Raw genomic sequence first — 115,343 nt, 5'->3', positions numbered from 1 at the left:
AAATCTTATTTATTAATTATTTTAAATAAAATCTATGTTTCTATGTGTTGAAAAAAATATTAAACACCAATTTTAAAAATAGAATACAAAAATTTAAATATCACAAAATGCAAAATTTAAAAAAATACCTATTATTATCAGTTGCCGCATTGGCTTTCGTATCATGTTCAAGTGATGATGATAATCCAGTTGCGAACAATGTAACGCTTGAATTTACCAATACATTTAAAAACAATAGTATTGTTTTAGGAAATGCTACATCAACTTCAGCAACTTCAAATACCTCAGCGTCAGGACAAATTCATCATTTTTCAGAATTGAAGTATGTTATCAGTAATATTCGTTTGGTGAAAGATAATGGAACTGAAGTTCCTTATAACGTAAATGATTTAGATAAAGGTGCAACTGTTATTGACCAATCTAAAACGGCTTCTTTGAGTTATGTTTTAAGCAATATTCCATCTGCAACTTACAAACAGATTAAGTTTGGTTTGGGAATTAAACCGGAGCAAAACACCTTAGATCAAGTACGTTTTCCAAATTTCTACGCAGCTGCGGGCGCAAACGACACGCAAATGATGTGGGAATGGGGAAGTGGCTACCGTTTTACAAAAGTGGAAGGTTTTTATGATACGGATAATAAAGCGATGTCAATTCATACCGGAAGTACGGTTGAAGGAACTGCTCCAAACTACACACAAGGTGTAAATGCCTATAGAGATATTACGTTGAACTTAACTACAAATGCGATTGTAGGAAGTAAAGCGCCAAAAATTAAAATTAAAGCTGATTTTGATAAATTATTGAGCGGAAAAATCAATACTATTACTTTATCGACAGGAACAGGAATGGGCGATAATGCTACTCCAAACATTCATACTGCGGCGCAGATGGTGAAATTTGTGGATAATTTAGGCGGAAATGGTTCAAGCGATATTAGCGGAATGTTTTCTTTTAGCAGCGTAGAAAACTAAAATTACTTCAAAGCCGTCTGGAAATGCTTTCAGACGGCTTTATAAAATTCATTTAAAATGAAAAGAATAATTTTTTTGATATCAATTCTATCATTATTAGCATCTTGTAATAATGATGATGCCGATATGATTGCTATTGATAATCCTGAAATTGACTTAAATATTCCAGCAGGATTTCCAGAAGTAAATAGTTTTGCGAGTTTAAATAAACCAACTAAATATGGTGTAGAATTAGGAGAAAAGCTTTTCTCTGATAAAAGGTTCAGTGCTGATAATACAATTTCATGTGCAAGCTGTCATATTAAAGCAAATGCTTTTTCTGATGATAAGCCGCAAGCAATTGGAATTCAGGGTAGGGTTGGACTTCGTAATGCGCCGTCGCTTCAGAATTTATTATTTTTAAAATTTTACAATTGGGATGGAAGCAAACTGCAGTTGGAAACGCAGCCTTTAGTTCCTATAATTACACATGAAGAAATGGATTCTTCCATTTTAGAAGTTATCGGTAAAATTAAAGACGATTCGGATTATAAAGTTTTATTTCGAAAAACATTTGGAAACGAGGATATTACACCAGATAGAATCTATAAAAGTATTGCGCAATTTGAATATACTTTAATTTCTTCGAACACTAAATATGATAAAGTAAAACGAAATGAAGGAGCAGCTTTTACAGAAAGCGAATTAGAAGGTTTTAAAACCTTTCAGCAGAAATGTGCCAGTTGTCATTCGGGCGAATTATTTACTGATCAAAGTTTTAGAAATATTGGTTTTCCTTTAAATAAAGATACAAACGAAGCCGGACGCGGACGAGTTACCGGAATTCCTTCTGATTTCATGAGTTTTCGTGTTCCAACTTTACGAAACATTGAATACACTGCTCCGTATGGTAGTTTTGGACAGTTTTCTGATTTAAAATCAGTTCTGGATTATTTTAATAATGGAGTTTTAGATGCAGACAATCTGGATCCGATTTTTAAGAATAATGGTAAGAGAATTCCGCTATCAGAGACGGAAAAAAACAATCTCATTGCCTTTATGAAAACATTGAGTGATAAACAATTTGTTGGAAAGTAATTTGTGAAGCCCTTATTTTATGGCATTTTTTATACTTTTTGAAGAGAATAAAATGTTTATAAGGTGTTGATAAATAATAGGTTGTGACCTGTGTTAAAAAAAAGTTTTGATTGATTAATTGTTTTAAATTTATAATTAAATGATAGTTAATTAATTAAAAAAATTTGCATATGGGAAGAGCTATAAAACTACAGGTTCGTAAGGAATTAGATGGCAGACAGCAATTTAATTTAATTAAATTGAAAGGAAGTTTAATTACCAAAGGGTATACTGAAATTATACACATCAGCGATAAAGATGAAGAATTTCATATCAACTCGTTCGAAACCGAAGCAAAAAATGAAGTAAGAGAATTTATTCTCGATTTTATTGTCAAAGAGAATTTAAGTAATACTATAAGCGTTCTAGTGTAATAACTTTAAAAAAGTATATTACACAGAATTCGCTTATTTTAAAATTTAGACAGCTGCTGAAATAGTTGTATTTTGATCTAGAAAGTTATTCTGATCTTGGAATGTATTACTAGGTTTTTCATCCCAATCTCCCCAATCTCCTACGTAAGTTTTACGAAATATCAATTCGTTATTATCTCCTGCACAAACGCTTAAACGATTGTTGCACACAGTTTTGTTTTCACTTTTGTTTATTTGTAGATTTTTCATGGCGGTAGTTTTTAAAGATTTCCAAATTTACAATTAGCTGGATTCTAAATTGTTATATCTTAAATTTGTTTTGTTGTCAAATTCACACCTTATAAATAAAAATCTCCCAGTTTCTAAGCATTGAAACTGGGAGATAGTGAAAAAAATAAACACAAACTTTTTTAGAATGAATATCTAACTCCAAGCTGTCCTTGAAATCTAGACGCTAACTGATCGACAGTATAAGGCGTTGAAGTAGGCTTTTGGAATGTATAAGTTGGGTCTCCTGTAGCAACTCCGCCAAGGTTTCCCGATTTTGTTAAACCAATGTTTGCTGTTGAATTGTAGGTGTTCGGAACGAAATAACTTCTTCCCCAATCTTTATTGATTAAGTTTCCAACATTTGCCACGCTAAATGAAATCTGGAATGTTCCTACTTTAGCAACCTGAATTTCATCCATCAATTTCAAATCAGCTTGAATGTTCCAAGGTGTTGTATCACCATTTCTTTGCGTAAAAGTTCCTCTTCTGCTTTTTAAATAATCATTTCCATTAATAAAGGCTTCATAGTCTGCTACTTGTTGTGCAGCGGCTGCAGATGGAACTCCAGCTGTATTTACTCCGATATATTTTGCAGCTTCTGCAGCATCTTTAAATATGTAAGCCAATCCTGCTGCTTGTCCAGTTCCTGCAATTGTTGAATTTACAAATCCCCAAGAAAATGGATTTCCTGATTGTGCATTAAAATAGACATTAGCAGATAAAGTATTGTTAGATGCTAATTTTAAACCATATCCAACATTAGAAACAATTCTGTGTTTAATATTAAAGTTAGAAGTTGCCAATTGCGGATTGTTTGGTGTCAGCGACTGATTCATTTGGAAGTTACTTTCCATAGAATTACGAATTCCGTTTGTAATGTCACGAGAATTACCGTAAGTATATGCCACCATAAAGTTGAAACCAAAATCGTATGTTTTAGAAATCATTTCTGTAATGCTGTAACGGTAACCTTTGTCCGTGTTGGATAACAAATAAGCATTTGAGAAAGCTGAGTTTATGTTAGCAGCATAAATCGGCATTTCGTGTTTCGTATCATAAGAAAAATAAGTTGGATTATCTGTTTTGTTTACTTGCTGAAATTCTAAATCACGAATTACTTTTGTATAAATACCTTCAACAGTAAATTTATATCCATCGACAGTTTTATCAAAAGCCAATGAATTTCTTAAAACTGCAGGCATTTTAAATTTATTATCAATTAAATCGGCTTGTACTTTTGGAGTTGCATCATGATAGCCGTTAAGTCCACCAGTTGCCAAAGGATCTCCAGCTGCCGCAACTTGAGCAGCAGTAAGGTTGTTTTTATCGTAACTTCCGTATCCAACACCATCATTATAATACGCATAACCTAACCACGCAAACGGAATTCTTCCTGTAAATACTCCAGAACCTCCGCGTATTACAAATGTTTTATCTTCATCAACATTATAAGTAAAACCAATTCTTGGAGAAACTAGCGCCGTGCTAAAGAAATTGTTTTTGATCTGACTTAAAGGCGTGTATGTGTAAGTTGTTCCATAATTTGGATCTGCTGGAGAATTCTGAACTTGCTGGCTCAACTTCGGTTTGTTTGGTAAATCGGTATAATCTACACGAACGCCAGGCGTAACTTTTAATCTGCTTCCAACTCTAATTTCGTCTTGAGCATAAACGCTGTAAAGATTTATTTTGAATTTTGCGTAAGGATTATCAAAGATTTCATCTCTTGTTGAACCGTCAAACGGATAAGTTCCACGAACACGAGTAGGAAGTTTGTTGTAGAAATCTGCGAGAGATTTGTACGAAACTCTTCCGTTTAAGGCATTTACAAATCCGTAATTGATGTCGTAAAATTCGTTGTGCGTACCAAATAATAAAGTATGATTTCCTGTTTTATAAGTAAGGTTATCAGTAAGTTCAGCCGTATTTTGTTTCATATTAAAAACAGTTGCTTCACGATCATTTCCTAAAAAAATAGTTCCTCCGTTATATCCAATTTCTGTTTGAGGAAACATAATATTGTTTGATTTAGGGTCACGGTAATCTTTAATAGCAGAATAACTAGCAATAAAAGAGTTCGACCATTGGCTATTAAAGTGGCTTTTAAGCTCTAAAACCGTACTGATAGATTGGTTTTTTTGCGTAAAATCCATTCCTGAGAATCGGAAGTTTGCGGCGTCGCGCTCTAAGTTTGTTGCTTGAGAAACTACTGTATTGTTTCGTAAAGAGATCGAATGTTTGTCGTTAATTTTCCAATCTAATTTATTGAAGAATTTTTGGCTTTTTGCAAAGTTATTATAAGAACCATAAGTTCCTGGATCAAATCCGTAGTTTGTTTTTACGAAGTTCGAAATTTGTTCAGCAGTTGCATTATCAACCAAAGAAGTCAATTTTCCGTTGGCATCGGTTTGTCCTGCATTATAGAAAATTGGATCTGTTCTTTCGGCATATTCCATATTCGTAAAAAAGAATAATTTATCTTTTACAATTGGCAAACCTAATCTAAATCCGATTTGGTAATCTCCAAACGCTTTTGGCATTTTAGAACCATCTCCAGCATTGTTTGGACCCGTAAGCGCAGCGCTTCTTCCGTAAGAGTAAATAGATCCGCTTACTGTATTGGTTCCTCTTCTTGTAACGGCGTTAACGCTTCCTCCCAAAAAGTTTCCTAATTTAATATCGTAAGGAGCAATGTAAACCTGAATATCTTGAATAGCATCTAAACTGATTGAGTTCGAACGCGTACTGCTTCCCGGCATTCCAGAAGTTCCAGATTGTCCTCCTAAAGATGGACTAAAACCAATCGCATCATTGTTAATAGAACCATCAATAGTTACGTTATTGTATCTAAAGTTTGTTCCTGCAAAAGAGTTGTTCGAACTCTGCGGCACCAATTTAGTAACATCTTGAATTCCGCGGTTTATTAATGGAAGTCCGTTTACTTGTTTTTCGTTGATGTTTGTACCATTATTTTTAGAAGAAGGTTTAGAACTTGTAATTACAACTTCTTCTAAAACATTATTATCTGCTTTTCCAACTACAATGGTTGGCAAATCATTGTCGCCAAGCGCTAAATGAATTTGTGCATTGGAGTAATCTTTGGTATCATTACCTTTAATTTCTAATTCGTAAGGACCACCGGCATTTAAATTTTCGAAACTGAATCGGCCTTGTTTGTCTGTAGTTGTTTTGTAAACTGCATTTGTAGGCAAATGAGTTAAGGTAACGTTGGCGTCCATAACTGCAGTTGTTCCATCGTTGACTTTAGCAGACAAAGAAGAAGTGGTAATCTGGGCAAAAATACTTCCTGCAGTAAGAAGCATTAAAGCCGAAAAAATGAGTTTTAGTTTTGTCATGTTATTAGTTTTTATTTTTGACAAATAAACTCTCTTTCTTTTGATTCGATTTAAGGCTTTTGTTAACCTAAAATGAAAAAACTATTCTATGTTAATTTATGATGATGTATTGGTTATTTAATAAATAAGCTTGTAAGTCTTTAAAATCAATACTTTGCGAAAAACGCCAGAAATAAAGGGATTAGAGGTAGATTTAAACTAGATTAGAGATAGATTAGAGTGTTAGGATAATGTTACCAACTAAGAAAATTGGTGTTTTTGAAATTCAGATCGACACTATTTTTTTGTTTTTTTTAAGGAAATAAAAGTGAAAAACTAGTTCCTTTTTCCAGTTCAGAATCTACCGTTAAAGTAATATGATGACGTTTTAAAATCTCCATAGTAATAAAAAGTCCTAAACCTTGACCTTTTATATGACGCGTACGATCACTTCTAAAAAAGAGATCAAAAATAGATTCTTTGTCTTTTTCTGCAATTCCAGAACCTTGATCGATAATTTTGATTAAAAGTTTTTTCTCTTTTTCTAAAGCAAAAATAGTAACTGGCGCAGGAAAAGAAAATTTTATAGCATTGTCTACCATATTATAGAGTGCCGTAAAAAGCATATGTTTATTGGCATGAACAGCAAGTATTTGTTCATTTTGAATAGCTTCCAAATTAAGAGAGACTTTAGATTCTGGATATTCGATTGCCTTTTTTTCGAGTACATTCCATAAAATTTCATCAATCCTTACACTTTCCATTTGGTCAGGTTCGCCAACTTGCAATCCAGATAAAACTAGAAGGCCGTCTAAAATAGATTTTAGCTGAAAAGTATCTTTTCGAAGCGATTTTAAAACTTCTTCGTATTGTTCGTTAGTTCGCGGCTGCTGTAGCGACACATCAATATCTCCAATAATTATAGTAAGCGGTGTTTTGAGTTCGTGCGAAGCATTTTTTAGAAAATTATTCTGAATAGTGATACCGCTTTCCAATCTTTCTAAAAGATAATTAAAAGTCGTAATAAGTTCTCGAATTTCATCTTTTCCGCTTGTTGGCATTTCGAGTCTAGAATGAAGATTTTCAGTCGTAATTGTATTTACTTTTGCAATAACATCTTCAAAAGGCCTGAAAGTTTGCTTAGCTAAATACCTTCCAATAAAGAAATTAAGCGGAATTACGAATAAATACGAAAGAATAAAAATTAAACCAAGAACATCTAATTGTCTTTCTCCTACAGTATCAATTCCAGATACAACAATAATAAAATCACCCTGATTGTCTTTGTAATATAACCCAGCAAATTGTCTATCTTTTTTTGTAAAATATAAAATTCTGTTTTTAGAAATGTCTTTTAAATCTTTATCGCTTAATAGAATATCAAGTCCATCATGCAGATAAAGTTCTTTCGTTTTAGCATTGTAAATTCTGATAGATTGGTTGGTGATTTTTTTATACTCAATTTCTATCGTTTGGTAGCGCGAACTGTCATTTTTAGTGATTTCATCTTTTTCAAAATAGAAGAAGGCTGTTATTAAAGCACTGTCTTCTAATCTTTCATAATAAAGATCTTGTCTGTGATTTTTAAAAAGCAAGAAAGAACCAGCCAGTACAAGTCCAACTATGAAGGCAAAAAGCAATGTCGAATTGACTGATAATTTCGTTTTAAGATTCATTAATCTTGTTTTTGAGCATATATCCAGTTCCTTTTATAGTATGAATAAGCGGAGTAGGGAAGTTCTTGTCTATTTTATTTCGCAGATAATTAATGTAAACATCCACCGTATTGGTATTCATATCAAGATCCAGATTCCAAACGGCTTCTGCAATTGCAATTCTAGAAAGTGCTTTTTCGCGGTTTTTCATGAAAAAAATCAAAAGTTTCAATTCTCTAGAAGAAAGATTAAGCTCTTTTCCATCTCTTGAAGCACTTTGTTCTTTCATATTAATTTCGATTCCGGCATACGATTGAAAATCTATTACGCCGCTGCTGAATTCCGAACGGCGAAGTTGTGCATTGATTCGGGCTAAAAGTTCTTCAAACATAAAAGGTTTTGCCAAATAATCATCGGCTCCAGCCTGAAGACCTTTTACTTTTTCGTGCGGTGTATCTAAAGCACTAAGAATAAGTATAGGAACAATTATTTTTCTGCCCCTTAAGATTTCGCAGACTTCAAAACCAGTTAAATCAGGAAGCATGATATCGAGTATAATAATATCATATGTATTTTCCATTACTTCATTAATGGCGTCAAAACCTTTATTGACATTTTTAACCTGATAAAGCTGTTCTTCAAGTCCTCTAATAATAAAAGAAGCCACTCTCGGATCGTCTTCAACTAATAATACTTTATTCATAGCAGTAATTGCAAATAGATGCGCTAAAAGTAATTCTCTTAATTCAAATCAGAACACTTTTTTATCCTTTTTTGAAATAAAACGGAAACTATAATTTGGAAAGATCATCAATCGTATAAAATTTCAGCCCTTTTTCTTTGGCATATTTGCAAAGTTCTTCTAATGCATAAAGAGGCGTTTCTATCTTTTCATCTGCATTTTCAACCGTTTTATGACCATAAAAAATTACGATTTTATCATGAGTTTTAGCGTAATCTAATAAGGTTTTGTAATACGGAATATTGAATTGTTTGTAATCGTCATCAATTCCTAAACCGTAAACAAGTCGATTGCCTTCATAATAGCAATATTGTTGTGCTGCAGGAATTTCATCGTAAGTTGTGCCTCTTATAATATCAAAATGTTTTAGTAATTCTTTGTCCAGTTCGGTATCTCGCGCACCATCAGGATAAGCAAAAGAATGAATATTGAAACCGTCTTTTTTCATTGCTGCTTTCAAAGGAACAATGTCGTCTTCGATATATTTCTGTATTCCAAACTCTTTGGAGTATTTTAAAGCATTTAGATGATTATAACCATGTCCTGCAATATCATGCCCCATATCTTGCAAGTAATGCAATTTGTCTTTTTGATCTCTAGTTAAACTTCCGTACCAGCAAACAAAAAAGGTTGCTTTCCAGCCTAAAGGATGCAGTAGTTTTTCAGCGTTGTACCAATCGTCAATATAATCGTCATCAAAAGTAAAAACGACTCCTGGCGGATATGCTTTTTTTACCGGTTTTACGACAGCAGTTTTTTCTTCAGAATACATTTTAAAAACTACTACAAATGCAATAATAGCTATTAGCAGAATTGCTGCTGTTTTTTTAGAAAATAAATTTTTCATAAAGAAAATTAGATTAGTTCTCGACTATAATTTCACTACAATTTTTATCCTCTTCATGTTTCGTTTACGCACGAATAAAGATATTTCTTTTAAATGAATTTTTGATGAATGCCTTAAAAATGAATTAGTTTTTCCTCTTCGAGATCTAGATAATACATTTGTTTTCTAATGATAGATTCGTCGATATGCTGATCTTCTTTGTTTTTATTTATGAGCCATTGCCTTTGCTGATTGATTAAATCGAGATAAATGGTTTTGAGTTCATTTCCAATTGATTCATCGTCAATTCCTTTGCTGTGCTGTTCCCATTTTAAAATGAGCTGTTGCAAAGAAACATTACTGTCTAACTGATCGTTATACGTTGTTTTTAGATAATCCAAAGCATGTTCTGCCAAATCTCTTTTCAAATTTACCGTAGCTTCTTGGCGAGAAACTGGGTCGTAAACATTATCTAATTTAATTTTTTTGATGAAATAAGGAAGCGTCAATCCTTGAATCAATAAAGTCAAAAGAATGACAATAAAGGTGATAAATAAAATCAGATTTCGTTGCGGAAAACCATTTCCATTATCCAAATAAACCGGAATTGATAACGCCGCAGCCAACGAAACCACACCTCGCATTCCTGTCCAACCTAAAATAAAAGGCGTTTTATAACCTGGATGTCTTGTATCGGCAACTGTGATAAAATTACGAGCAATAAGCGTTATTATTACAGCTCCATAAGCTGACAACATTCTACTTACAATTAAAACAAAAGTGATTAAAACGCCATAACCAATAGCCGTAGAAAGACTAGTTTCTGCAAGTCCAGATGTAATTTGCGGCAAGTCTAAACCAATTAAAATAAAAACTAATCCGTTTAAGATAAACGAAAGACTTGACCAAACATTTATTCCTTGTATTCTCGATCTGCTGCTCAAAAAGCGATGTCTATTATAAGACAAAAGTAATCCCCCGCTCACTACTGCTAGGACTCCAGAACTGTGAACTTCTTCTGCAGCCAGATAAATGATATAAGGTGTTAGAAGAGATAAAACAATATCAACATTGGCGCTTGTGGGCAGATATTTATGAGCTTTCATAAAAAGCCATCCGATTAATAAGCCAATTGCAACTCCGCCTAAAATCATCCAGCTAAAACTTATTGCAGCTTTGTAAAATATAAATTGTTCTGTTGCCACAGCAATCATCGCAAATCTGAAAATAATTAAAGAAGAAGCGTCATTCAATAAACTTTCACCTTCTAAAATAGACGACATGGTTTTGGGAACTTTTACAAATTTTAAAATCGCGCCTGCACTTACAGCATCTGGAGGAGAAACAATTCCGCCCAATAAAAATCCCAAAGCAAGAGAAAATCCTGGAATAAAATAATTAGCTACCAAAGCAACAGAAAGAGCCGAAAGAAAAACTACTATAAAAGCAAAACTGGTAATAATACGTCTCCAGCGCCACAATTCTTTCCATGAAACCGTCCACGCGGCTTCATACAATAATGGAGGAAGAAATATGAAAAAGATAAGATCAGGCTCGATTTCTATTTTTGGAACTTTCGGAATAAAACTAATCGCCAATCCTGCTAAAACTAACAATACAGGATACGCTACTTTTATTTTATTGGCTAACATGATCAGCAATAAAATAACAAGTATGATACCTAAATAGAAAGGAAAATTTTCAAGCATTCTTTATCTTTTAAATGGAAATTAATTGTGTTAAAATAACTCTCTTCAATCAAATGTATAAATTTCAGTTGAAATATGTTCGAAAAAAAAAGCCTCAGAAAATTATTTTTCTAAGACTTAAAATGTATCATTTTTAAATTTCTGATTTTATCTAATTACTCGCGGATAGAAGTTTTATCTTGAAGCGTCATTTTAGCAATTTCATCTTTTCTCTTGAAAGTTACTCCATTATGTTTTTTTTGATTTTGCAAAAAGCTGTTTGGCAGCCTCAAGATTTCCTTTTTCAATCAAGTCACTTCCGATAAGATAAGTTCCGTCATTATAGCCTTCATCATACGCTAATAAGACAGGAAGTTTATAAGCCTTGCATGTTAAAACCACCGAACTATCAGCATCTATTTGCCCTTGATTTGAATTGTATAAATAGGTCGAGCAAGTTTGTATTAGTAAACGCTTCTTTTTTAAATCATAATTTGCTGTTGCAGGATGATTTTGTGCTTCAGAATTAATTAAAAAAAAGAATATTAAACAAAAAGAATAAAATATCTTCATAGTATATTCAATTATATTTTTATTAAGTTTTTAATTAACAAATATATATACAAACAATCTTATCTCGATGATAAATTAATATGAAAATTAATATTAAATGTGAATTTAATTTATCTATTTTTGAAAATCATTTATTTTAATTGTGATAATTAACTATTTTTGTTTCAATTAATTAAGTGCAAGATAATATAAAATTTATTCACTTATGAAAAACTCGGCCGATAACGGATATGAACCTGTTTCTTCAGTTTTGAAAAAACGAATTTTAATTGTAGAAGATCAATTTATTGAGGCACACGATTTACAGTTAATTCTCGAAAAGGCAAATTATGAAGTGACTGGAATTGCACGATCGGTTGAACAGGCTTTGGAGCAGATTGAGATAGAAAAACCAGACCTCGTTTTTTTAGATATCATGCTAAAAGGAAGTCGAAACGGAATTGAATTAGCGCATTGTCTCAAAGAAAAAAATATCGGATTTATATTCATTTCCGCCAATTCAAGCAAAAGTATTTTAGATCAGGCAAAAACAACTCATCCGTACGGATTTATTGTTAAACCTTTTAGAGATCAAGATGTTTTAACTACTTTAGAAATAGCATTTTATCGTCAACAATATAGTTTAGAATCGCAATTAATGCAGCAATTTCAATTGCAGAAAGAAATTACAGAAATTGTACATTCAAGCATTAAAAAAGAAGATGCCTTGTTGGCTTTTGCTAAAATTATCCAAACTTATATACCTTTTGATTACGTAGAAGCTGGTTTCGTCGCTTCAACGCATTATGATCAGCTTGGAGTTATCCGAAAAAATATAGATTTATATCAGATTGTTGATTTGAAAAAGCTTTCTCAGATTTCGGAAGTTTCTGAAAAAGAGATAAATGAAACCTACAGGAAATCAAAAATTGATAAAAATCCTATTATTTACAGTCAGGAATCGTTAATAAATAACTTTCAGGAAGCACCTATTAAAGCATTGATTGCTCATAATTTCGGAATCAAATCTTATTTGATTTTTCCAATTTCAATAGCAACGATTCAGAGCTATCATTTTACCTTTTATAGTCGAAACCTAAATATTTATACACAAGAAAATTTAAAATTGCTCAGTTCCATAGAACATACTCTTTCTAAGTTCATCAATAAGATTTACTCAAACCAAGAAGTCAGTATGCCTGTCGAAAGAACAGAAATTAAAAAAAGTAAATCTGTGAATATTTCTGAAGGTTTTGAGGGAATTATAGGTAATAGTTCTCAAATGATTTCGGTGTTCAATTATATTCGAAAAGTAGCGCCTTCAGATACTTCCGTTTTAGTTTTAGGAGAAAGTGGCACTGGAAAAGAGAAGATTGCGCAAAGCATTCATGCCTTATCTCCGAGAAAAGATAAACCTTTGGTTATTATTAACTGTGGTGCTATTCCAGAAAATCTTGCCGAATCATTGCTTTTTGGTCACGAAAAAGGCGCTTTTACAGGCGCTATGGACAGAAGAATTGGTAAGTTTGAATTGGCTGACGGAGGTACTATTTTTTTGGATGAAATAGGAGAGATGTCTTTAGAGCTTCAAGTAAAACTGTTGCGTGTTTTACAGGAAAGGGAAATTGAGCGCGTTGGCGGAATGTCATCTCTAAAAATAGATGTTAGAATTATTGCAGCAACCAATAAAAATCTAGAAGAAGAAGTGGCTGCCGGAAGATTTAGAATGGATTTGTATTATCGCTTGCATGTTTTTCCGATCTTGGTTCCGTCATTAAAAAAACGAAAAGAAGACATACCTGATTTAGCCAATCATTTTATTAAAGTTTATAGCGAAAAAATGGGCAGAAAAGCACCAATTCTTTCTGATTTTGCTCTGCAGCAAATTATGAATTACAATTGGCCGGGAAATATCAGAGAATTGGAACATGTAATGCAACGTGCTATTTTATTGACTGATGGAAATACCATTAAGGAAATTGAACTTTCTATGTCGTCGAAAATACATCCTGAACAAACTGCAGAACCATTTTCTATAAAAACGATTTTAGAAAACGAAAGAGATTATATTTTATACATTCTAAAAAAATGCAACGGAAAAATTTCTGGAGCGGGCGGTGCAGCAGAAATTTTAGATATTCATCCTTCAACATTAAATTCTAAGATTAAAAAACTGGAAATAAAAAGAGAAATTAGTTAAGTAATTTTCTCAAGGCAGTTTGTGATAAATGCAGCAATGCATTCCCAATTCTGCTGATTTAAAACAAAATGCTGATTGTCTTTAAATTCTTTGTAGCAAGTAATAGAATGTATGTTTTTGTATTTTTTGAAATTAGCATATTGAATGGAAGCTGCAACAAAATGATCTTCTGAACCCGATAAAAATAAGATTGGAGCGTGTTTTTTCTTGAAATCTATTTTAGCCGAATTGGAAAAAATATCGCAAAAAACGAGTTTTGATTCTGGAATTACGAGTTTTTCATAAGTTGCTTTTTGTTCCTCAAAACACATTTGATTGGTAAAATAATATTGCCATTTTTTGAAAGGCAATAAATAGTTTTTTTTTCTGGAATGAAAGAAATCAAAAGTGCTCCATATCTTTCTGTAATAAGAAAAATTGAAATAAATTAAATTACTCGGCGGAATCGAGTGCATACAAATTCCAGCAGAACCCAAATCTTTTTGAAGCAGTAATTGAGTCAGAAGACCTCCGTAAGAATGTCCTATCAGGATTGGTTTTTCAGGAAGTTTTTCAATAATTTCAGTATAATAATCCAATAAATCTTTTAGCCGAATAGAGGCAATTTTAGAATTGGAATTTGATTGACGCAACGTTTCTGCTGTTTCATTTTTGTAAGGCCATGGAGGTGCTACGGTTTTATAACCTTCATTTTCAAAGAAAGTAATCCATTCTTCCCAGCAAGAATGATTAATAAACGCCCCTGTAATAAACATAATCGTCTTTTTATTAGATAAATACATACTATTTCATCTTTAAGATTATTTTTCAGAAAAGCGGAAGTGGTTACAGAACAAAAACAAAAGGAATGCCTTTTTTGTAAAGTATTGATTATAAAAGCATTCTTATCGTTTATGATTTTGCAGTTATTAAATATCGTTAAAAACTGGATTTAATTATTGAAATATCATAATTAGAAATAGAGTAGCGAACTGTAAATGCTTTGTTTTTAAGCGTTTTCTGATTTGGTTTAATCTTTGCCAATCTCATAGAAAGAATTATTAGACTCCAACCTTTAAATTATAATTATGAAAAAAATTTATGATGCAGAAACACGTTTTGCCGATGCTGGCGATCGTAAAATTGCTTATCGTTCTTATGGGAAAGGAAAAGCAGTATTTTTTGTGAACCGTTTTAGAGGAACTCTAGACACTTGGGATCCTTTGTTTATAGCATTGATGGCAAAAAAGTTCAATGTTATCGTATTTGACTATTCAGGAATTGGTTCTTCTACAGGAAGTTTGACGCCAGATTTGACTGTTGTGGCTAAAGACATTAAAGATCTTGCCGATGTTTTAAAAATAGATTCTATTGTAGTTTTAGGCTGGTCTTACGGCGGACTGGTGGCGCAGGCTGCAACTTTGCTTTATCCTAATCTCGTAACTCATGCTGTGTTGATTGGAACAAATCCGCCGGGACAAAATGAAGTTCCGATAGAACAGGCATTTTTTGACGCGGCTTTGAAACCATTAAACGATTTTGAAGATGAAATTGTTTTGTTTTTTGAACCAAAATCAGAATCCAGCAAATTGGCGGCAAAAGCCTCACACGACAGAATTCATAAAAAAATTGACGTGAAAAAAATTCCGTCAACAATGGATGTTTTTCAGTTGTATTTTGGTGGTGGCGATGGATTTAGAGAAGATGCCTTAAATTTTAGAGAACAAATTAAAAAGACCAAAACACCTATTTTGATCATTTCTGGAGATCATGATATCAGTTTCGCTGTCGAAAATTGGTATTCTTTTTTCAATCAGATGACCAACGCCCAAATGGTCGTTTATTCAGGAACAGGACATGGACCGCAGCATCAATTTCCTGAACTTACTTCAAAGCATATTATCAATTTTGTAAAGTACACATAATCAAATTTAGAATTTTAACCGCGCATAGTAATTTTCTAAATAAAATTTTATGTGTTAAAAGGAATAGTGTCAGCAGCTATTCCTTTTTTTATGTTTTATTTTTGATGAATATGCATTTCGATTTTTAGACGTAATGATATTTCGCTAAAAGATTTTTTTTAGCGAAATATGATGAAGAAAAGGATTAAAATTACAAGTCTATTGTAGTATTTATTTCAGGTAAATAAAGCTCAAGATTGGCATTTTTGAATGCATCTAAAGCCTTTTGATGATCCATTACAATAAAGCCGAAAGTGTCATAATGTACTCCTAAGATTTTATGAACTCCCACTAGTTTTGCAGCTTCAATAGCTTCTTCAATTCCCATCGTTAGTCCGTCGCCAATAGGGAAAATAGCAAAATCAAGTTTGGTAAATTTTAGAATAATCTGCATATCTAAAGTTAATGCTGTATCTCCGCTGTAATAAAAATTTCCTTCTGGAGTTGTCAATACAAAACCGCAGGCAATTCCTCCGTAAGAACCGTCCATAAAACTGCTTGAATGCTGTGCAATAACACATTTTACAGTTCCGAAATCAAAATCAAACTTACCGCCTGGATTGATAGGATGCGCATTTTCAATTCCTTGTTTTAATAACCAATTGTAAATTTCAAAATTTCCGAGCACCTTAGCGCCAGTTTTTTTTGCAATTCGTTCTACATCCAAAATGTGATCGTAATGAGCATGAGAAATAAAAATATAATCTGCTTTTATGGCATCAATATCGACCTCTTTGGCTAATTCATTTGGACTGATAAAAGGATCAAAAAGAATATGTTTTCCGTTTGTAAAAACAGAAAAACAAGAATGTCCGTAATAAGTAACTTTCATGATTATAAGTTTTAATTAGTTAATAATTAGTATTATTTTTTCAAGAAATATGCCACTCAATTTGTGCTCTTACTTTAAGAACATTCCATTACTTAAAATCTTTTTTCTTCAAACAGCGACCTCTTGGTTCATTTCCTTCGTAAAGTACAATTTCAGAATGCAGAAATTCTGCCGCTTTTGCCGAATCTTTTACTTTTACTGCGCTTCGTTTTAGCATTTCTGCCTCAAATTCATTTAAAACACTTTCTCTTATTCCTGCTTTTTTCCAATGCGCTGGCGATTTGCACCCTTTAAAAATTTTACGCGCCAAAGAAAGAGCATCTAATAAAGCCTGATTAGCGCCTTGTCCCTTAAACGGACTCATCGGGTGTGCCGCATCGCCGAGTAAAGTAATTTGTTTTCCTTTTGAAAGCAACTCTGGATTTAGTAATTCTCTATCATAAACGGGATAACCTGAGATTTTATTTTCTTCGGTTGCCATTAAAATTTGCGGAATAGGATCGTGCCATTGTGTTCTGCGAATGGCTTCTTCTTTTAAAGCTTTTGGTCCTTTAGCACTTAATTCTTTTGCCTCTTCTTCTAACATCGGAAAACTAAGCTGCCACATTACAGAATCTGCATCGTAAGGCATAATGTAAATTCGCTCATTGCCATTAGCAGTTTGAAAAACCGTTGCAGAATCTAATAAGGAGTTTTTTAGATCTTTTAAAGAGCTTAATGGGCAAATTCCTAATATTACAATACAATCTAAATAACGTAAAGGAGTTTTTTCATCGCCAATTAATAATCTTCTAACCGAGCTTCGAATACCATCAGCACCAACTAAAATACCTGCTTTTGCTGTTTTTGTTTTTCCGTCCACTTGAAAAGTTAAATCAACGTCTTCGTTTTCAGATGCTGCAAAGCCTATTAACTGATGTTTCCATTCAATCTTATCGTGTCCGCCTAATTGTTCTAATAAAGCTAAGCGTAATGCCTGACGTGCTATGTGTATATTAGTGCGTTTTACCGCTTTTTTTTCTTCTAATTCGAGCCATTTCCTAATTCCCCATTCTCCAATTACCTTTCCTTCAACTGTATGTACCAAATGTCTTGTAGAAACCACACCATCCAACGAAAAAATTCCTAAACCTTCAATTGCTTTGCTGGCTTGCTGTAAAGTAAGTCCGTAGCCTTGAGAGCGCGATTCGAAGTTTTCATCACGTTCGTATATCGTAAACGGAATGCCACGATGAAGGCAAGCTACAGCTAAGGCAACTCCGCCAATTCCGGCACCAATGATAGCGACATGAGGATACGTTTCTTTATTTGGAATAACAGGAATTGCAGAATCAATTAAACCAGATCCAGAACAATTTTGACAGATAATTTTTGGTGCTTTAGGACGAACAGGAGCTGTTCCTTCACGATTATTTTTTTCAAATTGGTCTAATGCCGTTTGGTATTGAAGCCTTACTTTTTTAGTGAGTCTTTGGCTTTTCTTACCTTGTCCTTGACATTCTGGGCAAACAGTCCACATATTGGTATCATTTTTTAATGCTACAAAATTAGAATTATTTTTTAGAAGAAATTTTAAGAGCCTGAAAGAACTTGTTCTACAGTGTTATTTTATAATTTTTAGAAAGGATTGTATAAGTTGAGAATAAGCAATTTAAAGTAATTTTAAAAAACATTTTAAAACGTAAAATTATGAAAACAAATAGCCCAACTCCGAACAATAATAATAAGAGTGATTCTCATAATCGAAGCGATACAAGAAAGCATCAATACCGAGATCACGATGAAGTTTTGACAAATGATGAAAACTACGATGCGGACAGCAAAAAGTTTAAAGGTGAAGAACCAGATTTTGATGATAAGCTGAATAACGAAGAAAAAAAATAGAAGTTAAAAACGTCTCCATCTTTTTGGAGGCGTTTTTCTTTTCGTGCAAATGTTAAAATTTGGTTTTTTTGATAAAAATGAAGAAGTAAAAAAAAATATAATTTGATTTTTATAGATTTGTAGAATCTCCCAAAAGCAGTTGGGAGACAAAAAATAAATTAACAAAGACAATGAAATTCGTTACTTCACTATTTTTTCTGTTCCTATTTGTTTGTTCAAATTCTTATTCGCAGTTAAGTTCAGATAAAATATTTGAAAGCTTTAAACAGGGAGAACGCACCAATTGTTCTTCCATTGCTTTTATTAAAGCTTCTTTAAATGTTTATGGATTGGACAATCTTTTCGTAAGTGAAAAATTAAGCGATGATTCCTATAAAATAACATTAAAAAATAACGCTTCATTCAATTTGAATACGGACGAATTGAAGAAAGCCAAAGTATCTGCTGATTTTGTTTTTATAAAAGATAATGTCGATAATGAAAAAATTGTCGATTATGCCGTTTTGACTTACGCCGTAATGGCAAAATACAAACAGATTATTGACAAACAATCTACTTTTGATAAAGCACTTGAAGATCTTGAAGATGGTTCTGTTTATACCCCAACAATCTATAAATATTTAGGTTTTAAAATAGGGAAACAAGTACAAAAGCTAAAAAGAGAATCTGGAAGTGAATTTTGTGGCGTAGTGGCATGGTCAACCGCGCATGCTGTTTTTGTGTGCGAAGATTTTATGGACTATTACGGTAACAGAAAAAGTATCTATATAAAATATCCTGGACGCTTCAGAATTATAAAATAATCCAACAAATATTCCTCTCTTTTGTTATAGAACGACTTAACAGCAATTTAAACTAAAAAAATAAAATAATAAACTTGTAATTTAAGTTAAATTATATACTTTTGCTGTGATCCAATAACCAAATCTACTTAAAACAATGAAAAGTAAAATTTTTTTACTAAGTTTTCTTTGCTTTTTAACGACTGTGGCTGTTTCAGCACAAGCAAAGAATGCACCTAAGAGTATTATCAGTACAACAGCCATAATCCGTAAATACCACGATCAGAAAGAATTGGCGGGTATGCAAAAAGGAGAACTTTTAGAATTGTACATCGAGCGTATCAAGGTTTTAGTAAAAACGTTGCCTTATATTGCTTTGGTTACTAAACCAGGTGTTACAATGGCAGACTTAGGTATTCCAGACGACAATGACCATAAAAAAGTATTAGACGGACAAGCAGTGGGTACAACAACTTTCTTAGAAACAACTGTAGAGTTTCAAAGAAAAATGATGCCTTACTCTGATAAAGGAAATTTAATTGCTGCAATTTTGTTTTACGAAAGCACATTAAAATCTTTACATGAGTTTAATGAATTGAACGAAATGTAATATTTTATACAACATAAAAAAAACTCCAAAGTTTATTCTTTGGAGTTTTTTTTTTATCTAAATTTCCTGAAGTATCACTCTTTATATAGAAGAAAAGAACTTTAGTATTTTATTAAAAACTCTAAAATTGATACATTATAAAGATTCTTAACTGTTTTTATTATCTGTATTATTCTGAACATAGGTAATAAACGTTAGGGGAGAAACACCTGTATTTTTTAAACGTAATAGTAAATCTGCTATGAGAGGCAAAACAGCTTGATCGGCGAGATAACTGATTTTATATTTTAAGTTCGAATCATCATTTTTTAAACGATCAATACTATAATTTATTCTCAGCTCATTGATATAAGCGGCAAAATCCTTTGATTTGTGTTTATTAATAACATACGATAGATAACGATGATTTACATTTAATTCTGCTGTAACAGAGTTTAATGACAACATCTTATTTAGAAAAGAAAATGATTTTTCAAACTCTTTTATACTTTCTAAAATACTGTTTTCAGTTGCTTCTAACATATATTCTCTGGTAATTTCTTTCTTTTGTTCCGTATCGGTTTCTGTCTTTTGAATTGGTTTTGCATTATGAATAAAATCTCTGATTTTTTTGTAATCCTGTTTTCTTTTAAAAATGTAAATCTCTATTGTACAAAAAATAGAGAACAGGCAAATTTCTATAATTATAAATTTGTTTTTTTCATATTGAGATTGATTATTTAAAACCATTATTTGATACTTTTTTTATTTCTTAATATGAAAACTTTAGTAATGAAGTTTTGAAAAAAAAGACCCAATCACTGTCATAAATTTCATGATATTGATTGGGTCTTTCTTTATTTAAAAAGCTTTAAAAGTTAAAGAAAAGCATAAATCCTACTATTTTTTTAATAAAAAACTTACGCATCTTAAATTTTTTAAAATAATACAACAGTCTAGTTTTCTGTGTTTTATAATTACTAAAACGTTTTTGTTAACATTTTTTTTGCAAAAAGAATGCAAAAAATTTTCACATTAAAATTTTTAATTTACTTTTGTTCTATCAAATTAGTAGAATTTAAAATAATGAGCACTTTAAGATTACATAGTATCGATTACACTTCTCAAAAAACAACATTAAGCATGTCTTGCTATATGTGTTGGTGCAGTTAAAATTCTCCACTTCATAAAAATCACTCAAATTTTCTAATAAGATGAATCCTTTAAGGAGGTGCAATCGTGTATAAAAGCCATTTTAAAAAGTAATAACCAAAAAAAAATAAAAATGAAAAAACGAATGTGTAGATAAAAAGAAAACCATTCCTGCTGGAACAGAAATGGTGAAGCTTAAAGAAATTGTACATCTCTAGAAGAAAGCGAAAATAGAATAAATCTGTTTTCTGCTTACTTCATTTATTAAACTAAAACAAAGTAATGAAAAAAAAATTAGAAAGATATACATGGTTATGTATTTTGTTGATTTCCATTGGAGTTAACGCACAAGAGACCAAGCCGTTAATTCAGTCAAAACTCGAAGGAATCGTAATTGATGCTGCCACAAAAGAGCCTGTTATTGGCGCTTCGATTAATATAAAAGGAACTACACACGGTGTTCAAACAGATTTTGATGGAAAATTTTATTTCCAAACAGGACAAAAGTTTCCTTACACTTTACTCGTAAGTTTTTTAGGTTACAAAAAAGCAGAAGTTGTAGTCGATAAAAATGCAGTGGTAATCGAACTTACAGAAGAGCAAAATCAATTGTCAGAGGTAGTGGTTACTGCTTTAGGTATTTCAAAAGAAAAAAAATCCTTAGGTTATACGACTCAAGCTCTAAAAAATAGAGATATAGCTGAGACAAAAGAAACGAACTTTTTAAATAGTTTAAGCGGAAAATTAGCGGGTGTTCGTATCACAAACTCTCAGGGAGATATGGGATCTTCTCGTATTATTATTCGTGGAGAAACTTCGATTGCAGGAAATAACCAGCCATTATTTGTGGTAGATGGAGTTCCTGTAGATAACTCTCAGTTAGGAAGTGTTGGTGGAGCAACTCGTGACTTTAAAAATGCAATTGCTGATTTAAATCCGAATGACATTGAAACGTTAACTGTCTTGAAAGGACCGAATGCTGCGGCGCTTTACGGATCGCGTGCAGCACATGGAGTTGTTTTGATCACTACAAAATCTGGAAAGAATCAGAAAGGTTTAGGAATTACATTAAATTCTGGTATTACAATCTCTCAGGTTGCTACATTGCCAAGTTTCCAAAACTCATACGGACAAGGTTCAAACGGAAGATTCAGTTTTGTTGATGGAAAAGGAGGAGGTATCAATGATGGAGTTGATGAAAGCTGGGGACCAAGATTGGACGGTCGTTTAATTCCGCAGTTTTTCTCAAACGGTCAGGCAGTGCCTTTTGTGGCGCATCCAAATAATGTAAAAGATTTCTTTAATACTGGCGTTACTTACGATAACAGTATTTCTGTTGCCAGATCAGATGATAAATCAGATTTCCGTTTAGGAGTAAATAATCAAAAACAATTGGGAACGGTACCAAATAGTGAAGTAAATAAAACAAACTTTACCATTAATACCAATTACCAGATTTCAAAAAATATTAAAGTCGGAGTAACAGGTAACTATATTACGACTAATGCTCCAGCTTTACCAGGTGGTCCATCAGGTAACCGTGCTGCGGGTGTAATGCTTCAGTTTCTTTGGTTTGGTCGTCAGGTTGATATTAACCAGCTTCAAAGCAACAGAGATGTTAACTGGAACAATAGTTACTATAGCAATCCGTATTGGAATGCTTATTACAATACTACAAGCCAGCAGCGTAATCGTATTATAGGTGATGTTCACTTAGACGCAAAATTGGCTGAGGGTCTTAATTTCAGATTCCGTACAGGAGTTGATTACTATAATGATAGAAGAAAATATACGATTAAATATGGTACAAATGGAACGCCATTCGGATCGTATGCAGAAGATGCTTACACGGTAAACGAACAAAATACAGAAGGTATCTTTACTTATACCAAAAAACTAACAGATGATTTTAGTTTAGATGCTCTTGCCGGATTTAATATTCGTAATCACAGCGATGCAAACAACTACCAAAAAGCGCCACGTTTGGCAGTACCAGATTTGTATACATTAACAAATTCTAGAGATCCGTTAACATCATCAAATACATTATCTAGATTAAGAGTTTACAGTGCTTATGCTTCGGCACAATTAGGATATAAAAATTACGCTTATTTAAACTTAACAGCGCGTAATGATTGGTCGTCTACATTACCAAGCAGTAACCGTTCTTATTTTTATCCTTCGGTTAATGGAAGTTTAATTTTGACTGAAGCGTTGAAAATTAAAAGTAATACACTTGATTTCTTGAAATTGCGCGGTGGATGGTCTGAAGTAGGTAATGATGCAGATCCGTATCAATTATCAACTATTTACAATTTCCAGACAGCATTTGATGGAAATCCAATTCAAACTTCTTCACAAAAGAAATTGAATGAGAATTTGAAACCAGAAACAACACGTTCTACAGAAGTTGGTTTAGAAGCTACTTTCTGGAAAAACAGATTGCATTTTGATGTTGCTTACTACAACACGAATAGTTTCGATCAGATTTTAGAAATCAAAACAACGGCTTCTAGTGGTTATAATTCGCAATTAATCAATGCTGGTAAAATAAACAATAGCGGTATCGAAATTCAATTGGATGGAAGCCCTATTCAAACTGAAAATTTCAAATGGAATATTGGAGCAAATTATTCTAGAAATAGAAGTAAAGTGGAGATTTTGGATTATGCAAAACAGATTCAGAATTACACAATTGGTTCTTCAGGAGGAGTTGATGTTTTGGCATCTGTTGGACAAGCTTATGGAGCACTTTACGGAACGGCTTATTTACGTGATGCTAGCGGAAATATTGTAGTAGGAGCAAACGGATTGCCAAAAGCTGATCCTACGAAGAGAGTTTTAGGACATTATACTCCAGACTATCTTGCTGGTGTTACGAATACTTTGACATACAAAAATTTAGAATTATCATTCCTTGTTGATGCTAGTGTTGGTGGTGAAATTTTCTCAGGAACGAACAGAACTGGTACTTACACAGGAGTACTAGCTAATACACTTCCGGGACGTGGTGCTGAAAATGGTGGTTTAAATTACTATTTGAATGGTACTACTAAAACTTTGGTTAACGGAACAGCGCCTAGCGGAGCAACTGTATATGATGATGGTATGATTTTTAATGGCGTGTACGAAAATGGAAGTCCAAATACTACGGTATTAAGTGCTCAGGAATATTACAAAGCTTCATACAACATTAGCGAAGCTTACATATACAGCTCAACTTTTGTAAAAATGAGAGAAATAAAATTGTCATATAATTTTACAAAAGCATTTGCTAAAAAACTGGGATTAGAAGGAGCAAGTATCACAGCAGTGGGACGTAACCTTTTCTTTATCTACAAAGATGCACCAAATATCGATCCTGAAACTGCTTTCAATACAGGTAATGCACAAGGTTTGGAGAGTTTGGCTTTGCCAACAACCAGAAATTTCAGTCTTAATGTTAATCTTAAATTCTAAAAACACGAAATCATGCTAAAAAAGCTATCATATATAATCTTATTCGGATTGACACTGACCTCATGCAGTGATACATTGGATGATATTAATAAAAATCCAAATGCGACTGAAACTCCGTTGGCGCCTTATTTGCTAACAGGAACATTAAAGCAAGGTGCTGACTTATATTGGGGTTCAACCAATAACTTCGATTCGTCTTTGCTATTTGTACAGCATTGGGCTAAAATCCAATATACTGAACCAGACAGATACGATGTTTCGAACACTTCATTCACTTCTTTATGGAATACAGGTTACGCAACCTTAATTACAGATTTGAATACAATTATTAATTTTCCCGCAGAACAAGCCAATTCAAATTATAAAGGAATTGCTTTATCGCTTCGTTCTTGGACCTTTTTATTACTGACAGATGCTTATGGAAGTATTCCGTACAAAGAAGCAGGGCAGAAAGTAACGCCGGCTTATAACACTCAAAAAGAAGTGTATACAGGATTACTTGAAGATTTGAAACAAGCACAATCTTTGTTAGGTACAGCAAATGGTGCTGTTACAGGTGACTTGGTTTATAAAGGTGATATTGCAAAATGGAAAAGATTTGTGAATTCACTTCGTTTAAGAATTGCATTAAGAATTTCTGATAAAGAACCTGCTTTAGCTAAACAAGCTGCTATCGATGCAACAACTGATGCAGCAGGAGTTTTAAGCAGTAATAACGATACTTTCAAATTTACATACATTAGTTCACCACAGCAGAATCCAGCTTCGGCTTGGTTTGAAACTCGTGATGATTACCGTATTTCAAAAACGATGGTAGATAAATTAAAAGAATTCTCAGATCCGCGTTTGCCAGTTTATGCACAGTTACCATCAGATGCAACTGTTGGAACATATGTTGGAGGCGGTAACGGATTATCAAACAGTGATGCGAACAGCCAAGGTTTTGCTAAAACTTCAAAACCAGGAACATATTTCTTGACTTCAACATCGCCAGCGGTAATTTATTCGTACTCTGAAGTATTATTCAATCTTGCCGAAGCAGCTGCTAGAGGTTTCATTTCTGGCGATGCAGAACAGCTTTATAAAAATGCTATTACAGCATCATTTAATCAATTTGGTATAACCGATGCAACAGCTATCGCTACTTATCTAAATAGAGCAGACGTAAAATACGATACTTCAAATTACGCTAAATCAATTGGCACACAGAAATGGATTGCCTTTTACGGACAAGGTTTAGATGCCTTTACAGAATGGAGAAGATTAGATTATCCTGTATTAACAGCTGGTCCAGCTACGGTTTTGGACGGAAAAATTCCTTCTCGTTTCTTTTATCCTGGAACTGAACAATCATTAAATGGTACGAGCTATCAAGCTGCGATTGCTGTTCAAGGGAAAGATTTATTGACTACAAAACTATGGTTTGATGCTAAATAAATTGTAAGTAAAAAGTTTATTTACAGACAAAATCAATCTATTACCTATAGCCCTGCACCATTAATTGGTGTAGGGCTTTTTATTTGGTAAAAATGTTAAAGTCAGATTTTTAAAGAGAATTTTAACAGTTAAGTATCGCATTTTCAAATATTTATTATATCTTTAACATTCGATATGGGAATTGTATAAACATTCCGTATAATTTTGCAGCATTAAAGTATGAATAGACACCCAAATCTTTTTTTAACTTCAAACAATTGCCTTTATATGAGAATATTTTTTATGGCACTGCTTCTTTCTTTAACTTCCTTTACAACCTACAACGTAATGGATAAGAAAGATATTTTAGACGAAATTTCATTCGCAAGACTTAATGAGCATGTGAGCGAAATAAAAACATTTACTAAATCCAATCACAAGTTCAATAGCAAAATTGCTTTTCTTGTGGATATGAAAATCAAATCTGGAAAAAACCGTTTCTTTGTTTACGACCTTGAGAAAAATGAAATTATTGACCAAGGTTTAGTTGCACACGGATCTGGCTCTGAAACTGGAATAAAAGGCGATATCCTTCAATTTAGTAATACACCAAATTCTAATTGTACTTCTTTAGGAAGATATTCTGTAGAGAAAGCTTACAATGGTGTGTTTGGAAAAGCTTTTAGACTTGCAGGCATGGATGAAAGCAACAGTAACGCCATGAAAAGAGCTATTGTATTGCATAAATACAGAGAGGTTCCTACTGATGAACAAGGATATTACATTATCAACAGTCATGGTTGTCCAATGGTAAGCGAAATGTTTTTCAAGAGATTAGAAAAAATCATAGAAAATTCAGATTCAAAAATCTTACTTTCGGTTTACTACTAGATTTTAAAAAAAATATATAGAAAAGAGCTTTTAAAGCTCTTTTTTTGTTTTTAGTGATTTGTTATTTTCTCTGATAGTTAGCTTTAATTGAAATTACCAAAGCTGTTGCATTGGCGGTAGGAAAAGAAAAGACAGGAGTGAGGCTTTCTCCCTTTATTAGTTTTAAGACATGAATGATCGCGAAATTTTAGAAACTATCATGTTGGCTGCAAAAGCTTTGAATGAAATTGATATTGTCTACATCCATCTGTGTGAAGCAGATTGGGATGATGCACCTCAAATTCCGAATGATTTTAGAGTAAAATTGCGATCAAATTTTGATAATACGATTATTGCGACTGGAAACAAGACACCTAACGAAGGAGAACAATTAATAACAGATAATCTGGTAGATTTAATTGGTTACGGCAGAAAATTTTTAAGCAATCCAAATTATCCCGAAAGGGTAAAACAAAATGCTCTATTAAATGAAATTTCAGATAATCATACTTTGTTTGGAGAAGGTACGGCTCGAGGATATGCAGATTATCCTTTTCTAACTTAAAACTTTAGATGAAGAAATCTGTTCTTCATCTAAAGCCCCTGCAGCTTTTACTGAAAAATTTTTTCCCACGGATTGTCCGTTCGGAAAGGAACAGCTGGTAATCCTTCTTTGTTTATGAAATTAGATTGTGCGGCTTCATTCCATCCGAAACGGGCAGAAACCGGATTAGTAATTTCAGGTGCAGAAAGAATAATTTTGTCTCCTTTTATTTCTGCTTGCGCTTTTACAAATTTTCCATCGTTTCCGGCAATTGCAAACCAATTAAGCGGTTTTCCATCGCGACTTGCTAAACCGCTTCCTATCTCAGAAAAAGTAATTTCTATAGTATTATCAATAGTTTTCATTTTTTTGTAAACAGGCCCAGACCAAATAATATTTTTTTGTCCATACGTTTTATTGGCGGCAAGAAGACTTAAACGACGCCCAATTTCCCATTTATATCCAGGATGTAAATCGGCTATACTATCGACTAAATCAGTAATAGCAATTGTATTGGTGTTTTTTAAATGCAAAGCAAGTTTTTGCGATTCCCAAAATTCTGGAAGCTGTTCTGGGCTATGAGGGCGTTCGTCTTTGGTAGTTGAATAGGCGTAAGGAGCAAGCTGAACAAAGTTAAAAGGTAAATTTTTATCGTTCCAATCATTTCGCCAGCTTTCTATTAAGGTTTTAAATTTGTAAGCATAACGAATATTTTCGTTCAGAAAACAATTCGATTCTCCTTGATACCATAAAAAGCCTTGCAGCGTAAAAGGAATTAAGGGCTGTATCATGGTATCGTAAAATTTTCCGGCATCTCCGCCATCAGCGCTTAGTTTATCTAATATTTTACCGTTTTTCATCTTAGGGGCTATTTCCAATTTAGAAGCCTGAATCCAAGGTTCAATTCTGCTTCCCGGAACTGCGGCAGAAATCATTCCGATAGGGACGTGTAATTTGGCATATAAATTTTTAGCAAAATAATATCCAACAGCAGAAAAATCTACTAAAGGTTTTCCCATTGCGGCATCCCAACCTAAATGTTCAGGGCTTGGATCCATATATTTTCTGCGATCCAAAAAAATACGGATATTCGGATTGTCTGCTTTATTCAAATCATCTTCTGGCGGTTTATAGCCCTTTACAGCGGTTTCATATTTACTGTATTTTCTCATGGCATATTCCATATTAGACTGACCAGAACAAAGCCAGACTTCGCCAATTAGAATGTTTTTAAGAACAATAGTATTTTTCCCCGTTATAGTCATTTCGCGAGGACTAAAAGACGCTTTCATTGGTTTCAATTTTAAAGACCATTTGCCTAATGGGTCTGCAATCGCAGTTTTATTTTGTCCAGCAAAATTTACCGATACTTTTTCACTAGGACTTGCCGTTCCCCAAATTGATACTTCCTTTTTTTGCTGTAAAACCATATTGTGTCCCAAAATTTTTGGAAGTGTAATTTGGCCGAAAACATTGAAACTTAAGACAAGTAAAATGCCTAAAAACGATAAATTCAATTTATTAGAACTCATTTTTTCTTTTTTGAATAGTTTCAAAAATAGAGAAATATAGTTTGGCAGCTGTCCTGTTGTAACTGGACTAGGTAATAATATTAAAACTGTATCATTTTGGTGTTCCAAGGTCGCGTTATTTTTGTCTCGCAATAATGCAAGAACTAAAAAAATAATCACTATGGAAACGAACGAAAAAAAATTCTCTTCAAAAGATTTTCATCAGACTTTTGCTAGACCAAGTTTTACAATGCCTGATAAATTAATTCATCGTAATGTTGAAAATGCAGGTGAACACAACCAATTTTCAACAGAAAGAAAACATCCTGTATTTTTTGTAGATCTGCCAAGTAAGAATGTAAGTATGACAATTGGCGGATTATTGCCAGGGCAATTAACCAATAGACATAGACATACTTATGAAACACTTCTTTATGTAATTGAGGGTTCAGGTTTTACCGAAATTGAAGATCAAAAGGTAGAATGGAAAGCAGGTGATGCTGTTTATATTCCGGCTTGGACCTGGCACAGACATCAAAATTTAAGTGATAAAGAAAATGCAAAATATATTGCCACTGAAAATGCACCGCAGTTGCAGAATTTGGGAGTAGCATTAAGAGAAGAAGAAGGCAGAGACTTATAAAAAAAAAGAATTACATGAAAGACACAAAATTCAAAGGCATTATTGCTTATCCGATCACACCATTTTATGCAAATGAAAAAGTAGATATCATTTTATACAAAAAACTCTTAGAACGACTAGTAGTATCTGGTTCTCATGTGGTAGCGCCATTAGGAAGTACAGGAGTTATGCCGTATTTAAATGATGAAGAAAAACTGGCTATTACAACCGCCACAGTTGAACAGGTAAAAGGAAGAGTTCCGATTCTGGCAGGTGTATCAAATCTTACTACAGAAAGAACTATTTTTCACGCAAAGGAAGCAGAAAAAGCGGGAGTAGATGCCGTAATGATTATTCCGATGAGTTACTGGAAACTTAGCGATGATGAAATTGTTAAACATTATGATGCTGTGGCTAAAGAAATTTCTATTCCGATTATGGCTTATAACAATCCTGCAACCGCCGGAATTGATATGTCACCGAAATTGTTAAAACGACTTTTAGAAATTCCTAACATTACGATGATTAAAGAAAGTACTGGCGATGTGCAAAGAATGCATTATTTAAAGAAAGAATTGGGAGACGATGTTGCTTTTTACAATGGGTCAAATCCATTGGCTTTATCTGCTTTTGCCGCTGGTGCCACCGGATGGTGTACGGCTGCGCCTAATTTAATTCCAGAATTGAATTTAGATTTATATGAGGCCGTGCAAAAAAACGATTTAAAAGAAGCTCAAAAAATATTCTACAAACAGATCAATCTATTAAAGTTTATAGTAGAGAAGGGATTACCAAGAGCAATAAAAGCAGGGTTAAATCTTCAAGGTATAGAAGGAGGACAATTAAGAAAACCTCTTCAATCTCTAGAAAAAGAGGAAATTAATCAGCTTCAAGCTATTTTGAATGCTCTTCAATAATTTATTAAATGTAAAAAGCCTGCAAATTTTTATTTTGCAGGCTTTTTTTATGTCTTAAATTTTATTGAATCCTGTGCCAGATTTAGCAATAGCAATTCTAGAACTTTGTAGAAATTCGACAAGATCAAATTTTTTAAGTTCTCTAATTAAATTGATGTTTTGAAGTTCTTGGACAGTATATTCAAATATCGTGTAAGTGCTCTCAACAGCAAGATGTTTAGCATTGTACTTTCTTAGTAAGTCATTTAATTTTTCATTTAAAATAATTTGATCTGTTGGAATTTTAAACAAAACGACCTGTGTCCAAACAATTTCGTCATTAGTATTATAACAGCACTTGAAAACTTCAATGATTTTTTCAATTTGAAGTGCCACATTTCTAACTGCTTCAAGAGTTTCGGTTATTAGAATAGTGTATTTGTAAATTTCATCAGTTTCACAAAGCGAAATATTGAGGCTTTCGATTTTAATATTTCTTCGCGTAAAAACGAGAGCTATTTTATTGATTAAATCAAAACGGTCTTCAGTGTAAATTGTTAAGGTGTATTGCTCTTTCATTTGCTGTTTTTTCAAATTTGTTTTAGGGTTGATTTCATTTTGAGGTTAAAAAAAAACCTTTCTCGTTTTGACTGAGAAAGGTTGATTATAGACAATATAATTCCGACTCGTCAAAAGAGACAGGTAATAATAATTGCGCTAATAATAATTGAAGTTAAATTTTTCATGTTTTGTTAAATAAAAAAACCTCCCTGTTGAGGGAGGTTTTTAATTTATAGCTGTAAACTTAATTAAAAAGACACTCCTCACAATTATCGCTGATAATTGAGATGATGCTAATACTAATTGTAATTAAGTTTTTCATTTCTTTTTTTATTGAATGGCAAATGTAATTAATTTTATGTAACGGAAAATTTTATTTTAAAATTGATTTGTTTTTTTAGCGAAATAAAAAGCCACTATTCAAATAGATATTAATTGATTTCTTAAATTTGTTATAGGGACTTAAAAAAAAAACTTTTCATCATGCCAATAATTGAACAGTCAGATTATAATTTTCCTTCTATAATGCATCGAAACAGGCATATTTCTACAATTTATGCCGCTTTGTTCAAAAAGTTTGATGTTCCGCAGTACACAAGAGCTAAGCACGAGCTAAATGATGGAGATTTTATTAATATTGATTTTGTTATTAATGACTCCAAGAAAGCCGTTATTTTATGTCATGGTTTAGAAGGAGATTCTAGAAGAACGTATAATAATAGCTGTGCGACATATTTTCAGCAAAAAGGTTTTTCGGTTTTTGCTTGGAATAATAGAACCTGTGGCGGAGAAATGAACCGCCTTCCGAGACTTTATCATCACGGTGCTGTTGATGACTTAGATGAAGTCGTGCAATTTGTTTTGAACAAAGGATTTGAGGATGTTTATTTAATCGGATATTCGATGGGAGGAGTTCAGCTTTTGAATTATTTAGGCTGGACAAAAATTGATATGCGCATAAAGGCAGCTGTTTCGATTTCGGTTCCCACACACATTGCCACAAGTGCTGAAGTACTTAAACAAGGTTTTAATAGAGTTTACTTGAAAAATTTTACAATTGATATTAAAAGGAAACTTAAATACAAAGCGGCACAATTTCCCGACTTTATCAATAGCGATCAGATTGACAAAATTACTTCTTTTGACGAAGTAGATCAGTATTTTACAGCTCCACTTCATGGTTTTGCCAGTCGCGATGATTATTATGAGCGTGTTTCTCCAGAATTTTCTCTGATCAATATTACCACGCCAGTTTTGATTATCAATTCGCTAGACGATCCTTTTTTAGGAGAAAGATGTTATCCAAGAGCTATTGCTCAAGAAAGCGCTTTTGTTTACCTCGAAACTCCAAAATATGGAGGTCATTGTGCTTTTCCTCTCAGAAATTCGACTTATTCATACGCAGAAAAGAGAGCTTTTGATTTTTTTGAATCTTGTAAATCAGCATAGCTTTCATTACAGCTAATTCACAAGTGCTTTCCGATTTTATTTTGCAGTTTTTTGTAGCTCAAGCTCTACTTTAAATTTGCCGTAATACGGATTTTCTGCCATTAAAGAATGTCCGATTACGAGGATAGTATTTCCTTTTTGGTTAAGTTGAATTTTCAATTCCATTCCAAAAGGTCCGTCAGAAGTTTTGTCTGGAAAAATAATCTGATTGAAACGAATATTGGCTCTTTCTTTACTTGGAATGATTTTACCATTTAATGTGCCCAAATCTTCATTTTTAAATTTAATATATACTTTAGAATGAATAGAATCTAAAGAGCTTTCAGCTGTAAGTGTCTGTTTTTCGTTTTTTAAGCTAATAAAGATAGTATCGCCTAATTGTTTGCTTTCTTCTTTTTTAATCTCGTTATTTTTCTTTACATAAACAGAATCTGGAGATGAAACAGTTGTATTCTTGTTTTCTTTTTGTTGACAAGAGAAAAAGAAAATGGCGATTATAATTGTGATATAATTTTTCATAAATGATCCTTTTATTGAAACATTTCAAATTTAGCTCTAACTAAGAAAAAACTGTTATATAATAGCCAATCTGTTTTGCAGAATCTAAATCTAAAAAAGTGTTAACCAGTAATTTTGATTAGAACATTTCGCTTTGCTTATATTTTTACATCTTCTTAATAATCCGTTTGAAAAGTGTGGTTTTTTCCTATAGTTCTTGGCGATTTCTGTTTGAATGATAATATTATTTTAAATAGAACTTAAAAGATAAATCAGCTTCATTGAATAAATTTGATAGAAATGCAAACAGACTTTTTTCTATTTGCATTTTTAGCCCCAAATATTTTATTTATATGAAAACGATTCAGTTTAGAACCGATGATCTCACGCAGTATACCATTAATATTGCTCAAATTACCTGTATGTTTTCGGCACAAGAATCCTTAGGAACTTGGATTTATCTAAGCTGCGGAACTCGCCTTAAAACATTGCTGACACTTGATTTAGTTTTGGATATGATCAATAAGGCTACCAACGAAACAAATTAATTTTTTCTGTCCTTTTATTTTTCAAAACAAATAGATCTTTAGAATTTGCTCTAGAATACCTATTTTTACAATTACAACATTGCTCATTTTCTATTTAAATAGAGCAATCAATTAATTCAGCATGAAAATTAGGAAAAGATTTTGGTCTACTTTGACACTACTTTTATTTTTGTTTTTTGGAAGTGTAACCGCGCAACAAAAAATTACAATTGTAGCGGCAGCAAATCTTAAAGTAGCTTTAGATTCTATAAATACCGTTTTTAAGATTCAAAATCCTAGTATAAATCCGCAGATAACTTATGGCGCTTCAGGAAAATTTTACGAACAGATTTCCAGCGGAGCTCCATTTGATTTATTTTTCTCAGCAGATATGGATTATCCCAATCAATTGGAAAAAAATAAAATGACGGTTTCAAAAGTAAAAATGTATGCAGTCGGCAAATTAGTTATTTGGAGTAAAAAAGCAGATCCGAATACTAAAAAAATAAATAGTCTTTTAGAAGCCTCTATTCGTAAAATTGCAATTGGAAACCCTGCAACAGCACCTTATGGCGAGAAGGCAGTAGAAAGTTTAAAATTTTACAAAATATATGATAAAGTAAAAAGCAAGTTGGTTTTTGGCGACAACATTACGCAGGCAACCCAGTTTGTAACAACTGGAAATGCAGATATCGGTATTACAGCTTTATCTCTTGTTCTGACTCCGAACATGAAAAAAGAGGGCGGACGATATTATATTATTCCAGAAAAAAGTCACACTCCTTTAGAGCAAGGATGTGTAATCTTGAAACACGGAAAAGACAATGCGAATGCAATAAAATTTTATAATTTTATATCTTCTAAAAAAGCAGTTGCAATTTTAAAATATTACGGATACGACACCAAAACGAAATGAATGTACTAAAAGGAATTATATCTGAAATTCAATCACATGAAGGTATTTCGTTAGTCAAAGTTAAATCCAATGATTTCATTTTTTCTTCCATTGTTTTAGATACGCCAGATACAGCAGATTATTTAAAACAAAACAAAGCTGTAAAAATTATTTTTAAAGAAACAGAGGTTATTGTTTCTAAAGATTTAAATCTGAAAATTAGTGTTCAAAATCAGATTCCTTGTTTGGTTAAATCTCTTAAGAAAGGAATACTTCTTACTCAGATTAATTTACTGGCAGACAGGCAAATTATACAATCTATTATTACAACTAATGCTTGTGAGCAGTTAAATTTAAAAGAAAATGACCACGTGATTGCCTTAGTAAAAACGAACGAAGTAAGCTTGTCTGCCGATGATTAACCTAGATCCCTTATGGCTCACTGCAAAATTGGCTTTGATCACGACAATAATTCTGTTAGTGGTGTCAATTCCGCTTTGTTATTGGCTGTGTTATAGCAGATTTAGATTAAAAGCTGTTATCGAAGCTCTTATAAGTCTTCCTTTAGTTTTACCGCCATCGGTTTTAGGTTTTTATCTTTTAATAGCTTTTAGTCCAGAAAATGCTTTTGGAAAATTTTTAGCCGATTATTTTGATATAAGACTGGTTTTTACTTTTGAAGGATTAATTCTAGCTTCGGTATTGTACAGTCTGCCTTTTATGGTAAATCCTATTTTATCTGGATTAAAAAATCTACCGCCCGTTTTGCAGGAAGCCTCATTTACCTTAGGAAAATCTAGAGTAACTACTATAACAAAAATATTGATTCCTAATATTCGTGCATCATTATTCACCGGAATCATCATGACATTTGCCCATACATTAGGAGAGTTTGGAGTAGTTTTGATGGTTGGAGGAAGTATTCCAGAGGAAACAAAAGTAGTTTCTATTGCGATTTACGAAGAAGTTGAAGCTATGAATTACCAAAATGCCAATATATATGCAGGAATATTATTTGTATTTTCTTTTTCTATTCTTTTAGCTGTTCATTTAATCCATAATAAACACAGAAAAACTACTCTTTATTAATGATACAGATTGCTATTTATAAAATGCTTCAAACCGCAAATGGCGAATTGCCATTGGATATTTCTTTGACTATTGAAAAAGGGCAATTTGTTTCTATTTATGGAAATTCAGGAGCAGGAAAAACAACAATACTTCGAGTGTTGTCGGGACTTACCAAAGCAGAAATGGCATCTATAAAAGTGGGAGAAGTAAAATGGGATGACACCAAGAAAAAATTTCATCTTCCTATTCAAAAACGTTCCATTGGATTTGTATTTCAAGACTTTGCTTTATTTCCAAATTTAACAGTAAAAGAAAATTTGGAGTTTGCTTTATCTAAAAACGACTCCAAAGAAATTGTTTCTGAACTAATAGAGTTAATGGAATTACAATCGCTTCAAAATAGTAAACCTCAAAATTTATCCGGTGGACAAAAACAACGCGTCGCATTAGCCCGAGCAATTGTTCGTAAGCCCGAAATTTTATTGCTTGATGAGCCGCTTTCAGCTTTAGACGATGAAATGAGATCTAAACTTCAAGATTATATTTTACAAATTCATCAAAAATACAATTTGACCACTTTAATGGTTAGTCATTCTCTTTCAGAAATCTTTAAACTTTCAGATAAAGTTATTGTCGTTGATAAGGGGAAAATTGTAAAAGAGGGAATTCCTGAAACAGTTTTTTCAGAACAAAAAGTTAGCAGCAAATTTCAATTAACGGGAGAAATAATTAATATTACTAAAAGTGATATTGTGTATGTCGTGCAAGTTTCTTCTGGAAACAATATTATAAAAGTTATTGCTACTGAAGAGGAACTAGACCAGTATAAAGTGGGACAAAAAGTGTTGGTTGCTTCTAAGGCATTTAATCCAATAATTCAGATTTTAAATAAATTAACTTAGCTTTTTTATTTGTTATAAATTGTGTTCAAAACGCTGTTTCATATTATAATTTGTTCCATATTATAATATGAAACCTAATTTAAGTTCTAGAATAATTTAATATGAAGAAGTGGTAATAACTTTGATAATCCTTTAAATATTGAGCATTTCATTATTATTCATGAAATCTGATTCGGCTAATAAAGAAACATTACAAAGTCGGACTAGAAATTGATAAGAGAATAAAAAATCTTATTTATAAACTAAGAACTAAATATCAAAAGTATGCCTCTTCCTGATGAATTATATAATGTAAAATTTGCGGAGCATTTCGAATCCATAAAAAAAATGTATTTGCAAGATGTAACTTTTAAAAGTATTTGTGATAATTATTGTAAAAGTGTTGCAAATGCAGAAATTTACAAGATAAAATTCGAAAATAATCTTCGGAAAAATAAGGATTTTGAAAATCTGTCAATAGAATTAGAAGAAGAAATAAGATTTTATATTATTAGGAAAGGCCTGTAAAATAATACACAAAAATCTTAAAAAAGGCTCGCTGAAAACCCTCAGCGAGCTTTTTAAATTTAAATGGACTTATTCTTTTGCACCAAGTAACAAGAATTAGAACCGAGCAGAAAGTATTTTAAGGAAATGAATAAAATTCATTTTGAAATGATATATTCTCAAGATGCTCCTCTGTTAAAACCGATTGGCTTATTTTAAAAAAAAACAGTTATCATGATCTAAAATAAATGCTGCAACTGGCTACTATTGCATAATTTTGTACTGCAAGAAGTAACTAGCTTTTTTATTATAATACTTTATGAATAATATATTTTCTGATAACAACCAAATAGGATTCGTAACCACTTTTTCTGAGCTGATACATACCGATTTTAAAGGAGAAATGAATGCGCTATGCTGGCACAGAAATTTGGATGGTGATTTTAAGGAGATTGTGAATCGGTTATCTCTAAATGAGAATATAACAGAGATATATCCTGAGGATTTAATCGCACTCCAACTATCAGAAAAAGGAAATGTAGCAAGAGAAATAATCTTAAATGATCTAAAATTATTAACTGATTTTGGAGCTTCACCGTCTTTAAATTTACTCAAGTGTTATGAACGTGATGATGAATTTGATTTCATTTCCACTGATGTTTATTCGTTTCATGTTGATCGATCTCCAATTGCGACAGACACATTTTTGTGTACGTATCATGGTACGGCAAGTGATATAGTTTCTAATTCGCAGGCAGAACAAAAGATTTTAATACCCGAAATAAGAACAAAACTAAAAGAACTGCATGATGGAAATGAGGAAGAATTCGAAGACTTTTTGAAGGAGAATTATTTTGATTTGCATTATCAGTTACATGAGAATGCTACGCCTATTAATTTAGGTTTAATGCATCTTTGGCGTTTGGCTGTTGAGCATCCACAACAAAAAGTGCAACCTTGTATTCATAGAGCTCCAGTTGAAAATGAGGGAGAATATAGGTTGTTGCTGATTTGTTGAAAATTGAAGATCTTTTTAAAATTCCTAAATACTTTTATTCAGGATAAAACGGAAATGATGCGTATATTTGAGATTGAAAAATAGTAACAATTTTATCTATGAAAAAAATAGGATTTCTATCGTTTGGACATTGGTCTAATCATCCATCCTATAAAGTCCGTACAGCAGCTGATACATTACTTCAGTCTATTGATTTGGCGGTTGCAGCAGAGGAAATTGGTGTGGATGGCGCTTATTTTAGAGTGCATCATTTTGCACAGCAGTTAGCTTCGCCTTTTCCTTTACTTTCTGCTATTGGTGCCAAAACCAATAAAATAGAAATTGGTACGGGAGTTATAGATATGCGCTACGAAAATCCTCTATATATGGTAGAAGATGCTGGCGCCGCAGATTTAATTTCAGGTGGACGTTTACAATTAGGTATCAGTAGAGGATCTCCGGAACAGGTTATTGATGGCTGGCGTTCGTTTGGTTATGAACCTGAAGCTGGTGAAACAGATGCTGATATGGGACGAAAAAAGGCTTTAGAATTTTTGGATAAACTTAATGGAGAAGGATTTGCAGAACCAAATCCGTATCCAATGTTTCCCAATCCGCCTGGGTTATTGCGTCTTGAGCCGCAGTCTGAGGGATTACGTGAACGAATCTGGTGGGGAGCAGCATCTAATGCCACAGCAATTTGGGCTGCCGAAAATGGAATGCATCTTCAAAGTTCAACCTTAAAGTTTGACGAAAATGGAAAACCTTTTCATATTCAGCAAGCAGAACAAATCAGGTTGTACAAAGAAGCTTGGAAAAAAGCAGGACATGATCGTGAACCAAGAGTTTCGGTAAGCCGTTCAATTTTTGCTTTAGTTAATGAACAGGACAAATATTATTTTGGAAATCAAGGCAAAGCAGCCGATAGTTTTGGTTATATAGAAAGTGATAAAAGAGCCATTTTCGGAAAAAGTTATGCTGCTGAACCAGATAAACTAATCGCCGAATTAGCTCAAGACGAAGCAATTCAAGAAGCAGATACGCTATTGCTAACAATACCTAATACTTTAGGAGTTGATTACAATGTGCATATATTGTCGTCTATATTAAAATATATTGCTCCAGAACTTGGCTGGCGTTAATTTATTCGATTTTAAAATAAATATTAAAATCCTCCTATAAACATGCCCCAAATAGTGTCTAACTTTTGGGGCATGTTCTATTTATAGTTTTTTCTAATAAAAAACAAGGTAATTTTATTCCCTTTTTCCAAATAGAAGAAGGCCAATACTTATTCCAATTCCGGCAATAAAAGCAAGTTTAAGATCAGATACCGTTTTTGATGACGGATTTCCATAAACTCTAAGCGGTTCTTTTGAGTTGGTCAAAACATTTCCAGGATTATTTTCTTTATCGTCATTAAATTTCATTTTTGTGCGCAAAACCGCTGAAGCTGTATTGATTATTGTTTTTGGGAATAACTTATAAGTGTTTGTGATTGCAGCAGATTTGAAATCTGGAAATAGATCTTTTTTAGGATTTTTCGCCAGTTCTAATATTTTAGAGGCAGTATCACGGGGATCAGATGCAATAAAAGGTATTGTCATTTCAAAACCAGAATACTTAGCAGAATGCAGGTTACCAGTTGAGTTTTGCAGCTGCGGATAGAGATTGCAGATGTGAATATGTTTTCTGTTAGAAATTTCACCCTGCAGGCATTCCATCATACCTCTTATTCCATATTTGCTTGCAGAATAAACAGCACTGTAAGGAGCAGGCATGAATCCACCTATCGATACATTGTTAATTAAAATACCGTCATTCTGTTTTTTGAAAATTTTTAAAGCATTGTAAGCGCCATGCATATAGCCGAACAAATTGGTTTTTAGTACCTGTTGGTGTATTTCTAAAGGAATTTCTTCAAATTTTCCACTGGCCATAACTCCCGCATTATTCACCCAGATATCTATTTTTCCTGTCATTGCCAGTGCTTCGGATGTTACTTTTTCTACCTCATCTGCATTTGACATATCCGCTTGTACACCCATAACCTTGACACCTAGTTCGCGGCAGAATTTTACTGTTTCATCAATTCCTTGCTGGCCTCTGGCAACTATTACGAGATTGCATCCTTCTTTCGCAAATGCTTCAGCTGTAGCTCTTCCAACACCACTGGTAGAACCTGTTATAACAACTGTTTTTCCCTTAAGACTCTGTTCGATTACTGATTTATCTTTCATAATGCTTTTTATTACATGATTAACAACTTATTCTATAGTAGAGTTATGCAGTATATTTTTGGTTGCCGTAAGACTGTTTTTCTCGTTGGTTCTACTGGAGGTGCTTTTCGCAATATACTTTTTCTCCGAAGTTCTGGAACTAAGGATTCTGTTCTTCTGATTTGGAAAATTCATAAAATTTAAATTAATGATGAACAATTGATATTAATTAACCATTCATAAAATTAGAGCAATAGATTTCGTTGCTGTTATATAATTTTAATTGGTAATTGTCTAATTTATAGATGGTTTTATAGTTTCTTACTGGGAATTTTATAAAAGAAGGATGAAATTTAGTACGTTATCAAGCTATATAGATTTGTAATTTTATTCTTAATTAAAAATAATTATAATCAAAAACAATAAGTTATGGCGGAAATTAAGATTGAGAAGAAAAAGCCTGTATGGCCGTGGATTGTAGCAATCCTTCTAATTGCAGCAGTTGCATATTATGTCTTTGCAAAAGATGATGAGACAAGAAACGATAGGAGTGTAGAAACCGAAAATGCTGTTAGTACAGATACTACAACCTTAGCCACAGATACTATAGCAGAGTAATTAAAACAGCAAGGACAGCATTATGTTGACATAATTAATTTATTGCCACCAAATTGAGGCAGAAATGAAAGCTGAAAATTTTTGAAAGTCCTGCTAAAATTATAATACAATTAAAGAAAATTGATATGGAAACTAAAGAAAGAAACTTATATAAACTAGACGAACTTTCAGATTACAAAATTGCTTCAAACTATTCAGACGTAAGAGGCTGGAAAATAGTTGATGCTGACAACCGAACTATTGGAACGATTGATAATCTGTGGGTCAATAAAGAGATGCAGCGAGTAATCTACCTGGATGTAAAGCTGGATAAAAAATTGATTGAAGACAAACATAAGGAAGTGCACGATGCGATTGCTTATGATAATGGAAAAGAGTTTGTTTATAAAGATGGAGATAGTCATATCATCATACCAATCGGATCAGTCAATATAAATAGCGACACTAAAACTGTGATGGCTAATGGTATTGGGTATGACACATTTAGAAATACAAGCAGATACCATAGAGATCAAAATTTTGATAGAAACTATGAAAGAAACGTAATGAGATCGTACTATCCGGCATTTAATTACGAAAATGATGATGACGGTTTTTATAATCACAAAGAATTTGATAATCGTTAAAAGTAAATTAAATACTGGTAGTATTAAAAACTAAGAAATCATGGAAACGGACATCTTTGAACTGGAAAAAAAATATTGGCAAGGAATGGAGAATCATAAATATGAAACGGTAAAGAATCTCACTTCTTTTCCTTGTATAATCGCTGGTAAAAATGGCGTACACGAAGTAGATGAAACCAATTTCAAAAAAATGTTTGAATCTGGAGACGGAGATAAAATAAAAGTACTAGGATTTTCTGATGTTAAATCCCAGCTATTTATGGGAACTACTGGGATAATAGCGTATATAATAGAACTGCAGGATACAAAACAAAATAAAACGATGAAATGTGCCTGCACTTCAACCTGGATACAAGAAAACAATAATTGGACATGTGCCCTTCATACCGAAGCGGAATTGTCTGAATTATAAGCAAGATTGTATGGAAATTAAAAGGTAATATTGAAATACTTTCAGATACTTGCTTGTTACACAAAACTCCTTAGTTTTACTAAGGAGTTTTTTTATTTAAGTGATTTCGCAAAGTAGTCTCTTTATTTTTGCTTTGTTATGTTTGCATTAGAGGTTATAATTACGGATCTAGCGTTTTATAATTAATTATTATATTTGATTATTAAATCAATAAGATGATCGAAAAATCTAAACCGTATGCTTTAATAACTGGTGCCAGCAAAGGCATTGGAAAATCTATTGCTAATGAATTGGCTAAACAGGGCTTTCCATTATTGCTTGTTGCAAGAAGTGATGAAGAATTAAAATTATTATCAGCTGATCTTCAAGCTAAATATGGCATTAATGTTTTCATTTTATCAATTGATCTTTCAATAAATGGTGCAGCACTAAAAGTAGGTGATTGGATAAAAACGAACAATTATCCAGTTGGAATTTTAGTTAACAATGCTGGCTATGGCGTTTGGGGCGATTTTAGCCAGTCTGCTCTAAGCGATCAGTTGGGTATGATGCAACTTAATATGAATGTAGTAGTAGAACTATCGCATTTATTAGTTCCAGTACTTTCGCAAGAAAAACAAGCTTATATCTTAAATATATCGAGTACTGCAGCTTACCAAGCTGTACCTACACTAGCTGTTTATTCGGCTACAAAGGCTTTTGTGTTGTCTTTTACACGTGCCTTACGTTTTGAACTTGCCCAAACTTCAATTTCAGTAACCTGTTTTAGTCCAGGTCCAGTTGATACTGGTTTTGCTGCAAGAGCTGGTTTAAGTGCTTTAAATAAAATGGCTGAAAAGTTTAATATGCAGCCAGATGAAGTGGCAAAAATGGCAGTAAAAGCCATGTTCAGCAAAAAATCTGAAGTTATTCCAGGTTTTACTAATATCATTTCGGTGTACGCCAACCGTATACTACCAAAGGCCTTTATAGAAAAAACTGCGGCTGGGATTTATAAGATCTAATTTTTTTTTTCAAAAAAACATTAAAAAAATTTTGGCAAATAAGAATTTATATTACATTTGCATAAATGTCTACTAATTCTATAGAGTATATCTAATATGAGAAATAAGTTTAATTTTCCTAGAGGTCGAATGCAAGTCAACATGCGAATGTGTTGTTGCTGTTGTTGCTGTTGCTAATCCTTTTAGAAAAAATCACAAACATTATTATTTCATTTATTAAATATATTTATCATGGTATCTTCTTATAAAACATTTACCCTTACTGAGCAATTAACTAATGAACAAATTGCATTTTTTAACGAACATGGTTTTATTCATTTCAAAAAATTCATAAATCCAGAAACAGTTTCATCTATTATTGAGGCCTCTAAACAAGTGGAGCAAAATTGGATTGAAAACGATCTTCAAAAAGTAAATGGTGTTCCTATTAAATTCGGAAAAGATTTAGATGGTTCTCCTATTGTACAACGTTTTGCTTTTATCAATCAACATCATCAAACCTTAAGCGGTCTTTTGCTTGATCCAAGATTTAATGGTTTAATGCCTTTGGCGGGCGATGGCGCAAGATTAGGTACTGAAGAAAAAGACGGAATGGTTTTCAATCATTACATCAATGGGCCAGAAAGTAAGTTTACTAAAATGGGCTGGCACACAGATGGTTTGAGAGATATTTTTTATGGTGGAAAACTAAACCCGATGCTAAATGTGGGGATTCATTTAAGTACTTTAAAACCTGAAAACGGAGGTCTTAAAATCATTCCAGGAACTCACAAGCAAAGTATTTATCAAATGCTTTTCCGTAAAAAATACTTTTTAGACAATAAACCCGATTCGGAGGAAGTTTCAATCAATCCAGAAGCTGGAGATTTAACTATACATGATGGTCGTTTGTGGCATAGAGTTGCAGAATCATCTATTCGTGGCGAAGAAAGTAGAAGGAGAGTTATATATATTCCAATTATAGCAGGGAAATATGCTCCTAAAAATGAGAACAGTCCAACGGTTTTCTATCAACGTTTTGCAGGTATTGTTAAGTAATTATGTTAATTATTATTGCGTTTAGTTATCTGGTTAGATCAGGTAAGCTAAAAAGTACCACAGATTTTTTTAAAAATTCACAAAGGAAAATAAAATTAAGAATTGCAAAACTAGAATTGGCGATAGTTTCAGGTTTACAAATACTGGGCTAATAATGGGAAAAGAAACACAGCTTGAAGATTTTAATGCAATTGCACAAAGAACATTCTCTGACCGTAAACGAACTAATATTTTAAAAAGAGCAGAACAGTTAACGATTGTATTTTTGCTTCCAAAAGTGCCTAAATTCATTTCGCCAAACGTGCTCACATTCATTGGTACGCTTGGTTCGGGATTCGTTTTTTTAGCCTTTGTTTTAGGTGCTTATTTCACAAAATTATATTTGCTTTTGGGTATTATCGGTTTGGCTATAAATTGGTTAGGAGATTCCTTAGATGGAAGATTGGCTTATTATAGAAATATTCCGCGTCGCTGGTACGGTTTTGCACTCGATATTATTGCCGATTGGATTGGTATTGTACTTATAGGATTTGGCTACTACATTTATGCCGATAGTGGCTCACAGATAGTAGCCTTTGCTTTTGTCTCATTGTATGGCTGGTCTATCATCATCAGTCAGTTACGCTATAAAATTACAAATGAATACAGTATAGATTCAGGCTTTGTTGGTCCAACAGAACTTCGATTTATTATTGCTTTAATTTTAATTTTAGAAGTTCTATTTCATGGATCAATTGCATATTTGGCTGGTTTAATCTCTATCATTTTGTTTATAATCAATACAATAGACAGCTTGAAACTTTTAAAGTTGGGCGATTTAAAAGATAAAAACCAAGGTTAAAAATGTTCAAGAAAAAGTCCGTTTACACTTTTCTACAAGCACAAGTTGCAGCATTTGTTGGCGGTGTTATCGATTATGGCTTAATGATTTTATTGACAGAAGTATTTAAATTGCATTTTGCATTTTCTATTCTAATCTCAGGAACTGTTGGCGCAATTATCAATTTTAGCATTAACAGATTTTGGGTATTTAAAAATAAATCTGGTTACAGCAGCCACATCAATAGTCAGCTTTTCAAATTTGCGTTAGTTGTATTGGGAAGCATTTCTTTAAAATCATTCGGTACGCTTGTTTTTCAAAAAGTATTTCAAATCGATTATAAAATCGGAAGATTAATTACGGATAGTTTTGTTTCTTATGGCTTTAATTATCCACTGATTAAATATTGGGTTTTTAGAACAAAAGAAAAACAGAATGTAATCGAGTAAAATTAATCTGTATAGTTCAAAAAAAAGTAATTTAACACATAGAAACATAGGTTTTTAGGTTCGTAAAAAGAATATAAAAAAGAAACTAGTTTCTTCACACATAGCTATGTTTGCTAATATTAGTGAAATGCCCTTATAAGTTTACAATATCTATGATTCTATGTGTTAAAAACTACACTCAATTGGTTAAAATTAGAATAAAAATATTTCGTTTATGAATACATCATCATTTAAATATTTTACAAAATCACTAATCGTTGTAACGATTTTAGTGCATATAATTTCTGGAAATCTATTGGCGCAATCTAAAAATCCGTCGCCGTTACATTTTCCTACACCAAAAAATATCGATAATATGCTGTTTTACATTCAGCGAGACCCTAATATAAACACGGCTATTTATGCCATTAATTATCAAGAAAATGGAAAAATTGACAAAAGCAATCCTATAAAAACATATTGGATTCGATACGCTGAGAAAGGGGAGAAAAAAGATCTTAATTATATGCAACGCAAATTTGCATACGGAATAGAAAGTAAAACTTTAAATAATGACGAATTTGAATTTCAATTTGTATCATATAAAAAGTTGCCCTTAACCTTGAAAAAAGTAGATTCAGATCAAAAATATCATGTTTTTGTGAATGTAAATCAGAAAAAAATTCAGGTAGAAAAAATATTCGTGCGTATTGAAGGAGGTTCTTTCTGGCTGCCAAATGTTAAGTATGCTGAAGTTACCGGAATTGATGCTTCTTCAAACAAAACAATTACGGAAAGAATGTTGTTAAAATAAGACATTCGATAAATTAATTATATCTTCGCTGTTTATACATTTGTGAGTACATTTAACTCCCTTAAAAATTAATCTGTGAAACAAAAACACGAAGATATAGAAGGCAATCAACTTAAACGTGGATTGACTAACCGTCACATTCAGTTAATTGCTTTAGGTGGATCTATAGGAACAGGTCTTTTTCTTGGTATTGGTCCGGCGGCCGTTTTAGCAGGACCATCTGTTATTTTAGGATATGCTGTTGCTGGAATTATCGCTTTTTTTATTATGAGACAACTTGGCGAAATGGTTGTCGAAGAACCTGTATCAGGAAGCTTTAGTTATTTTGCCTATAAATATTGCGGTTCATTTACAGGTTTTGCATCTGGTTGGAATTATTGGATTTTGTATATTCTGGTTAGTATGGCAGAACTTACAGCCATTGGGGTTTATGTACAGTTTTGGTGGCCAGAAATTCCGCTTTGGGCGTCCAGTTTATTTTTCTTCTTAGTTATTAACGCTTTGAATTTCGCCTCGGTAAAAGTGTACGGAGAAACTGAATTTTGGTTTTCTATTATAAAAGTTGCTGCCATTATTGCCATGATCCTTTTTGGAACTTATCTGCTCATAAGTGGAACAGGAGGAGAACACGCCACGATTCATAATTTGTATAACGATGGAGGTTTCTTTCCAAAAGGGGTTTTTGAAAAAAATGCAACGGGCAGTTTTCAAGGTTTATTATCAGCAATGGCTTTGATTATGTTCTCTTTTGGCGGTTTAGAACTAATTGGAATTACCGCAGCGGAAGCAGAAAATCCAGAAAAAAACATTCCGAAAGCGACCAATCAGGTTATTTATAGAATCTTGATTTTTTATGTTGGCGCATTGGTCATTTTATTTGCTTTATCGCCTTGGAGACAAATTACAACAGATAGCAGTCCGTTTGTGATGGTTTTTCAAAACTTAAACGGAATGGAATTTGAGTTTTTTGGGCACAAAATATTTTTCACAAGCCTTATCGCTAATGTGCTTAATTTAATCGTTTTAACAGCAGCTTTATCTGTATATAACAGTAGTGTTTACAGTAACTCCCGAATGTTATTTGGTTTAGCGGATCAAGGTAGTGCGCCTCAATTTTTAAAGAAGCTAAACAAACAATCGGTACCTGTTAATGCTATTTTAGTTTCTTCCTGTTTTGCCGCTATCTGTATTTTAATCAATAAAGTAATTCCAGAAGAGGCTTTTAGTATTTTAATGTCTTTAGTAGTGTCTTGCTTGGTTATTAACTGGGTTATGATTTCGTATACGCACCTGCAATTTAGACGTGCAAAAGACAAGGAAAATACCAAAACGAAATTTGCTTCTATATTTTATCCCGTAAGCAATTACATCTGTTTCCTATTTTTATTGGGTATTTTATTCATTATGTGGATGACAAATATGGAGGTATCTGTAGAATTGATTCCGATTTGGCTGGGAATTCTTTTTGTGTTTTATAAGGTTTTTAAAACGAAGAAATAAATACAGAACAACAAAGAATTCATATCGAAAATTTTAGCTGTAATTGTGTTAAAAAAAAACTAATTACGTATATTTGATATATGAACAAACAGACATCTTTTTCGGTATGTGGAGAATCATTGTCGGCTCCTATGCACATTTGTGGTTTTTTCGATTCAAGAGAACAGCAATATGAGGTAATCATTCCTTATATTATGGAAGGTTTGAATGCGAATGATAAAGTCATTAACATTCTTGAAAGTAGTCGTCACGGTGAGCATTGCCGCTGTTTGGCTGATAACGGTATATCTATTGCTGAAAAACTGTCGAGCGGTCAATTGGAAGTTTTGGCTTCTGAAAACACCTATATCAATGGAGGTAAGTTTGCTGCAGACAAAATGTATGATATGCTCGAAAATACTTTATTATCGGCATCAAGAGGGGGGTATGAAAGTGTCAGAGCTTGCGGCGATATGGTATGGGCCCTCAAAAACCTTCCTGGAACAGATGAGCTTTTAGATTATGAAGCCAAACTGAATTTGCTAACTCCAAAACATTCTTGTTCACTGATTTGTATGTACGATGTCAGTAGTTTCAGCGAGAGTACACTTAAAGATGTATTGCTTACACATCCTTATGTGATCAAAGATGGAAAGATTAGTAAAAATGAATTATATGTAGAGCCTTCGGCATTGCTTTCTAGTCTTTCAGATTTGCAATCTGGTTCGCTGGATTCTTAAACGATTTTCTTTTTCTTTTTTCTTTTTCTTTCGCTTAAGCAAAATAAAAATATAAAAAAGCCCATTTCTTTTGAGAAATGGGTTTTTTAATTTTCTGATTGCAAATGAATTAACTTGTTCTGTCGTTCCTATATGCGCAACGATAGAGCGGAAATTTTTTCCGTGCCCGTTCCTAATATAAAAACTGATTTAAATTATAGAAATAAATGCTTTATTTCTTTTTAAATCTCTAATGAATACTTTGCGGGCACGAATTGCAAATCTGCTCTAACGATACTTAGGATAAGTAAAACTTTTCTGGTGTATGTGGTTTCGGAATTTCTTTATCGTTTAATAGTTCTTTAATGTTTATTTCAATAGTTCTGGCAATTGCTGTTACAGGTGTGTCGGTAGGACGATTTCTAAAAGGATCTTGAAGATGAGTTGCAGATTTTTCTAAAAGAAAAAAAGTAGTAGAGATAGTCAACAGCAATGGAATTTCAAAATAGCTTTTGATATCTCTTAACGCGATAGAAAGGGTAACAATAAATATATAAATAAAAAAATGCAGAAAAATACGATACGTTATAGGGAAAATGGTGTTTTTTATTCGCTCGTCCATTCCCATGTAATTTGAAAAGTTGACTATAGTATTATTTAGCTGTACTTGAGAGAAAATATCAAGTGCCTTTTTTCTTTTTAAAGCAGCAATTTGAAGTGCATTAAACTGCAATAGAGCCAATGGTTTGTTGCTGTGTGTTTTTATTTCATTAATCTCTTCTAAGCTAATAAAATTTTCTAAATTTTCGGTAGGATTTAATTCTCTTAAGCTAAGACCAAGACTGTAGCACCATGCAATATGCCTGTGGGCAATTTCTTTAATTTCAGCTTGATTTTCCTGGGCTACAAAAGATTGAAGCTGTAAAACAAAGCTTCGGCTGTCATTCACAATGCTTCCCCATATTTTTCTGGCTTCCCACCAGCGGTCATAAGATTGATTTAATTTGAAAGATAAAATCACTGAAATAGCAGTTCCTATAAAAGCTGGTATTGTAATGGGCATTATCGGAATTATATTTTTGAACTCTGTAGTGACAAAATGTACCAAAAGACCAATTATTAAAACAAATAAAACTTCATATTTAACTTTATGAAAAGATAAGAAAGAGGAATTTTAGTATTGATTAGCATAAGGTGTTATATTAGATTACAGACTGAAATTATTAAAAGTCTTTAAATCTCAAGTAATACAATTATGGCTAAATGTTACATAATTTTAAATGTACTGAATATGCTGTAGCAATTAATTATTTAATTATATATTCTAAATTTTGAGTTTACGCAAATAATTGATCTCTTTTAAATCTGTAATGATATACTTTGCGGTCACGGATTACAAATCCGCGCTATCGGGTAATTACTTACTAATCAATTTCTCAAGTCTAACCATCATTTCATCTTTCTCTTTCAACATTTTTTCGTACAATGCATTTTTTCCTCATTTAGTTTTAAAACCTGCTCAATAAGATTGAAAATAGGATTGTCATTTTTTTGATACCCAATGCCATTATCACCAAATGTATTTGCAATAACATTCACAGCCTGTTCCTCATCAAAATTCTGAAATCTTCAACAGGAGTTTTAAATACAGCTAAAATTTATTTCAACAGGCATTCTTCAATTACATCTTTCTACTCCAGCATAGAAATTTTCATTTGGCTCCAGTCTTCATCCAAATCATTAGCCAATACTTTCTGTTTGATGTTAAGCGTGATAATTATTCCAATTGATCAACTGGAATAAAATCAATTTTCAACTATCATATTGTTACTTTTGTTTTATCTTTCAAAGGTAAATTATAATTATTGTAAAATTTAGACATGAATCAACGACATATAAGAAACAGACTTTATATTAGTCCTGAAGAACAAGAATTAATAAAAAATACTCCTGTATTATTGGGCGGGGCGGGTATAGGCAGCGTTATTGCTGAATGTTTATTAAGACTGGGTTTCGAAACTATGACCATAATCGATGGCGATGTTGTTGAATTATCAAATTTAAATAGACAAAATTATACGGAAAAAGACATTTCAAAACCTAAGGTAGAAGCGCTTAAAGAAAGATTACTTGCGATTAATAGTGAAGCGAAAATTACAACTCATAATTGTTTTTTAACGCCCGAAAATGTCGAAGATTATATAAAAGACCATAAAATTGCCATAAACGCTTTAGATTTTACTTCTGATGTTCCGCTTTTGTTTGATTCTATTTGCCAGAAAAAAAAGATACCGGTTTTGCATCCATATAATTTAGGATGGGGAGCATTGGTATTAGTCATTTCAGATGATGAAGGATTAGATGTTTTAAGAAAAGCGGACGAAAAATTCAGCGAAATAAATGTCGTCGATTATGTTTTAGAATACATGAGATATTGGGAAAATCCACAGGACTGGCTGGAAAAAATTCTTGGAGAATATATAAATGAAAACAAAAATCTTTCGCCTCCGCAACTTTCTATAGCTTCTTGGTTAGTGGCCGGATTATGCAGTAATATTGCGTTTGATATCTGCACCAATAAGCGTATAAAGGTATTTCCAGAGTTTTATTTAACTACAATCCGATAGAAAGAACATGAAATCTAAAATGGTAATTTAAAGAGATTACTTTTTTAGATTAATTTATTGCTGGTTACATAAGCAATTGCTTCTGAAATATTGGTTACTTCCAATTTTTCAAAAAGTTTTCTTCTGTGAAATTTTACCGTATCGGGCGAAATAAATAAGGCTTCGGCAATTTCATTTATAGTAAAACCTCTGGTAGAAAATTGTAAAATTTCTTTGTCTCTTTTAGATAAAGTAATTTTTTTAGAATCTTCCCAATGATTCAGTTCCAGATTATACTTTAGAACCTTGTTTTCTCCGTTTTTGTGTATTTTGATATTACCCGCTTTACGTTCAGATGATAATGAAATAATGCATATTGCTTTCCATATTTTTCCACTTGAGGTCAAAAAAACAGGTGTGAGTTTTTGATTGATTAAAATTAATTTTCCTTCCTGATTTCTTAAATGAAAATCATAAGATATGGTATAATGAGTGCGGTCTTCTAAGGCCGTTTTTTCGTAAAAATCAAATCCAATAATATTAATTTTCAATAATAATTCTAAATCGGCTTCAGGAACATGTTTAAAATAAAAAGAATAGCCCATTTCAAGGACTTCTTCTGCCGTATTACCGCATAAAAATAATGGGTTCTCAGAAACAAACTCAAACCCTTGTACTAAATAATCTATAACATAAAGGCTTGTGTATGTTGCTCTTGCAAATGCCTTTATAGGTTCTAAATAATCAAATATTTTAGACCTTTCTTCATCTGTCATACCATAAATGGTATTTCTGGAATCAAAAAAGGAGTTTAAATCCTGTTCTTTCATCTGGATAGTTTTAATCAAATTTAATTTTTTTTCTTGTTATGTGGGATAATTATGACACAGATCTTTAAAAAAAATATTTTATTTTAATTCATTGATTATTAGTTATTAGAGGTTTTGGCTTAGATTCACTATAGTTTTTTCTTTTAAAATGAATAAAATCAACATTGACTAAAAGTGATAGGTCAATTTCTCTTTATCCAATCATTTTATCTCTTCACAATACATTTTAAAAACAATATTAATCTACAATATAATTTTGTGCAGATAGCTCAATACTACTATTTAGTGTAGTAAAAGTGCGATTTTCTACAATTAGTTTTGATGGTAACCAAAAGCAAATGTACTCTCATGACTATTAATCAGAATTACCTTCAAAGATTAGAATTAGATCAATTAACAGAACTAGCCAAGTTTGTAGTAGAAGAAAACTTTAATCATCATTGCCAAAATGTAAGTGCCGAAAAAATTGGCACAGATACAGAAGAGGTGTACAATGAAGAATTAAATTATTTTAAAGATTCGGAAATTTTTGTTGCCAAGGATTTCTCAGGAAACATTCAAGGATCGATTAGAGTAATTAAATGGGATTATGAGACCAAACTTCCGCTTCAGAAAATTTTTGATATTAATCCTTTAAATGTTTTAAATCTTTCAGAAAATTTATCCTCTGTTTGGCACATTGGACGCTTTGCGACTAAGAGAAACATAAAAGACAAAACACTATTTAGAAAACTAATGGTGTGTGCAATTGCTCCTTTGTGTGAGCAAAAAAAAGGAATTGCTTTTGCAGAGTGCGACAGCAAACTGTTGCGAATTATGAATTTGCTTGGTATACAAGCCGAAGTTATAGGAAGTTCTATTCATTATCTGGGTTCTGAAACGATACCGATAGCAATGAGTTATGATGGTTTAAAAAAGTTTTATGCTGATAATAAATTTTTGATAACATCGGATAACATTGATAAAATGCCTAATAAGACATTTCAAAATAAGGAGTTTAAATACTCTGTACTAACAGCTTAAACATTATGATGTGTGATAATTAATCAATTCGCTGCAAATACGATATAGATTAATAATCTTGATAAGTACGATGTAAAAGTTAAATTTTAAGAATAAAATACAATGATTTTAACAGAAGAACAAAAAAAAGGCCAGGATGTGTTTTTTAAAATAATTACGGAAGCCTGGGAAAATGATGATTTTAAAGAATCATTGATTACCAATCCCGAAGAAACATTAGAAAAATTTTTTGGAAGAAGTTTGCCAAACGTAAAAAAAATTAAAGTAACAGATCAGTCTGATCCAGAATATCTATACATCAATATTCCTATCCAGCTAAAGCAAACTGATCAGGAATTAAACGAAAAAAAAAAGGCAAATTAAACAGGGCAAATTCATGTGACTCTGTTACTACAGACTACGAAAGATTGTATAATTCTTTGCAAAAAATATATACATAGGGCTAAACGTTAAATTTCGTTATAATAATGAATAATACACTTACACTAGAGCGAATTGATCAGGTTGTATCAATTGATTTATCTTATGAACTTAAAGCTTATTTGTTTAACAGATTTTCGTTAAATGATGATTATGAGGTGTCTAGTATTGTCGAAGACGAAGGAATTCAATTTTGGAAAGAAACGTTATTTAATTTTTCTGGCAGAAAAGACATCTTTGGCCTATTAAAAGAATGCTACTCACCATTGAATTCTTTGATTGAAAAAGAAAGTGATAAAGTAGAACGTTATATCGATATTATTTTAAAAGGAAATACGAATGATATAAAATTAAAGCATTATCTAAAATTAGAAGATTCAAAAAATATCAGATTCGAAGTCCATGAAAGCATCGCTGGCAAAATCCCTGTTTTAATCATACCTCATAAAGAAGATTTTGCAAAAATAGTTCAGTGTTTAGTGTATAAAAATAATCCGGTGACTATTCCTTCATCAATGGGAGCCGTATTATTGAATGGTCTTAACAATTCGAAACGATTAAATATGATCAAAAAAAACTGGTTGCAAAATAATCCATCAGGAGATTGGAACAAAGAATTTTTAGATAATGTAATGCCGAATAAATCTTTGTACAAAGATAAAATGATCATTTTAAGTACAAAACCTTACAGTAATGTACTAGGAAGGCAGTTAGGAATAACAGAAAATTTATGGAATTCGTATTCAGTTTCTATTAGGCTAGAGCATGAGTTTACGCATTTGTATATGCTTAAAAAATACGGACAGGACGCCAATAACTTGCACGGTGAATTAATAGCCGATTATATTGGTATTATTAAAACAACATGGAATTATAATAAAATGTGGATGTTAACCTTTATGGGTTTAGAAAATTATCCTCATTACAGAGAAGGAGCCAGATTAGAAAATTATATAAAAGACAGTAAATTATCTTCGGATGATTTTAGACAATTGATTAAAATTGTAAAAAATGCTATCGAAAACATCGCTATTTTTGATAAATGCATAGGAAAACTTAGATCAACCAAAGATCAAATGTGTAGAATTGATGCACTTTGCGAAATAGGATTAATTGATTTGGCATCTGCAAATGGTGCCGATTTATTGATTGAGATTTATTATGAAAATTTTCATCGCGAATTATTTTAAATATTTTTTTTTAAAGATTAAAAGAAAACGCTGTACAAAGAGTTCTTATGCAAATCGTTATTATTCGTATTTCGAATAGATTACGTTCGTAGAAAGGTCTTTGAATAGAATAAAAGTCGCAAATCTTTAATTTGCGTTTTTATATTCATTTGGCGTCATTCCGGTTTTTTGCTTGAAAAGGCGGGTAAAGTGCTGCTGGTACTTAAACCCCAATTCATCTGCAATTTCATTTATTGATTTAAAATGATCAAATATTTTAACCTTGGCTTCATCAATAAGTTTAGACTGGATGTAATCTAATGCTGTATTTCCTGTTTCTTTCTTAATTAAATCTCCAAAATAATTGGGCGACAAATGCAATTGTTCTGCACACCACGTTACACTAGGTAATCCTAACTTTCTTGGCAAATCAGAATTGAAATAGTCATTAAGTAAATCTTCAAAACGAACCAAAATATCCCTGTTTACATTGTTTCGGGTAATAAATTGGCGGTCATAATAACGCATACAGTAGTTTAGGAAAAGCTCGATATTTGAAACTATTAATGTTTTACTGTGTTTGTCGATATTCAAATCAATTTCGGCAGCAATCTTTTCTAAACAATCATTTATTGTTGCTCTTTCTTTTTTTGATAAGTGAAGGGCTTCATTCACTTCATACGAAAAAAAAGAATACTCTTTTATGTGTTTTCCAAGTGGTGTTCCCACAATTAAATCGGGATGAAATACAAGTGCTCTTCCGGAAGGTTTTATAAGTTTGCCTTTGCTGTCAATTCCGTAAACCTGTCCAGGTGCAATAAAAACTAAGGTTCCATCTTCATAATCATAAGGTTGGCATCCATAGCGCATGTCCCCGCAGTTTATATATTTAAGAAAAACAGCGTAAATACCCATGTATCTTCGAAAATATTGATAAGTTGGTATTTCGTCAAAATTAACAACGCTTACTAACGGATGCAAGGTATCAACCCCGACAGAATCGTTGTATTGTTTAACAGTATCTATTCTTTCAACTTCTTCCATCATTAAAAATTACTATACAAATTTAAAGAAACTATGTCAACTGATTGCGCCATATAAGCAATATCAGTAAAAGTGGTAAATAAATCTGTATTCTATCTACCCTTAAAGAGAAGTATACTGACGAAATTTGCATTAGCGTTTGTTTATAAATATTTACCAGATAAATTCTATGGTTAGAATACTTCAAAAGACAAAAGGGAAATTTATGATAAAGAGAATAATGAAAAGACTAACTTTAATATCGATAATCATACTAACATCGTGTAATAACAAAATAATTCAACAAAAAATGAGTACAGAAAACACTTCATCCCTTTTTTCTAAAGGAGAAAAATTGACAAACGGATATTTTACAGGAGATGCATATTTACAATTATTACTGGCAAAAGATAAAAACAACGACTTCGTAATAGGAAGTGTAACCTTTGAAGCAGGAGCGAGAACAAATTGGCACACACATCCAAGAGGACAGGTTTTAATAGTTACAGAAGGATTGGGTTTATATCAGGAAAAAGGTAAACCTGCACAATCAATTAAAAAAGGAGATATAATCAATATACCTGAAAATGTAGAACATTGGCATGGTGCTTCGGCAACTTCGAAAATGGTTCATATTGCTATTACAAATTACGAAGGAGAAGTAAATGCCGTTTGGTTAAGTCCAGTGACAGATCTGGAATATTCAGAAGCAAATAAATAATTTAAAAAAATGAAAGAAGCAAATAATTTCAGAAAGCTTTTGCTTGCCATTCTTTTATTAAATATCAATATGATGATCGCACAAGATAAAAATACAGGCAGTACACATTTGAATGCCCATCAGCAAAGCATGGCAAGTATTTGTGCATTGTCTGCCGTAGGAAATATTCAAAAACTAAAAACAGAGTTAAATACAGGTCTTGATTCTGGACTTTCCGTTAATGAAATTAAGGAAGCATTAGTACAGCTTTATGCGTACTGTGGTTTTCCAAGAAGCCTAAACGCAATTAACGCTTTTATGGAAGTTTTGGAAAATAGAAAAGCTGATGGAATTACTGATTTACAGGGCAAAGAAGCATCTCCGATAAATGCAACAAATGACAAATATAGCGTAGGAAAAGAGACATTGCAGAAATTAACAGGAAAAGAAGAAAAAGGTCCAAAAACTGGCGCAAATGCTTTTGCTCCCGCAATCGATGTTTTTTTGAAAGAGCATTTATTTGCTGATATTTTTAGCCGTGATGTCCTTAATTATCGTCAGCGTGAGTTTGTAACTATTTCTATATTATCAGCAATGTCTCGTGTAGAACCACAATTACAGGCTCATATTTCCATGGGATTAAATACAGGAATTACAGAGGGACAAATTATGGAACTGAGTGCCATTATTGAAAAGCAAATTGGAAAAGAGCAAGCAGAAATTGTTAAGAATGCTTTAGAAAAGGTCATCCAAATCAATAAAAAGATTAATTAAATTGAAGCTATAAATGAAAACTTTAATTCATAATTCTCCGAGTATTTTTCCAAATAAGTTATTTATGTATTTAATATCAACAACGATGTTTTTAACTTACAGTACTATGTCAGCTCAAAAAAAAGATATGATGGTTCGTCTTTCTGAGATTGAAGTTTACCCTGAATATTTATCTGAATATAAAGCCATATTAAAAGAGGAATCTTCAGCTTCAGTAAAACTAGAGCCTGGTGTATTGGCAATTTTTCCGATGTATCAAAAAAATGATTCCACTCAAGTTAGAATAATCGAAATATACAATGACAACAATGCTTATCAATCGCATTTAAAAACAACACATTTTCAAAAATATAAAATAACGACGCTTAAAATGGTTAAATCATTAAAGTTGGTTGATATGAACACAATAGATCCAGAATCAATGAAAATGTTGTTTAAAAAAATGATTAAATAAATAAGAGATTGATGATTTTAAATTTTCTAATTCATAATCCGATATTCATTAGGAGTACTGCCAACATGCTGCTTGAAAAAGCGAGTAAAATGCTGGGGATATTTAAAGCCTAATTCGTAAGCCACCTCATTAATGGTTTTTGAGGAGTCAAATATTTTGTTCTTGGCCGTATCAATGATTTTATGAACTTTGGTCATTGCCTGGTGGATACATCAGAAAAGAGGAAAATATAAAGGAATCTGCTAAAAGAATATTAACGGACAGAACTGGTGCAAATGAAATTTACTTACAGCAGTTTAGCGTTTTTGCAGATGCTGATAGAAGCGAAAATTTCTTTAAGGATTACGAAGATGGATTGTGGAATAAACAGCGTTTTATTTCTTTAGGTTTTTATGCTTTGGCTGATTATGAAAAAGTAAATCCTGTTACAGATGTTTTTTCAAGTTTGTGCCAGTGGGTTGACATTAATGAACTGCCCAATATGATGATGGATCATCGAATGATTTTAGATCAGGCATTACTAAATCTACGTAAGGAACTTAATTATAAACCTATTGGTTATAATCTTCTACCTGACGAATTTACAATGCCGGAATTGCAAAGGCTCTATGAAATTATTCTTGGAAAAAAACTAAATCGAGGAAACTTTTACAGGAAAATGATGGGTTATGATATTTTGGATAAAATGGATGAACCCAGAATGGAAGGCAAAGCTCATAAAGCGCCAAATGTGTATAGATTTAATGTAGAAAAATATAATATTGCACTTCAGGATGGTTTTAAAGAAGGGTGGTAATTAATAGTAATTGAGATTAACTTGGTTTTTCATATATATCCTCATTACAATCACTGGAAATCGATTTTGTTATTTCAGGTTTTTCATCCCAATCTCCCCAATCTCCTTTATAGACATTTACACATACTAAATCATTATTATCATCAGAATAAATTATTTTATTCGAAATACGGCAGTAACTTTTGCCAGGATCTATTTTTGAATTTTCCATTGTATTAATTTTTTAGCATTCTTCTGAATTTAATTCCAAAGAAAAAAGTTTAGGTTTTATTTGATAACTGAGGTTTTAACGTGTTGATATTGTTTAGTATATGTGAATTATAAAGCAAAAAAGATAGAGTGGCAGTAAGGTTTGATTTATATAATTTTAGTTGGAATTTATATAATTCCCATATTTTTGGTGTGAATTTGAGTGATAATTATAGAATAAAACCCGTCTATTTTAGACGGGTTTTATTTTGTTTAAAGACTTCGATTAGGATTTGGGCCTTCTTCGTCATCCAAATCTCCAAGATCTTCGTTGTCTAATTCTTCGTTACCAACGTCTTCATTGTCAAATTCATCGTCTAATTCGTCAGTGTCTGAATCTTCAGTATTAAATTCGTCTCGATCAGTTTTTTCACTGCCAAGGTTTTCGTTATCGAATTTTTCGCTGCCAAATTCCTGACTTTCCAAATCGTTACCGTAATCCGGCTCTGCATTATCTGATATTGAATTATCTACTGGCGGTGAATCAATATCTGGATCCTCATATTGTTTTCTGTCATTTTGAAAGTACTGGTCTTCTTGACCAATCTTTCCCATTTCGTCTGTACTCATAATAATTATTTTTTAGCGGTACCTTTTTTGGCGTCACCCGAAGTTTTCGAATCCTCTTTTGAATCTTTTTTAGAATCGCTTTTAGCAGCACTTTCTTTTGTATCAGTTTTTTTATCTGATGGCTTAGCACTGTTAGTGGTTTTTTTTGCGTTTGAACTTTTCATAACTATTTATATTTAAATTATTTATTGAGGTAAATGTATAGTTCATTTATGGCTTGATTTTATACTTAGGACTATCATTAATTATATAATTAACAGTAGTTTATGTCTTTTCGTTATGAATGTTTTCTTGCGAACTTTTACGCTTTGTTTATCAAAGTATTTCAAGCTGATTTTTCTTTTTATTGTGTCAGTTTATATATACGGCTTTAAAAACTTGTTGATATAATGCAGTCAAAAAAAAAACACCTGCAAAGTGTACAGATGTTTTTGTTAATCGAAAAAGTTCGAATCAATTTTTTATTCGGCAGCTACAATATTTACTTTATTCAACGCTACGTCATTTAGAACGCAGTCGGCTTCTTTCTCTTCTGCTAGAGTTTGCGTTAGCAGTTTTGCAGCATTGTTTTCTCCTAATGTTTTGGCAAAAGCCACTAAGGTTCCGTAAGTAGCGATTTCATAATGTTCAATTTTTTGTGATGCCGAAATTATTCCGGCATCTCTTACAGCTCCAGGAGTTGTTTCTAAAAGAATACTATCACCTTCTTTTAGAAGTCCGGCCATTGCTTCACATTTTTTGCCTTCAACTTTTTCACCTAAAAGATCAAAAATATCTTCTAGTCTTTTGATCTGATTTTTAGTGACTTCAAAATGTTCTAGAATGGCGGTTGCTAGTTCGGGAGAAGTCGCGTTGTCGGCCATTTTAGGAAGGGCTCCTGTTAAGGCATTTTCTGCCCAGTATATATCTTTAAGACTGTCGATAAAAAGTTCTTTCAGTTCTGTTGCGGCATCTGATGCTGGTTCAACAAAATTCTTTATCGATTTGTTTTTAACTGCTTTGTTTTCTGTGGGTTTTTCTGAATTTTTCATGTGTTTTTTTTTGATTTAATTGTAAAGGTTTGGTTCACGCTGCCAAAAACGGTGAACGGTCATTGCTGCGATAAAATCTTGGGCAAATTCTTCGGCTGCGGCATCACTGCTTAAAATAATTCCACCATCTTCATTTGTTATTTTTGATGCAAAAGGGGCACTGCTTATGATTTCTGAAGCTGCACCATCTGCGCCTATTACTTTACAATGTTTGTAGGCGTCATTTAGGAATTCGAATAAATCGTCGTTTTCTGCCAATGCATTCAATCCTAATCCGTCTGGAATATAAACAGCATCAAATAATACTGACGAAGCAGTTAAGAAACTAAATTCGGCAGCAATTGCACCGTCAGCATCAGTTACGACAGATCCAAGATGAGGTGCAACAATGCATCCTTTAGCATCTTCTTTTTTAAGTGCTTTTTTCATATTGAGCACAGCGGCTTCAGATACTCCGTCAGAACAAATAATGGCCACTTTTCGTGAGGCAATTGTTGGCGAATTCGTTGGGTTTTTAATCATGCTTAATGCTTCTGAAGATGAAACAGAAGATTCTACTGTCTGAGATTCCTGCGGACCTCCTTCATTTTCTGGAGATACACCTTTATTAATCGGCGTTTCCAGAATAGGCGGAACAGAAGCTCCAAGTCCAAGAGCAACTTTTTCAGCAAGAGTAGTATCTATTTGTGAAAGTAGACCTAATACTCTAACTCGTATGGCAGCAGTTTCTACTTTTCCAAGTTCAAATCGAAGTGCTTTTACAATATGGCTTTTTTCTTCGGGAGTTTGGCTGTTAAAGAATAATTTTGCCTGTCCGAAATGATCGTTAAAACTTTCACTTCTTTCTCTAACTTTATGAGCATCCACGCGTTCGTTAAAACTTGCAAAACCACCTTCTTCAATTTTTGCTTGATAAGGACAGCCTCCGCCAAGTGAATTCGGATGATAACTTACACGGCCTTTATTGATTTCCTGACGCATGTGTCCGTCACGCTGATTGTTGTGAACCGGAGCAATGCTTCTGTTAATAGGAATTTCATGAAAATTAGGACTTCCTAATCTGGAAAGCTGCGTATCGGTATAAGAAAATAATCTTCCTTGTAAAAGGGGATCATTACTAAAATCGATTCCTGGCACAATATGACCCGGATGAAAAGCAATCTGTTCTGTTTCTGCAAAGAAATTATCAGGATTTTTGTTTAGAACCATTCTTCCCACAATAGTAACTGGAACTAGTTCTTCTGGAACGAGTTTCGTCGGATCAAGAAGATCAAATTCGTACTTGTTTTCATCTTCAGCAGGAATTACCTGAACGCCCAATTCCCATTCTGGAAAATTTCCCGTTTCGATAGCTTCCCATAGATCCTCCCTGTGAAAATCTGGATTTTTTCCTGAAATTTTTTGAGCTTCATCCCAAGCTACTGCATGGGTTCCTAATTTTGGTTTCCAGTGGAATTTTACAAAAACCGATTCTTCTCTTTCATTAATTAATCTAAAAGTATGCACTCCGAAACCTTCCATCATCCTGTAGCTTCTTGGAATAGCACGATCAGACATTACCCACATAATCATGTGCATGGATTCTGGCATCAATGAAATAAAATCCCAAAAGGTATCATGCGCAGATGCTGCCTGTGGCATTTCATTATGCGGTTCTGGTTTTACGGCGTGAATAAGATCTGGAAATTTAGCAGCATCCTGTATAAAGAATACTGGAATGTTATTGGCAACTAAATCATAAATACCTTCCTGAGTGTAAAATTTAACGGCAAATCCTCTTGCATCTCTCGCAAGATCTGTCGATCCTCTTGATCCAGCAACGGTAGAAAATCGTGTAAATACAGGAGTTTTAAGACCTTTTTCTTTTAAGAAACCTGCTTTAGTCAATTCTGGAATTGGATTTGTTACTTCAAAAAAACCATGAGCTCCTGAACCGCGTGCATGCACAATTCGTTCAGGAATTCTTTCGTGATCAAAATGCGTTATTTTTTCTCTCAGAATAAAATCCTCAAGTAGAGATGGACCTCTTTCACCTGCTTTCAGTGAATTATTATCATCATTAATTTTAAGACCCTGATCTGTAGTGAGAAATTTGTTTGTGCCATCTGATTTGTTGATCGATAAATCGCGCTGTTTTTCGTCTTGAAAATTTTTCATAAAATATCTTATTAGTTAATATTTTTAAATTTTTAAAAAACAATTAAACTCTCATCTCATTTGCAGATTAAAGAAGGTGAATGTTTTAATTGTTCTTTCAATCAAAAGTAAATGATACTAACAAGGTGTATTTATATTATTGTGGTATATAGTTTCACAATTACCAGTAATTCAAATAATTATATATTTATGAAAAGATAATATTTAAATTTTTTCCATTTTTATGTACTAAATAATGGAAGATATAGATTTATTGTTGTTCCTACAAAAGGTGTACTTGAGACTTTAATAAAACCGCCATGATTGGAAACTATTTTCTGAACCAAAGTCAGCCCAAGTCCACTGCCGTATTGCAGGTCATTACTGTCAAGTTTATAGAAGGGTGTAAATATCAGTTTCTCAAAATCACTGCTGAAACCTATACCGTTATCACTTATGTAAAGTTTTATAAAGTTTATTTTAGCATCTGCTCCTAATGCTATAATTTCTTCAGATTCGGGATAAGCGATGCCAACTTTGATTTCGGGAGTCGTATCGTTTTTGGTATATTTTATTGAATTTGAAATTAAGTGGGTAAGCAACAGCTGTATTTGAGGACCTATAATTCTAACTGCCGGAAGAGGATCGTTTATAATAACAGCCTTATAAGCAGTGATTACTGTTTTCAAATCAGTAAGCGTTTTTTTGAGAAGTATATTAAGATCTGTTTTTTTAAATTCTTTCTTTGAAAAGTTTATTTTGGAGTAATCGATAAGGTCTTCAATCAACTGATTCATATTCACTGCGGAACTGAGTAATCTTTTTATATTATGCCTGCCCGATTCAGTTAGATTGGTTTCATTATCTGAAATTTTTTTTCCAAACATATATATTTTTCTAATAGGCTCCAATAAGTTATTACTGGCGGCATCAGTAAAATATTCTAACTGCTTGTTGTGATCTGAAAGCTCTATATTTTTACTTTTTAATGATTCGCCACTGTGCTCTAATTCTGTAACATCTTCAAGAGCAATGAGAATCATGCCTGGAGGTATTGAGTTTAAAATTGGTGATGCGTTGAGAATCATAATCTGTTTCTCGCCAGCAGAAGATTGAAATTCTATTTTAAAGTTTTCGACAATATTGTTTTGGGCCAGCTTTTTTAAGACAGTATCTTTAAATTGCGGAATATTCCACTGACCGTCTGTTATTTCAAAAATGGAAAAGCCTTCGGTGTTTTCTTCGTAGGTTTTAAAATATTTGTAAAAAGAAGGATTGGCGTTTTTGACCATTAAATTTTTATCAATGATAATTAAAGGTTCCCGTATGGTTTTTACAATCGATTCATAAAAATTACGCATCGAGGAAAGTTCATCGCGGCCGTCTTGAAGTTCAAAATTAATATAAGATAATTCTTTGTTGTTGGACTGAAGTTCCTCTGCCGAAGTTTCGAGCTGTTCATTAATAAGCTGCAGTTCGTCAGTACTGCTCAGCAGTTCTTCATTTGTGGTCTGCAGTTCTTCAAAATAAATCTGCTGTTCTTCGGTAACTCTTTTAAAATCACCTGTAAGCTGCAGCAGCTGTCTCTCCAGTTCTTCGGTTCGATTTTCGCCACTTCGATTTTGTTCGGCAGGTAAAAAGTTTTTTTTACAAAAAATAATCAATAATAATTCGATATTGGAAGGAAGAAATATAACCTCGAAAGAGGTAAGAAAAGATTGTTTTTTTACACTGATATTTTCTGAAGAAAAGTTCTTTTTCTCATTTCGGGCTTTTAAAATTGCATTTCTTAATTCGAAACCAATCTCATCATGAACCATAGTTAAAATATTAAAGCTGGGTTTTCCAGCAGGCGGCTGTAAAAAAGGACTGGTATCTCCATGAAAATGAACTATCTCTAAATCTTCATTAATAATCACAGCGGCAGGGGAATACTGTTCTAAAAGAATATCTGATGCAATTTTTCGATAATCTATATCAGTACTTATTACTGGCGGGATGTTTTTTGATCGGCCAGCAGCTGAATTAGAATCAGCACGAAATATTTTATGTTTAATATCCTCCTGTTTTCGAATGTAAATCTTATCCTGTTTTTCAATTAGTGTAAACAAATTTTGAGCATTATTTGCCGATTCCGCTCTTCCTAAGAATAAATATCCCTTGTCTTTAAGCGCATAATGAAACGATTCAAATATTTGATTTTGTAATTGTGAATCAAAGTATATCAGTACATTTCGGCATGATATTAAATCAATTTTTGCAAAAGGCGCATCTTTTGTCAGATCATGCAGGGCAAAAACACATTTATCCCGTATGTTTTTATTTACGTGATAAGCGCTGTCTTTTTTAGTAAAATATTGTTCTATTCTTTCTTCGCTTATATTTTTTACATCTTGCAGAGTATATATTCCTGAACGGGCTTTTGCGATGCAATTTTCAGACAAATCGGAAGCGAAGATCTGAACCTTAATATCCTTATTATTGATTTTCTTAAGATATTCATCAATGCAGATTGCCAAAGAATAAACTTCTTCGCCAGTTGAACATCCTGCAGACCAGATTCTTAAACTTGTACTATTCAAATTCTCAATTAAAGACGGAAAAACAGTCGAAGCCAAATTATCAAAATACAACTGATCTCTGAAGAAATATGTAACGGGTATAAGGAAATTATAAAACAGATGATCTTGCTCTTTTGTACTGCCTTTAAGCAAATTCAAATATTTTTCGATCGTATCTTGTTTGGTATCTACCATTCTTTTAGCAATACGTCTTCGAAGGGTCTGATATTTATAATGGTAAAAATCGGTTCCGGATCTTACAGAGACAAGAGCAATTATTTCTTCGAACAGTTCTTGATCAAGATCTGATGTTTTTTCTTCAAAATAAACGTGGGCGGCTGAATAACTATTTCGTATTTCTACTAACTTAGAAACAATATTTTCAGGTGCTGCAAAATAATCTATAAATTCTGAAGCAATGCCATTTTGATTTTTATTGGGTAAAACAGCAATAGCTGCTCCGCCATATTCTTTTAGTTTTTTAAGCCCTGCAGCGCCATCCAATTGATTTGGAGAAAGAATGACTCCAAAGGAATAATTTTTATAAACAGAAGATAGAGATTCGAAAAATAAATCTAGACAATTGTTAACTCGGCTGCTTCGCGTTCGAGGTTTAAGTTTTAATATTCCATTTTCTAAAAACAAAAAATTGTTTTCCGGAATAATATAAATATGATCTGGAAATAATTGTATTTCATTTACAATTTCAACAACAGGTATTTTAGAATATTCTGTGAGCTGTTCAGGTAGTTTTGATGATTGAGGGAAATATAGATTTTCTATAATTATATAACTCATTCCTGAAGCTTCAGGAATCTCAAAAATTATTTTCTTAAGAATTTCAATTTCTGAAGATGCGGAGGCAATACCGACAACAGGGAATAATGTTGAAGTGCCTTCGATTTCTATTTCATTAAAAGTGTTCATTATTTTTAAGTTTTAAATGAAAAAAATTCATTATGCTTAAAAAAAAAAATGTGCTGAACCCCTTTAGGTCTAGCTGTTTTAATGTTAGGACATAACCTTTAAACTTAAAAAACATTTTTAACCTTTTTTTATATAATTGGTCTTATTGGTTGCATAATTGCCATTGCTGTAGATGAATTTTTGTTAGAGCGCAAAAGGATATTTAATTGAACATGCAAGTGGAGTTGCAAGATGTAATTTATAACTAATATTCTGTAAGAATTTAAACCTTTATAAATCTAAATTTAAGGTTTGTAATAGAAATGGGAAAGTATCAAAATCAGAAGCATTATATCGCATCAATCTGCTGTCATATAAGTTGCAGGAGTGTAGATCCTTCTTTTAAAGATTTGCCTATTTTCAATACTTATCTGACCTTAATAAAGAAATGCTATGACAGCTGAGAGTAAAAAACGGATTGCAATTATAGGTGGAGGACCAAGCGGGCTTTTTATGTATAAGAGACTAGTGGAATCTGGAAAGAATAATTTTGAAGTGGAAATTTTTGAACGTAAAGCACAGCTTGGTTCTGGAATGCCTTATAGTAGTGAAGGTTCAAATTACGAGCATATTACCAATGTTTCTGGTAATGAGGTACCGGATATTGTCACCCCAATCTCAGAATGGGTGCATAGTGCACCACTGGAACTGCTTGAAAGATTTAAAATTGACCCTCATAAATTTAATGAGTATAAAGTATTTCCGCGACTTTTCTTCGGGGAATACCTTGCTGCGCAATTTGAAATGCTGATCGAAGCGGGATCTAAAGCTGGAATCAGTTCAGAAATACATTTTGAAAGTGTTGTAGCTGACATTAAATACGATTTGAACAGCAATACAGTAGAGCTCCAAACAGCGGAAGGACAGACTAAGATATTTGATTCTGTTGTAATTTGTACAGGACATAACTGGCCGAGAACTCATGAAGGAAAAATACCAGGTTATTATGACGCTCCTTATCCTCCTCAAAAACTAGTGCAAAAGTTTAATCATGCTGTTGCAGTAAAAGGTTCTTCTTTAACAGCAATAGATGCAGTAAGGACTATTGCAAGAAACAATGGTTCATTTCAATCAGACAAGGACGGTAACCTGTTTTTTAATTTATTTCCTGAAAGCAGCGAGTTTAAAATTATGATGCACTCAAGGAGCGGGATGCTTCCTGCAGTACGATTTCATTTAGAAGATTCGCGGCTTCGCAGTGATGCTTTATTGAACAGTGATGAAATAGAGGATCACAGAAAAAATAATAATGGATTTCTGTCACTTGATTTTGTATTTGAAAAAAATTTTAAAGAGATATTCCGTGATAAGGATTATAGTTTTTATGAACGTATCAGAGATTTGTCGATTGAAGAATTCGTCGAAGAAATGATGGAACTCCGGGAGCGTATGGATCCTTTTCAGTTATTAAAAGCGGAATATGCTGAGGCAGCGAAATCAATTAAAAGACACGAATCAGTTTACTGGAAAGAAATGCTTGGCGTTCTTAGTTTTGCTATGAACCATCCTGCAAAATACCTTTCAGCAGAAGACATGCAACGGCTGCAGAAAGTACTCATGCCACTGATTTCTATTGTAATTGCTTTTGTTCCCCAAAAATCTTGTGAAGAACTTCTTGCTCTTCATCATGCAGGTGTGCTTGATCTTATTTCTGTAGGTTCTGATAGTACAGTAGAACCCCAGCTTAATGGTGGAATAGTATATCACTTCAGCGATGATGATGATAAAAAACATGCCGTTTATTATAAAACATTTATTGACTGTATTGGGCAGCCGCACTTGCAATACAATGATTTTCCTTTTAAGAGTCTGCTCTCCCAAAAAGCAATAAGTCCTGCACGTTTAAAATTTAAATGCAGTGAAGCCGGTCATGCTGCTTTTATGCAGAATGAGGATACTGTAAAAAAAGATGAAGCCGGCGATTATTTTATGAATGTTTCAGGTATAGCCATTAATGATAATTTTCAGATTATTGATCAATATGGAGCCTATAATAAGAACCTTTATATCATGGCGGTGCCTTATATTGGAGGACTTAATCCTGATTATTCAGGCTTAGATTTTTGTGAAGCGGCTTCGGAGCGTATCATCAAGAGTATTTTACAGGATTGAGAAATAAACGTATTAATGCTTTGATAATGTGTTGATTAATTGTAATTTAAATCTAATAATAGATGCCGCACACCATAATTTGATCTGCGATACTCAAACAAATAAAACATGAAAAAATACAAAATAGGAATAATTGGCTACGGCGGATTTGGTAAATTTCTGTACCATTGGTGGAACAAAATGGAAGAAGCACAGGTTTCGGCAGTGGCCGATTCAGCAGGTCATTTTAAGAAAACGGATGACTGTAGCTGGTATGAGAACTGGGAAGATCTTCTTAAAGATCCTGAAGTTGAAATTGTGAGCATCGTGACACCTCCGGGCCTCCATGCGCACATGGCTTGTGCAGCCATGCAGGCAGGAAAACATGTACTGCTTGAAAAGCCTGTAGCTGTGACTGTAGAAGAGACCGAAAAAATACTGAAAGTGCAGCGGGAAACCGGCAGGATTATTACCGTTAATCATATGATACGATATAATCCCATTATTCAGGCTTTGATGAGTATAAGCGAAAGTGGTGCCTTTGGACAAATCAGGCATGCTGTCGTGAATAACTATGCACAAGATGAAACTCTTCCCGCTGAACACTGGTTCTGGGATGAGGAATTATCAGGTGGAATTATGGTTGAGCACGGCGTGCATTTTTTTGATATCATTAATGCACTGGGTAGGCAGAAGTATACTAAAGTTGATGGCTGCTGGGATAATCGCAATGAGCTGCAGCGCGATAGAGTAGCAGCGATAGTGAAGTATGATAAGGGACTTATTGCCAGTTTTTATCATGCTTTTTCAGGTCCAGGCTTTTTTGAACAAACCACTATTAATCTTGCTTATGATCTTGCAAGAATTGAAATAGAAGGCTGGATTCCGATGAAAGGAAAAATAAAGGCTTTAGTAAATAAGCAGAACATAGCGCTGTTCAATGCTTTGCCTGGTTGGAAGGAAACAGATGCAGAACCGTTTGAAAATGTAAAAGATGTATCGAGACCCGAGGGTTGGGGAAGCACCGGACAGGAAGACGTGCCCAATATAGAATCTATTTTTGTTGGCGGAAAACCCTATAAAGCCGATACGATGATTTCAGGAAGTTTTGAAATCTCTGGCACAAAAGGAGAGGTGTATGGCAGAAGCGTCCAGCTGATAATACTGGATCTCATCAAAAAAATAGAAAACAAAGACCATCAGCTTACTATTACACTTGAAGACGCCTGTGAGGCTTTGGAAATTGCAGTGCTGGCATCCAAGTAATAGTTAAATTTTTGCGCGTTTAAATCAAAGAAATGACGCTAAGATATTTTTAATCGATTAATAGTTATAAATTAATAAGACAGTGTTCAAACGGACATCATAAATTGTAAATAAGAAAACCATGCATAAACACACCATTATATTCAAAACAGGGCAGTTGCTGCTTCCTGAAGAAACTGATCTTCATTTTGTTACAGACCTGCTGCACGTCGGTCAGCTTGAACTGAATTACATAGGGGGAGCCGCGGCTGTAGACAATAAAAATGCTTCAGAAGCTTCGCTGCTAGTTTTCAATTTTAATACGGATGAGCAGCTGGACTACAGTATGCAGGAATCTGAAATTAACCATATGCTGTCGGAGCTTCTTAAAAATGAGAATCCCAAAATCAGCACAACCGGCAATGACATACAGGTTAGTTTTTAAAAGTATGGTCATGAAAGAAAAGCAGAAAAGAAGAGCAGAATAAAAACAGTATTTTCGGGACTGGAAAACTTTGTAAAGGAAAAGAGAGTTAAACTCGAGAGAGTAGAAGGAAATATCTGCCTGCATATCATAGATATAGATGAATTTGTGGTAATGGCAGACAGTTGCTAAAGTCGTTTTACTGTTGCAAGTTTTCTGGGGCTTCAAAAAGATTTTTATATATATAAAGAAAGGCAGATTAAGAGTTTTTGGAATAAAATATTTCTATTTTGCACGTGTTTTCTGAATATGGGTATTTGGTCACCTTTTATTGTCTATATTTACATGAATATCCAAATATCACATAAGATGCAAAATAACCTCCTTGGAAGCTTGAAAGAGCACCAAAACAAATTACTGACTATATGGTCAGATCTCTTACAAGCAAATGGTTCAACAGATGGGGCCACAGAAGAGGAAGAGTCAAAAGAGTTTACAGCTCTTTTACTGGATGCTTTAGAGCGTTCAAACGGTAATGCAAATTCGCATGAATTTGAAAAAGTCCATGACCTGCTGATCGGAATTTCAAGTTCGAGAGGAAGACGTGGTTTTTCTCCTCGGGAAAATGCCCAGTATCTTATTGCTTTTAAGGAAGCAGCATCCAAAATTCTTTCTGAAATAGAGTCGGATCCTTCGAATTTGTACAGTGCTAATTTACAGCTCAGCACTATTTTAGATAATATGACTATATTGACTTTCGAATCATATATGAAGGGACGTGAAGACGTGATTTCCAGACAGATTGATGAGATCAGTGAAATTTCAACTCCAGTTATCCGTGTTTGGGATGGTGTCGTAGCGTTGCCAATTATTGGGACACTGGACAGTTCTAGAACACAGGTAGTTATGGAAAATCTTTTACAGCAGATTGTGGATACGGGAAGTTCTATAGCTATTCTTGACATTTCGGGAGTACCTGCGGTAGACTCTCTGGTAGCACAGCATCTTATAAAAACAGTCAGTGCAACAAGATTAATGGGGGCAGAATGTATCATCAGCGGTATCCGTCCTGAAATTGCACAGACCGTAGTGCATTTGGGAATAGATCTTACAGGAATTATAACTAAAGCTTCACTTGCAAGTGCTCTTCAGACAGCTTTTGATATGCTTCAGCTTACGGTGGTGAAGAGAAAATAACGAATTAAGATTTATTTGACATGGAAAGAATTCCAATACTTAAGATGGGAGATTTTCTGCTGGTTACCATACAGGTAGATTTGTATGATCAGCTGGCTGAAAATCTGGAATCTGATTTGATAAATACTATTAACAAGCATAATTCTAAAGGGGTCCTGATTGATATATCAGCAGTTTCTATTATTGATTCTTTTATGGGTCGTATTTTAGGGAATATAGCAGTAATGTCAAAAATTATGGATGCACAGACAGTTGTAGTAGGCATGCAGCCTGCAGTAGCTATTACGCTGGTTGAGCTGGGATTATCCTTAAATGGTGTTATAAGTGCCTTGAATGTTGAAAAAGGGATGGATTTGCTTCGCGCGAAAATGTACAATGGCGATAACGAGGAGCAGGTGTATGACAACAGCAACCAATAAAGAAGAACTGTTTATAGTAAAAGAGCAGGATGTTGTTCCTCTGCGCAACCGCGTAAAGGATTACGGCGTCAGGATCGGCATGAGTATTTTAAACCAGACCAAACTAATTACGGCCACAAGCGAACTCGTCCGCAATCTTTTAAAATATGGAGGAGGAGGAAAGGTTATAATAGAATCTGTAAACAATGGCCGTGACAATGGCGTGCGCGTTACTTTTATTGATAAGGGTCCAGGTATAAAAGATGTTGCAATGGCCATGCAGGACGGTTACAGTACCGGAAAGAGTCTTGGACTAGGACTGCCCGGCACAAAGAGACTCGTAAATGAATTTGATATACAAACTGAATTAGGAAACGGTACTACGGTTACTATAATAAAATGGAAAAATGGATAATACTTTTTCCGTTTACAGGATTGATGACAGGAGTTTGATACCTTTTATAAAAAGAGAGATCCATAATTTAGCTCTTCACTTAGGTTTTACACCCCACAGGGCCGCAGAAACTGATATAATCATAGCGGAACTTACATCTAATCTTATTAAATACGCAGGCGGGGGAGATCTGCTGTATAGATCTAATCACAACGGAAACTGCAACGAAATCGAGATATACTGCCTTGATAAAGGAGTAGGTATTGAAAATACTGCCAGAATCATGAATGACGGCTACTCAACCTCCAGCACACTTGGGCAGGGAATTGGTGCTATAAAAAGATTAAGCAACGATTTTCAGATTTATTCCATGAAAGGTTGGGGAACAGTGCAGTATATTAAAATTTGCGATAAGTCGGAAATATCTATCCCATCTTCCGTCACAGGATTAGATCTCTCTGCTTTAAGTGTAAATTATCCAGGGGAACGATTGTGCGGAGATGGATATCATGTCAAATATTTGAGGAACGGTTTTCAGATTTTTACCGGAGACGGACTTGGTCATGGTATGCATGCACACGAGGCGGTTCAACAGTCAATTAGAGCCTTTAAGCAGTGTACTGAAAAAAATCCTGCGGCAGTTTTAAGGTATGTTCATGAACACGTAAAAAAAAGCAGGGGCTTGGTTGCTACCGTTGCCTGTGTAGATTATGAAACAGAAAGCTGGAATATCTGCGGCATAGGTAATATTAATACACGAATTTATAATGGACTTGAGAACAAAACATATACCGCTTACAATGGGATTGTAGGCCATAATATACCGCGTACCTTAAACAGTACTTCTATTCCATATCAAAAACATCAGATAATTGTTATGCACAGTGACGGTCTCCGCACTAGATGGAATTTAAGCGATCTCTCTTCTATAATTAAACAAAGTCCTGGCATCATTGCCTCTGCTTTGTATAAAGACAATGTGAGAGGAACTGATGATGCTACAATTTTGGTTGGAAAAATAATTTAACGGTAAATGAAAGAAATTGTAAAAATCAATCTTGACAATGAAATGGATCTCATACTGGCCCATAAGCGTTCAATGAAAATAGCTGAAATGTGCGGTATGCCTCTGCCTGCCCAAACCCGTTTTTCAACAGCAGTTTCAGAAGTGTCAAGGTGCTCCATAGCTCATGGAAAAAATTCTGTTTTAGTACTGGGAATTAATGTTATAAAGCTGAACCAAAAGGAAATACTCGCGGTGCTTAGCGATTCAGTTGACCTGAAAAAATGCAATCCTGAAGCATATAAATATGCTGCCAAAATTTCGGGAAATATAGATTATAATTACACTCATAAACAGTTTGTCACCACACTGAGTCACCAGGTGCCATCACCTGGACTTCTCTCAGATGCAAAAATTAAGACCTTGGCTGATTACTTTAAATACGAGCCACCTATATCTGCATACGACGAGATCAGAAAAAAGAATATAGAGCTTGTTACTCTTTCTGAAAAGCTGGGAGAAAGTGAAAACCGTTACCGAAAACTTGTGGATACTATTCCGGTTTTAATATGTATCGTGAACGACCGCAACAGCGTGGTGCTTTCAAATAATGCACTTGAAAGCTTTTTAACTGCACCCTTTATTATTTTTGACAAAAAAAACATCAGTACTTTTATACATAATGACGATGTATCTCTTTTAATTGAAGGCTGGGCTAAAGCGAAAAAGGACAGGAAGGATTTCTGGGCAGAAATCCGAATTAAAAAAGACGATTCATACATCTGGCATAATGTATCAATTATGCCTAATAAAGCAGAAGATGGTTCAATTAACAGCTGGCTGATTTATTTTGTAAATAACAATGCTCAGAAAATGATTGTTGAAGCTCTCAAAGACAATTCCGAGTTAAAAGAAATTCAGCATGAGCTGCAGGATACCAATTCAAAGCTTAAATTTAAAAATAAGGAACTTGAGCAGTTTGCTTTCATAGCAAGTCATGATTTACAAGAACCCCTTCGAAAGATTATGATTATGCTTTCCAGGGCAGCAGAACATCTTACAGAGGAACAGAAAACACTATACTATTTTGATAAAATAAGTTCTTCTGCGGGCAGATTATCCAATTTAATTTCGGATGTGCTTAATTATTCAAGAATTAATAATTATGAAAAATTTGTATCAAAAGTAGATCTTAACGATGTTGTTATGCAGACCCTGGATGATTTAAGCATGATAATCGAAGAGAAAAATGCTGTTGTCAATGTCAGCTCACTGCCTACAGTTAATGGACTGGAAGCTCAACTTCGACAGCTGTTTTACAATTTGATAAATAATGGTTTAAAATTCAACACTTCAGTGCCCTCTATAACCATTGCATGCCGGGAAATTTCGGAGCTTAGCGACCGTTCTTTTGATTCAGATGCTCCTTCAGGAAATTTTAATTTAATCTCTATAACAGATAATGGTATTGGTATGTCTGATGAGTATTCCGACCGTATATTCAATATGTTCCAAAGGTTGCACCAGAGAGATCAGTACGGGGGTAACGGGATAGGTCTTGCCTTGTGCAGACGGATTATTGAGAATCACAACGGTGTCATTAACTTTACAAGTTTTCCAGATCAAGGGACGACTTTTTGGATTTACCTCCCTAAATAAAATACATTAAACTAACTAAACGCTGATTTGTAATTTTAAATAGAGCTTTCAGACTGTTTTAATGGAAGTATAATTATAAATTCAGTTCCATTCTCCTTATGATATTCCCTTCCGAGTCACGGAGTGGGATAAAGCTGTAATTGAAGTAATACACTTTATTTTCGCCATCTTTTACAAGATCAACCCTTTTATTTTTAGTATGAAAAGGTATACCTGTCTTTAAAGCACCATAATGTTTCATCTAAAATTTGATGCTTTTGAATTTCGGGAAGGATTTCAAGATATTTTTTACCTATTACATCACTGCCTTTTCCCTAGGTCTGAATCATAGATGAGTTCGCGAATTCAATAATTAATTCTTCACTCAAATATACTGCAATTGTGGAAGGGGTTATTTTCTGCAATATCCTTTTAAGAAAAGTAATTTGTCTTTCACAGCGATGTTTATTTTACGTTTTTTTCTAAATCATAAAAATAATCACGCCAAAGTAGCATAAAGAATTTATTAAAATTATATAATTAGTAGTGTTATTACTAAAACATCCATTAAAAATGAGTCTTTTTTTTCAAATGGAAAATCATTAAAGACTTTTCATTTACATTGTAATTATTTTAGGCTCAAATTTTTATCTGATTGAAAATTTTTTAAATTATTAAATAGGCACTTTGTATCTAGTCTGTAAGCATATAATAGTATCTAACTCTTAATTTTGAAACAGCTTTTATTATTGAATAAAATCGGTTAAATGTCGCGAAGATGGTATAAAGCTCTAAATTAATAATTTAGAGCTTTTCTGTTGTGACCTTGACAACACAAATTTCAACATCTTTTATAGATGATTTGAAGATATTGACTTAATGTAGTTTCTGTCTTTTATTGGTTTTGTAAATTAATACTATTAGTAAATTTTCGTTATCATTTCATCTATAGGCAAACGAACTTTTTTCGTAGCCGCCATATAGTCTTTTTCCGAATCCCGATATCCTAAAGCGAGGATAACTGTAGAATGCAGCCCTTTTTCTTTCAAACCCAAAACCTCGTCGATAGTGGCGGCATTAAATCCTTCGATAGGAGTGGCATCTACTTTCAATTCTGCCGCAGCAATAAGCGCTGTTCCTAGAGCAATATAAGCCTGTTTGGCCGCCCAATGGGCTTTTTGTTCTGCGTTAATAGTGCTGAAATAGGAATGCAGTCCATTTCTAAATCCTGATAAGGCACCAGCGTCAAGGCCTCTTTGCTTTTCTGTCATTGCCATGTAATCGTCAATGTAAGTCGAAGACATGTCAGTTAATGCGGCAAAAACCAACAAATGAGAGCAAGAACTAATCTGTCCATTATAGGAATCAGCACCTAATTTTTTTTGAATTTCCGGATTGCTTACAACAAAAACACGGTAAGATTGCAGACCGCAAGAAGATGCTGAAAGATTTATAGCCTCTAAGATCTGATCGACTTTCTCTTCTGTTACTTTAATGTTACTGTAAGCTTTTGTGGCGTAGCGCCATTTTAAATTTTCTATCAAATTCATTGCTATGTCTGTCTTAATTTTTGGCAAATATAAATGATATTGTTTTCTTTTTCGAGTTTTTAAAGCGCTCTGGGAATCTCCAAGTCAATCATAATAGGCCACCGAAGAATATTTATCTGTTTTTCTTGATTATTACATTTGTTTATAGATTAATAATCCTTAAAGATACACTTTAAAAGAATAATTAACTGAATTTATGTATAAATAAAAATATTTAATCTTTTATATTCAAATTTGCAGGGTAAAAAAACTAAACAGTATCATCAGATGAAAGCGAATATACAAGAAGATAGGGGAGTAAACGAAAAGCAAAATATTGAAAATATCCAGAATACAATTCAGAATGATTTTACATTCACACTAAAGAGCACTTGTTTAGATGAAAATTATCACCCTTCAAGCAAAACGCGTTTGACAACCAATTTTGCAAACTTGGCCAGAGGAGCTAGTCGCCAGCAAAACTTACGCAATGCCTTAAATATGATTAACAATCGATTCAATGCATTGGCTCATTTGGATAATCCAATAGGGGATCGTTACCTTGTAGAACTTGAAATCATCACAGTAACAATGAGTATTGATGATAAGAATGGTAGTAACGATCTGCCGATGATTGAAGTTTTAAAAACGAATATTATTGATCGTAAGACTAGCCAGCAAATAGAAGGTATTGCTGGAAATAATTATTCCTCTTATGTACGTGATTATGATTTCAGTATTTTATTGATCGAGCACAATAAAAATAAATCTAATTTTTCTATTCCTGAAAATTTTGGTGATTTACACGGAAAACTTTATAAGTGCTTTGTGAATTCAGCGACTTATAAAGAGCACTTTAAGATGTCACCGATCATTTGTCTAAGTGTATCGAGCAACAAAACGTATACTCGTACAGAGTATCAGCATCCGGTTCTGGGTTTTGAGTATCTGCAGGATCAGTATTCTATCACTGATGAATATTTCTCTAAAATGGGCTTAAAAGTTCGTTTTTTCATGCCTGCGAATAGTGTGGCACCGATGGCTTTTTATCATTCCGGAGATCTGCTTGCTGATTATACTGATCTTGGACTAATCAGCTCAATTAGCACGATGGAGACTTTCCAGAAGATTTATCGCCCTGAAATTTACAATGCAAATTCAGTGGCCGGGAAAATCTATCAACCTACTCTTAAACATGAAGATTATTCACTGACTCGCGTGGATTATGACCGCGAAGAGCGCAGCCGACTGGCTGTTGAACAGGGTAAATATGCAGAGGAGCATTTCATTAAGCCTTACAAAAGTCTCCTGGAACAATGGTCTGCTAATTTTACCCTTTAATTATTACTACGCATTAAAATTATACTATTATGAAGAAATTATTATTACCCACCTCTATTGTTGGAAGTTTACCTAAACCTGCCTGGCTTGCACCACCCGAAAAACTTTGGTCACCATGGAAATTAGAAGGTGATCAGCTAGTTGAAGGGAAACAAGATGCTTTACGCATTTCGCTGCAGGAACAACAATTGGCAGATCTGGATATCATTTGTGATGGCGAGCAGACACGCCAGCATTTTGTAACGACTTTTATCGAACATTTAAGCGGTGTAGATTTTGAAAATCGTAAAACGGTAAAAATCCGTAACCGTTATGATGCGAGTGTTCCAGTGGTTGTAGGTGAGGTGGCACGTCAAAAAGCAGTTTTTGTTGAAGATGCTAAATTTTTACGTAAACAGACTAATAAGCCTATAAAATGGGCATTGCCAGGCCCTCTGACAATGGTAGATACTTTGTACGATGACCATTATAAAAGCCGTGAAAAATTGGCGTGGGAATTTGCGAAAGCACTCAATGAAGAAGCAAGAGAACTTCAAGACGCAGGGGTAGATATTATCCAGTTTGACGAACCTGCATTTAATGTGTTCTTTGATGAAGTAAACGATTGGGGAATGGCAGCATTAGAAAGAGCTATTGAAGGTTTACACTCCCAGACTGCGGTTCATATTTGCTATGGTTATGGAATACAGGCAAATACTGATTGGAAAAAGACATTAGGTTCTGAGTGGCGACAATACGAAGAAATTTTTCCGAAAATTCAAAAATCTAAAATTGATGTGGTGTCTTTAGAATGTCACAACTCCAATGTGCCTTTAGATTTAATGGAACTTGTTCGAGGTAAAAAAGTAATGGTTGGTGCTATTGATGTGGCAACCAACACTATCGAAACGCCAGAAGAAGTAGCTGCTACCCTGCGTAAAGCTCTTGAGTTTGTAGATGCCGAAAATCTGTATCCTTCTACAAACTGTGGCATGGCCCCGTTATCTCGAAACATAGCCAGAGGCAAGTTAAGTGCTTTAAGCGCAGGAGCAGAAATTATACGCAAAGAACTTGGGATTTAGTCTCAATATATTAATAATGGAGTCCATGCCTCCGCGGAAGAATAATATTTAAAACACATTGAAGAAATTATTAGAAGTATTAAAAAAAGCAGGTTTCGACGGTTTCCTGTTAATGATAGCCACCATGATTCTGATGGCTTATTTTTTGCCACAGCCAGGCATGGTCAAAGAACCTGTTTCGCTGGAGGAGATTGCCAATGCTGGGGTTTCCTTTATTTTCTTGTTTTATGGCATGCGACTGAGTGTTGAGAAACTAAAAGCTGGACTTTCCAATTGGAAAATGCACATTGTCGTCCAGTTGACCACCTTTTTATTTTTTCCGCTCATTGTTTTGGCATTTCGCCCGTTGTTTGTCAATAACGGCTTCGAACTGCTTTGGCTGGGGGTATTTTTTCTGGCAGCATTACCGTCTACAGTTTCCTCTTCGGTGGTCATGGTTTCCATCGCCAAGGGAAACATTCCCGCAGCCATTTTTAATGCAAGCATTTCCAGTTTAATCGGAGTAGTGGTTACGCCGCTCTGGGTTGGGCTATTTATAGCTTCTGCGACAGGCGATTTTGATGTTACTCAAATCGTCATAAAGTTGATTCTACAAGTCTTGTTGCCTGTCATCATTGGCATATGCCTTAATTCCCGTTTCGGCGCCTTTGCCGAAAAATACAAGAAACAGCTCAAATATTTCGATCAGGCAGTTATTCTAACGATTATTTACACGTCGTTTTGCAAGTCATTTTCCGAACATCTTTTTGAAGGCTTCACCGCCCTTGAACTTGCCGGACTCGCTGCAGGAATGATGGCGTTGTTTTTTGCCGTATTCTTTTGTGTCGGACTACTCAGCCGCATGCTTGGTTTTTCAGATGAAGACCGTATTACGGTCTTATTCTGCGGGTCTAAAAAGTCATTGGTACACGGCACCGTTATGTCAAAAGTACTTTTTCAGCATAGTACTATCACCGGTATTGTATTACTGCCGCTCATGCTTTATCATGCCTTGCAATTGATTGCCGCCAGTATCATTGCTCAGAGTATGGCTCGACGAAAAGAAGTATAATTTATTTATAGCTTGACCCTTTATCTTTTTTCGATAAAAGGCACCAAGGATAACGCTCCCTGCTATAAAATAATGTCTTTTAGATTTTTATACTGTGAAGATAAGCGCTGCAGTATGTTATGTTTTTTACTTCGGTAAAATAAGATTTTTGTATTGTTTTTGGTTATATTTGAAGAATTTTATTCTGTATTAGAAATAAATTAAACCAAAATATTCTATGGAACAAATAGACGATATTGATCTTCAGTTATTAAATATACTACACGATAATTCCAAATACACTGTAAAAGAACTTGCTAAGATGGTAAATCTTTCGGCATCGCCTGTTTTTGAGCGGATTAAAAGATTAGAGAACAGCGGTTATATTAAAAAATATATAGCCTTGTTAGATGCGGAAAAACTAAATAGAGGTTTCATTGTTTTCTGTAATATCAAACTTAAACAGCACGATCGTAATATTGGGAATCAGTTTGTTAGTGATATTATGAAAATAGAAGAAGTGGTGGAATGTTACAATATATCAGGTGATTACGATTTTTTAATGAAAGTATCTGCCAAAGATATGAAGCATTATCAGGATTTTGTGTTTAATAAATTGGGATCAGTTGAAAGTATAGGAAGTACCCAAAGTACCTTTGTTATGTCGGAGATTAAAAATTTGTACGGATAGTTCCGCGATGTTTTATTATTTGAAATTGGCAAACTTTTTTTATCTGTTGTGTACATTTTTTCCTAAAACAAGAACTTAATTTCGTCAATGTTCTGCTTTTTCAAATTAAGTAGAAGCAAAAATTATTTTGGAAATGCGATTACAATTTATTGAGTTTATTTACCAGATAACTTATTATTTGTGCAATACTTTCAGCAGGAATTGAGAAATCATTTTCGATCCAATTTTTGATTACAGCAATACTTCCTTTTTCACCAAATTGGTATGCCATTTCAGCAAAAGGCTTTACTTCGGCAGTAAGTTCTATTTGGTTTTCAACTGGAAAATTATTCCGAACACTTCTCAGGATTCGCGAAAGAATTCCGCTTCCATCCGCTTTGGTAAACACAATTTTACTCATCTGTTTATCGCTTTCCAGTAACTGGCAGCTGAGCAGTATCACATCATCCATATTGGTGCTTTTACGCAAAACCGCTGAGAGTTTTTCAAAAACATCATCTTCTATTTCAAGCAGTATATCCATCGGAATATGATAATGTCGATAAAATGTATTGCGGTTGACATCGGCAGTTTTACAAAGTTCGGTTATGGTAATTTCGCTCAATTCCTTCTCGTTCAATAAACTAAATAGTGCCTCATGCAATATTTTTTTAGTATACTGAACTCTTCTGTCTTTTCTTAAATCCATCACAAATTATTTTATATATGCTACAAAAGCATTAGTCTTTGTTCGCTAATGTACAATAACATCCTTTTTTGAAACAGCAAATACATTCGTCCTTACTAGTTTTACGTAGTAATCAAAAAGGAACACAACGTTAAATATTGAACATATTGTATAACAAATATAGCTTTTTCATCAAAATTTAAATGGATTGAAAAGGACAAATGATAAATTAAAAAAAATGGAAAATAAGATATCACGAAAAAAAATACTGCTCACCGGTGCATCTGGAACTGTAGGAATTGAAACCTTGCAGCATCTGCTTGAGCATACGGATTATGAAATAACGGTTTTTGATCTAAAAAACCAAAATTCGGTAAAAAAACTGGCTCCCTTTCGATCTCGTGTAGAGATTATGTATGGCGATATCAGCAATCGACAAGAAGTGCTAAAAGTTGCGCAAAATAAGGATGTAGCTATCCATTTGGCAGCTGTCATTCCACCTCTTGCAGATATAGATCCAGAGATGGCTTACAGTGTAAATGTGAGAGGGACCGAAAATCTTATTAATGCTTTAGAGAAGAACTCACCAGATTGTTATTTGATTTTTAGTTCCAGTATTTCAGTTTATGGTGATCGAATGAAGAATCCGCAGATATGTATCACTGATATTTTGCAACCCAGTCCAGGAGATCAGTATGGAGAAACAAAGGTATTGTGTGAATCCTTGATTAGGAAATCTAAATTATCATGGAGTATTTTTCGTCTGGCTGCCATTATGGGGAATCATAAAATATCCAAATTGATGTTTCACATGCCGCTGGATACGCCAATGGAAATCTGTACGCCAAAAGATACGGGTAGAGCTTTTGCTAAAGCAATTGAAAACCAAAAAAAACTAGAGAAGCAAATATTCAATTTGGGAGGAGGAGCGGATTGTGTTATTACTTATGCATCTTTTCTAGACAAAATGTTTGCTGAATTTGGCTTAGGCGAAGCTGATTTTCCACAAAAGGCTTTTGCAGAGAAAAATTTTCACTGCGGGATTTTAAAAGATGGTGAAGATTTAGATAATATTCTGGGTTTTCGACAGCAAAATTTGAACGATTATTTCGAGATGGTCCGCAAGAAAATTCATCCTCTCCAAAAAAAAATTACCTTCATTTTTAAAAGTATTATAAAAAAATGGCTGCTCTCACAGTCAGAACCCTACCAAGCGTTTAAAAAAGGGAATGTTAAAAAAATGAATCATTTTTTTAACCAATTGGAGAAAGAGAAGCTAGAAAATGTTCTATTTTAAATCCTAAATAATATAAGTTATGAAAATTAAAATGATAAGCTTGATAGTACTTTTAACAGTTAATTCGGCATTGTTTGCACAACATAATTTCAGCGTTGAAGTATCGGGCGTAGAACCCGGCAAAGGACCTGTTTTTTTCGGATTGTACGATAAAGAGAAAGGTTTTCTTGATAATGAGTCACAGATTGCCACCGCAAAAGTAAAAGCTACAGAAAATAAAGTGGTCTACACGTTCAAAAACCTACCAGATGGCGATTATGCCATTGCTGTTTATCAAGACTTGAATAATAACGGAAAATGTGATAAAAATATGATTGGTTACCCGACAGAAGGATTTGGATTTTCTCAAAATTATAAACCAAGACTCTCAGCACCTAGTTTTGATCAGGTGAAAATTGCAATTAACCAGTATGCTAAAATCAATATTGTATTGATTAAATAGAAGACCCTTGCTGAGTTATGGGAATTACATAATGTTACACTCTGCTTATCATGTCTCCAGTATTTTGGTTCAGATGTCCTGTTGAGGATTGATGTAAATTCGTATTTAATTTTTTATAAGAGAGCAGGATTCGAATCTTAAGCTTGAAACCCTCGTATTACATTCGTTTTTTTTGTAAACTAAATTGAAACTCTATCAGGTTCAATTTTACATTAAAAAAAATAGCGGTCTTTTACAACCGCTATTTTAAAATATTTAGCCTAATTATTTAGGAAGTTTGGAAAGAAATAACAATATGTCAGCTCCAATTTCTTTATAATGAGTTTCAAGGGCAAAATGACCAGTTTTATAAAATTTTACAGAAGCATTTGGGTTATCACGTTTATAAGCTTCTGCTCCCGCTGGAAGAAAATAAGGATCCTGACTGCCCCAAACAGCTAACATCATAGGTTTTTGATCTCTAAAATAAGTTTGAAATTTAGGATACAGCGCTACATTAGTTCTGTAATCTTTTAATAAATCAAGCTGTATTTCAATATTTCCCGGGCGATCCAGAAAATGCTGATCTAATGTGTACGTTTCAGGTGCAATAAGCGAAGCATCTGAAGCGCCTTCATGATACTGAAACCAGGTAGATTCTTTAGAAACAAAATCCTTTAGTGCGTCTCTGTTTACCTGCGAAGCATCTTTCCAGTATTTTTGGATAGGATTCCAGCCTGTACTTAATCCTTCTTCGTAAGCATTTCCGTTTTGTGATATGATTCCGGTAATTTTTTCCGGATTAGCAAGAGCAAGCCTGTATCCGGTTGGTGCGCCATAATCGAATACATAAACAGCAAAACGTTTTAGTCCGAGTTTATCAATAAATCCCTGCATAGTGTTAGCCAGATTATCAAAAGTATATTCAAACTTAAGATGATCGGGTGCATCCGAAAAACCAAAGCCGGGAAGATCTGGAGCTATTACATGATATTTTTTACTTAGGATAGGAATAAGATTTCTAAACATGTGAGACGATGTAGGATAACCATGCAGTAATAATACCGTTGGAGCATCTTTAGCTCCAGCTTCACGATAGAATATATTTAGTCCGTTGATCTTAATCTTGTTGTAGTGGTCGGGATGAATTTCAATGTTTTCTTTGACAGGTAAAGTATTCTTTACTTGTGCTTTTGCAGTTGTTTGTTGAAGCATAATTGCAGCTAGAATTAGAGTTAATAATTTAATTGTGTTTTTCATGTTTTCAATTGTTTAAAACAAAATTACATCCTATATTTGATACCTGAAAACGATTTATAATGATGTGATTAATCACTAATTGTGATACTATGAACAGCAATGACCTGAAAATATTTGAAGCGGCAGCAACTTTGGGAAGTTTTACAAAAGCAGCAGAAGCAACCTTTACGGTACAATCTAATGTAACGGCTCGCATAAAAAATCTAGAAGATGAATTTGGAGCTGAGCTGTTTAGGAGAGTTTCCAGAAAAGTGGTTCTTACTGAGGCAGGCGAAACGCTTTTGCAATATGCTAAAAAAATAGGACGTTTATTGGATGATGCAAAAAGTGATATACAGAGTGCAGAAAAAATAGGAGGAACCATACGCATAGGATGTATAGAAACCACAATGGCACTTAAGGTGCCTGAAATTATCAAAGGTTTTGCTGAACTTTACCCCAACGTAGAACTTGAATTCCAATCTTCAATGTTATCAGTACTAATACAAGATGTAATTAGTTATAAATTGGATGCAGCTTTTGTTGCTGCACCTATAAATATTCCTGGGTTGCAGCAGCTTGTTGTTCGCGATGAGCAGCTAGTAATAATTGCAGGAGGCGATGTCACGAAGCTTTCGGTATTGTTAAAAGAAGAGCCTTTGAAAATTGTGGTTTTCGGGCAGGGCTGTTTTTTCAGGGCGAGACTTGAAACATGGCTTGGTTCAAAAGGAGTACTGCGCTATAAAAGTACAGTACTTAATTCAATAGAAGGTATTATTAATTTTGTCGAGGCTGGCCTGGGTATCAGTATACTTCCTGCTGAAGTGGTAAATCAATACTATGGCAATAGAAAGATAAAAACATTTCCTATAACTAATGAACTCGCTAAAATGACTACACTGTTAGTTTATAGAAATGATGAACTACCTTCTAAGGCTTTAAAAGCATTTTTAGATCAGTATAGATGATTTATTTTGATAAAATTATAGTTTTGTTATTTTTCAGTTTTTTGAATTAATACAAACCTATAAATGAAATAAGGCACCAATTGTCTTGAATAGACTCCTTTTGTTCCCGCTCTCCGAAGAATTAATTTGAAAAATCTATGCAAATGTCTCCTGATTCTGCGCAAGTAAAATAATGATCTAAAATAAAAAGACTCGAAAGTCTCTTTGTGAAATTATATATCTTCTAAATAAATTATTTATTAATTTTTCACGCCTCGCCATCATTTCATCTTTCTCTTTGTCTTTGTCTTTCAACATACGCTAGTACAAGGCGATTTTTTTCTTCGTGCGATTTTAGTACTTGTTCTATAGAATTAAATGTACAGTTGTTATTCCTTTCATAACCAATTGAACCGTTAATTAAATGTTGTTATCATAATTTTGTGTAGATAAATTGTTTATCAAACCTTTAATACGATCTCATATTAAAACTTATCTAAGAGCAGTCGTTATTGATTTTATAGCATCAAAAGTGGTTCTGTTTTCCTATGAAATTTCAATTCTTCAATCCAGTTTAACAACCTAAAATGTAATCTGTTTTTTATTCATATTGATATTGATATTGTTTTTGGATTGTCAAAACGGAATAATTCTGATGCTAAGGCACATTATCAAAATTATTTTTGTTTAATGTTATTTGATAAAAGTTAAACAATTACTATCTTTAAAATCTAATTCAGCTTATTATTAAAGTTTAATACACTAGTGAAGTTGAATTTCAATTTAGAGATAAAAGATGGAAAAGATTGTAGTTATTGGAGGCAGTAAAGGAATTGGCAGTGCAATAGTACAGCAGCAATTAAAAAATAAGCAGGTTTATAACATCAGCAGAAATGCTCCTGAAATTTCGCACTCTAATTTAATTCATTATTCAGCTGATGTTTTACTTGATACGCTTCCTGAAATTGAAAGTATAGACTCTCTAATTTATTGTCCAGGATCTATAAATCTGAAACCTATTTTGAGTTTAAGTGCCGATGATTTTAGAAATGATTTTGAAATCAATGTTATCGGGGCGGTAAAAGCGATACAGCATTATCTGCCAGCTTTAAAAAAAGGTACAAATCCGTCGATAGTTCTTTTTAGCACCGTTGCCGTAAAACTGGGAATGCCTTATCACGCCAGTATTGCTGCTGCAAAAGGCGGAGTAGAAGGCCTTGTAAAATCATTAGGTGCTGAGCTGGCTCCCGCAATTCGTATTAATGCAATTGCGCCGACAATTACGGAAACCGCATTATCAGCTTCGATATTGCGAAATGATCGTATGAAAGAAAATATGATCGAACGTCATCCGCTAAAAAATTATTTAAAACCTAGCGAAGTGGCACAAATGGCAGATTATCTGATATCTAAAGCGGCAGGATCAATCTCCGGCCAGATTTTTCAAATGGATTATGGTTTGGTTAGTTTTAAAATATAAACGACAGAAACATGAAAATTCTACTCACAGGCGCAACGGGGTATATAGGAAGAAGGCTGCTGCCTTTATTGCTGGATAAGGGACATGAAGTAGTCTGCTGTGTTCGGGATAAGAACCGATTTCATTATCCTGAAAAAGCTTCCGAAAATATTCAGCTTGCGGAAGTTGACTTTTTAGAATCAAAAAGTCTGGAAAATATTCCTGATGATATTGATGCTGCTTATTACTTAATTCATTCTATGTCAGGAGCTATTAATTATGATGAACTCGAAAGTATTTCGGCTAATAATTTTAAAGAAAAAATAAACAAAACAAACGCCAGACAGATTATTTACTTAAGCGGAATTGTAAATGATAGCGCGTTATCCAAACATTTATCTTCTAGAAAAGCAGTAGAGGAAATTCTAAAAACAGGAAAAACGCCAGCTACCACGCTCAGAGCAGGAATTATTGTAGGATCTGGAAGTGCTTCTTTTGAAATTATTCGGGATCTCGTTCATAAACTTCCTGTAATGATTACTCCAAAATGGCTTAATACCAGATGCCAGCCTATTGCTATTGCTGATGTTTTAGCGTTTTTAATGAAAGCACTTTTAAATCCTAAAACTTATAACGAAAGTTTTGATATAGGTGGTCCTGATATTCTTACCTATAAGGAAATGCTGTTAAAATTTGCTGAAACTAAAAAACTCAAAAGATATATTTACACGCTTCCGGTAATGACACCAAAGTTATCATCTTACTGGCTGTACTTTATTACTTCTACCTCTTTTAAACTCGCTTCGGCATTAGTGAGCAGTATGAAAGTAGAGGTTGTCTGCAGTGATAATAGAATTAATGATTTGTTGAATGTCAAGCCGATGAATTACCATCAGGCATTGCAGAAAGCGCTCATAAAAATTGATGAAGATGCCGTAGCTTCAAGCTGGAAAGATGCACAGATCAGCGGACAGTTTAAAGGAAGTGTTGCTTATTATCTAAAGGTTCCTAAAAAAGATTGTTTTATTGACAGAAGAAAAAGAGAAATTCTAAACAGAGATCGCACCATTGCTAAAATTTGGTCAATTGGCGGAGAAACTGGTTGGTATTACGGTGACTGGTTATGGAGTCTGCGTGGGTTTATCGATAAGATTTTTGGCGGTGTAGGCACCAGACGCGGCAGAACGAGCAAGCATGAGATTCATGCGGGAGATGTACTCGATTTTTGGCGTGTAGTTTATGCTGATAAAAAAGAAGGAAAATTAATTCTCTATGCCGAGATGAAACTTCCTGGAGAGGCATGGTTGGAATTTAAAATTTTTAATAATACATTGTATCAGGCTGCAACCTTTAAACCTAAAGGAATTCTAGGTAAACTTTACTGGTATTCTGTTTTGCCTTTTCATGGTTTTATATTTAACGGGATGATTAATGAATTAGTTTTAAAATAGCAGACAACTAAAGTTTTTATAATATATCTTTAGTCTCTGTAATATTATTAGGAAAGTTGTTTCTTGTATAATTGTTTTTTTGAAAGAATGGGAATCTGTAACAGGTCTCCGAATCGAATTAAAACAGATGTTTAGAGATTTTAATAATTAAAATAAAAATAAAAAAGCATCCATAAAAAAAAGAAATTTATTCTTGACAGTATTTCAGCTTTAAGAATAAACTGCTTTTTTCTCTTGCTTTGCATAGAACGGATGCTTAAATTTACTTACATCATTACAGCTCATGAAAGTGCTGTGATACTATATTTATATAATGGATAGAAAAATAATTTTACTGGTAGATGATGATTTTGACGATGCGGAATTTTTTAAGTGGGCAATGAAGGGAACAGAAGAAGCTTTTGCAATTAAATTTGTGGACAGCGGCGATGCAGCACTAAATTTACTTTCAGAATTGGATTCACTGCCTGATTTGATATTATTAGATGCGGGAATGCCGAAAATGAATGGCTGGGAACTATTAAGGATTATTAAGCAGGATTTGAAGTTTGGAAATGTACCGGTTATAATGATGGCAACTTCAAATGCTTTGAAAGGTATAGATGAGGCAAATGCATTAGGTGCAGTTGCCTATATTGTTAAGCCTTCTGATTTTAGTGAATTGCAATCGATAATGAAGCAGCTCTGCATCGGGGTGCAGACTGATTTGAAAAGCACACTGGAGAGTTTGCACTCCAATTTACCAGAGAATATTTACCCATTTGGGTAGAGGGATGGCGTGGAAGATTTTATTTTGATTTGCTATTATTGCTGATATCATAATATTCTACTAACATTAAGATTAAATTTTCTGCTCTAAAAGGCATACATGCATTGATACTTTCTAAATTCAATTATTTTAATGAATATTAAAGATATAGTTAACCGCGATCTGGTTACATTAACCAATTGTGACCAAGAGCCCATACATATTCCTGGACAGATCCAGCCGCATGGTTTTTTAATCGCACTTAAAAATGATTGGGTAATAGACTACTGCACCAGTAATATTTCGTCGTTTATTGATCTAAGCCATATTCAGGCATTAGGTAATAAATTTGAAACTGTTTTTGGCAGCGGGGCACAGCAGCGAATTTTTAATTATATAAATTCAGAAACAGTGCAGGATGTATTTCCGCTGGAAATAGAACTGCTGGGAAAAAATTTTCAGGTCAATATTCATCAGAGTGATACTATCTATGTTCTAGAGGCTGAGCCTCAGTTCGATAAACAGATTCTGGGAGATGTTTATACACAGACTATTCAGTTTGTAACACAGATGAACAATACAAAATCCCTGAAAGATCTTTGTGCGCTGGTAGCAGAGGGTACAAGGGAAATAACAGGATATGATCGTGTAATGATTTACCGCTTCGATGAACAGTATAATGGCGAGGTATATGCTGAAAGCTGTAGAAATGACCTAGAGCCATTTTTAGGACTGCATTATCCCCATACCGATATTCCAGTGCAGGCAAGGGAATTGTACTTAAAGAATCAGCTTAGATTAATTGTTGATATTAATTACCAGGCCGTGCCCATTTTTACAATAGATAATAAGGAGGGTAAAAACCTTGATTTAAGCCTGTCGATTTTAAGAAGCACTTCTCCCATTCATGTTCAGTATCTCAAAAATATGGGTGTCGGCGCAACGCTGACCATTTCACTTATTCATCATGACCGTTTATGGGGGCTTATTGCCTGTCATCATTATTCGGAAAAGAATATATCGCCTGCAGTACGACTCGCTGCAAAACTTCAAGGCCAGTTTATTACCTCGCAGATTGATATCAGGGAATCAAATGACGAAAATATCAATGCCAAGAAATCAATTGAAGCATTAGAGCATTTGACAGCTCATGATCTTCCGCTGGCTGAAGATTCTTTAAATACCATTATAAAAATGCCGGAGCTAATGGCCCTGTGCAATTCTGCAGGAGTTTCGATATCATTTAGAAATAAAATTTACAAAAACGGTTTAACTCCTGATGATGAGCAAATAAAGGCTTTTGTTAAGCAGGCAGATCATAAAAGATCCGCTGAGTTTTATACGACCAGAAAAATAAGTGATGATTTTCCTGATTTAGAAAGATGTTCCAATTTTGCCGGAGTAATTTATCATCCTCTTGGCAATTCAAACCATATCATCTGGTACCGTCCAGAAACCGTTTCAGAAATTAACTGGGCAGGTGATCCCGAAAAAAGCATAGTTAAGGATGAAAAAGGACTGCATCCAAGAAATTCGTTTAATACCTGGAAACAGGTTGTTAAAGGGCAAAGCAGTATCTGGAGACAATACGAAATAAATTCAGCTGCCAAATATGCACATTCCCTTCATAATAATTTAATGATGATTCTCCTTAGTGAGGAAGAAGAAAAATACAGGCTTCAAAGTGAAATTTTAAAGGAGACCAATTCTGAACTGGAAAATATAAACTGGATCAGTACACATGATCTGCAGGAGCCTCTTAGAAAAATTCAGATGATTACTTCCAAACTGCTTGCGGAAAAAGGAGATAACTATGAAGACCCTGATTTTGATTCTCTGCAACGTGTCTCAAAATCTGCTTTAAGAATGCGTGAACTGCTGCAGGATATCTTGAAATACACCAGAATTAAAAATACTAGAGAGGCAGCTGAAAAAGTAGATTTGAATCTAATTTTTGATGCAGTATTAGAAGAAATCAGCGAGGCAGTTTCTGAAAGTGATACGGTAATTGAGTGCGAGAAATTGCCGGAAGTGCAGGCAATAGGCTTTTTAATGAAGCAGTTATTTTTAAATATTATTCAAAACTCCTTAAAATATGCTTCGCCGGATCGTCCGCCTGTAATAAAGATAACTGCTTCACAGGAACCGGTAATTTTAAAGCACCTGTTTCAGGTATATTGCAACTGGGTTAAATTTTCAGATAATGGAATCGGTTTTGATCAAATTCATGCAGATTCTTTATTTAAAGTTTTTACAAGGCTTCATACACAGCAGGAATACAGCGGATCAGGAATTGGGCTGGCACTTTGTAAAAAAATCATGCAGACATTAGGCGGAACAATTACTGCTGAAGGAAAAGTGGGGGAAGGAGCGAGTATAACTATTTATTTTCCATGTGATCCAGAAGATACACTAATTTAAATCTACTTTTTAACAGGATTTCAATTTATATTTTTACTCCGTAATTTTCGTTTGGCTCTTTTAGTAGGATTGTCAATTAGAGCCTTACTTATGCTGTTTTAATTTTAAAACAGCTTTTGGTTCTTATTCTGTTTCAAAAATTTAGCTTTTAACTGTAACTGAAATAAAAAATATTTTCAACTTTTTGAGCTTTTCTTTTACATAAGAATTCTAAAACTTCATTATTTTAAAATAGTTGCTGGAAGGGTAATTTCAAAAATAGCACCTGTACTTTCAGATTCAACATTTATCATTTTTCCACCATGTCTTTCTACAATTTTTTTACATAGTGCAAGTCCTAATCCTGTTCCTTCATATGCATCTTTGGAATGAAGTCTCTCAAAAACATTGAAAATTTTTTCTGAATTTTCAGCAGCAATCCCGATTCCATTGTCAGCTACTCTGATTTTTAAACTTTCAGTATCAATACTGTGGTCTATTTTAATATAAGAATCGAAGTTTTCACGGGAGAACTTCAGCGAGTTTGCAATCAGGTTGTAAAAAAGCTGATGAAATAAAATTTTTGACCCGCGGATCACTGGAAATTTTGAATGCTCAATTATAGCATGTTTTTCCAGAATTTTTATTTCAAGATCCTCTCTGATGCTTTCTATAATATAATTCAGATCGACGACCTCATTCAAATCCGGACTCCCGGCAGAAGAATAGTTTAATATGGAATCAATCATCTCTGTCAGACGTGCAGCGCTTTTATTTATTTTCTCGGCATATTGGCTTATTTTTGGCGTTGGTCCATTGCCTATATCATCCTTTAAAATATTTGAGAATAATAGAACTTTGCGAACAGGTTCTTTTAAATCATGACTGATAACATGTCCAAATTGTTTTAGGTCATCATTAGAACGTTTAAGTTCAAGAGTGCGCTGTTCAACCAGCTGCATAAGTTCTTCAGCGTTCTTTTTCTGCTCCGTAATATCTTGGGCGATTCCAACTAGGGTATTTTCTTTATTATCACTTTCAGAGAGCGTACCGGAAAATCTCATCCAGTGCAGCTTCTTACTGATAATCATCCTAAGTTCACAATTGAAGTCTCCTGAGTCCGAAACTCCCTTAATTGCATCGAGCCAAAGCGCTCTATCATCTTCATGGATAAAATTGACCAAAGTGATGAGCGTAAACTCGCGTTTTTCTAAATTAAAAAAATTTATAAAACGTTTTGATCCTGCTATGATACCTTTATTTATATCAATTTCGAAAGTGCCGAGCTGCGAGGATTCAATAGCAAGTCTTAATTTTTTTTCAATCTCTATGGTCTGTTGTCTGGCAACGTTAAGTTCAGTCACTTCAGCAGCTGTATTCATTACGCCATATACTTCTCCTTGCGTACCGAAGATAGGAGTAAAGTTGTAATTGAAGTAATGGGGTTTCAGCACACCATCCACAACGATATCAACTCTTGCATTTTTTGCTTCATAAGGCTTTCCAGTATGCAGCACCTCGCGGAGCTGATCAAATATCTTCTGATTTTCAAGTTCAGGAAGAATTTCTGTGTAGTTGGTTCCTATTACATTAGGTCCTTTTCCATAGGTTTTAATCATGCACTGGTTGGCCAGAACAATTTTCATCTTATGTCCCGTATATACTCCGATCGGAAAAGGCGCTGTATCGATAACATTGCGTAAAACAATTTCTCTTACTGAGTCTGGAAGTTCCATCATGGGTGCAAAAAATAATAATTATAGTTTAATATAAAAGTTTTCAAACGAAGGCTGCTTAATATCAGTCTGAGATACTAATGACATTGCTTTGTTGATCAGTTTAGACAAATCATTGTATTCAGCAGGCTTTGTAATAAAATAATTAGCCCCAAGCGAATACATTTTTTGGATGTCGGAGGGACTGCTGCTGGTACTGAAAATAACGACAATGTGCTTGTTAAGCTCCAAAGACGTTCTAATCTTTTCAAGACATTGTGGACCTGATAAAACCGGCATGTTAAGATCTAGAAAAATCATGTCTGCCTGCGCGGCAGGCGGACCTTCAAGCAGGTTCATTAAAACTTTTCCGTCATTTGAAACAGTTAGTTTTACATCCGGAAAATTTGTTTTAAAAACATCTGAAAAAAATTCACAGTCATCCAAATCGTCATCTGCCAGCAAGATGTGTTTAAATAATTTTTGTGTCATAGAATATTCTGAATTATTGCACTAATCTCAAAGATACAATTTTAATGTCCCATTACCTAAGGTAACTTACCGTGCACGATTTATTCCTTAAAAGAAATTTTATAGTAAAATTATATAAGTATTGCATGCTGAAATAAAGTATGTATAATTATTATTAGAAAAGCGGACTATTACGCTTTTTAAATGCCTTTTTTACTTTATAATTTAAATTTTATAGCTTTTATGCTTAAAAACAAGCTGACTCAAGATATGGAACATAAATAGCTGCTTGCCATTGTTTATCTCCATAACTGTCTGCCAGATGATCCTCGGATTCCGATTGTATATATTTTCTTTTTAGCAGGTTCTTCATAAGCTATATAAAAACTCGCAGTCAAAATCGGGTTCATCTTCCTGTTTAGAATATAAGTCGGCTAATGTCGCCAAATGGTATTTTTCAGAATAAAATTCTGCATCTCTAAAATTAGAATTTGATTGGATATTATATTGTTCTGCTGAGTTGGAAATGGCAGAGTCGGCTGTGAATGAATTCATGATAATTTTCTTATGTAGCATTTAGGTCTTATTTCTGATTCAAAATTACATGAATCATCAATTTATTATTTATAGAATTCTGCGTTGGATTTATATAATTTAAAAGTGTGTGCTTGAACTGTTTGAATAATCAAAAATCAGCATTAGCCAACTGAAATTCTAATTAATATGATTTTTTACGTAAATTGAAATATTCTGTCAGCTATATATTATTACTAAATTTAAAAATATTAGATGGTAATGTTACAAGGCTGTCCTTTCTGATTTTTATAAAAAAAGAAGATGATTCCATATTATAATTGCTTTAATTATATTAAGATTATATTTTGATTATTCATAATTGGTTTTTCCTTTTCTTAAGCTGAAATACATTTCCCTCTGGGTCAATTCCGTCACAAAGCCAAAAGTTATAGTTTTCAAAAGTTTTTAATTCCCGCATTGGAATATTTTTTTTAATGAACTCTTTTCTAGTTATTTCCAAGTTTTCGTCAATCTCAAAAACAATCTTAACATTATTATAAGATTGGTTACTAGGTTGAATTTTCTGCATGTATTGCTCTCCAATTTTATGAAATCCAATATTTACGTTTCCAGCACTGAGTAAAACCCAAATTTCATCTTCTTCAAGAACTTTTAAATTGAAGTTCTCAACATAGAATTTTCTGAGAAGCTGGATGTTTCTTACATATAGAATGATGGTGTCAAGTTTTGCATTCATTTTAGTTATAGAATTTACAGTTGTTTTAAGTGTTTTTACTAAAGTTTTCAATTTTTTATTATTCTAATCTAATATTTTGATGGAGTATTGAGCACTAGCTTAATCAAAAATATCACTTTAAAACATTTTAATTTGCTTTAACAAACTCATATTTACAGCTAATTCTTAGAAGCTGAATTTGTTTTTAATTTTTAATTTTATTGATGTATCGAAATCTTTTTATTATTTATATAGTACTTTTGGAGAGTGTAAAACCCCTTCAAGATGATAAGTTCTGAGAATGCCCGCCCGGCTAATGAGGGCTTAAATGAAAAAGAACCCGTAAAAATTATACTGGCAGAAGATGATAAGGATGATCAGGAATTGTTTATCGATGCTCTTGAGGCAGCTGATGTTCCATCTGAAGTAGTGACGGTTGAAAACGGGCAGGAGCTCATTGATACTCTGAGAGATGAAACCCAGCCCGATCCGGATATTATTTTTATCGATGTCAATATGCCCGTAAAGGGAGGAAGAAAGGCTTTGGAAGAAATAAAGAGCGATAAAGAGTTGAAGGACATTCCTGCCGTGATGCTCTCCACTTGGAACCATCCTTCGGATATTGAAGATACCTTTGATAAGGGGGCGGATCTCTATGTCCAGAAACCAAATTCTTTTGGAGGTTTTGTGCTGATTCTAAAAAAAGTGTTCTTTCTTCACTGGACAAAAGCCTTACTGGATCCGGTTAAAAAACTGTTTTTTGTTTCAGAAAGGAATATATAACTGGTGGAACTTATAAGGAATTAGTACTCGAAATTGGATGCTAATAGCTGTTAATTAAGAAAAAAACAACTTTCTGAGGGAAAGTAAATTAGTTTTTTTTATTTTTTGGTCTATTATTTTACTTAAACTGCAGCATCACAGTGGATAGTATTATTTGGGCTAATTGTAGAGTCTGTTTGCAAACCAACAATGAGATAATCACAATGCAATTTGGCTTCTTCAAGCATTCTTACATGTCCTGCATGATGCAAATCAAAAGCACTAAATGTAATTCCGGTTTTTATGTTGGTTAGTTCCATTGTAATAAATTTTAGTTTTTAAAAAAGTTAAGTACAAAATCCATGATTTTGTTCGTATTTGTAAACTGTGCATGGGCTTTTTCTACTGCAATTATATAGGGAATATTTGGCAGCCTGTTTCCATCAATATCAAGATCCCAAATCCCGCAATTGCTGAAGCTCGAAAGATCGTCCCAATCTGGCCTGTCGGTAACTGGATAAATACAGATACCATTAAGGTCTACACCACGTTTTTTTGCTGTGAGGCATTCCTGCGTAATTTCTTCAATCCATTCTACTCTTCCAGATCCAAAATGTCCTGTTTCGGAAATAAAAATCGGCTTTTCATATCTTTTGTAAGCCATCTCTAGTAGATCTGCAAGAGGTGTTCTTCGTTTTAATGTTTCCGGCCAGTCCAACGGATTATCATCTATGTTCCATTGACAATTCCAATAATAATTAAAACCTAAAATATCCAGAAATTCTTCAGAACCTCCTAGTTCAGAACACATTCTGCCGGCGATAATATCCATTGCCTGAAACTGGTGCTGATTTAGCTCATGCATTTGCTCCGCATTTTCCTGAAGATTCCCATGAATTTTTATTAAGGGTTCGACCAAAATAATGACACAATCAGGATCTGCTTCCTTTAAAGCTTTTATACCTATAATTGCTGCCTTGCATAGATGATATTTAATATCCCATCCGCTGTTTACCGCAAAGGGCACAGTTCCTCTTACATCACCGGAATGCCAGGAGAGAAAACTTATTTCATTTATGGGCACGACATACAATTCCTGCGTAGAATTTTCAGAATAAAACACGGCAAAAGCATGACACAAAGCAGCAAAACGTTCGCAGAAATTGGGATGTGTGGGATAAATTCCATCGGGATAGCCAAAATGAATCAAGTCCCATATCTGTTGAACACCGTATTCTTCTGCGGCCTGCATGCGGTTATAAACTTCTGAAAAGTCAAAGAAACCACATGATGTCTCAACTTCGCTCCAGCATATTCCTTCTCTAACCGTTTTAATGCCAATTGAAGAAAGCATTTGATAATCTTCAGCAACTCTGAGATCATGCTGGGTTTCTTTCAAAAGATTAATACGATGTCCCGATCTGTTTATATGATCAGCACACTCGTAACCGCCCATAAAAAAAGTATTGAATATTTTCATCAGCCTGCTGTCTTATAGGTGATTTTTTCTTTTTTCTCCAGAGAATCAAAAAGGTCAAGGGCGTTTTTAAATGCTTGATCCATATTGAAATATTTATAATTCGCCAGTCTGCCCACAAAATGCACGTCAAAAAGTTTTTCGGCTTCATCCTTGTATTTTTTGTAAATTTCTGCATTTCTCGGATTCGGAACAGGATAGTAAGGTTCACCTTCATCCACTGTAAATTCTCTTACTACAGTTGTTTTTTCTGATTTCTGGCTGCCAAAATGTTTGTATTCAATAATTCGGGTAAAATCTACATCAGTTCCAGGATAATTGACAACTGAATTCTCCTGAAAAAATTCAGCATCAATAGTTTCACTCACAAAATTGATCGAGCGGTATTCAAGCTTTTCCGTCAGACTATGTTTAAAATCAAAAAAACGATCCACGGGGCCTGTATAGAATAATTTTTCATATCCCGTATACTGTTCTTTTACATCGAAGTAATCCGTATCGAGTAAAATTTCGATATTGGGGTGCTTTATAATATTTTCAAATAATTGTGTATAGCCACCATGTGGCAATGCCTGATAGGTATCCGAAAAATAACGGTCGTCATAATTATATCGAACCGGAATACGATCCAAAACAGATGCATCTAATTCAGCAGGATATTTATCCCATTGTTTTTTGGTGTAATGTTTGAACATTTTCTCATACAACACAGAACCAACACGGTTTAAAACTGCTTCTTCACCGTTTGAAGGTTTTTCTATTGGGGTACGGTTTTCTTCGAGCCAGCTTATCATTTGCTGCTCCGAATTAATATCTGTACCAAATAGTCTGTTAACCGTTGTAATATTTACTGGAATCGGCACTGTTTTTTCATCAACTCTTGCGATAACTTTATGTTCCCAAGGATACCAATTAGAAAACTGATTTACATATTTCCAAACACTTTCTTCATTGGTATGAAAAAGATGTGCTCCATATTTTGATACCAGAATATTGTTTCCATCTACATAATCGTAACAGTTTCCTGCAATATGATTTCGTTTTTCGATAATAAGGACTTTTTTTCCTATAGAGGCATATCTTTCTGCTAATACTGATCCAGAGATTCCAGCACCAATTATTAAAATATCTACTTGTTTCATTTTGAAAATTCTTTAATTATTTCCTGCATTCTTGCAGCGGTACTATCCCACGATGTATTTTTTAGTATCTCGGTATATTTCAATGGAATCAATGCGCTTGCCCTCTTATCGAAAAGGAGGGTAATGGCATCACAAAAATCATCAGCGGTTTCAATAAGACTTACGCAATTGCTGTAATCTCTTACTACATCGGTGATTTTAGTGGAGATAATCGGCTTTCCAGCAGCCATATATTCTAGAGTTTTTGTGGGACTTATATATTTAGTCGTATCGTTTATTGCAAAGGGCATCATTGCAATGTCAAAACCTTTAATATAATTCGGGAGTTCATTATATGATCGCATTCCCAAATAATAAATGTTTTCTTCTTTTGGAAGATCAGCTTCGTCAATTTTTGCCAATGGGCCAATCATCACAAAGGAAACTTTTGGCAGTTTTAAGGCAGTTTGATGCAGTAATTTTAAATCGATACGCTCGTCGATTACGCCAAAGTAGCCCACAATTGGAGATTGTAAATTGGTAATATCTGCGGGAATTTCAATTCCGTTTAGTGCCTGTGCAAAATGTGGTTCATCTACAGAACTTGGAAAACAGTAGACATTAGAATGGTTTTGCTTTTTTGACTCATATAATGATTTTCCGCCAGTAAAAACAATATCTGCATTGGCCATTAAATATTTTTCCTGATGAATCAAATGTTCAGGAGCTCCTTTGAACAATGTTAATTCATCCATACAATCGTATATGATCGTTTCAAATTCAAAAGCTTGTATTAAAGGACTAAACGATGCTGAGTAAAACCATCCTGTTGTAACATTTTTATTTTTAATGTATTGCGGCAATATATTGGCAATGTCTTCAATACTCTTTACACGAGGCTGCAAAATATGCAAGTTGTCATTGATAATAATAAGATTGGCTGTGTTTTCCTGATGAGCATCAAAGGCAATTGGTTCTTCTACTAACAGCACTTTCATGTTTTTAGACATCCTGCTGATTAAATGCTGCGGACGCTGGTAAACAAACTGCCATCTTAAATGGCAAAAAACAACCATATCGTAATTTTGAGGCGGTTCATTGCTGCTTGTAGAAAAATTAGATTCTGTCACTTTATTTTTTGGGGTGTGTACATTTGTCTGCATGGCGATAATTATTTTAAATGTGATTACTATTTGTTAAATGATCCTTTCTTGTAAAATTTGACGGATTCAAATGTAGACTTGTAAAGCATGTGTTTTTTACAGAATTCTCCTGCTTTGTTACACAATTAAAGACAAGTTTTTTTTAATTTGATTTTTGAAGTAAACAACATATTTAGTCTTAAATATTTGTATAGCGAAATTTGTAACAATCCAAAATATTGAACTTTGTTTTTGTTCAAAAATCTAATTGAATAGATTTTAATTGCTGTTAAGTTTTATTGTTAAAAAAGAATGTAAACTTCAAAAGCAATAAAACCAAAAATAATATGTGCTGCAAAAAGCTGTAAATAGTAACCCTTAAAGTCAATGTTAGGTTTTTGAGGTACTATTTTAAATAAAACGTACCAGGTAATTATGCCAATAATACCACTTATTGCTCCTAAAAGAATACCAATTGGCCATGTTAGTTCAAGAATATTATAATCCCATAAAAAATGGTAAACGATAATAAATCCCAAACCAATTATATAATGTAAAATCCACGCCAGTATATTTTTGACAGAGGGTAATACTTCTAAATGAAGATGGCTTAAAATATAGCTCAATAGTACAGGTTCTTTGTAGAGTTCTCGAGCAGTTGCCGATACTGCATAACTAAACAAAGTCATGGCAGATGTAGCTGCGATCGACGAGACTAAAATCTGAATCAGTGTATAAAAGTCCATAGATAAAATTTTTATTTAATTTGTATTGGATTAAGATCAGTTTGTGCCGAACCATTGATCACGGCGCCGTCTGTAGAAAATCTTGAACCATGACAAGGACAAATCGAAAGATTTTTCGTCAGTGCTCCAATGAACAATACAGCCTAAGTGGTGACATACTGCGGAGAAGGCTTTTAAATTATCGTCGTAATCGCGATAAACCACAATTTTTCTAAGTCCAGAAGAGAGTACACCGCCTTCGCCAGCAGGTAAATCAGATGAAATACTTCCATTATTTATTTGATCTGTAACCTTATTCATGATTTTACATATTTAGTTGACAAAGTTTTTTTCGAGTTTCCAATCAAATGTAAAAGACGTTTATGAGTGGAATTTACATGTTGAAATTTTAAATTTATATCATTGCCATTATGATTTTATGTAATATTTTTCTGAAATAATATAAAAACAAGTGCTTTATTAGTAGTTGATTAGCTTTTTATTAATCTTAAATAAAAGAATTATGAAAGCAGCAGTTATACACGGTCCTGGATTGATTAAATATGATACAGTAGATGATCCGATTATAAAAGCAAAAGATGATATTATACTCAAAGTAACTTCCACAGCTATATGCGGATCTGATCTGCACATTTATTCAGGAGGATTTCCGCAACCAAGACCCATGGTTTTAGGACATGAATTTATGGGCATCGTAGAGGAAGTAGGTTCTGAGGTAACCCATTTAAAAAGAGGGGATAGAGTAGTAGTTCCTTTTCCGATTGCCTGCGGCAATTGTTTTTTCTGCAATCATGATGTTCCTGGAAATTGTGAGCACAGTAATCCCGAGCATTATGGGCCAGAAGGGGGGATACTGACAGAAAAAGGCGGTGCGCTTTTTGGCTATACCGATTTGTATGGAGGTTATGATGGAGGGCAGTCGCAATATGTAAGAGTTCCGTATGCTAATTATGGACCAAGAATTGTACCTGAAGATCTTAGTGATGAGCAGGTTTTATTTCTAACTGATATTTTTCCAACAGGATATACAGGAGTGGATTGGGGAGAAGTGAAAGGTGGCGAAACGGTAGCCATTTTTGGTTCTGGCCCAGTTGGAATTATGGCGGCTAAAAGTGCTGTTTTACGAGGGGCGGCACAAGTTATCGTAGTTGATACGTTGCAGTACAGATTAAACAAAGCAAAGCTTAGCACTGGTTGTACTACCATTTTGTGGGAAGACGGACCGAAAGATGTAGTAGAACAAATTCGTTCTTTAACTCATGGGCGTGGTGCCGATGTGTGCATTGATGCTGTAGGTTTTGAACCAGACCGAAATTTAGGTGACAGAATCAAAGCCACCATTAATTTTGAAAAAGGATCTATCAAAGTTTTAGAAGCCTGTATGAGCGCTGTACGAAGAAGCGGAATCGTTGCGGTTTTAGGTGTATATCCGGTTAATTATGATAATTTTCCGTTAGGGCAATTTTTCGATAAAGGTATAGTGTTAAAAGGAGGACAAGCTCCGGCTCACAAACATATCGATAAGTTGTTGGAATATGTGGTTCAGGGAAAAGTAAAACTGGATGATATTATCACTCATAGGTTGCCATTATCGGAAATTGCACATGCTTATGATATTTTCAAAAAACGTGAAGACGGCTGTGTGAAAGTAGTTTTAGATCCTTGGAAATAGACTTGAAATTAGTTTTTCTAGCGAATTTTGGAATAAATTCTCCGATATAACAGACCCGGCAGGTTTTCAAAATCTATCGGGTTTGCTTCATTATAAGAATAGTATTTTACTTGATTCGGCGGCTGTGTAGAATTGTGAGTTTCTGTAATTTTTTACTGCAATAGATTTATTTTTAGTTTTTTAGAATCAGATAATAATATAAAACCTGCAATACAATAATGTAAATTAGATCAATTGCCATGCATTAATTTTAATTTGCGACAATAATGTGCTAGCATACTGTCTATTCCAATTCGCACGAAAATAATTAATAACATCTTAACTAGAAAAATAATGTTTAAGAAAGGGCAGAAAGTACAGCAGGAATTTGGGAATCAGGTTATGGAAGTAATAGGTTTCGAACCAGATTTGATTGAAAATGTCATTACACAATGGGAAGATGAGGAAGGTACAATTGTAACTGGAAAATTTATGGAATCGCAATTGTCGCCGGCGGAATAAAAATTTGGAGAAAAAAAATATATCAAAATGAAAACTAATGTGCAGCCTAAAAAAGCATTTTATGCTTATCAGGAAAAAGATATCGAAACAATTTTTGATCATATCAAAAGTGAAAATAACGGGAAACTCTTATACCAGTTACCTACGGGTGGGGGAAAAACTATAATCTTTTCTGAAATTGCCAGAAGGTTTATAGAAGAATTTGATAAAACAGTTATTATCCTGACCCATCGCAAAGAATTATCTACCCAGACTTCGTCTACATTAAAAAAAATGGGAATTAATAACCATGTTATCAGCAGTAAAAGCCTAGACTTTAAACCTGATTTTGATTGTTATGTTGCCATGGTAGAAACGTTGCGTAACCGAATAAAAGCTAAAAAAATAAAAACGAATAATGTTGGTCTTGTAATTGTAGATGAAGCGCATCACAATTCATTCAGGAAATTAATGAGCAGTTTTAAAAATGCTTTTGTTATTGGAGTTACCGCAACACCTTTTAGTTCTGATACATCTAAACCAATGAAAAAGCATTACAAATCGCTGGTAATGGGGGAGAATATTTCAGAGCTTATTGCGCAGGGTTTTCTCGCGAAACCACAATCTTATATTTATGAGGTTGAATTAAATTCGCTAAAAACAGGAATACATGGCGATTATACGGTAAGTTCCTCGAATGAATTATATAGTTCCCCCCCAATGCTGGAATTATTGATAAAAGCGTACAGTGAAAATGGGACAGGGAAAAAAACACTGATTTTTAATAACGGAATTGCAGCTTCTCAAAAAGTATATGAAACTTTTACTGCGGCAGGAATTGCGATAAAACATCTTGATAATAAAACAACTGATAAAGAGCGTAAAGAAATTCTAAAATGGTTTAAGAAAACCAAAGATGCAGTTCTGACTTCGGTTTCGATTTTAACCACTGGTTTTGATGAACCGACGGTGCAAAATGTTATTTTGAATCGCGCCACAACGTCTATAACACTTTACCATCAAATGGTGGGTCGCGGATCAAGAAGACTTCCGTCTAAAAAAACGTTTACGATTACTGATCTGGGGAATAATATTCAGCGTTTCGGTGCCTGGGAAGAACCTGTAGACTGGAAATATGTTTTTGAACGTCCGGAGGAATTTGCCAAACAACTGCATTTTCAATCGAGTGCAGGTTCTTCAGCTGTACAATCGCACGGACTTTCTGCTGAATTACGAGCTCAATTTCCTAATACGCTGGAAATGACCTTTGATGTTGAAGGACATTATCAGGAAGCAATCGATACAGATAAAAAACCAAAAACCGTCATTCAGCAATCTATAAGGCAGCATGCCAAAATGTGTATGGATAACGCAGAAATACTATCGCAGGCAATCGCATTGGCAGAAGCTTTGCAACCAGAAATTGACTGGCGTGTAAAACAGTACGTAAAATGTCTTGATAATGCCAGTAAAAACTATAAGGCTTGGCTGTTGGAGGATTATCAAAATAGACTTAAAGGTTTGATTATTAAATTATATCCAAAAGTAACTGCAGCATAAAGATTATAGTAAGGATTAAGTTTAATAATGTAACATCATACAAAAATGATTTAAAAATATGTTTTTAAATCAATTCATCTTTATACTAAATACTAAATCATGAAAACTTTTTTACGCAATAATGGACTTTCCGTTTGTTTCTTTTTGCTGTTTGTAGCAGCAATGGCAGGACAAATTATTTTTGGGTTTGAGGAATATAATAAAGAGCTGATTGAAGAAGGCGCTTCTGCGGTAACATTATCTTCTTATTTTGCAACAGGACATTTTATAGAATCTACTTTTGAAAACTGGGAAAGTGAGTTTTTGCAAATGGCACTTCTGGTAGTGCTCACCATTTTTTTACAGCAGAAAGGTTCATCAGAGTCGAAAGATTTTGATAAGGACGAAGAGGTAGACAGAGAACCTTTAGCTTCCCGAAAAGGCGCTCCTGGACCAGTTAAAAAAGGCGGATTGATTTTAGCGCTTTACAAACATTCACTAACCATTGTGCTGTTTCTGTTATTTGCTTTATCTTTCTTATTGCATTTTTATGGAAGTTTAAAAGATGAAAATGAGCAGCTTTCGTTAAAGGGAAAAACTTTAGAAACTGCCTCGCAATATATTACCGATTCGAGATTTTGGTTTGAATCTTTTCAGAATTGGCAGAGTGAATTTCTCTCGATTTTCGCCATTATTGTTCTTTCTATTTTTCTGCGCCAGATAGGTTCTTCGCAATCTAAACCAGTAGATGCTCCACATATGGAAAAAGGGGAATAAACAGTTTTCGGATATAATTTTTGTATAAAAAAATATTCTTTTAAACCTCATCACTAATACATACAATTTCACGTTGGGATGCAACCGTACACGCCGATTTAGAAAGCCGTAATTTGGGAGAAGTAATTCCAAAACTATACTTTTCAGTTATTTATTATCAGCTATTCAATATGGATCGTGGTGACATGGCCAAATAAACGACAAATGGCTTTTCGTCCTGCTTTTGGTAAGAACAGCAGCTTTGAAGTGATCAATTTACAGATGAGTAAAATCAAAATAGATATCTTTCACAATAAAAAATGCATTCTACCTACAGCAAAAAAGTAAAATTGTACTAGAGTATAAAATTACAGAAGATAGTGTAGTGGAAATTGCTTGGTAATTAAACTGAAAAATATTTCTTCAATTTAGAGTCCTGCATCGAAAAGTGTAAGATTTTAGATTAATTGTGTAAAAACGGCTTTAATTGCAAAGGTATATTTGAAAATATACAAACTAAAAATTAATATTATGAAAAATCTATTTAAAACCACAATGCTGATTGCGTTGTTTGCAATTATTCTTTCTTGTAAAAAGAATGAATCAGCTAATGAGAATGATCACAATAGCACTGCAGATTCTACTTCTACTACAGTAGATACTGTTGGCCCAGGTACAGATAGTACAACAGTTAATGGTGCGGGAACAAGTGGAGCAACAGGAGAAGGTTCAACCGGATCTGGAGCTGCGGGGACACAGCAAGAAGGAACAACAAATGTAAAAACCGATTCAACTGCAACAAGTAATAATAAAGGCAGGTAATAACTGTCCTGGGTTGATTATTTAATGTTTGTAAACCATTCTATAATAGATATGACAGACTTTTCTCTCTCTCTATTGTCATGCGATAAGATTTTTTGCTAAAAGGACTAGAGATAAGTTTATTTTGGATGATAATGGTAATCATATAATTAATACATAAGGTTTTATAAATAACTGATTAGTAAGTGTGCAACATTTCGCTATTTGTTTCTATATCAAATTATTATTTAAACTATTGAATTATGAAAAATTTATTTTTAACCTGTTGTATGGCATTATCATTTGTATATGCATCAGCGCAGACCACTCCTGCGAAAACAAAATCAACGACTAAAACAGATTCTACTTACAACAAGAAAAGTAAGCATGGTTCTGAACAAAAATCGGGTAATAAAAAAGGAGACACGATTACCAAACAACGTTCTAACAAAAAGAAAGGTACTACCTCTAAAACTGAAACGTCTCCTACTCAACGAAGAGATACGCTTAACAGAACAACAAGACCGTAATATATCTTTGTTGATTGTTTAATTTAAAAGCCTGTTTTTCCAAAAAAATGGGCTTTTATTTTTAATGCTATTGAGCCAGAAAATTGCAAATAATAATTTATAATTTTATAAAACAATACCGCCTAAAGAGACGGTTCTGAAATAGATTTACTAAATACGATCGAGATTAGTTCTTCTCATCAATATCATCAAGACATTCGTTGTCTAATTCTTCCTTTCCTAATTCATTATCGTCTTCGGTTTCTTATGTATCTCTATCAAGTTCCTCGTTATTGAATTCATCATCTCTCAGGTTTTCATTACCAAGTCCATCAATTTTGAATTCTTCGCTGCTAAACTCATTCATGTTTTAAATTTTAAAACTACTTTTAATTATTTGATAATTAATATGTTATTATTCAATGTTGAAACTTTAAAGTTGAATTCTGTAAAAACCCTCTGTACTGATGTTCTACTTTTCCAATTATTAATTTTAAATAAAATGTTATGTCATTTGAAAATCAAAACACAGAAGGAGCTACGGCAAAAGCAATCGAAGAACAAACTTCAAAACTGCCATCAGATTTATTTTTATACGCTGCACTTGCTGCAATGGGAACGTCATTAACCTTAAAATGTTTGGGCAGAAAGCATACTGCACTATTTGTAGGCCAATGGGCATCACCGTTTTTATTACTTGGAGTTTATAATAAGCTTGTCAAGTTAGAAGGACATGATGCCGAAGACAAAACAGTAAACGGGTAAGTTTTATGGAGGAGGATAACAAAACCTTTAAAATATCTTATTCAAAATGATAAAGCTGCCTTTGACTTATGTAAAGACAGCTTTATTTTTTTACTTAAATTTAATTATGAATCAATTTAAATTTGTTGAATATTAAATACGTTATATCTCTTGAAAATGTGGGCTAATCAGCATAGTTAAAATATCGTATCTTTTGGGCTGTGATAAGCAAAATAAAACGCTCATGTCAATATCTTTCGCTTCAAGCATTTCTAATTTTTTGATTTTTTCTTTTTTTTCCTCTATAGGATCACGCTACATGTCGCTTGTAACAGCACCAGGTTCAATAAGCGAAACTTTTATTGCAAACTAATTAATTCCTTTTAGCAGAAAAGTACTGTATCAGCAAGTTTTTAATAAAATTTGATAATCCTTACTTCTTATTCTATGCTTTTGTTTTTAAAGTTTTGATATGAAGTTGTTTATGTTTGAATCCTGTAATGCCTAAATAGTATTGTGTAAGATGCAGCAGTGAGAGTGGCGTAATTTTGGGAATAGTTAAAAATTAAAACATTCTGACAGTTGCTGCTAAAAAACGAGGAGCTTTTTGTAATTATAAAAAACAAAGATCTCCATAAAATTATTAATTGAAAAAGTTCTTTTTAATAACTGTTTGATCTCTATTTTCTAGCACAGGTGTTTTTAAAACAATACAAATTAATAAAAATACCGAAATTAAACTTTCATGTTCAGTGAAATTAAAAGCGGTTAGATAATAACTATTAAATAATATACGCCATGTTATATAGAAATATACTGCTGATTGACGATGATATTGATGATGCCGATGTGTTTATCGAAGCCGTCAATTCTCTAGATAAAAATGTTACCTGCTTGGCAGAAACAAATCCCGTTAAAGCTTTAGAGTTTTTGAAAAGTACAAAAATCCTGCCTGACCTTATTTTTTTAGATTATAATATGCCTGTTATAAATGGGAATGAATTTATAGAAAAAATGAGAGCGGTCGAAAAGCTCAAATCCATTCCGATAATTATATATTCCAGCTATTCCGAAAATGCGGCTACGCAATTGTCGATTATTCATGATACGGAGCGGTATATTAGTAAACCCAATACTTTTACAGAGCTGACGGCATTGCTTAAAAACATATTGGAGGAGCAATAAAATCTGTACTGGAAAATTTCAATTTTACTTTAGGCAGTACGGCAAATAGTAAAAGCACTATTGATCTTTTTACTTCGAGTATATCTAAGATTATTTGGACACAGGACAAACTGTGCATAAAACAGGAGGTCTTTACCTTCCTGAAACCATAGTCTCATCGGACAATATTATAAGCCGTTTGGCAGAATTTGGAATTCAAACTATTGAAGAGAATATCTAATGTTCCTTAACGTTTTACTACAATTTAAAATGAAAAAATCATTAATCATCATCGGACTATTTATTGTCACATCTAATGTTAGTGCCCAAACAAAAAATAATCATTTAAAAGAACAGACAAAAATGACAAATACAACAATCTTACACAAAGCCAATGAATTTGTGAAAAATGGCGATTACGAAAGTTTTTTAGCTTACTGTACCCCAAATACCAAATGGGTTTTTGTTGGTGAGCGTATTCTTAATGGAAAAGAAGAAGTCCGTGCTTATATGAAAGAATTCTACTTGGAGCCACCGGTGTTCAGTGTGGAAAAGGCAATCGAAGAAGACAATTTTGTTATGGTGACTGGGGAAATCCGATTAAAAAATAAGGCCGGAAAATATGAACATTTTGATTATTGTGATATCTGGCGGTTCGAAGATGGGAAGATAGCAGAGCTTAAAGCATTTGTCATCGAGAAAAAGCCTTAATTAGAAGATACTTTGGATAAAAAACCTTATCACTTGTAAAAAAAAATGACGCCAATTGTCTTCAATTGGCGCCATTTGGCTTTGTGACGGAGACAGGACAAATTACATCATCATTATTGGATGATTTGAAGAAATTGGCTTTCTATATGTAGTGTCTGTCTTTCATTGGCTTTGTAAATTTGGTTTAGATGTCCTGTTGGGGATTATGGAAAAATTATACAAACTCAATTGATTCATCGCCTTAAACTAATATATAAATTTACAAGATTTATGGAGCATTTTAAAAGAATGTTTTAAGTTAAGATTATTTTCTTTGGCTCTATGAATTACTTTATTCGATGTATGTTTTGTGGCACAAAAGTAATACCTTTCAAGCGATTAAACGAAAAATCCTTATTCAAGAAAGAATAAGGATTTTTTTGTTTTTAAAGAGCCTTTTTTCGTTATGTTTTGTTTGTAGATGCTAATTTACTTTACGTTCTTTACGCTGATAATAATACTGTTTTTTTAGACAAGCCAAAAAGTATTCACTTAAATTTTTAATCCTCAAAATATGAAAAAACAACTACTTTTATTAACAATTTTAATCGTAACCGCCTTAAGTAGTTCCGCTCAGAAAAAAAGCACAACTCCCAAACCCACTAAAAAGCCTATTACGGCTACAACTACAACCAAAGCTTTAGAAGTTAAAGAAGTGGCAGACATCCCATTTGTGATATTAAATCTAGCACCTTCCAATCCCGTATCACAAGAAGTTATTGCAAAAGTAAAAAGTCAAGGCATAAATTTAAGTGGTAATGATTTTAAAATACCAAGAAGCACAGAACGTGGTTTTATGTACGATAGTTTTTTGCTTTACAAAGAAAATCTAGATGCTTATTTGATTAATTTAAAAGGAGATATAGAAAAGATTCCAACGGGGTCTCGTTTAATAACAGTAACTAAAAACAATTATCGCGTACTAGCGGATGCTTGTAAATACGAAAACGATTGGACAAAATGTAGAAACATTAGAATTATCGATAGTAATGGAAAAACCATTAGCCCAGATTTTTCACAATATTATTATGGACAAATGGAATCTTTTTATAATTCAGAAGATCATACTTATATAATTGTATCAGCTAGTTTAGACTCTCAAAATATTATTACAGAAGAAGGAAAAACTTTATTTCCTAAAGATGTTTCTAAGCTTAGTTTTATACTTCCGGGATATATATATTATGAGGAAGGTGGAAAACGTAAATTGATGGAATTAAACACAAAAAAAATTACGGATCTGTCAGGATATTCTAGAGTAACTGGACTTCGTGTTAACAGCTATCTTGTTGGGGAACTAAACGGAAAAAATGTTCTTATAAATCCAGTAAACAATAAAGTCTTATTTGAAACCGATAAATTAATTGGTGAAGTTCATGGTTTAGACGATAGTACTCCAAAAAATTACTTTGCTTTAGGAGGATTTCAGGATGTTACGCTTGTAGGCATTAATGGTAAAAAAATCTTGGAAGATCAATATAAAAGAGTGTACTTTCAGAATGATGGAATTACTTTTTTTGTTGAAAACAAACAAGGAAAAGAAAACTTCTATAACTTGGCTAAAAAAGCTTTTGTTTACAAAGATTTCTATACGCAATTAAAATCAGAAGGAGAGCTGACCTTGGTTAAGTATCAACAATATTATGAAGTGTACAATAATATGGGCAATTCTAATACCAGCAACGATGGCTACTTAATGTATGATGAAAGTAAAAAAGTGACAGATGTTCAAATATGTAATAATTTGCTTTCGATTACAAAGAAAATTGATGAAAATAATACGCTTTATGATGTTTATAGTGCTTTGACACATACTTTTTTATATGAAAATGTAAAAAGTTTTGGGCGTATACGAAATGCAGACTATTATTATATCGTAAATAAAACAGGTGAGGATAATAAACGTACCATAATTAATGGTAAAGGAGCTATTCTTGTAGATGAAATTATAGTGCCTGATTACATACAATATAATAATTCTAAAGGGTATTTTGAGTTCACCAAAAAGTTCAATGGAAAACCAACAGAATGTTATGATAAAAAGGGTGTTAAGATTGAATGCACTAAATAATTAATTTAATTTTTCAATAAAAAAAGCCTTTAAGCAATATGAACATGCCCCAAAAAGTTAGACACTAATTGGGGCATTTTTTACGAGAAGAAAATTAAAGTATGAATATGACATTTAAAATAAAACTTGTAGAAGGGAATAAACCTTTTTTTGCTTCAGTCGAGCAATAATTATATTTGAAAAATTGATAGCGAGAAATTTAAACAATTGTAAAATATTAAACCATTTTAAAACGAGATTTCTTTTTCTGAAATTAGACAGTAACTAGGAAAAAATAGCATATTTGAAATCATAGTTTCGATTCATTACTAGTGTTTGAATACTTTTAAGTTACGGAATAATAAATCAACTATTCGTATTGTTTTTTATATAAATATGTACGCTGTTGCAATTGTCACTTTATTTTAGTCTTATTTTAAAGAAAGAAAATAAAAACAAAAATGATCCGAAAACAGCGTATTTAGTAGTATAAATAAAGAAAATGGCGTCAATTGTCTTCAATTGGCGCCATTTGGCTTTGTGACCTCAACGGGACAAATTACAACATCTTTTTTGGATGATTTGAAGAAATTGGCATACCATATGTAATGTCTGTCTTCCATTGGCTTTGTAAATTTGGTTTAGATGTCCTGTTGGGGATTGATGTAAAAAATAGGTTGTTTTATGGCTGTATACTAAAATACAATTCTTCAAATATTTGGAGGATCTGAAAAGATTGTTATGCTTAAGGTAGAATTGTCTTTATTTGGCTCTATTGCTTATTGGCTGGGATTTTAAAATAAATCTATTTGGTTTACGAAACCCTTTTTTAACATAATGATAATTTATTTGCTTAAATAAGTCTTCCTTAGATATTGCAGTAAAAATTTCATGGTTGAAGGCTAAAATTTATTTTACATTCACATTAGTTTTTTGCTTGTAAAAGTGTCAAGCCCCAGTCTCAAAGTGCAGCGTTGTATAAAGACAAAGAGAAAATATTTCAAACTCCAGATGTCATCTATTTATTTCGTTCAAAAGAAAATCCACTCTTTCCCTTATCTTTATTTTTGGAATCTCAATAACTTTGTAGCCGTATTCTGAATATATTTCTTTCATTTTTGTAAATGTTGATTGAGCTTCATCCCAGCTCTGCTTCCTTTCATCATCGGTTTTATAAATTTCTTTCCAAGGCGGCAGTATAAAAACTTTTTTGTTATAGGTATACTTTTTTGATATCTCGTTTTTCTCTTTTGATATTGGAATGTTTTCCATTTTCATATAACAAATTGAATCTAAAATTCCTCTATCAAAGAAAATGGGCATGGAACCTTCTAAATCTACTTCATCATAACTTCTCACAGAAGAATTAAACATTAATTCTGCAAACAGCTCTTTATTTTTCCATGGCAATCCTTCACCGCTAACTGTATGTTGCTGCTTAATTATTTTTCGAGCATCTTCTTGAACTACTTGAAAATTATACTTGGCCAGTTCATCTATTAAAGTTGTCTTACCAACTCCAGGACCGCCAGTAATAATATAAAAATTGTCTTTTTTCATTAGTTGAAAATTTTTTTAAATTTATTTCCACTTTTTTAAATTAACTAAATTATCTTCATCTAAACAAGGAATAAATCAACTATTGGCAACATTTGATTAGCAATCAATAAGTGAAATAGGTGAGAGGGCAATGAGAATATAAGCCAATTTCTAAAATTATTCATGGAGTAATTAAATGAAAATTAGTTTAGTACGATTTAAGAAGTGTTAATCTTGATTTAGATCATATAAGGTGATCGAATCCTGTTAAGTAATCGAATGATCAACTTGAAAAAAATGTGTTACATTTCTTATAAATACATTTTTGGTTTTGATTTTTAAAAAAAAATAAAAGAAAAAATGAATCAAAGCTACTTTGGTTTAATAGCATAAATAAAAAATGGCGCCAATTGTCTTCAATTGGCGCCATTTGGATTTGTGACGGGGACAGGACAAATTACAACATCTTTTTTGGATGATTTGAAGAAATTGGCTTATTATATGTAGTTATCTGTCTTTCATTGGCTTTGTAAATTTGGTTTAGATGTCCTGTTGGGGATTAAGGGAAATGCAGCTTCAAAAAACAAATCGCTAACCTCTTTTATTAAAACCGCCTTAGCTTGTGTGACAAAATTGGAGACAGTTCTACATCTGCGGGGGCGTGTTTTGTCATGCACATTCCAGCTCAAATTTATTGTGGCAAAAAAAGCAGCAACTATGTAATATATACTATAGATTTAATTCAAGTTCTTTTAAAGCATTTTTAATAAATCCTTCCTTGTCAGCATTCATCTGTGCCAGCAATTCCTTTCTTTTTTCAGGAATGTCGGTATACTTTTCTGCCCAAAGATTAATTTCAACAATTATTGGAATTAAATCCATTCCTTTCTGTGTCAATTGATATAATACTTTGGCTTTACTGTCGGGATGCTCCAGTTTCTGAATAATTCCGTTTTCTTCTAACGAGAGCAGTCGAGCAGCCAAAATGTTAGTTGCGATCTTCTCATCAGATTTTGCCAATTCGCCATAGGTACATTTTTTTTTAAGCATTAAATCTCTCACAATCAACAGCGACCACTTGTCACCAAAGGCTTCAAGTGAAAAACTTACCGGGCAGTCTGATCTCTTTTTTTGAGTTTTCATAAAATAAATTTTAAATCACTTGCTTTTTGCAAGTAAATATATTTATATTTGCACTTGCATTTTGCAAGCAAATATAGAAATAATAAACTAAATAGAAAAATTATGGAATTAAAAGGTAAAACAATTTTGATTACAGGTGGATCTGCCGGAATCGGATTAGAGGCTGCAAAACAGTTTATTACAGAAGGTGCTAAAGTAATTATTACAGGAAGAGATCAGAAAAAATTGGATCTTGCCAAAAAAATGTATCCATCCATTACGACCATTAAAAGTGATGCGTCCAGCCAGGAAGCCGCGGTTGCTTTGTACAACCAAATTAATGAAATGGGTGGTATCGATATACTTTATAACAATGCTGGAATTATGAATGGCCAGGATAATTTAGGTTTCAGTAATTCAAAACATTTTGAAAAAGCTGCCATAGAAATTAATACTAACTACTTAGGAGTTATTCTCTTAAATGATCTTTTTCTGGATATGCTTAAAAGCAGAAAAGAAGCAGCTATTATAAATACATCATCGATATTGAGTTACACGCCGTCTAATCTTGTACCGACTTATTCAGCATCAAAAGCTGCGGTACGTTTTTATACAGAAGCATTACGAGATCATTTACAGATAATTGGAAGCAGAATAAAAATATTTGAATTATTGCCGCCGTTGGTAAAAACAAATATGTCCGAGGGAATGGAAGGTAAATCGATAACACCAGATGTGTTAATTGATGCTTTGATAAAAGGATTAAAAAACAATACGTACACTATTCGTGTTGGCGATACAAAAGCGATTTATCTGTTACATAGATTTTTACCAAAGTTAGCTTACAAGTTATTGAATCATAAAGGTATTACGGCCAGATTGCAATCTTAATTGGTATAAAATATTTAATTGAATAATAAAATGAACAGCGTTCATTTTATTTTATATCTTTGTCTGCAGTAAGTCTTGAATAAAAATAAGTATGAGTACAATTGATAGAAAAGCAAAAGAAAAAGAAGCTTTAAAAGCCCTGATATTAAAAGGTGCTAAAAAGCTTTTTGTTGAAAAAGGAATTGAACATACTACCATACGAAACATTGCTGAAGAAATTAACTACAGTGTAGGCACTGTTTATGTTTATTTTAAAGATAAAAATGATATTCTTCATGATCTTCATACAATAGGTTTTCAGGAATTAGATAGTTATTTTATGGAGTTATATACTATAGAAGATCCGAAGGAAAGATTAAAGAAAATGGGATTTGCCTATATCAAATTTGCGATCGAAAATTCTGAAATGTACGATTTGATGTTTAATCTAAAAGCTCCAATAGAATTCCTGAAAGACTCCGAGAATGAAGATTGGGACGAAGGATGTACAGCATTTGGATTAGTTAAAAAAACTATTGAAGAATGTATTAACAAAGGTTATTTTAAAGGCCATAATGTAGAGCCGTTGGCATTTATGGTTTGGAGTTTGGTACATGGTATGTGCTGTCTAGAAATTCACCAGAGAATTAAAAATGTAAATTTTACGAATCCCGATACCATTTTGTATGACGGATACAATGAATATTTAAAAATGATAGAAAAGCTTTAAAAATTTTTTTGCTCAAAAAAATGAACAGTGTTCAAATAATAAACAATGTACAATAAATGAAAATTAAACTAACTTTTGCAATACTCTGTCTAGGATATTTAGGGTATGCACAGAACAAGCTGGAAACTTATATAAAGACCGGCTTAAAAAATAACGAAGTAATCAGGCAGCATAATTTTGACATTAATAAAAGCATGTATGCCTTAAAAGAAGCACGAGCTTTATTTTATCCAACAGTTTCCCTAAACGGAAGTTACACCAAAGCAGAAGGCGGAAGGACAATCGATATTCCGATTGGAGATATGCTGAATCCGGTTTATAGTACTTTAAATCAGATTACCAATTCTAACGCTTTTCCAATGTTAGAAAATCAGTCGGTCTTGATAAATCCGGATAATTTTTATGATGCTAAAATTCATACCACGATGCCATTGCTGAATTTTGAAATTATTTATAATAAAAGAATAAAAAATCAGCAGATGACGCTTCAAAAAATAGAACTCGAAATCTACCAAAGAGAGTTGGTAAAGGAAATTAAAATTGCCTATTACAAATACCTGCAGTCGGTTGAAGGAATTAAGATTTATGAAGATGCCCTGGCTTTGGTAAAAGAAAACCAAAGGGTAAATCAGGCTTTATTTAAAAATGAAAAAATAAACCGAACTGCCGTTTTACGAAGTGATAATGAGGTAATCCGCATTCAGGCCAATTTAGAAACCGCCCGACAAACCAGTAATAATGCCAGATCCTATTTTAATTTTTTATTGAATCAAAAACTTGATGCTACTATAGAAATAGAGGAAAATGATGTTCCGCCTATCGGAGCTATGGCAGAAAATACACAAAATAGAGAGGAGTTGCAAAAGCTCACTCAGGCAAAAGAAATAAACGAAAATATAAGCAAACTAAACAAATCCTACTGGCTGCCAAAAGTAAATGGCTTTGCCGATTTCGGAATTCAGGATTTTGATTTTGAAGCAGATAAAAACTCACGTTATTATTTTGCTGGAGTGGGGCTGGAGTGGAATATTTTTTCGGGAAACAAAAACAAATGGAAGCTGAAACAAGTTGAAGAAGACAGTAAAAAAATCATCTCGCAAACTGATAATGTAAAACAGCAGTTACTGCTTCAGTTTCAGGTTTCACAGAACAATCTAAAATCGGCTTTAGAGCAATTCAATGCTGATAAAAATCAAAAACAGTCGGCCAAAAAATACAATGACGACATTACCAAATTATACAAGGAAGGTCAGGCAATATATATAGAACTGCTGGATGCACAGAACCAATGGGTAAATGCGCAGCTTAACACTAATATTTCGCTTTATAACTCCTGGATTGCTTTTGCAGAATTAGAAAGAGCCAACGCCACTTTTACTTTTAACTAAAAATAAAAAACATGAAATTAACGATTCACAAATATCTAAAAAAACATATCGCAGCCTCCAAAAAAGGGTTGATTATATTGCTTGCTTTAACGCTTTTTTACGCCTGTAAAGAAGAAAAAAAGGAAAATTCGCCCTTCGAAAGCGCAGATGTTATCCCTATTAAAACAGCTCCGGTCGAATCTTTTGCTCTTAACAATACCATAAGCGCATCAGGTTTAGTAACAACAGAAAATCAGGCCAATTACGGATTTAAAATAGGAGGGCTCATTAGTCGTATTTATGTTGAAGAAGGCCAGTTTTTTAAGAAAGGACAGCTTTTGGCATCATTAGACGAAACAGAGATAAATGCCGGATTGAACCAAACAGATTTAAATCTAAAAAAGTACGAGCGTGATTATAAACGAGCAAGCAATTTGTACAAAGACAGTGTGTATACATTAGAACAGCTTCAGAATACCAAAACGGGTCTTGACATTGCTAAAAAGCAGAAAGATGCAGTGGCTTTTAATGCACGTTATTCTAAAATTTATGCTGCTGCAGATGGTTTTGTTTCGAAAAAAATAGCAAACGAAGGAGAAGTAGTTGGCGCAGGATCGCCAATTCTGGCTATAAATGAAACCAGCCAAAACAATAATTATCTGCTAAAAGTAGGATTGACAGACAAAGAATGGGCCGCGGTAAAAGTAGGGCAGAAAGCCACTGTAACGCTTGACGGATATCCTGATGAAAAATTCGATGCCTTTATTTTTAGAAAATCGCAGGCGGCAGA

Annotated in this window: 115 protein-coding genes and 3 pseudogenes (1 of these 118 only partly in view); 76 read left to right on the top strand and 42 right to left on the bottom strand. The window is 33.4% G+C overall.

Going from position 1 to position 115,343, the window contains the following annotated elements; genetic code table 11:
• The first annotated feature begins 107 nt into the window (after positions 1-107).
• The 3 genes from LL966_RS05950 (at position 108) to LL966_RS05940 (ending at position 2,464) form a co-directional block, all read left to right on the top strand.
• The gene (locus tag LL966_RS05950) at positions 108-974 is read left to right on the top strand and encodes an MbnP family protein (protein ID WP_229351198.1); all 867 of its coding nucleotides are present in this window, start codon (positions 108-110) and stop codon (positions 972-974) included.
• 57 nt (positions 975-1,031) lie between these two features.
• On the top strand, positions 1,032-2,051 hold the full coding sequence (locus tag LL966_RS05945) for a cytochrome-c peroxidase (RefSeq protein ID WP_229351196.1): 1,020 nt from the start codon (positions 1,032-1,034) through the stop codon (positions 2,049-2,051).
• Between the two features lie 170 nt (positions 2,052-2,221).
• The gene (locus LL966_RS05940; RefSeq protein ID WP_229351194.1) at positions 2,222-2,464 is read left to right on the top strand and encodes a hypothetical protein; all 243 of its coding nucleotides are present in this window, start codon (positions 2,222-2,224) and stop codon (positions 2,462-2,464) included.
• 45 nt (positions 2,465-2,509) lie between these two features.
• Here LL966_RS05940 and LL966_RS05935 read toward each other — a convergent pair whose 3' ends face one another.
• The 7 genes from LL966_RS05935 to LL966_RS05905 form a co-directional block, all read right to left on the bottom strand.
• Positions 2,510-2,713, bottom strand: a complete 204-nt coding sequence (locus tag LL966_RS05935) for a hypothetical protein (protein ID WP_229351192.1) — start codon at positions 2,711-2,713, stop codon at positions 2,510-2,512.
• A gap of 161 nt (positions 2,714-2,874) precedes the next feature.
• Positions 2,875-6,090: a TonB-dependent receptor gene (locus tag LL966_RS05930; RefSeq protein ID WP_229351190.1), complete on the bottom strand. Its 3,216-nt coding sequence runs from the start codon at positions 6,088-6,090 to the stop codon at positions 2,875-2,877.
• Between the two features lie 293 nt (positions 6,091-6,383).
• Entirely contained in the window at positions 6,384-7,745 is a 1,362-nt protein-coding gene (locus LL966_RS05925) for a sensor histidine kinase (protein WP_229351188.1), read from the bottom strand.
• A complete protein-coding gene (locus LL966_RS05920) occupies positions 7,735-8,427 on the bottom strand; it encodes a response regulator transcription factor (RefSeq protein ID WP_229351185.1) in 693 nt (230 codons plus the stop codon). The genes LL966_RS05925 and LL966_RS05920 overlap by 11 nt, the downstream gene beginning before the upstream one ends.
• Before the next feature lie 88 nt (positions 8,428-8,515).
• On the bottom strand, positions 8,516-9,313 hold the full coding sequence (locus tag LL966_RS05915; protein ID WP_229351183.1) for a polysaccharide deacetylase family protein: 798 nt from the start codon (positions 9,311-9,313) through the stop codon (positions 8,516-8,518).
• A gap of 113 nt (positions 9,314-9,426) precedes the next feature.
• Positions 9,427-11,001 (bottom strand): Na+/H+ antiporter, encoded by a 1,575-nt coding sequence (locus tag LL966_RS05910; protein ID WP_229351181.1) that lies wholly within the window; start codon positions 10,999-11,001, stop codon positions 9,427-9,429.
• Between the two features lie 228 nt (positions 11,002-11,229).
• Complete coding sequence (locus tag LL966_RS05905; RefSeq protein WP_229351179.1) at positions 11,230-11,553, bottom strand: hypothetical protein; 324 nt, start codon at positions 11,551-11,553, stop codon at positions 11,230-11,232.
• 205 nt (positions 11,554-11,758) lie between these two features.
• Between LL966_RS05905 and LL966_RS05900 the strand changes: the two genes are divergently transcribed.
• The gene (locus tag LL966_RS05900) at positions 11,759-13,732 is read left to right on the top strand and encodes a sigma 54-interacting response regulator (protein ID WP_229351177.1); all 1,974 of its coding nucleotides are present in this window, start codon (positions 11,759-11,761) and stop codon (positions 13,730-13,732) included.
• On the opposite strand, the gene LL966_RS05895 is transcribed toward LL966_RS05900, so the two are convergent.
• The gene (locus LL966_RS05895; protein ID WP_229351175.1) at positions 13,729-14,514 is read right to left on the bottom strand and encodes an alpha/beta fold hydrolase; all 786 of its coding nucleotides are present in this window, start codon (positions 14,512-14,514) and stop codon (positions 13,729-13,731) included. The two genes, LL966_RS05900 and LL966_RS05895, sit on opposite strands and share 4 nt — an antisense overlap.
• A gap of 285 nt (positions 14,515-14,799) precedes the next feature.
• Here LL966_RS05895 and LL966_RS05890 point away from each other — a divergent pair, with 285 nt between their 5' ends.
• A complete protein-coding gene (locus tag LL966_RS05890) occupies positions 14,800-15,636 on the top strand; it encodes an alpha/beta fold hydrolase (protein WP_229351173.1) in 837 nt (278 codons plus the stop codon).
• A gap of 190 nt (positions 15,637-15,826) precedes the next feature.
• On the opposite strand, the gene LL966_RS05885 is transcribed toward LL966_RS05890, so the two are convergent.
• Positions 15,827-16,507 carry a metal-dependent hydrolase gene (locus LL966_RS05885; protein ID WP_229351171.1) on the bottom strand — a complete coding sequence of 227 codons (681 nt, stop codon included), beginning with the start codon at positions 16,505-16,507 and terminating at the stop codon, positions 15,827-15,829.
• 88 nt (positions 16,508-16,595) lie between these two features.
• Positions 16,596-18,026 carry an FAD-dependent oxidoreductase gene (locus tag LL966_RS05880; RefSeq protein ID WP_229351169.1) on the bottom strand — a complete coding sequence of 477 codons (1,431 nt, stop codon included), beginning with the start codon at positions 18,024-18,026 and terminating at the stop codon, positions 16,596-16,598.
• Positions 18,027-18,196: 170 nt separating this feature from the next.
• On the opposite strand from LL966_RS05880, the gene LL966_RS05875 reads away from it, so the two are divergent.
• From LL966_RS05875 to LL966_RS05865, 3 genes are all read left to right on the top strand, one after another.
• Positions 18,197-18,391, top strand: coding sequence for a hypothetical protein (locus LL966_RS05875; protein ID WP_229351167.1), 195 nt, complete (start codon positions 18,197-18,199; stop codon positions 18,389-18,391).
• Between the two features lie 170 nt (positions 18,392-18,561).
• Complete coding sequence (locus LL966_RS05870; RefSeq protein ID WP_229351165.1) at positions 18,562-19,194, top strand: hypothetical protein; 633 nt, start codon at positions 18,562-18,564, stop codon at positions 19,192-19,194.
• 136 nt (positions 19,195-19,330) lie between these two features.
• Complete coding sequence (locus LL966_RS05865) at positions 19,331-19,783, top strand: hypothetical protein (protein WP_229351163.1); 453 nt, start codon at positions 19,331-19,333, stop codon at positions 19,781-19,783.
• Positions 19,784-19,930: 147 nt separating this feature from the next.
• Here LL966_RS05865 and LL966_RS05860 read toward each other — a convergent pair whose 3' ends face one another.
• The gene (locus LL966_RS05860) at positions 19,931-20,512 is read right to left on the bottom strand and encodes a helix-turn-helix domain-containing protein (RefSeq protein ID WP_229351161.1); all 582 of its coding nucleotides are present in this window, start codon (positions 20,510-20,512) and stop codon (positions 19,931-19,933) included.
• Between the two features lie 684 nt (positions 20,513-21,196).
• Between LL966_RS05860 and LL966_RS05855 the strand changes: the two genes are divergently transcribed.
• The 4 genes from LL966_RS05855 (at position 21,197) to LL966_RS05840 (ending at position 27,224) form a co-directional block, all read left to right on the top strand.
• Entirely contained in the window at positions 21,197-24,373 is a 3,177-nt protein-coding gene (locus tag LL966_RS05855; protein ID WP_229351159.1) for a SusC/RagA family TonB-linked outer membrane protein, read from the top strand.
• Positions 24,374-24,385: 12 nt separating this feature from the next.
• Positions 24,386-25,810 (top strand): SusD/RagB family nutrient-binding outer membrane lipoprotein, encoded by a 1,425-nt coding sequence (locus LL966_RS05850; RefSeq protein WP_229351157.1) that lies wholly within the window; start codon positions 24,386-24,388, stop codon positions 25,808-25,810.
• A gap of 267 nt (positions 25,811-26,077) precedes the next feature.
• Positions 26,078-26,680, top strand: coding sequence for a murein L,D-transpeptidase catalytic domain-containing protein (locus tag LL966_RS05845; RefSeq protein ID WP_229351155.1), 603 nt, complete (start codon positions 26,078-26,080; stop codon positions 26,678-26,680).
• A gap of 169 nt (positions 26,681-26,849) precedes the next feature.
• The gene (locus LL966_RS05840) at positions 26,850-27,224 is read left to right on the top strand and encodes an oxidoreductase (RefSeq protein ID WP_229351154.1); all 375 of its coding nucleotides are present in this window, start codon (positions 26,850-26,852) and stop codon (positions 27,222-27,224) included.
• A gap of 47 nt (positions 27,225-27,271) precedes the next feature.
• Here LL966_RS05840 and LL966_RS05835 read toward each other — a convergent pair whose 3' ends face one another.
• Positions 27,272-28,735, bottom strand: a complete 1,464-nt coding sequence (locus LL966_RS05835) for a sialate O-acetylesterase (protein WP_229351152.1) — start codon at positions 28,733-28,735, stop codon at positions 27,272-27,274.
• Positions 28,736-28,895: 160 nt separating this feature from the next.
• On the opposite strand from LL966_RS05835, the gene LL966_RS05830 reads away from it, so the two are divergent.
• Together LL966_RS05830 and LL966_RS05825 are read left to right on the top strand one after the other, a co-directional pair.
• Positions 28,896-29,357 (top strand): cupin domain-containing protein, encoded by a 462-nt coding sequence (locus LL966_RS05830; protein ID WP_229351150.1) that lies wholly within the window; start codon positions 28,896-28,898, stop codon positions 29,355-29,357.
• A 14-nt stretch (positions 29,358-29,371) separates the two neighbouring features.
• Positions 29,372-30,253 (top strand): dihydrodipicolinate synthase family protein, encoded by an 882-nt coding sequence (locus LL966_RS05825; RefSeq protein ID WP_229351148.1) that lies wholly within the window; start codon positions 29,372-29,374, stop codon positions 30,251-30,253.
• Positions 30,254-30,307: 54 nt separating this feature from the next.
• Here the strand turns inward: LL966_RS05825 and LL966_RS05820 are convergent, their stop codons facing one another.
• A complete protein-coding gene (locus LL966_RS05820) occupies positions 30,308-30,811 on the bottom strand; it encodes an acetolactate synthase small subunit (RefSeq protein WP_229351146.1) in 504 nt (167 codons plus the stop codon).
• 465 nt (positions 30,812-31,276) lie between these two features.
• On the opposite strand from LL966_RS05820, the gene LL966_RS05815 reads away from it, so the two are divergent.
• Entirely contained in the window at positions 31,277-32,242 is a 966-nt protein-coding gene (locus LL966_RS05815) for a YheT family hydrolase (RefSeq protein WP_229351144.1), read from the top strand.
• A 36-nt stretch (positions 32,243-32,278) separates the two neighbouring features.
• On the opposite strand, the gene LL966_RS05810 is transcribed toward LL966_RS05815, so the two are convergent.
• Entirely contained in the window at positions 32,279-32,761 is a 483-nt protein-coding gene (locus LL966_RS05810; protein ID WP_229351142.1) for a hypothetical protein, read from the bottom strand.
• A gap of 332 nt (positions 32,762-33,093) precedes the next feature.
• Here LL966_RS05810 and LL966_RS05805 point away from each other — a divergent pair, with 332 nt between their 5' ends.
• From LL966_RS05805 to LL966_RS05770, 8 genes are all read left to right on the top strand, one after another.
• Positions 33,094-33,288 (top strand): hypothetical protein, encoded by a 195-nt coding sequence (locus tag LL966_RS05805; RefSeq protein ID WP_229351140.1) that lies wholly within the window; start codon positions 33,094-33,096, stop codon positions 33,286-33,288.
• 121 nt (positions 33,289-33,409) lie between these two features.
• Entirely contained in the window at positions 33,410-34,183 is a 774-nt protein-coding gene (gene modA / locus LL966_RS05800; RefSeq protein WP_229351138.1) for a molybdate ABC transporter substrate-binding protein, read from the top strand.
• Positions 34,180-34,584, top strand: coding sequence for a TOBE domain-containing protein (locus LL966_RS05795; protein ID WP_229351136.1), 405 nt, complete (start codon positions 34,180-34,182; stop codon positions 34,582-34,584). Before modA ends, LL966_RS05795 begins: the two co-directional genes overlap by 4 nt.
• Positions 34,577-35,251 (top strand): molybdate ABC transporter permease subunit, encoded by a 675-nt coding sequence (gene modB / locus LL966_RS05790; RefSeq protein ID WP_229351134.1) that lies wholly within the window; start codon positions 34,577-34,579, stop codon positions 35,249-35,251. The genes LL966_RS05795 and modB overlap by 8 nt, the downstream gene beginning before the upstream one ends.
• Complete coding sequence (locus LL966_RS05785) at positions 35,251-36,135, top strand: ABC transporter ATP-binding protein (RefSeq protein ID WP_229351132.1); 885 nt, start codon at positions 35,251-35,253, stop codon at positions 36,133-36,135. The genes modB and LL966_RS05785 overlap by 1 nt, the downstream gene beginning before the upstream one ends.
• Before the next feature lie 264 nt (positions 36,136-36,399).
• Positions 36,400-36,642 carry a hypothetical protein gene (locus LL966_RS05780; RefSeq protein WP_229351130.1) on the top strand — a complete coding sequence of 81 codons (243 nt, stop codon included), beginning with the start codon at positions 36,400-36,402 and terminating at the stop codon, positions 36,640-36,642.
• A 298-nt stretch (positions 36,643-36,940) separates the two neighbouring features.
• On the top strand, positions 36,941-37,639 hold the full coding sequence (locus LL966_RS05775) for a DUF1826 domain-containing protein (RefSeq protein WP_229351129.1): 699 nt from the start codon (positions 36,941-36,943) through the stop codon (positions 37,637-37,639).
• Positions 37,640-37,737: 98 nt separating this feature from the next.
• Positions 37,738-38,760 (top strand): LLM class flavin-dependent oxidoreductase, encoded by a 1,023-nt coding sequence (locus LL966_RS05770; RefSeq protein WP_229351127.1) that lies wholly within the window; start codon positions 37,738-37,740, stop codon positions 38,758-38,760.
• A gap of 114 nt (positions 38,761-38,874) precedes the next feature.
• On the opposite strand, the gene LL966_RS05765 is transcribed toward LL966_RS05770, so the two are convergent.
• On the bottom strand, positions 38,875-39,858 hold the full coding sequence (locus LL966_RS05765) for an SDR family NAD(P)-dependent oxidoreductase (protein WP_229351125.1): 984 nt from the start codon (positions 39,856-39,858) through the stop codon (positions 38,875-38,877).
• A gap of 408 nt (positions 39,859-40,266) precedes the next feature.
• Here LL966_RS05765 and LL966_RS05760 point away from each other — a divergent pair, with 408 nt between their 5' ends.
• The 10 genes from LL966_RS05760 (at position 40,267) to LL966_RS05715 (ending at position 47,816) form a co-directional block, all read left to right on the top strand.
• Positions 40,267-40,455 (top strand): hypothetical protein, encoded by a 189-nt coding sequence (locus LL966_RS05760; RefSeq protein ID WP_229351123.1) that lies wholly within the window; start codon positions 40,267-40,269, stop codon positions 40,453-40,455.
• Positions 40,456-40,580: 125 nt separating this feature from the next.
• Positions 40,581-41,081: a PRC-barrel domain-containing protein gene (locus LL966_RS05755; RefSeq protein ID WP_229351121.1), complete on the top strand. Its 501-nt coding sequence runs from the start codon at positions 40,581-40,583 to the stop codon at positions 41,079-41,081.
• A 40-nt stretch (positions 41,082-41,121) separates the two neighbouring features.
• Entirely contained in the window at positions 41,122-41,493 is a 372-nt protein-coding gene (locus LL966_RS05750) for a DUF4440 domain-containing protein (RefSeq protein WP_229351119.1), read from the top strand.
• A gap of 215 nt (positions 41,494-41,708) precedes the next feature.
• A complete protein-coding gene (locus LL966_RS05745; protein ID WP_229351117.1) occupies positions 41,709-42,497 on the top strand; it encodes an SDR family NAD(P)-dependent oxidoreductase in 789 nt (262 codons plus the stop codon).
• Between the two features lie 231 nt (positions 42,498-42,728).
• Complete coding sequence (locus LL966_RS05740) at positions 42,729-43,535, top strand: phytanoyl-CoA dioxygenase family protein (protein WP_229351115.1); 807 nt, start codon at positions 42,729-42,731, stop codon at positions 43,533-43,535.
• A 154-nt stretch (positions 43,536-43,689) separates the two neighbouring features.
• Entirely contained in the window at positions 43,690-44,376 is a 687-nt protein-coding gene (locus tag LL966_RS05735) for a CDP-alcohol phosphatidyltransferase family protein (protein WP_229351114.1), read from the top strand.
• Positions 44,377-44,378: 2 nt separating this feature from the next.
• Complete coding sequence (locus tag LL966_RS05730; protein WP_229351112.1) at positions 44,379-44,804, top strand: GtrA family protein; 426 nt, start codon at positions 44,379-44,381, stop codon at positions 44,802-44,804.
• Positions 44,805-45,018: 214 nt separating this feature from the next.
• Positions 45,019-45,597 carry a DUF4833 domain-containing protein gene (locus LL966_RS05725; protein ID WP_229351110.1) on the top strand — a complete coding sequence of 193 codons (579 nt, stop codon included), beginning with the start codon at positions 45,019-45,021 and terminating at the stop codon, positions 45,595-45,597.
• Positions 45,598-45,672: 75 nt separating this feature from the next.
• Positions 45,673-47,097 (top strand): amino acid permease, encoded by a 1,425-nt coding sequence (locus LL966_RS05720; protein ID WP_229351108.1) that lies wholly within the window; start codon positions 45,673-45,675, stop codon positions 47,095-47,097.
• An 80-nt stretch (positions 47,098-47,177) separates the two neighbouring features.
• On the top strand, positions 47,178-47,816 hold the full coding sequence (locus tag LL966_RS05715; RefSeq protein WP_229351106.1) for an MEDS domain-containing protein: 639 nt from the start codon (positions 47,178-47,180) through the stop codon (positions 47,814-47,816).
• Between the two features lie 277 nt (positions 47,817-48,093).
• Here LL966_RS05715 and LL966_RS05710 read toward each other — a convergent pair whose 3' ends face one another.
• Together LL966_RS05710 and LL966_RS05705 are read right to left on the bottom strand one after the other, a co-directional pair.
• On the bottom strand, positions 48,094-48,903 hold the full coding sequence (locus tag LL966_RS05710) for a bestrophin family protein (RefSeq protein ID WP_229351105.1): 810 nt from the start codon (positions 48,901-48,903) through the stop codon (positions 48,094-48,096).
• A 309-nt stretch (positions 48,904-49,212) separates the two neighbouring features.
• A pseudogene (locus tag LL966_RS05705) lies at positions 49,213-49,582 on the bottom strand (XRE family transcriptional regulator).
• A gap of 93 nt (positions 49,583-49,675) precedes the next feature.
• On the opposite strand from LL966_RS05705, the gene LL966_RS05700 reads away from it, so the two are divergent.
• Positions 49,676-50,422 carry a HesA/MoeB/ThiF family protein gene (locus LL966_RS05700; protein ID WP_229351103.1) on the top strand — a complete coding sequence of 249 codons (747 nt, stop codon included), beginning with the start codon at positions 49,676-49,678 and terminating at the stop codon, positions 50,420-50,422.
• Between the two features lie 44 nt (positions 50,423-50,466).
• Here the strand turns inward: LL966_RS05700 and LL966_RS05695 are convergent, their stop codons facing one another.
• Positions 50,467-51,231: a response regulator transcription factor gene (locus LL966_RS05695; RefSeq protein ID WP_229351101.1), complete on the bottom strand. Its 765-nt coding sequence runs from the start codon at positions 51,229-51,231 to the stop codon at positions 50,467-50,469.
• A 348-nt stretch (positions 51,232-51,579) separates the two neighbouring features.
• Here LL966_RS05695 and LL966_RS05690 point away from each other — a divergent pair, with 348 nt between their 5' ends.
• The 3 genes from LL966_RS05690 (at position 51,580) to LL966_RS05680 (ending at position 53,864) form a co-directional block, all read left to right on the top strand.
• Entirely contained in the window at positions 51,580-52,254 is a 675-nt protein-coding gene (locus tag LL966_RS05690) for a hypothetical protein (RefSeq protein WP_229351099.1), read from the top strand.
• A gap of 102 nt (positions 52,255-52,356) precedes the next feature.
• On the top strand, positions 52,357-52,617 hold the full coding sequence (locus LL966_RS05685; RefSeq protein ID WP_229351097.1) for a hypothetical protein: 261 nt from the start codon (positions 52,357-52,359) through the stop codon (positions 52,615-52,617).
• Between the two features lie 104 nt (positions 52,618-52,721).
• A complete protein-coding gene (locus LL966_RS05680) occupies positions 52,722-53,864 on the top strand; it encodes a DUF7005 family protein (RefSeq protein ID WP_229351095.1) in 1,143 nt (380 codons plus the stop codon).
• Between the two features lie 126 nt (positions 53,865-53,990).
• Here LL966_RS05680 and LL966_RS05675 read toward each other — a convergent pair whose 3' ends face one another.
• Positions 53,991-54,890: a helix-turn-helix domain-containing protein gene (locus tag LL966_RS05675; protein ID WP_317207126.1), complete on the bottom strand. Its 900-nt coding sequence runs from the start codon at positions 54,888-54,890 to the stop codon at positions 53,991-53,993.
• A 286-nt stretch (positions 54,891-55,176) separates the two neighbouring features.
• Here LL966_RS05675 and LL966_RS05670 point away from each other — a divergent pair, with 286 nt between their 5' ends.
• From LL966_RS05670 to LL966_RS05660, 3 genes are all read left to right on the top strand, one after another.
• Complete coding sequence (locus LL966_RS05670) at positions 55,177-55,587, top strand: (R)-mandelonitrile lyase (protein WP_229351093.1); 411 nt, start codon at positions 55,177-55,179, stop codon at positions 55,585-55,587.
• Positions 55,588-55,596: 9 nt separating this feature from the next.
• The gene (locus tag LL966_RS05665; protein ID WP_229351091.1) at positions 55,597-56,340 is read left to right on the top strand and encodes a carboxymuconolactone decarboxylase family protein; all 744 of its coding nucleotides are present in this window, start codon (positions 55,597-55,599) and stop codon (positions 56,338-56,340) included.
• A gap of 64 nt (positions 56,341-56,404) precedes the next feature.
• Positions 56,405-56,794 carry a putative quinol monooxygenase gene (locus LL966_RS05660; RefSeq protein ID WP_229351090.1) on the top strand — a complete coding sequence of 130 codons (390 nt, stop codon included), beginning with the start codon at positions 56,405-56,407 and terminating at the stop codon, positions 56,792-56,794.
• A gap of 26 nt (positions 56,795-56,820) precedes the next feature.
• Here the strand turns inward: LL966_RS05660 and LL966_RS05655 are convergent, their stop codons facing one another.
• On the bottom strand, positions 56,821-56,991 hold the full coding sequence (locus tag LL966_RS05655; RefSeq protein WP_317207125.1) for a helix-turn-helix domain-containing protein: 171 nt from the start codon (positions 56,989-56,991) through the stop codon (positions 56,821-56,823).
• Between LL966_RS05655 and LL966_RS05650 the strand changes: the two genes are divergently transcribed.
• Positions 56,991-57,590 (top strand): NUDIX hydrolase, encoded by a 600-nt coding sequence (locus LL966_RS05650; protein WP_229351088.1) that lies wholly within the window; start codon positions 56,991-56,993, stop codon positions 57,588-57,590. The two genes, LL966_RS05655 and LL966_RS05650, sit on opposite strands and share 1 nt — an antisense overlap.
• A gap of 16 nt (positions 57,591-57,606) precedes the next feature.
• Here LL966_RS05650 and LL966_RS05645 read toward each other — a convergent pair whose 3' ends face one another.
• From LL966_RS05645 to LL966_RS05620, 6 genes are all read right to left on the bottom strand, one after another.
• Positions 57,607-57,801 (bottom strand): hypothetical protein, encoded by a 195-nt coding sequence (locus LL966_RS05645; RefSeq protein ID WP_229351086.1) that lies wholly within the window; start codon positions 57,799-57,801, stop codon positions 57,607-57,609.
• A gap of 251 nt (positions 57,802-58,052) precedes the next feature.
• Complete coding sequence (locus LL966_RS05640; protein ID WP_229351084.1) at positions 58,053-58,409, bottom strand: hypothetical protein; 357 nt, start codon at positions 58,407-58,409, stop codon at positions 58,053-58,055.
• Between the two features lie 5 nt (positions 58,410-58,414).
• The gene (locus LL966_RS05635) at positions 58,415-58,573 is read right to left on the bottom strand and encodes a hypothetical protein (RefSeq protein WP_229351083.1); all 159 of its coding nucleotides are present in this window, start codon (positions 58,571-58,573) and stop codon (positions 58,415-58,417) included.
• Positions 58,574-58,870: 297 nt separating this feature from the next.
• Positions 58,871-59,440, bottom strand: coding sequence for a YciE/YciF ferroxidase family protein (locus LL966_RS05630; protein WP_229351081.1), 570 nt, complete (start codon positions 59,438-59,440; stop codon positions 58,871-58,873).
• A gap of 15 nt (positions 59,441-59,455) precedes the next feature.
• Positions 59,456-61,597, bottom strand: a complete 2,142-nt coding sequence (locus tag LL966_RS05625; protein WP_229351079.1) for a catalase — start codon at positions 61,595-61,597, stop codon at positions 59,456-59,458.
• Positions 61,598-61,818: 221 nt separating this feature from the next.
• Positions 61,819-65,064, bottom strand: a complete 3,246-nt coding sequence (locus LL966_RS05620; RefSeq protein WP_229351078.1) for a CheR family methyltransferase — start codon at positions 65,062-65,064, stop codon at positions 61,819-61,821.
• Positions 65,065-65,496: 432 nt separating this feature from the next.
• On the opposite strand from LL966_RS05620, the gene LL966_RS05615 reads away from it, so the two are divergent.
• The 8 genes from LL966_RS05615 to LL966_RS05580 all read left to right on the top strand — a co-directional run bounded on the left by LL966_RS05615 (position 65,497) and on the right by LL966_RS05580 (position 73,514).
• Positions 65,497-67,215 carry an FAD/NAD(P)-binding protein gene (locus LL966_RS05615; RefSeq protein WP_229351076.1) on the top strand — a complete coding sequence of 573 codons (1,719 nt, stop codon included), beginning with the start codon at positions 65,497-65,499 and terminating at the stop codon, positions 67,213-67,215.
• Positions 67,216-67,323: 108 nt separating this feature from the next.
• Positions 67,324-68,460, top strand: a complete 1,137-nt coding sequence (locus tag LL966_RS05610; RefSeq protein WP_229351074.1) for a Gfo/Idh/MocA family protein — start codon at positions 67,324-67,326, stop codon at positions 68,458-68,460.
• Between the two features lie 121 nt (positions 68,461-68,581).
• Positions 68,582-68,884, top strand: a complete 303-nt coding sequence (locus LL966_RS05605) for a hypothetical protein (RefSeq protein WP_229351073.1) — start codon at positions 68,582-68,584, stop codon at positions 68,882-68,884.
• A gap of 348 nt (positions 68,885-69,232) precedes the next feature.
• The gene (locus LL966_RS05600) at positions 69,233-70,060 is read left to right on the top strand and encodes an STAS domain-containing protein (RefSeq protein WP_229351071.1); all 828 of its coding nucleotides are present in this window, start codon (positions 69,233-69,235) and stop codon (positions 70,058-70,060) included.
• A gap of 20 nt (positions 70,061-70,080) precedes the next feature.
• Positions 70,081-70,479, top strand: a complete 399-nt coding sequence (locus LL966_RS05595; RefSeq protein WP_229351069.1) for an STAS domain-containing protein — start codon at positions 70,081-70,083, stop codon at positions 70,477-70,479.
• A complete protein-coding gene (locus LL966_RS05590) occupies positions 70,460-70,873 on the top strand; it encodes an anti-sigma regulatory factor (protein ID WP_229351067.1) in 414 nt (137 codons plus the stop codon). Before LL966_RS05595 ends, LL966_RS05590 begins: the two co-directional genes overlap by 20 nt.
• The gene (locus LL966_RS05585; protein WP_229351065.1) at positions 70,866-71,879 is read left to right on the top strand and encodes a SpoIIE family protein phosphatase; all 1,014 of its coding nucleotides are present in this window, start codon (positions 70,866-70,868) and stop codon (positions 71,877-71,879) included. The genes LL966_RS05590 and LL966_RS05585 overlap by 8 nt, the downstream gene beginning before the upstream one ends.
• 6 nt (positions 71,880-71,885) lie before the next feature.
• On the top strand, positions 71,886-73,514 hold the full coding sequence (locus tag LL966_RS05580) for a sensor histidine kinase (protein ID WP_229351063.1): 1,629 nt from the start codon (positions 71,886-71,888) through the stop codon (positions 73,512-73,514).
• 899 nt (positions 73,515-74,413) lie between these two features.
• Here the strand turns inward: LL966_RS05580 and LL966_RS05575 are convergent.
• The gene (locus LL966_RS05575; protein ID WP_229351062.1) at positions 74,414-75,043 is read right to left on the bottom strand and encodes a nitroreductase family protein; all 630 of its coding nucleotides are present in this window, start codon (positions 75,041-75,043) and stop codon (positions 74,414-74,416) included.
• Positions 75,044-75,310: 267 nt separating this feature from the next.
• On the opposite strand from LL966_RS05575, the gene LL966_RS05570 reads away from it, so the two are divergent.
• The 4 genes from LL966_RS05570 (at position 75,311) to LL966_RS05555 (ending at position 79,145) form a co-directional block, all read left to right on the top strand.
• Positions 75,311-76,363 (top strand): DUF1852 domain-containing protein, encoded by a 1,053-nt coding sequence (locus LL966_RS05570; protein WP_229351060.1) that lies wholly within the window; start codon positions 75,311-75,313, stop codon positions 76,361-76,363.
• Between the two features lie 29 nt (positions 76,364-76,392).
• Positions 76,393-77,424, top strand: coding sequence for a methionine synthase (locus tag LL966_RS05565; protein WP_229351058.1), 1,032 nt, complete (start codon positions 76,393-76,395; stop codon positions 77,422-77,424).
• Between the two features lie 58 nt (positions 77,425-77,482).
• Positions 77,483-78,475 carry a bile acid:sodium symporter family protein gene (locus LL966_RS05560; RefSeq protein ID WP_229351056.1) on the top strand — a complete coding sequence of 331 codons (993 nt, stop codon included), beginning with the start codon at positions 77,483-77,485 and terminating at the stop codon, positions 78,473-78,475.
• 217 nt (positions 78,476-78,692) lie between these two features.
• On the top strand, positions 78,693-79,145 hold the full coding sequence (locus LL966_RS05555; protein ID WP_095929232.1) for an Lrp/AsnC family transcriptional regulator: 453 nt from the start codon (positions 78,693-78,695) through the stop codon (positions 79,143-79,145).
• A gap of 139 nt (positions 79,146-79,284) precedes the next feature.
• Here the strand turns inward: LL966_RS05555 and LL966_RS05550 are convergent, their stop codons facing one another.
• Complete coding sequence (locus LL966_RS05550; protein ID WP_229351055.1) at positions 79,285-79,833, bottom strand: TetR/AcrR family transcriptional regulator; 549 nt, start codon at positions 79,831-79,833, stop codon at positions 79,285-79,287.
• A gap of 217 nt (positions 79,834-80,050) precedes the next feature.
• Between LL966_RS05550 and LL966_RS05545 the strand changes: the two genes are divergently transcribed.
• Positions 80,051-81,109 (top strand): NAD-dependent epimerase/dehydratase family protein, encoded by a 1,059-nt coding sequence (locus LL966_RS05545; RefSeq protein WP_229351053.1) that lies wholly within the window; start codon positions 80,051-80,053, stop codon positions 81,107-81,109.
• Between the two features lie 19 nt (positions 81,110-81,128).
• Positions 81,129-81,551: a DUF2141 domain-containing protein gene (locus LL966_RS05540; RefSeq protein WP_229351051.1), complete on the top strand. Its 423-nt coding sequence runs from the start codon at positions 81,129-81,131 to the stop codon at positions 81,549-81,551.
• Between the two features lie 264 nt (positions 81,552-81,815).
• Here the strand turns inward: LL966_RS05540 and LL966_RS05535 are convergent, their stop codons facing one another.
• The gene (locus tag LL966_RS05535; protein ID WP_229351050.1) at positions 81,816-82,790 is read right to left on the bottom strand and encodes an alpha/beta fold hydrolase; all 975 of its coding nucleotides are present in this window, start codon (positions 82,788-82,790) and stop codon (positions 81,816-81,818) included.
• 89 nt (positions 82,791-82,879) lie between these two features.
• Between LL966_RS05535 and LL966_RS05530 the strand changes: the two genes are divergently transcribed.
• From LL966_RS05530 to LL966_RS05510, 5 genes are all read left to right on the top strand, one after another.
• Positions 82,880-83,737, top strand: coding sequence for a LysR family transcriptional regulator (locus LL966_RS05530; protein WP_229351048.1), 858 nt, complete (start codon positions 82,880-82,882; stop codon positions 83,735-83,737).
• Positions 83,738-84,512: 775 nt separating this feature from the next.
• A complete protein-coding gene (locus LL966_RS05525; RefSeq protein WP_229351046.1) occupies positions 84,513-85,196 on the top strand; it encodes an SDR family NAD(P)-dependent oxidoreductase in 684 nt (227 codons plus the stop codon).
• A gap of 11 nt (positions 85,197-85,207) precedes the next feature.
• Positions 85,208-86,626, top strand: coding sequence for an SDR family oxidoreductase (locus LL966_RS05520; RefSeq protein ID WP_229351044.1), 1,419 nt, complete (start codon positions 85,208-85,210; stop codon positions 86,624-86,626).
• Between the two features lie 313 nt (positions 86,627-86,939).
• Entirely contained in the window at positions 86,940-87,395 is a 456-nt protein-coding gene (locus LL966_RS05515; RefSeq protein WP_229351043.1) for a response regulator, read from the top strand.
• Positions 87,396-87,527: 132 nt separating this feature from the next.
• On the top strand, positions 87,528-89,795 hold the full coding sequence (locus LL966_RS05510) for an ATP-binding protein (RefSeq protein ID WP_229351041.1): 2,268 nt from the start codon (positions 87,528-87,530) through the stop codon (positions 89,793-89,795).
• Between the two features lie 221 nt (positions 89,796-90,016).
• Here LL966_RS05510 and LL966_RS05505 read toward each other — a convergent pair whose 3' ends face one another.
• The 4 genes from LL966_RS05505 to LL966_RS05490 form a co-directional block, all read right to left on the bottom strand.
• Positions 90,017-91,513, bottom strand: coding sequence for a PAS domain-containing sensor histidine kinase (locus tag LL966_RS05505; protein WP_229351039.1), 1,497 nt, complete (start codon positions 91,511-91,513; stop codon positions 90,017-90,019).
• 18 nt (positions 91,514-91,531) lie between these two features.
• Positions 91,532-91,981, bottom strand: coding sequence for a response regulator (locus tag LL966_RS05500; RefSeq protein WP_229351037.1), 450 nt, complete (start codon positions 91,979-91,981; stop codon positions 91,532-91,534).
• A 348-nt stretch (positions 91,982-92,329) separates the two neighbouring features.
• On the bottom strand, positions 92,330-92,515 hold the full coding sequence (locus LL966_RS05495) for a hypothetical protein (protein WP_229351035.1): 186 nt from the start codon (positions 92,513-92,515) through the stop codon (positions 92,330-92,332).
• Positions 92,516-92,849: 334 nt separating this feature from the next.
• Entirely contained in the window at positions 92,850-93,284 is a 435-nt protein-coding gene (locus tag LL966_RS05490) for a VOC family protein (protein ID WP_229351033.1), read from the bottom strand.
• 213 nt (positions 93,285-93,497) lie between these two features.
• Here LL966_RS05490 and LL966_RS05485 point away from each other — a divergent pair, with 213 nt between their 5' ends.
• The gene (locus tag LL966_RS05485; RefSeq protein ID WP_229351030.1) at positions 93,498-93,995 is read left to right on the top strand and encodes a response regulator; all 498 of its coding nucleotides are present in this window, start codon (positions 93,498-93,500) and stop codon (positions 93,993-93,995) included.
• Positions 93,996-94,156: 161 nt separating this feature from the next.
• Here LL966_RS05485 and LL966_RS05480 read toward each other — a convergent pair.
• From LL966_RS05480 to LL966_RS22735, 7 genes and pseudogenes are all read right to left on the bottom strand, one after another.
• Positions 94,157-94,279, bottom strand: a pseudogene (locus tag LL966_RS05480) (adenylyltransferase/cytidyltransferase family protein); the annotation flags it as partial.
• 26 nt (positions 94,280-94,305) lie between these two features.
• Positions 94,306-95,454, bottom strand: coding sequence for a hypothetical protein (locus tag LL966_RS05475; protein WP_229351029.1), 1,149 nt, complete (start codon positions 95,452-95,454; stop codon positions 94,306-94,308).
• Positions 95,454-96,593, bottom strand: a complete 1,140-nt coding sequence (gene glf / locus LL966_RS05470) for a UDP-galactopyranose mutase (protein ID WP_229351026.1) — start codon at positions 96,591-96,593, stop codon at positions 95,454-95,456. Before glf ends, LL966_RS05475 begins: the two co-directional genes overlap by 1 nt.
• The gene (locus LL966_RS05465) at positions 96,590-97,735 is read right to left on the bottom strand and encodes a glycosyltransferase (protein ID WP_229351024.1); all 1,146 of its coding nucleotides are present in this window, start codon (positions 97,733-97,735) and stop codon (positions 96,590-96,592) included. The genes glf and LL966_RS05465 overlap by 4 nt, the downstream gene beginning before the upstream one ends.
• Positions 97,736-98,016: 281 nt before the next feature.
• Positions 98,017-98,460 (bottom strand): hypothetical protein, encoded by a 444-nt coding sequence (locus tag LL966_RS05460; RefSeq protein WP_229351022.1) that lies wholly within the window; start codon positions 98,458-98,460, stop codon positions 98,017-98,019.
• Between the two features lie 11 nt (positions 98,461-98,471).
• Positions 98,472-98,597, bottom strand: coding sequence for a Rieske 2Fe-2S domain-containing protein (locus LL966_RS22740; protein WP_262909451.1), 126 nt, complete (start codon positions 98,595-98,597; stop codon positions 98,472-98,474).
• Between the two features lie 55 nt (positions 98,598-98,652).
• Positions 98,653-98,760, bottom strand: a pseudogene (locus LL966_RS22735) (hypothetical protein); the annotation flags it as partial.
• A gap of 202 nt (positions 98,761-98,962) precedes the next feature.
• Here LL966_RS22735 and LL966_RS05450 point away from each other — a divergent pair.
• The 11 genes from LL966_RS05450 (at position 98,963) to LL966_RS05405 (ending at position 108,946) form a co-directional block, all read left to right on the top strand.
• Positions 98,963-100,132: a zinc-dependent alcohol dehydrogenase gene (locus LL966_RS05450; protein ID WP_229351018.1), complete on the top strand. Its 1,170-nt coding sequence runs from the start codon at positions 98,963-98,965 to the stop codon at positions 100,130-100,132.
• 333 nt (positions 100,133-100,465) lie between these two features.
• Positions 100,466-100,633, top strand: coding sequence for a hypothetical protein (locus LL966_RS05445; protein WP_229351016.1), 168 nt, complete (start codon positions 100,466-100,468; stop codon positions 100,631-100,633).
• Positions 100,634-100,660: 27 nt separating this feature from the next.
• Positions 100,661-102,172 (top strand): DEAD/DEAH box helicase, encoded by a 1,512-nt coding sequence (locus LL966_RS05440; RefSeq protein WP_229351014.1) that lies wholly within the window; start codon positions 100,661-100,663, stop codon positions 102,170-102,172.
• A 99-nt stretch (positions 102,173-102,271) separates the two neighbouring features.
• Positions 102,272-102,928 carry a DUF6766 family protein gene (locus tag LL966_RS05435; RefSeq protein ID WP_229351012.1) on the top strand — a complete coding sequence of 219 codons (657 nt, stop codon included), beginning with the start codon at positions 102,272-102,274 and terminating at the stop codon, positions 102,926-102,928.
• A gap of 510 nt (positions 102,929-103,438) precedes the next feature.
• Positions 103,439-103,729 carry a hypothetical protein gene (locus LL966_RS05430; RefSeq protein ID WP_229351010.1) on the top strand — a complete coding sequence of 97 codons (291 nt, stop codon included), beginning with the start codon at positions 103,439-103,441 and terminating at the stop codon, positions 103,727-103,729.
• A gap of 269 nt (positions 103,730-103,998) precedes the next feature.
• Positions 103,999-104,238: a hypothetical protein gene (locus LL966_RS05425; RefSeq protein ID WP_229351008.1), complete on the top strand. Its 240-nt coding sequence runs from the start codon at positions 103,999-104,001 to the stop codon at positions 104,236-104,238.
• 486 nt (positions 104,239-104,724) lie between these two features.
• Entirely contained in the window at positions 104,725-104,982 is a 258-nt protein-coding gene (locus LL966_RS05420; protein WP_229351007.1) for a hypothetical protein, read from the top strand.
• 777 nt (positions 104,983-105,759) lie between these two features.
• Positions 105,760-106,146: a response regulator gene (locus LL966_RS05415; RefSeq protein WP_229351005.1), complete on the top strand. Its 387-nt coding sequence runs from the start codon at positions 105,760-105,762 to the stop codon at positions 106,144-106,146.
• A 94-nt stretch (positions 106,147-106,240) separates the two neighbouring features.
• Complete coding sequence (locus LL966_RS22730) at positions 106,241-106,366, top strand: hypothetical protein (RefSeq protein ID WP_262909450.1); 126 nt, start codon at positions 106,241-106,243, stop codon at positions 106,364-106,366.
• 29 nt (positions 106,367-106,395) lie between these two features.
• Entirely contained in the window at positions 106,396-106,836 is a 441-nt protein-coding gene (locus LL966_RS05410; protein WP_229351003.1) for a nuclear transport factor 2 family protein, read from the top strand.
• A gap of 553 nt (positions 106,837-107,389) precedes the next feature.
• The gene (locus tag LL966_RS05405; protein WP_229351001.1) at positions 107,390-108,946 is read left to right on the top strand and encodes a hypothetical protein; all 1,557 of its coding nucleotides are present in this window, start codon (positions 107,390-107,392) and stop codon (positions 108,944-108,946) included.
• A gap of 993 nt (positions 108,947-109,939) precedes the next feature.
• On the opposite strand, the gene LL966_RS05400 is transcribed toward LL966_RS05405, so the two are convergent.
• Both LL966_RS05400 and LL966_RS05395 read right to left on the bottom strand, forming a co-directional pair.
• Positions 109,940-110,485: an AAA family ATPase gene (locus LL966_RS05400; protein ID WP_229350999.1), complete on the bottom strand. Its 546-nt coding sequence runs from the start codon at positions 110,483-110,485 to the stop codon at positions 109,940-109,942.
• 708 nt (positions 110,486-111,193) lie between these two features.
• Complete coding sequence (locus LL966_RS05395; RefSeq protein WP_229350998.1) at positions 111,194-111,607, bottom strand: winged helix-turn-helix transcriptional regulator; 414 nt, start codon at positions 111,605-111,607, stop codon at positions 111,194-111,196.
• Between the two features lie 102 nt (positions 111,608-111,709).
• On the opposite strand from LL966_RS05395, the gene LL966_RS05390 reads away from it, so the two are divergent.
• The 4 genes from LL966_RS05390 to LL966_RS05375 all read left to right on the top strand — a co-directional run.
• Positions 111,710-112,477, top strand: coding sequence for an SDR family oxidoreductase (locus LL966_RS05390; protein WP_229350996.1), 768 nt, complete (start codon positions 111,710-111,712; stop codon positions 112,475-112,477).
• A 91-nt stretch (positions 112,478-112,568) separates the two neighbouring features.
• Positions 112,569-113,186 carry a TetR/AcrR family transcriptional regulator gene (locus LL966_RS05385; RefSeq protein WP_229350995.1) on the top strand — a complete coding sequence of 206 codons (618 nt, stop codon included), beginning with the start codon at positions 112,569-112,571 and terminating at the stop codon, positions 113,184-113,186.
• 56 nt (positions 113,187-113,242) lie between these two features.
• On the top strand, positions 113,243-114,574 hold the full coding sequence (locus tag LL966_RS05380) for a TolC family protein (protein ID WP_229350993.1): 1,332 nt from the start codon (positions 113,243-113,245) through the stop codon (positions 114,572-114,574).
• An 11-nt stretch (positions 114,575-114,585) separates the two neighbouring features.
• Positions 114,586-115,343: the 5' portion of an efflux RND transporter periplasmic adaptor subunit gene (locus LL966_RS05375; RefSeq protein WP_229350991.1), read on the top strand. The gene runs 328 nt beyond the window's last position; only the first 758 of its 1,086 coding nucleotides appear in the window; it begins with the start codon at positions 114,586-114,588; the stop codon falls past the right edge of the window.

Source organism: Flavobacterium chungbukense (genome assembly GCF_020805785.1).
Lineage (GTDB): Bacteria > Bacteroidota > Bacteroidia > Flavobacteriales > Flavobacteriaceae > Flavobacterium > Flavobacterium chungbukense.
The sequence above is the reverse complement of the archived record's forward strand: the minus strand, read 5'-3'. Positions and strand labels throughout refer to the sequence as shown.

Bases quoted from the DNA above. Each gene is read 5' to 3' on its own strand.
- LL966_RS05795 (WP_229351136.1), top strand. From the start codon at position 34,180: ATGAATGTACTAAAAGGAATTATATCTGAAATTCAATCACATGAAGGT.
- LL966_RS05510 (WP_229351041.1), top strand. From the start codon at position 87,528: ATGAATATTAAAGATATAGTTAACCGCGATCTGGTTACATTAACCAAT.
- LL966_RS05840 (WP_229351154.1), top strand. From the start codon at position 26,850: ATGAATGATCGCGAAATTTTAGAAACTATCATGTTGGCTGCAAAAGCT.
- LL966_RS05610 (WP_229351074.1), top strand. From the start codon at position 67,324: ATGAAAAAATACAAAATAGGAATAATTGGCTACGGCGGATTTGGTAAA.
- LL966_RS05380 (WP_229350993.1), top strand. From the start codon at position 113,243: ATGAAAATTAAACTAACTTTTGCAATACTCTGTCTAGGATATTTAGGG.
- LL966_RS05405 (WP_229351001.1), top strand. From the start codon at position 107,390: ATGAAAAAACAACTACTTTTATTAACAATTTTAATCGTAACCGCCTTA.
- LL966_RS05765 (WP_229351125.1), bottom strand. From the start codon at position 39,858: ATGAAAGATAAATCAGTAATCGAACAGAGTCTTAAGGGAAAAACAGTT.
- LL966_RS05440 (WP_229351014.1), top strand. From the start codon at position 100,661: ATGAAAACTAATGTGCAGCCTAAAAAAGCATTTTATGCTTATCAGGAA.
- LL966_RS05540 (WP_229351051.1), top strand. From the start codon at position 81,129: ATGAAAATTAAAATGATAAGCTTGATAGTACTTTTAACAGTTAATTCG.
- LL966_RS05575 (WP_229351062.1), bottom strand. From the start codon at position 75,043: ATGAATTTGATAGAAAATTTAAAATGGCGCTACGCCACAAAAGCTTAC.
- glf (WP_229351026.1), bottom strand. From the start codon at position 96,593: ATGAAACAAGTAGATATTTTAATAATTGGTGCTGGAATCTCTGGATCA.
- LL966_RS05690 (WP_229351099.1), top strand. From the start codon at position 51,580: ATGACTATTAATCAGAATTACCTTCAAAGATTAGAATTAGATCAATTA.
- LL966_RS05945 (WP_229351196.1), top strand. From the start codon at position 1,032: ATGAAAAGAATAATTTTTTTGATATCAATTCTATCATTATTAGCATCT.
- LL966_RS05935 (WP_229351192.1), bottom strand. From the start codon at position 2,713: ATGAAAAATCTACAAATAAACAAAAGTGAAAACAAAACTGTGTGCAAC.
- LL966_RS05570 (WP_229351060.1), top strand. From the start codon at position 75,311: ATGAAAGCGAATATACAAGAAGATAGGGGAGTAAACGAAAAGCAAAAT.
- LL966_RS05700 (WP_229351103.1), top strand. From the start codon at position 49,676: ATGAATCAACGACATATAAGAAACAGACTTTATATTAGTCCTGAAGAA.
- LL966_RS05420 (WP_229351007.1), top strand. From the start codon at position 104,725: ATGTCATTTGAAAATCAAAACACAGAAGGAGCTACGGCAAAAGCAATC.
- LL966_RS05725 (WP_229351110.1), top strand. From the start codon at position 45,019: ATGAATACATCATCATTTAAATATTTTACAAAATCACTAATCGTTGTA.
- LL966_RS05505 (WP_229351039.1), bottom strand. From the start codon at position 91,513: ATGATGGAACTTCCAGACTCAGTAAGAGAAATTGTTTTACGCAATGTT.
- LL966_RS05850 (WP_229351157.1), top strand. From the start codon at position 24,386: ATGCTAAAAAAGCTATCATATATAATCTTATTCGGATTGACACTGACC.
- LL966_RS05880 (WP_229351169.1), bottom strand. From the start codon at position 18,026: ATGTGGACTGTTTGCCCAGAATGTCAAGGACAAGGTAAGAAAAGCCAA.
- LL966_RS05590 (WP_229351067.1), top strand. From the start codon at position 70,460: ATGACAACAGCAACCAATAAAGAAGAACTGTTTATAGTAAAAGAGCAG.
- LL966_RS05565 (WP_229351058.1), top strand. From the start codon at position 76,393: ATGAAGAAATTATTATTACCCACCTCTATTGTTGGAAGTTTACCTAAA.
- LL966_RS05465 (WP_229351024.1), bottom strand. From the start codon at position 97,735: ATGCAGACAAATGTACACACCCCAAAAAATAAAGTGACAGAATCTAAT.
- LL966_RS05885 (WP_229351171.1), bottom strand. From the start codon at position 16,507: ATGAAAGTTACTTATTACGGACATTCTTGTTTTTCTGTTTTTACAAAC.
- LL966_RS05875 (WP_229351167.1), top strand. From the start codon at position 18,197: ATGAAAACAAATAGCCCAACTCCGAACAATAATAATAAGAGTGATTCT.
- LL966_RS05735 (WP_229351114.1), top strand. From the start codon at position 43,690: ATGGGAAAAGAAACACAGCTTGAAGATTTTAATGCAATTGCACAAAGA.
- LL966_RS05760 (WP_229351123.1), top strand. From the start codon at position 40,267: ATGGCGGAAATTAAGATTGAGAAGAAAAAGCCTGTATGGCCGTGGATT.
- modA (WP_229351138.1), top strand. From the start codon at position 33,410: ATGAAAATTAGGAAAAGATTTTGGTCTACTTTGACACTACTTTTATTT.
- LL966_RS05905 (WP_229351179.1), bottom strand. From the start codon at position 11,553: ATGAAGATATTTTATTCTTTTTGTTTAATATTCTTTTTTTTAATTAAT.
- LL966_RS05810 (WP_229351142.1), bottom strand. From the start codon at position 32,761: ATGAAAAATTATATCACAATTATAATCGCCATTTTCTTTTTCTCTTGT.
- LL966_RS05450 (WP_229351018.1), top strand. From the start codon at position 98,963: ATGAAAGCAGCAGTTATACACGGTCCTGGATTGATTAAATATGATACA.
- LL966_RS05915 (WP_229351183.1), bottom strand. From the start codon at position 9,313: ATGAAAAATTTATTTTCTAAAAAAACAGCAGCAATTCTGCTAATAGCT.
- LL966_RS05715 (WP_229351106.1), top strand. From the start codon at position 47,178: ATGAACAAACAGACATCTTTTTCGGTATGTGGAGAATCATTGTCGGCT.
- LL966_RS05665 (WP_229351091.1), top strand. From the start codon at position 55,597: ATGAAAGAAGCAAATAATTTCAGAAAGCTTTTGCTTGCCATTCTTTTA.
- LL966_RS05920 (WP_229351185.1), bottom strand. From the start codon at position 8,427: ATGAATAAAGTATTATTAGTTGAAGACGATCCGAGAGTGGCTTCTTTT.
- LL966_RS05745 (WP_229351117.1), top strand. From the start codon at position 41,709: ATGATCGAAAAATCTAAACCGTATGCTTTAATAACTGGTGCCAGCAAA.
- LL966_RS05820 (WP_229351146.1), bottom strand. From the start codon at position 30,811: ATGAAAGAGCAATACACCTTAACAATTTACACTGAAGACCGTTTTGAT.
- LL966_RS05695 (WP_229351101.1), bottom strand. From the start codon at position 51,231: ATGAAAGAACAGGATTTAAACTCCTTTTTTGATTCCAGAAATACCATT.
- LL966_RS05410 (WP_229351003.1), top strand. From the start codon at position 106,396: ATGAAAAAATCATTAATCATCATCGGACTATTTATTGTCACATCTAAT.
- LL966_RS05860 (WP_229351161.1), bottom strand. From the start codon at position 20,512: ATGGTTTTAAATAATCAATCTCAATATGAAAAAAACAAATTTATAATT.
- LL966_RS05535 (WP_229351050.1), bottom strand. From the start codon at position 82,790: ATGAAAAACACAATTAAATTATTAACTCTAATTCTAGCTGCAATTATG.
- LL966_RS05670 (WP_229351093.1), top strand. From the start codon at position 55,177: ATGAGTACAGAAAACACTTCATCCCTTTTTTCTAAAGGAGAAAAATTG.
- LL966_RS05530 (WP_229351048.1), top strand. From the start codon at position 82,880: ATGAACAGCAATGACCTGAAAATATTTGAAGCGGCAGCAACTTTGGGA.
- LL966_RS05825 (WP_229351148.1), top strand. From the start codon at position 29,372: ATGAAAGACACAAAATTCAAAGGCATTATTGCTTATCCGATCACACCA.
- LL966_RS05900 (WP_229351177.1), top strand. From the start codon at position 11,759: ATGAAAAACTCGGCCGATAACGGATATGAACCTGTTTCTTCAGTTTTG.
- LL966_RS05385 (WP_229350995.1), top strand. From the start codon at position 112,569: ATGAGTACAATTGATAGAAAAGCAAAAGAAAAAGAAGCTTTAAAAGCC.
- LL966_RS05640 (WP_229351084.1), bottom strand. From the start codon at position 58,409: ATGAGTACAGACGAAATGGGAAAGATTGGTCAAGAAGACCAGTACTTT.
- LL966_RS05435 (WP_229351012.1), top strand. From the start codon at position 102,272: ATGAAAACTTTTTTACGCAATAATGGACTTTCCGTTTGTTTCTTTTTG.
- LL966_RS05910 (WP_229351181.1), bottom strand. From the start codon at position 11,001: ATGCTTGAAAATTTTCCTTTCTATTTAGGTATCATACTTGTTATTTTA.
- LL966_RS05740 (WP_229351115.1), top strand. From the start codon at position 42,729: ATGGTATCTTCTTATAAAACATTTACCCTTACTGAGCAATTAACTAAT.
- LL966_RS05545 (WP_229351053.1), top strand. From the start codon at position 80,051: ATGGAAAATAAGATATCACGAAAAAAAATACTGCTCACCGGTGCATCT.
- LL966_RS05785 (WP_229351132.1), top strand. From the start codon at position 35,251: ATGATACAGATTGCTATTTATAAAATGCTTCAAACCGCAAATGGCGAA.
- LL966_RS05835 (WP_229351152.1), bottom strand. From the start codon at position 28,735: ATGAGTTCTAATAAATTGAATTTATCGTTTTTAGGCATTTTACTTGTC.
- LL966_RS05645 (WP_229351086.1), bottom strand. From the start codon at position 57,801: ATGGAAAATTCAAAAATAGATCCTGGCAAAAGTTACTGCCGTATTTCG.
- LL966_RS05620 (WP_229351078.1), bottom strand. From the start codon at position 65,064: ATGAACACTTTTAATGAAATAGAAATCGAAGGCACTTCAACATTATTC.
- LL966_RS05865 (WP_229351163.1), top strand. From the start codon at position 19,331: ATGAAAAGTAAAATTTTTTTACTAAGTTTTCTTTGCTTTTTAACGACT.
- LL966_RS05685 (WP_229351097.1), top strand. From the start codon at position 52,357: ATGATTTTAACAGAAGAACAAAAAAAAGGCCAGGATGTGTTTTTTAAA.
- LL966_RS05555 (WP_095929232.1), top strand. From the start codon at position 78,693: ATGGAACAAATAGACGATATTGATCTTCAGTTATTAAATATACTACAC.
- LL966_RS05460 (WP_229351022.1), bottom strand. From the start codon at position 98,460: ATGGACTTTTATACACTGATTCAGATTTTAGTCTCGTCGATCGCAGCT.
- LL966_RS05520 (WP_229351044.1), top strand. From the start codon at position 85,208: ATGAAAATTCTACTCACAGGCGCAACGGGGTATATAGGAAGAAGGCTG.
- LL966_RS05550 (WP_229351055.1), bottom strand. From the start codon at position 79,833: ATGGATTTAAGAAAAGACAGAAGAGTTCAGTATACTAAAAAAATATTG.
- LL966_RS05400 (WP_229350999.1), bottom strand. From the start codon at position 110,485: ATGAAAAAAGACAATTTTTATATTATTACTGGCGGTCCTGGAGTTGGT.
- LL966_RS05595 (WP_229351069.1), top strand. From the start codon at position 70,081: ATGGAAAGAATTCCAATACTTAAGATGGGAGATTTTCTGCTGGTTACC.
- LL966_RS05390 (WP_229350996.1), top strand. From the start codon at position 111,710: ATGGAATTAAAAGGTAAAACAATTTTGATTACAGGTGGATCTGCCGGA.
- LL966_RS05680 (WP_229351095.1), top strand. From the start codon at position 52,722: ATGAATAATACACTTACACTAGAGCGAATTGATCAGGTTGTATCAATT.
- LL966_RS05845 (WP_229351155.1), top strand. From the start codon at position 26,078: ATGAGAATATTTTTTATGGCACTGCTTCTTTCTTTAACTTCCTTTACA.
- LL966_RS05580 (WP_229351063.1), top strand. From the start codon at position 71,886: ATGAAAGAAATTGTAAAAATCAATCTTGACAATGAAATGGATCTCATA.
- LL966_RS05585 (WP_229351065.1), top strand. From the start codon at position 70,866: ATGGATAATACTTTTTCCGTTTACAGGATTGATGACAGGAGTTTGATA.
- LL966_RS05485 (WP_229351030.1), top strand. From the start codon at position 93,498: ATGATAAGTTCTGAGAATGCCCGCCCGGCTAATGAGGGCTTAAATGAA.
- LL966_RS05815 (WP_229351144.1), top strand. From the start codon at position 31,277: ATGCCAATAATTGAACAGTCAGATTATAATTTTCCTTCTATAATGCAT.
- LL966_RS05630 (WP_229351081.1), bottom strand. From the start codon at position 59,440: ATGAAAAATTCAGAAAAACCCACAGAAAACAAAGCAGTTAAAAACAAA.
- LL966_RS05475 (WP_229351029.1), bottom strand. From the start codon at position 95,454: ATGAAAATATTCAATACTTTTTTTATGGGCGGTTACGAGTGTGCTGAT.
- LL966_RS05415 (WP_229351005.1), top strand. From the start codon at position 105,760: ATGTTATATAGAAATATACTGCTGATTGACGATGATATTGATGATGCC.
- LL966_RS05500 (WP_229351037.1), bottom strand. From the start codon at position 91,981: ATGACACAAAAATTATTTAAACACATCTTGCTGGCAGATGACGATTTG.
- LL966_RS05755 (WP_229351121.1), top strand. From the start codon at position 40,581: ATGGAAACTAAAGAAAGAAACTTATATAAACTAGACGAACTTTCAGAT.
- LL966_RS05430 (WP_229351010.1), top strand. From the start codon at position 103,439: ATGAAAAATCTATTTAAAACCACAATGCTGATTGCGTTGTTTGCAATT.
- LL966_RS05780 (WP_229351130.1), top strand. From the start codon at position 36,400: ATGCCTCTTCCTGATGAATTATATAATGTAAAATTTGCGGAGCATTTC.
- LL966_RS05870 (WP_229351165.1), top strand. From the start codon at position 18,562: ATGAAATTCGTTACTTCACTATTTTTTCTGTTCCTATTTGTTTGTTCA.
- LL966_RS05445 (WP_229351016.1), top strand. From the start codon at position 100,466: ATGTTTAAGAAAGGGCAGAAAGTACAGCAGGAATTTGGGAATCAGGTT.
- modB (WP_229351134.1), top strand. From the start codon at position 34,577: ATGATTAACCTAGATCCCTTATGGCTCACTGCAAAATTGGCTTTGATC.
- LL966_RS05515 (WP_229351043.1), top strand. From the start codon at position 86,940: ATGGATAGAAAAATAATTTTACTGGTAGATGATGATTTTGACGATGCG.
- LL966_RS05940 (WP_229351194.1), top strand. From the start codon at position 2,222: ATGGGAAGAGCTATAAAACTACAGGTTCGTAAGGAATTAGATGGCAGA.
- LL966_RS05730 (WP_229351112.1), top strand. From the start codon at position 44,379: ATGTTCAAGAAAAAGTCCGTTTACACTTTTCTACAAGCACAAGTTGCA.
- LL966_RS05605 (WP_229351073.1), top strand. From the start codon at position 68,582: ATGCATAAACACACCATTATATTCAAAACAGGGCAGTTGCTGCTTCCT.
- LL966_RS05675 (WP_317207126.1), bottom strand. From the start codon at position 54,890: ATGATGGAAGAAGTTGAAAGAATAGATACTGTTAAACAATACAACGAT.
- LL966_RS05830 (WP_229351150.1), top strand. From the start codon at position 28,896: ATGGAAACGAACGAAAAAAAATTCTCTTCAAAAGATTTTCATCAGACT.
- LL966_RS05930 (WP_229351190.1), bottom strand. From the start codon at position 6,090: ATGACAAAACTAAAACTCATTTTTTCGGCTTTAATGCTTCTTACTGCA.
- LL966_RS05805 (WP_229351140.1), top strand. From the start codon at position 33,094: ATGAAAACGATTCAGTTTAGAACCGATGATCTCACGCAGTATACCATT.
- LL966_RS05600 (WP_229351071.1), top strand. From the start codon at position 69,233: ATGCAAAATAACCTCCTTGGAAGCTTGAAAGAGCACCAAAACAAATTA.
- LL966_RS05855 (WP_229351159.1), top strand. From the start codon at position 21,197: ATGAAAAAAAAATTAGAAAGATATACATGGTTATGTATTTTGTTGATT.
- LL966_RS05750 (WP_229351119.1), top strand. From the start codon at position 41,122: ATGGAAACGGACATCTTTGAACTGGAAAAAAAATATTGGCAAGGAATG.
- LL966_RS05925 (WP_229351188.1), bottom strand. From the start codon at position 7,745: ATGAATCTTAAAACGAAATTATCAGTCAATTCGACATTGCTTTTTGCC.
- LL966_RS05895 (WP_229351175.1), bottom strand. From the start codon at position 14,514: ATGTATTTATCTAATAAAAAGACGATTATGTTTATTACAGGGGCGTTT.
- LL966_RS05525 (WP_229351046.1), top strand. From the start codon at position 84,513: ATGGAAAAGATTGTAGTTATTGGAGGCAGTAAAGGAATTGGCAGTGCA.
- LL966_RS05655 (WP_317207125.1), bottom strand. From the start codon at position 56,991: ATGACCAAAGTTCATAAAATCATTGATACGGCCAAGAACAAAATATTT.
- LL966_RS05950 (WP_229351198.1), top strand. From the start codon at position 108: ATGCAAAATTTAAAAAAATACCTATTATTATCAGTTGCCGCATTGGCT.
- LL966_RS05395 (WP_229350998.1), bottom strand. From the start codon at position 111,607: ATGAAAACTCAAAAAAAGAGATCAGACTGCCCGGTAAGTTTTTCACTT.
- LL966_RS05770 (WP_229351127.1), top strand. From the start codon at position 37,738: ATGAAAAAAATAGGATTTCTATCGTTTGGACATTGGTCTAATCATCCA.
- LL966_RS05625 (WP_229351079.1), bottom strand. From the start codon at position 61,597: ATGAAAAATTTTCAAGACGAAAAACAGCGCGATTTATCGATCAACAAA.
- LL966_RS05660 (WP_229351090.1), top strand. From the start codon at position 56,405: ATGTATTTAATATCAACAACGATGTTTTTAACTTACAGTACTATGTCA.
- LL966_RS05890 (WP_229351173.1), top strand. From the start codon at position 14,800: ATGAAAAAAATTTATGATGCAGAAACACGTTTTGCCGATGCTGGCGAT.
- LL966_RS05495 (WP_229351035.1), bottom strand. From the start codon at position 92,515: ATGAATTCATTCACAGCCGACTCTGCCATTTCCAACTCAGCAGAACAA.
- LL966_RS05425 (WP_229351008.1), top strand. From the start codon at position 103,999: ATGGCATTATCATTTGTATATGCATCAGCGCAGACCACTCCTGCGAAA.
- LL966_RS05775 (WP_229351129.1), top strand. From the start codon at position 36,941: ATGAATAATATATTTTCTGATAACAACCAAATAGGATTCGTAACCACT.
- LL966_RS05635 (WP_229351083.1), bottom strand. From the start codon at position 58,573: ATGAAAAGTTCAAACGCAAAAAAAACCACTAACAGTGCTAAGCCATCA.
- LL966_RS05615 (WP_229351076.1), top strand. From the start codon at position 65,497: ATGACAGCTGAGAGTAAAAAACGGATTGCAATTATAGGTGGAGGACCA.